Raw genomic sequence first — 115,343 nt, forward strand, 5'->3', positions numbered from 1 at the left:
AAGGGAAAATATACTTTATATATACTGTTGATGATTTTAGACAAATTTTAAATTAATGAATAATAATTTACTGACTTAAAGTTAAAAATTGAATTTTCTAAAGGTAGTAAGGTATATCTAATGTTCTTCTTAGCAGTACATTTTCTATACGTTTATTTGCTGTAAACAGCTAAATAAAGTTACTCTTACGTTCTTTTGATCACGTATCGTAACATCTTTTAATTAAAAAGATAAACTTGAGTGATTTGGTACGAAAAGAATGAGTCATTATGATAGCGAAAAATCATTTTTATTCATTTAACTTTTGTACAAATCATTTATTTTTTATGCTGAAAGCAGAATAAAAAATAAGAGCATAAGGAAATACAATGCCACTGACGTGTCAATAAGCATAGCTGATGTATTTTCTTACCATTTCTTCGTCACTTTATATCTTTATAAACATTGTTATAACAGCACTTATAGAACATTTACATTAGACAAAAATGCATTAGTATTTTTTATTCTATAAATTACGACTGGCATTGTTAATGTGACCCCCAATCCTATAAATAAAGCCTATTTAAAGGGCTTCAGATACCCTTTTATTCTAATAGAATAAAGAATTTTAAAGTTTTATTCTATTAGAATAAGCCATTTTTAAAAAAATGAAATATCAAAAACGAAATTTAAGTAGTGATAGAAAACGAATTTGTGTTATTCATTGATACTTAAAATTTCAAAAGTAATAAAGGAAACCGCAAATTTTTTATGTTGAATTTTACGTTTTTTAAATTTATAAGGAGCTGTTTTGGTATAAAAAATTAGAAGTTTATTCATTTTTAATTTTTTAATCTCTTCTTTTTTAAAATCATTCTTGATATTTGATGATAAGAAAATGTGTTATAATTTACATAGATTGAAGAAAGAGCAAAGACTCCTCCTTCAACAATCATTAATTTATGATTTCTTTTTCAGACAGGCAATCATTGTTTTCATTTAAAGAGATTGATACCAAACCAAATTGAATTTTGTATCTTTTTAAAAATTTGATTGCTTGCATTTAGATAATTTTTAAAATATTAAGAAAAGGTGATGTTTATGGGAAAACATACTGGAAAACAAAGATTTTCAATTAGAAAATATACATTTGGTGCAGGTTCAGTTTTAATTGGATTGAGCTTATCTTTTACCATTCATTCTACTAAAGTAGAGGCAGCTGAAACGGTATCTGATGTTCAATCAAATATTGGACATGTGACAGATAGCGGAAAAAATGATGATAAACAAGGGATAGATGAAACAAAAGAAAATAGTCAATTAAATACGCAAGAAACTGCCAATGAACATTCTCAACATGTAGATGGACTTATAGATGAAAAGCAAGAAGGATTACATGAAACGACAAATGAAAAAGCAACATTTAAAGAACAAGAAAATTCTCCAGAAAAAACAAATTCAGAGCAAGATGTTGAAAGCACAGGAAATGGAAGAGATGAAAAACAGAATATTAACACAAACGAGAATTATCAAGAAGTTTCAGCGAAACAAGAAGAAACTAATTCTTCAGATAGGAAAATAAATAAAAATAATAATGAAGAGATAGAAGAAAACGCGAAATCTGAAGTCCAGAATGAAGATGATGTAAACGAAAACACGAAGTCTGAGGAACAGGACGAAGATGATGTAAACGAAAACACAAAGTCTGAGGAACAGGACAAAGATGAAGTAAACGAAAACACGAAGTCTGAGGAACAGGACAAAGATGATGTAAACGAAAACACGAAGTCTGAGGAACAGAATGAAGATGAAGTAAACGAAAACACGAAGTCTGAGGAACAGGACAAAGATGATGTAAACGAAAACACGAAGTCTGAGAAACAGGACAAAGATGAAGTAAAAGAAAACGCGAAGTCTGAGAAACAGAATGAAGACGAAGTGCAAAAAATTGCGAAGTTTGACGAACAAGATGAACTAAAAGAAAAAACTGGAACAAATTCAGAAAAAAATACTGCTGAAAATAATGAACAATCTGAAGAATCTAATGTAATAAATAATAAAATTACTGCTGATAGAACAACTGAAAAAGTAACTACTGCAAATAATTCGGCACCTGAAAATAATACTCAAATAACTACTAAGGAAATAGCAGACAGTGGTTTATTAATTAAATCTGACAATACAAATGATGAAGTCATTTCTTTAGAAGATTTAAAAAATAAATCAGATGAAAAAAATGTAGTAGAAAATAAGTTGAAAGCCACGAATTTAAAAACTAGAAGTTTAGCAGCGAGAGATGCACAAGTAACTGCTGTGAAGAATGCAGTTGGAGATACAACTGTTATTGGAGGTAAAGATGTAAATGATTTAATAAAGGTATCTAATGTTAAATACGCAGATGGTACTTGGACAAAAGGTAAGGCATATCCAATCAGTTTTGATTTAGATATTCCAAATGAAGTGAAACGAAATGATTACTTCGAAGTAAAAATGCCTAAAGAATTAAAGCCGACGTCAACTGATAGAGATAATGGTATTCTTTTAGGTGAAAATGAAAGTAATATTTATGCAAAAGGTACATATAGTCCAGATAATAATTCATTTATATTTAAATTTACAGATAATGCAGAAAAGTATAAAGATAGAAAAGTAAATGTCTCTCTTATGCAAATTGTTAATTTTAAAACTACGCTTAAGTCTGGAAATTATAATCTCGAACTTAAAGTTGGGAATCAAATATTTGAAAATACTAAAACTATTGCTTTTAGTAGTGATGCTTCAACGTCAAATGTATTTCAAGAAACTGAAGTAAAAGAAAAAAAAGAAGGTTATCATCCATATAATACAACATATACGATAAACGCTAAAAACTACTCTATAAATAATGCTAATATTAAATTGACGCCGTATGTAGATAATAGTAAATCTCCAAACACTATAAGTCAGTTTAATAAGAACGATACTAATATTACTATTTATAAAGTAAATGATGCTACAACTTTAAATGAGAGTGGTAGTGCTGAATACGTTGATAAAACAGATGTAACTTCACAATATAAACCAGTGTTTAATACTGATGGAACAATATCGATTGGGCTTAAGAATATAAGTTCGCCATACATTATTGTTGTTGATAGCAAAACTTCTAAACCATTTGTTGCAGGAACATTTATAGAAAGTAAAGTTAATTTGTCTGGATCTAATATTAGTAGTATGTCTAATACTAATAAAGTAGGTAAAGCTGCACCTTCTACGAGTAACTCTTCAGGTGTTATTGTATCTGATACGACACCACCGACAGTTGATAAGATCACAAATCAAACGAAAGAAGTGAACACAGCTATTGACTCAGTAACAATTAATGCAAAAGATGACAGTGGTAAACCGGTGAGAAATGATGTATATGGATTACCAGATGGCGTAACATATGATCCTTCGACGAATACCATTAGTGGTAGTCCAAAAGAAGTTGGAGACTATAAAGTCACGATTATTACTTCAGACAGCACTTATAATGAAACAATTACGGAGTTTACGATTACGGTGACAGATACAACAGCACCAACGGTGGAAGCAATTCCAGACCAAGAAAAAGAAGTAAATACACCAATTGATACAATAACAATCAAAGGTGAAGATAATAGTGGAAAACCAGTTACAAACGAAGTAAGTGGCTTACCAGAAGGTGTAACGTATGATCCAGAAACAAGCACAATTAGTGGAAGTCCAACAGAAGTAGGAGAATATCCAGTAACAGTTGTGACAACAGATGCGAATGGTAATAAGACAGAAACAACATTCACGATTACAGTAACGGATAAAACAGCACCAACGGTGGAAGCAATTCCAGACCAAGAAAAAGAAGTAAATACACCAATTGATACAATAACAATCAAAGGTGAAGATAATAGTGGAAAACCAGTTACAAACGAAGTAAGTGGCTTACCAGAAGGTGTAACGTATGATCCAGAAACAAGCACAATTAGTGGAAGTCCAACAGAAGTAGGAGAATATCCAGTAACAGTTGTGACAAAAGATGCGAATGGTAATAAGACAGAAACAACATTCACGATTACAGTAACGGATAAAACAGCACCAACGGTGGAAGCAATTCCAGACCAAGAAAAAGAAGTAAATACACCAATTGATACAATAACAATCAAAGGTGAAGATAATAGTGGAAAACCAGTTACAAACGAAGTAAGTGGCTTACCAGAAGGTGTAACGTATGATCCAGAAACAAGCACAATTAGTGGAAGTCCAACAGAAGTAGGAGAATATCCAGTAACAGTTGTGACAACAGATGCGAATGGTAATAAGACAGAAACAACATTCACGATTACAGTAACGGATAAAACAGCACCAACGGTGGAAGCAATTCCAGACCAAGAAAAAGAAGTAAATACACCAATTGATACAATAACAATCAAAGGTGAAGATAATAGTGGAAAACCAGTTACAAACGAAGTAAGTGGCTTACCAGAAGGTGTAACGTATGATCCAGAAACAAGCACAATTAGTGGAAGTCCAACAGAAGTAGGAGAATATCCAGTAACAGTTGTGACAACAGATGCGAATGGTAATAAGACAGAAACAACATTCACGATTACAGTAACGGATAAAACAGCACCAACGGTGGAAGCAATTCCAGACCAAGAAAAAGAAGTAAATACACCAATTGATACAATAACAATCAAAGGTGAAGATAATAGTGGAAAACCAGTTACAAACGAAGTAAGTGGCTTACCAGAAGGTGTAACGTATGATCCAGAAACAAGCACAATTAGTGGAAGTCCAACAGAAGTAGGAGAATATCCAGTAACAGTTGTGACAACAGATGCGAATGGTAATAAGACAGAAACAACATTCACGATTACAGTAACGGATAAAACAGCACCAACGGTGGAAGCAATTCCAGACCAAGAAAAAGAAGTAAATACACCAATTGATACAATAACAATCAAAGGTGAAGATAATAGTGGAAAACCAGTTGCAAACGAAGTAAGTGGCTTACCAGAAGGTGTAACGTATGATCCAGAAACAAGCACAATTAGTGGAAGTCCAACAGAAGTAGGAGAATATCCAGTAACAGTTGTGACAACAGATACGAATGGTAATAAGACAGAAACAACATTCACGATTACAGTAACGGATAAAACAGCACCAACGGTGGAAGCAATTCCAGACCAAGAAAAAGAAGTAAATACACCAATTGATACAATAACAATCAAAGGTGAAGATAATAGTGGAAAACCAGTTACAAACGAAGTAAGTGGCTTACCAGAAGGTGTAACGTATGATCCAGAAACAAGCACAATTAGTGGAAGTCCAACAGAAGTAGGAGAATATCCAGTAACAGTTGTGACAACAGATGCGAATGGTAATAAGACAGAAACAACATTCACGATTACAGTAACGGATAAAACAGCACCAACGGTGGAAGCAATTCCAGACCAAGAAAAAGAAGTAAATACACCAATTGATACAATAACAATCAAAGGTGAAGATAATAGTGGAAAACCAGTTACAAACGAAGTAAGTGGCTTACCAGAAGGTGTAACGTATGATCCAGAAACAAGCACAATTAGTGGAAGTCCAACAGAAGTAGGAGAATATCCAGTAACAGTTGTGACAACAGATGCGAATGGTAATAAGACAGAAACAACATTCACGATTACAGTAACGGATAAAACAGCACCAACGGTGGAAGCAATTCCAGACCAAGAAAAAGAAGTAAATACACCAATTGATACAATAACAATCAAAGGTGAAGATAATAGTGGAAAACCAGTTACAAACGAAGTAAGTGGCTTACCAGAAGGTGTAACGTATGATCCAGAAACAAGCACAATTAGTGGAAGTCCAACAGAAGTAGGAGAATATCCAGTAACAGTTGTGACAACAGATGCGAATGGTAATAAGACAGAAACAACATTCACGATTACAGTAACGGATAAAACAGCACCAACGGTGGAAGCAATTCCAGACCAAGAAAAAGAAGTAAATACACCAATTGATACAATAACAATCAAAGGTGAAGATAATAGTGGAAAACCAGTTACAAACGAAGTAAGTGGCTTACCAGAAGGTGTAACGTATGATCCAGAAACAAGCACAATTAGTGGAAGTCCAACAGAAGTAGGAGAATATCCAGTAACAGTTGTGACAACAGATGCGAATGGTAATAAGACAGAAACAACATTCACGATTACAGTAACGGATAAAACAGCACCAACGGTGGAAGCAATTCCAGACCAAGAAAAAGAAGTAAATACACCAATTGATACAATAACAATCAAAGGTGAAGATAATAGTGGAAAACCAGTTACAAACGAAGTAAGTGGCTTACCAGAAGGTGTAACGTATGATCCAGAAACAAGCACAATTAGTGGAAGTCCAACAGAAGTAGGAGAATATCCAGTAACAGTTGTGACAACAGATACGAATGGTAATAAGACAGAAACAACATTCACGATTACAGTAACGGATAAAACAGCACCAACGGTGGAAGCAATTCCAGACCAAGAAAAAGAAGTAAATACACCAATTGATACAATAACAATCAAAGGTGAAGATAATAGTGGAAAACCAGTTACAAACGAAGTAAGTGGCTTACCAGAAGGTGTAACGTATGATCCAGAAACAAGCACAATTAGTGGAAGTCCAACAGAAGTAGGAGAATATCCAGTAACAGTTGTGACAACAGATGCGAATGGTAATAAGACAGAAACAACATTCACGATTACAGTAACGGATAAAACAGCACCAACGGTGGAAGCAATTCCAGACCAAGAAAAAGAAGTAAATACACCAATTGATACAATAACAATCAAAGGTGAAGATAATAGTGGAAAACCAGTTACAAACGAAGTAAGTGGCTTACCAGAAGGTGTAACGTATGATCCAGAAACAAGCACAATTAGTGGAAGTCCAACAGAAGTAGGAGAATATCCAGTAACAGTTGTGACAAAAGATGCGAATGGTAATAAGACAGAAACAACATTCACGATTACAGTAACGGATAAAACAGCACCAACGGTGGAAGCAATTCCAGACCAAGAAAAAGAAGTAAATACACCAATTGATACAATAACAATCAAAGGTGAAGATAATAGTGGAAAACCAGTTGCAAACGAAGTAAGTGGCTTACCAGAAGGTGTAACGTATGATCCAGAAACAAGCACAATTAGTGGAAGTCCAACAGAAGTAGGAGAATATCCAGTAACAGTTGTGACAACAGATGCGAATGGTAATAAGACAGAAACAACATTCACGATTACAGTAACGGATAAAACAGCACCAACGGTGGAAGCAATTCCAGACCAAGAAAAAGAAGTAAATACACCAATTGATACAATAACAATCAAAGGTGAAGATAATAGTGGAAAACCAGTTACAAACGAAGTAAGTGGCTTACCAGAAGGTGTAACGTATGATCCAGAAACAAGCACAATTAGTGGAAGTCCAACAGAAGTAGGAGAATATCCAGTAACAGTTGTGACAACAGATGCGAATGGTAATAAGACAGAAACAACATTCACGATTACAGTAACGGATAAAACAGCACCAACGGTGGAAGCAATTCCAGACCAAGAAAAAGAAGTAAATACACCAATTGATACAATAACAATCAAAGGTGAAGATAATAGTGGAAAACCAGTTACAAACGAAGTAAGTGGCTTACCAGAAGGTGTAACGTATGATCCAGAAACAAGCACAATTAGTGGAAGTCCAACAGAAGTAGGAGAATATCCAGTAACAGTTGTGACAAAAGATGCGAATGGTAATAAGACAGAAACAACATTCACGATTACAGTAACGGATAAAACAGCACCAACGGTGGAAGCAATTCCAGACCAAGAAAAAGAAGTAAATACACCAATTGATACAATAACAATCAAAGGTGAAGATAATAGTGGAAAACCAGTTACAAACGAAGTAAGTGGCTTACCAGAAGGTGTAACGTATGATCCAGAAACAAGCACAATTAGTGGAAGTCCAACAGAAGTAGGAGAATATCCAGTAACAGTTGTGACAACAGATGCGAATGGTAATAAGACAGAAACAACATTCACGATTACAGTAACGGATAAAACAGCACCAACGGTGGAAGCAATTCCAGACCAAGAAAAAGAAGTAAATACACCAATTGATACAATAACAATCAAAGGTGAAGATAATAGTGGAAAACCAGTTACAAACGAAGTAAGTGGCTTACCAGAAGGTGTAACGTATGATCCAGAAACAAGCACAATTAGTGGAAGTCCAACAGAAGTAGGAGAATATCCAGTAACAGTTGTGACAACAGATGCGAATGGTAATAAGACAGAAACAACATTCACGATTACAGTAACGGATAAAACAGCACCAACGGTGGAAGCAATTCCAGACCAAGAAAAAGAAGTAAATACACCAATTGATACAATAACAATCAAAGGTGAAGATAATAGTGGAAAACCAGTTACAAACGAAGTAAGTGGCTTACCAGAAGGTGTAACGTATGATCCAGAAACAAGCACAATTAGTGGAAGTCCAACAGAAGTAGGAGAATATCCAGTAACAGTTGTGACAACAGATGCGAATGGTAATAAGACAGAAACAACATTCACGATTACAGTAACGGATAAAACAGCACCAACGGTGGAAGCAATTCCAGACCAAGAAAAAGAAGTAAATACACCAATTGATACAATAACAATCAAAGGTGAAGATAATAGTGGAAAACCAGTTACAAACGAAGTAAGTGGCTTACCAGAAGGTGTAACGTATGATCCAGAAACAAGCACAATTAGTGGAAGTCCAACAGAAGTAGGAGAATATCCAGTAACAGTTGTGACAACAGATGCGAATGGTAATAAGACAGAAACAACATTCACGATTACAGTAACGGATAAAACAGCACCAACGGTGGAAGCAATTCCAGACCAAGAAAAAGAAGTAAATACACCAATTGATACAATAACAATCAAAGGTGAAGATAATAGTGGAAAACCAGTTACAAACGAAGTAAGTGGCTTACCAGAAGGTGTAACGTATGATCCAGAAACAAGCACAATTAGTGGAAGTCCAACAGAAGTAGGAGAATATCCAGTAACAGTTGTGACAACAGATGCGAATGGTAATAAGACAGAAACAACATTCACGATTACAGTAACGGATAAAACAGCACCAACGGTGGAAGCAATTCCAGATCAAGAAAAAGAAGTAAACACACCGATTGATTCAATCACAATTCAAAGTGAAGATAACAGTGGCAAACCTGTTACTAATGAGGTAAGTGGTTTACCAGAAGGTGTAACTTTCGATCCAGAAACAAACACAATCAATGGTAGTCCAACAGAAGTAGGAGAATATCCAGTAACAGTTGTGACAACGGATGTGAATGGTAATAAGACAGAAACAACATTTACGATTACAGTGACACCGAAAGGTTCAGGCAAACTAGGCATGCCGAGTGAGTCAGGTGCGTCAAACGAATCACATAATCTTAATACACAGGAAGAAAATAGTAATCATAATGTTCAGGATAATGCATCTAACCAAGATAAGAAAACATCAAATAATAAAAAACAAGCCTTGCCAAAAACTGGTAAAAATGAAAATAATAATGCTACATTATTAGGTAGTATTTTAGCAGCTATTGCAGGGATATTATTATTAGGAAGAAGAAAGAAAAAACAATAACATGCATTCTATCTTTTTATTAGAGCAAAGATTTGAGCATTAAAAAGCTAGATCATATCAATATTGATATGATCTAGCTTCAAAACGTAAACAAACCTTAGATATAAGTTCGTCTAAGGTTTGTTTATTTATTATATGTTGGTTAATTTTATTAAATAATTGTTGTCTTTTATCAATTACATGGGTATTTTTTAAGATTCATGTTAGTATAAATTAGTGTGGTATCTACAAAAACTTTAAATTAACAATAAAACTGTATTTTAAAAAGTTACTTATAAGGGAAAACAATATAATGGATGTGTTACAAAAAGTTCTAACCTTATTATTATTTCTTAGTGGTTACATCGTTGTTCTATTTATGAACTGGCTACGCAAATGCAATGATAAATAGGCGACTAGCCATACTAAAAAATCCTCTCACTACTGAAATAGTGAGAGGATTTTTTGATGCATACGTGCACAATATCTTTGTTAATTGCGTTATAATATTATATTGGATAGGAACGCAAAAATTGCTAAAGGGTATTTGAAAAAATATGAATAAATATATACTTTGTATATAGTTGTTTTGGTTCTGTTGCAAAGTTGAATTTATAGTATAATTTTAACAAAAAGGAGTCTTCTGTATGAACTATTTCAGATATAAACAATTTAACAAAGATGTTATCACTGTAGCCGTTGGCTACTATCTAAGATATGCATTGAGTTATCGTGATATATCTGAAATATTAAGGGAACGTGGTGTAAACGTTCATCATTCAACGGTCTACCGTTGGGTTCAAGAATATGCCCCAATTTTATATCAAATTTGGAAGAAAAAGCATAAAAAAGCTTATTACAAATGGCGTATTGATGAGACGTACATCAAAATAAAAGGAAAATGGAGTTATTTATATCGTGCCATTGATGCAGAGGGACATACATTAGATATTTGGTTGCGTAAGCAACGAGATAATCATTCAGCATATGCGTTTATCAAACGTCTCATTAAACAATTTGGTAAACCTCAAAAGGTAATTACAGATCAGGCACCTTCAACGAAGGTAGCAATGGCTAAAGTAATTAAAGCTTTTAAACTTAAACCTGACTGTCATTGTACATCGAAATATCTGAATAACCTCATTGAGCAAGATCACCGTCATATTAAAGTAAGAAAGACAAGGTATCAAAGTATCAATACAGCAAAGAATACTTTAAAAGGTATTGAATGTATTTACGCTCTATATAAAAAGAACCGCAGGTCTCTTCAGATCTACGGATTTTCGCCATGCCACGAAATTAGCATCATGCTAGCAAATTAAGCGAACACTGACATGATAAATTAGTGGTTAGCTATATTTTTTTACTTTGCAACAGAACCTAAAAACTAATGAAAGGAGAATCTTCAAATTAGAGATTCTCCTTTCATTAGTTTTCTTCCTGTGATTATTTGTTTTTACTACTTCATTTTTATTATTCTATATACAGTAGAACGACTCACTCCTGTTTGTTTAGCAATTTCTTCTCCAGTAAGTTTTTGTTCATCGTATAAGAATTTAATCTCTCTCTTCTTATGGTCGGGCAATGAAGGGCGTCCACCTTTTCGTCCTCTTGCTCTCGCAGCTTCTAGTCCTTTTTTCGTACGTTCACTTAGTAGGTTAGCTTCAAGTTCCGCAAAAGCACTCATCATGGTAAAGAACATCTTGCCCATCGCATCTTTCGTTGATACGTTCATATCTATAATATGTAAGTCAATGCTGTTTTCATCTAACCATTGTGATAACTCAATTAATTGTTTCGTTGTACGTCCAAGACGATCTAGTTTATAAATCACTAGAATATCTCCCTCACGTAAATAATCTAAGCATTTATCAAGTTCTGTTCTATTCGTTTTACGGCCACTCGCTTTCTCGCTAAAGATACGTTCACAACCATATTCCTCAAGTGTATCAATCTGTCCATCAAGACTTTGATCTTGTGTTGATACACGTGCATAACCAATTTTAGCCATTTGAATACCACCTCTTTTAATCGTTTTATGGGTACTTATTAACGAAATCTAATTCTCGATGCAAATAAACGCGTCTCTCATCGTCTAAAAACTCATGATTTTTGATATTTATGATACATTGATTATAGCACAAGTTTATAGACTTAAATATCCAAGAAAAACCTCCTATGTCAATTTACTTGCTATATGAGAATTTTTTAACTTTATAAATAAGAAAGAGAAGTACAAATATTAGTTGTACTTCTCTTTCTTATTTATAAAACAATTTGAATAATCGCAATAATAATTAAAATACTGATGATCCACTTTTGTACAAAACTAGGGACTTTTTTACCTAATTTTAAACCTAACGGAGCGAAAATAATACTCCCTATTATTAAAAATAACGCATCTTCTAAAGGAATGTAACCTTGTATAAGTTTAATGATAAAGGCGCCAATTGAAGATATAAAAGCAATTACTATACTATTAGCAACCACCGTATTCATTGGTAATTTGAATAAAACTAATAATATAGGAATGATAATAAAGGCACCACCTGCGCCTACTATACCCGAAATAATACCAACGAAAAGACCTATAATAACTAGTAAAGGTTTATTAAAAGCAGATTCGCCTGAACGAGATTCGACTTTAATGAACATTAATATTAATGCGAATAAAGCAATGATAATATATATCGTATTTACAAATGCAGCATTAAATAAATTTGCTAGGAATGCGCCTAACATGCTCCCTGTAATCATACCTCCACTCATATAAATAACTAATGGCGGGGAGAATTCTGTTTTTTTTCGCGCTTTTAATGACCCACTTAAAGTACTGAAAAAGACTTGACTGGAAGTAAGTCCTGAAGCGATGTATGCACTGTATGCAGGAACACCAAATAGTGGCGGTAATAATAAAATAGCTGGATAAATAATAATAGCACCACCGATACCTACTAGACCCGAAATAAAGCCTCCGAACACTCCAATAAGTAACATCATAATAACAGTTGAAATATCCATTATTTACTTTTTACCAATAAGTTAACGGCTTCATTAATCAATTCTTCTGAATTTTCACCATTATCCTCTGCTGCCTTTACACATTCTATTAAATTTTCACTAATGATAATCCCCATCAAACGTTGGATTGAACTTTTTGATGCACTGATTTGAGTAATGACATCTTTACAATCTTTTTCTTCTTCCATCATTTTAATAACGCCATTGAGTTGACCTTGTATTCTATTAATACGATTAATCATTTTTTTATCATAATGCATAGTTATTCCCTCCACTTTTAATTGAATAAAGTCATAATAATAGATAGAACCAAAAATGTCAAATACCCCACTAGGTATTTGACATGCTGTAAACAATCAGTTAATATACCCCTATAGGTATTTATTAGGAGGATATTATGAAACAATATAACGAAAAGCATATCAACAATTTCAGTAAACAAGAATTAGAAAAATTAGGTGCACAAGGTCAACTGATTGACGTAAGAACAGAAGAAGAATATGAGCTAGCACACATAAATGGTGCGACATTACATCCTGTAGATAAGATTGAATCGTTCAATAAAGATAAAAACAAAACCTATTATATTCACTGTAAAAGTGGTATCAGAAGTACTAAAGCGAGCGATTATTTAGCTGAACGAGGCTACGATATTGTTAATTTAGACGGTGGCTATAAAGCATATGAAGCAAAAAACGAAGATAATAATACATTAGAAGAAAATATAAATGTAGAAATTAAAGCAGAGCGTAAACAACTTAACTATAGTGGTCTTCAATGTCCAGGGCCAATTGTAAATATCAGTAAAGAAATGAAAAATATTGAAGTAGGCGAGCAAATTGAAGTTACAGTGACTGACCCTGGTTTCCTTAGCGACATTAAAAGCTGGGTGAAACAAACAGGACATACGTTAGTTGAATTGGATGAAAGTAATAATGGAATTAATGCTATCATTCAAAAAGAAAAACCAAAAGACTTGGAAGTGAACCATACTGCCAAAGGTACTACAATTGTGCTATTTAGTGGTGAGTTAGATAAAGCAGTGGCAGCAATGATTATTGCGAATGGTGCTAAAGCTGCAGGAAGAGATGTAACCATCTTCTTTACTTTCTGGGGACTTAACGCGTTGAAAAAAGCGCAAACAGTTAACGTTAAAAAGAAAAGTATCGCAAAAATGTTTGATTTTATGTTGCCAAAAACACCTTTGAAAATGCCACTCTCTAAAATGAATATGTTTGGTTTAGGTAATATCATGATGCGCTACGTAATGAAAAAGAAAAATGTTGATTCATTACCATCGCTTATCAATCAAGCTATTGATCAAGATATTAAATTAATCGCTTGCACGATGAGTATGGATGTTATGGGAATTCAGAAAGAAGAGCTCAGAGACGAAGTTGAGTACGGGGGCGTAGGTACTTATATTGGTGATACAGAAAATGCGAATCATAATTTATTCATCTAATTAAATCTATTAAAAAAGGAGTTTTATCATGTTTTTCAAACAATTTTACGATAATCATTTATCTCAAGCATCTTATTTAGTTGGCTGTCAACGTACAGGAAAAGCAATGATAATTGACCCTGTACGTGACTTAACAAAATATATGGAAGTTGCAGATAGCGAAGGTTTTACAATTACACAAGCTGCAGAAACCCATATCCACGCTGATTTTGCTTCTGGAATTCGGGACGTGGCAGAACGTTTAAACGCCAATATATATGTATCTGGCGAAGGTGATGATCAATTAAGTTATCAAAATATGCCGGAACATACAAATTTTGTTAAAAATCAAGATATTATTCAAGTAGGTAACATTAAATTAGAAGTATTGCATACACCTGGTCATACCCCAGAGAGTATTAGTTTCTTACTCACGGATGAAGGTGGCGGCTCAAGTGTTCCAATGGGTTTATTTAGTGGTGACTTTATTTTTGTTGGTGATATCGGTAGACCCGATTTACTAGAAAAATCAGTTCAAGTCGAAGGTTCTACAGAAGTTAGTGCGAAACAAATGTATCAATCTATAGAAAGTGTTAAAGATTTACCAGATTATATTCAAATTTGGCCAGGCCACGGTGCTGGAAGTCCTTGTGGTAAAGCATTAGGCGCCGTACCAATGTCTACGCTAGGTTATGAAAAAATAAATAACTGGGCATTTAGTGAAACTGATGAAATTAAATTCATTGAAACATTAACATCAAATCAACCAGCGCCACCACATCATTTTACACAAATGAAAAAAATTAACCAATTTGGTATGGAATTATATCAACCATACAATGTTTATCCTAGTTTAAGCAATGAAAGAATAGCATTTGATCTTCGTAGCAAAGAAGCCTTTCACGGTGGTCATACACAAGGAACGATCAATATTCCTTACAACAAAAACTTTATTAACCAAATCGGTTGGTATTTAGACTATGAAAATAGTATAGATTTAATTGGTGATAAATCTACCGTTGAACAAGCAGCGCATACTTTACAATTAATTGGATTTGATAATGTAGCAGGTTATCGTTTACCAAAATCAGAAATTTTAACCCAATCCATCCATAGCGTTGATATGACTGGTAAAGAAGAATATATACTTGACGTACGTAATGAAGAAGAGTGGAATAATGGGCACTTAGATCAAGCAGTCAATATTCCGCATGGTAAATTATTAAATGAAAATATTCCATTTAATAAAGAGGATAAAATATACGTACATTGTCAGTCAGGTGTTAGAAGTTCAATCGCCGTGGGTATCTTAGAAAACAAAGGATTTGAAAATGTCGTAAATATTAGAGAAGGCTATCAAGATTTTCCAGAATCATTAAAATAATTTAAGAGTGTACAGAAAATAACCATTTTCTGTACACTCTTCTTTTATGTCTAAATAAGTAAGAATTACATAGGATTATGTGTTCAAAAACCCAACAAAAAATCTATGTTCATAAAAGACCTTGTAATTAAGTTATGGTACACTAAAGGTGTATATAGGAGGTTTGTATTTTGAAAATAGGTTATGCAAGAGTTTCAACTGGATTACAAAATTTAAATTTACAGGAGGATCGATTAAATACATATGGTTGTGAAAAGATATTTAATGACCATATGAGTGGTTCAAAAAGTAAAAGACCTGGATTAGATAAAGCAATTGAATTTGCGAGGTCAGGAGATACGATTGTTGTTTGGAGATTAGATAGATTGGGACGTAATATGGAGGATTTAATCACATTAGTTAATGAGCTTAACGAACGAGGTGTAAGTTTCCATAGTTTAGAAGAAAATATAACAATGGATAAATCAAGTTCAACTGGACAATTATTATTTCATTTATTCGCAGCATTTGCAGAATTTGAACGTAATTTAATTTTAGAGCGTTCTTCAGCTGGCCGAATTGCAGCACGTGCTAGAGGCCGATATGGAGGCAGACCAGAAAAATTAAATCAAAAAGATTTAAACTTACTTAAGACACTTTATGATAATGGCACGCCAATTAAGACAATTGCAGAACAGTGGCATGTTTCACGTACAACAATTTATCGTTACCTCAATAAATTGGAGGACAAGGAAGATGAAAAACAAGGATAAGTATCTAACTAATTTTTCTGAAGCCAAACGTAAAAAAGCTACTCAAAAGTACAATATTATAAAACCTTTTATCCTAGGCGAACAATCTTTATCAAGTATTTCTAAAAGTAAAGGGATTGCGTTAAGCACCCTTTATAGGTGGAATAAGTCATATAAAGAACAAGGACTTAAAGGACTAATCTATGCGACAAGAGCTGATAAAGGAACACGTAAGATAGAACCAAAGATAATTGATGAAATTGAACGCCTTGCGCTTATGAATAAAAGAAATAGTATTGCTACAATTCATAGGAAAATCGCTAATTATTGTAAAGAGCATAATTTTGATACACCAAGCTATAAACAAGTTTATAGTGTTATTAAAGCAATGCCTAAATCTGTGATTGATTTTTCTCATCAGGGTGAAAAATACTATCACAATAAGTACGATTTAATACAAATAAGAGAATCATCAAGACCAAATGAAATATGGCAAGCCGACCATACTTTGCTAGATATTTATATATTAGATCAAAAAGGTAATATCAATAGACCATGGCTAACCATTATTATGGATGACTATAGTCGTGCAATTGCAGGCTACTTTATAAGTTTTGATGCTCCCAATGCTCAAAATACAGCATTGACACTACATCAAGCAATATGGAATAAAAATGATACCAATTGGCCAGTGTGTGGTATACCCGAAAAATTCTACACAGATCATGGAAGTGACTTTACTTCGCATCACATGGAACAAGTCGCTATTGATTTGAAAATTAACTTGATGTTTTCGAAAGTTGGTGTTCCTCGTGGTCGTGGAAAAATAGAACGATTCTTTCAGACAGTTAATCAAACTTTCTTAGAACAACTTCCTGGATATATAAATAATAACGATACACTTAGTGATTTAATTGATTTTCAAAATTTCGAAGAAAAATTACGATACTTTTTAATTGAAAATTATAATCAAAAAGAACACAGTGCTATCCAGAGTACTCCTATCAATCGTTGGAACAGTAATCATTTTTTCCCTAATATGCCAAGCAGTTTAGAACAACTTGATTTATTATTATTAGAAATACCTAAATCCAGGAAAATTCATTCAGATGGCATTCATTTTCAAGGCTTTAGATACAGTAATACGAATCTAGCTGCTTATGTAGGTGAGTATGTACTGATTCGTTACAATCCTAATGATATGGCTGAAATACGCGTTTTTTATAGAGATGAGTTTCTTTGTACAGCTATATCTCCTGATTTAGCTGATTATTCAATTGATATAAAAGATATACAACACGCACGTAGTCAGAGAAGAAAACACTTAAAACAAAACATTGTTAGCCCAAGTACCACTGATTTAATAAAGGAAGAAAAGAATTATGGTTATTCACCTCAAGAAACGACTAAAAACGTCAAAAAATTAAAGAGGTATCGTAATGACTAAAAATCAAAATTTCATTGAAACGAAAGAGTATAAACGCTTTGCTGAATTTTGTGATGCTTGTATTAAATATCAGTATATTGGTATATGTTATGGTCAACCTGGTGTCGGAAAAACTTTATCGTCTAGATATTACACAAATTGGGATACTATTGAAAAACAAGTTAACCATAGAGGTTGGGAAGATTTAGCTAGTAAGACGACCGATGATATACTATCGGTGGATAAAATATTTTATACTGCACCAGCAGAAAAACAAACTAAATTAAGAAATGATTTATATAGTATTACTGCAAGCATTGATTTGGGGCAAAAATTACATGCTGTAAATAAGTATGGACATGAACATAGTAAACATTATAGTGATATGTTTAAATATATTGATTTAATTATAGTAGATGAGATTGATCGTCTTAAAGTGCAACATTTAGAGCAATTAAGAGCTATTTATGATGAACATAATTTAGCAATGATATTTATTGGTATGCCAGGTATTGAGAAGAAATTATCTCGTTATCCTCAATTATATTCGCGCATAGGTTTTGCGCATGAATTTGATAATCTAAGCAAAGATGAAACGCATCATATATTAGAATATAAGTGGCAAGATTTAGGATTTGATTTAAAACTCGAAGATTTTACTGATTATGAGGCAATAACAACGATTATTAAAATTACAAAAGGGAATTTTAGGCTGATTCATCGTTTATTTGCGCAGATAGATAGAATTATGGATATAAATGGTTTAGATAAAATAAGTACAGAAGTCGTAGAAACAGCTAGAGACAGTTTAGTTATAGGTATTCGATAATAGAAAAAGCAACGCATTTTAATATAGTGCGTTGCTTTTCTCATTTATTAGGTGAAGTCATTCTCATATATCAAGTAAAGTGACAGAAATACTGTTTTGCTAGCATCGATAATGGTTCGATTAGGGTAGACCCTAAATAGACATTATATATGTATTGATATGCTTAGCTTGTCACTTTAGGAGTTATTTTGCACCTATTTTAATCGTTATTTTGCATTACAAGTTAATAAGGTTAGAGTCAGGAGGTATATAGAAGTCCAATTTCTCAGTTCTAAAATTAAGAAATTGGACTTCTATCGTGACTCCCAAAAGGCGGTCTTATATGTCAAACGAGCGCTGATTCTTATTAGAGAAAGCGTTCCGATTGTTAAAGAAATGAGAATAAAGCGTTAAATGTACCATTTTCAAACAATATATAAATCCCTAACCCAATGAATACAATAGGTACAATCCAACGTTCATATTTCTCAATTTTTTCTGATACAAAATCTAAGGAAGCTAAGCGATAGCTGACATAACATAAAACAGCAACCGTAATCATAAAGACAATAACAGCAATAAAGATTTCAGACATATTTAAGGTCGTGAAGTACGGTATATAAATCGAAAAGTCATCCGCACTGGAAGCTAATACGATGAAAGTCATCGTCAAAAATAACTGATTAAATTTTCCAGAGGAGAATAAAGATAAAATACTACTTTCATCTTCATCCTCTTCTCCTTTAATCCACATTTTCACACCTAAGTAAAGTGGTAAAAGCCCAAGTAGTCCGATAACCCATTGCTGAGGAATTAAATTTACAACCCCCTGTGCAACTAAAAGACTTGCTCCTATAACAATTGCAGTCCCTATATATTGTCCTATCCAAATATGTTTCACCTGACCTTTTTTTACTTGCGAAAACAAAAGAATTAATATAACGAGATAATCAATTCCTGTTGCTACATATACCGCAGCTGCTGTAAGTATCGTTGCGATCATTTTTCCATCTCCAATATTTTATATTTTAGGGGTAGGACTTTTCTTCAAATTGAAAAGCCCCCCTTGAATTGCGCACAGCGTGACCTTACTATTCTGTTTTCTACCTATTTATCCTTCACTCTCATCAGTCGTAAACTATTTAATGCTACCAAAATAGTAGCTCCCATATCGGAAAGAATCGCTATCCAAAGGGTTAACCATCCCGGGATAACTAATAGTAAGGCAATTATTTTAATTCCGATAGCAAAAGTGATGTTAGCTTTAATGATATTTAAAGTTTTTCGACTGAGTCTTACTGCAAATGGAAGCTTACTTAAATCATCTCCCATTAATGCAATATCAGCTGTTTCAATTGCAGTATCCGTTCCAGCACCGCCCATTGCAATTCCAACAGTAGATGCAGCAAGTGCTGGAGCATCATTAACGCCATCGCCAATCATAGCTACATTATCATACTCCGATTGCATTTTTTTAATATAATCTAATTTATCCTGTGGCATCAATTCAGACTGAATATCAGAAACGCCTACATGTGTACCGATTGCATTTGCAGTACCTTGATTATCACCTGTCAGCATAATTGTTTGCTTGATACCTAACTGATGAAGTTTTTGAATCACATTTTTACTTGTTTCACGAACCTCATCTGCAACGGCAATTACGCCGAGAATTGTTTTTTCCGTTCCAATAATCATGGCTGTTTTTCCTTGGTTTTGTAGGATTTTCACATTGTTTTCAAACCCAAGGCTAAAATCGGAAACATTTAATTCCTTGAAAAGTTTTGGGCTTCCAATATAGTAAGTAGTTCCGTTTACAATCCCTTTTATACCTCGCCCAGTAATCGAAGTGAATTCTTCCACTTGTACATTAGAATAAGGGATATTATCTTGCTCTGCCTTTTTCATTATTGCTGAAGCAAGTGGATGTTGTGAACGATATTCTAAAGCTGTAATGGTAGAGAATAGCTCTTTTTCTTCCACTTGGTCATTTAATACTTCAAAATCTGTTACCACTGGTACACCTTTTGTCAGTGTTCCTGTTTTATCAAATGCGACTGTCTTAATGGCTCCTAATTTCTCGAGATAGACACCACCTTTAACCAACACACCTTTTTTCGCTGCATTTCCAATTGCCGAGACAATCGAGATTGGAGTAGAAATAACTAATGCACAAGGACATCCAACTACAAGAACTGCTAATCCTTGATAAACCCATGTATCCCAACTGCCACCAAAGAATAGGGGTGGAACGACTGCAACCAAGGCTGCAATAACCATAATGATCGGAGTGTAGTATTTCGCAAATTTATCAACGAATGCTTGGGCTGGAGCACGCTCCCCTTGTGCTTCTTCAACAAGATGAATAATCTTGGCAATGGTTGTATCTTCTACGTATTTGGTGATTTTTACTTCAATTAGTCCCTCTTCGTTAAGCGTACCTGCAAATACTTCGTCATCTACCGCTTTGGAGACGGGAACAGATTCTCCTGTTATAGCTGCCTGATTGACAGCCGACAAGCCATTCACAATGATTCCATCCATGGCAATTTTCTCCCCTGGTTTGACAATCATGATATCACCCACAGCGATATCGTCCACATGGATTATTATTTCCTGACCATTTCGTCTAACTAGTGCTTCTTTTGGGGCGATATCCATCAATGAACGTATGGATTGTCTTGCTCTGTCCATAGAGAAGCGTTCAAGTGCTTCACTGATTGCAAAGAGAATAACAACAATAGATGCCTCTGCCCATTCACCAATAATGGTAGCTCCAATAACGGCAACGGTCATCAGGGTTTTCATGTCGAAATCAAAGCGTATCAAATTTTGAAAACCGACTTTAAATAATGAATATCCGCCAATTACAATAGAACCTACAAATAACATGGAAGTTACGAGGTTATCTTCTCCATTTACAAAGTGAGAAAGGTAACCAAAAGCAATTAGTAGTGTGGCAAACAGCAATGTACTATGTTTTTTATAAAATGGTGTTTTCTCTTCTTTATGAGCCTTAGTGTCATCTTTAACCCTTTGTATCGTTTGATTCGCTAGTTTTTCAGGAGATACTTTTAGATTCTCAAAAGCACCTGCTTTTTCAAGTTCTTCAACCGATGCATTTCCATATACATCAATTTTAGAAGCGCCAAAGTTTACTTTTGCATCCTCAACTCCAGCTATTTGTTTTACATTTTTTTCAAACTTCCCCGCACAATTTGCGCAGGAAAATCCTTCCACACGGTAAACGTTTTTATCTTTAATTACCACAGGTTCTACCCGTCTTTTAGGTTTCTCTGGTGCCACTTTAAGATTTTCAAAAGCACCAGCCTTTTCTAGTTCTTCAACAGTTGCACTGCCGAAGACATCAATTTTTGAAGCTCCAAAATTTACTTTTGCGTCCTGAACGCCTGGAATCTTTTTAACATTTTTCTCAAACTTTCCTGCACAATTTGCACATGAAAATCCTTGGACCCGATAGACGTTCATTTCTTCTTCCATTAGTTTAACCTTTTGTTCAGACATTGACCTTCACTTCTTTCTTATGTGCTAGGGCGATCATCATTATCTGCCTGATATGTTCATCATCTAAAGAATAGAAAGCTAGTTTTCCTTCTTTTCTAAAGTTGACCACCCCTTGCTTATAAAGCGTACGTAAATGATGAGATGCATTTGCTATCGTAACACCTAAGATATTTGCTATATCACAAACACACAACTCTTCATCCTGACACAGAGCGTAAGTAATTTTTGCTCTATTTTCATCGGCAATAGCCTTTAACATTTGGCTAACACCAGAAATATCAACTGTTTGTAAATCCCCTTGTATTCGATTAACCTTTTCTTCGTCATAACAAAAAATTTCACAAGTATCTTTCTTTTTCATATTATCATCCCATCTTCATTAAAATATTTATTTGAATATATTATGACCATTTTCGACTCATCATGCAAGCAAATATTTGAATGAAAATAAAAGAAGTAAGTAGGGCATAAAATTCTAGTCTCAAAAACGAACCTTTCCAAGACAAAGATGTTATTGTGGATGCTGGTAAAATTTCAAGTAAAAGCTATACAGCAAAATAAAAATAAAGCAAAACTGCTAAGATAATATCTATTGAACCCTTAAAGTTGAACTTCAAACTTCAATTTCAAGGGTTTTTTAAATGGTATGAATAAAGTTGTAGAGTTTAAGCGTGTTAGAAAAGTTAATTTATATAACTTAGACAGTAAAATTACTTATCAAATAATAATATAACGTAGATTTAAAATATATTTATTTCAAAAAATTTTAAGAGAAATTAATTTAATATTTGAAACGCTTACATAATAGGGATATACTGTAATTAATCTTAAAGGGGATGTTAAATTTGAATGTAAATAAGAGTTTGATTTTCATATTAGGGGCACTTGGTGGTTTGTTATATGGTTATGACAATGGGGTTATTTCAGGGGCATTGCTTTTTATCAATGATGATATTCCATTGAATAGTTTTACAGAAGGCTTGGTTGTAGCATCCATGCTTGTTGGTGCTATTATTGGTTCAGGTGGGAGTGGACCGCTGTCTGATAGGATTGGTAGAAGACGTTTAGTATTAATTATAGCCATTGTTTATATTGTCGGTTCATTAATATTGGCCGTTGCACAAAATATGCCGATGCTTGTAGTCGGTAGATTGATTATAGGTTTAGCAGTCGGTGGCTCCATGGCAACTGTTCCGGTTTACTTATCCGAAATGGCACCTACGGCTTATCGTGGCTCGCTAGGGTCATTGAACCAATTAATGATTACAATAGGTATTTTAGCAGCATATTTAGTGAATTATGCTTTTGCAGATATGGAAGGATGGCGTTGGATGCTCGGATTAGCTGTCGTACCATCCGTTATTCTATTAATTGGTATTGCATTTATGCCTGAGAGTCCTAGATGGTTGCTAGAGCATAAAAGTGAAAAAGCTGCGCGAGACGTTATGAAAATTACGTTTAATGACGACAAAGAAATAAATACAGAAATTAAAGAAATGAAAGAAATTGCAGCCATTTCAGAATCAACGTGGTCTATCTTAAAATCACCTTGGTTAAGACCTACGTTAGTGATTGGTTGTGTATTTGCACTGTTCCAACAAATCATCGGCATTAATGCGATTATATTTTATGCGCCAACTATTTTTAGTAAAGCGGGTCTAGGTGAAGCGACATCTATTCTAGGTACTGTGGGTATAGGTACGATTAATGTACTTGTGACGATTGTCGCAGTATTTATTGCAGATAAAATTGATCGTAAAAAGCTACTTATCACAGGGAACATCGGTATGGTCGTGTCACTCCTTGTAATGGCTATCCTGATTTGGACGATAGGTATTGAATCTTCGGCCGTTATTATTATCGTATGTTTATCACTATTTATTGTGTTCTTTGGCTTAACATGGGGACCTATTCTTTGGGTTATGTTACCAGAAATGTTCCCAATGCGTGCACGTGGTGCTGCTACTGGTTTAGCAACACTCGTATTGAATTTTGGAACGCTGATTGTGGCGCAATTATTCCCAGTATTGAATAGTGCCCTAAGTACAGAATGGGTATTCTTAATATTTGCATTTATCGGCATCTTGGCAATGTATTTTGTAATTAAATACTTACCAGAAACACGAGGTCGTAGTTTAGAAGAGATTGAATATGACTTAAGAGAAAGAACCACGGGTGTGGATCTAGCAAAAATTAAATAAGTATCATGAAACAAGCCCAACAACACGCAATCGTTGCTGGGCTTATTTGTTGGAACATTATTTGTCTATAGATTAGATATGGCTCAAGACAACTAGCTAATAGCTACGGTATAAGAAATAAATTTAAAAAATAAACGAGATAAGTGCTAGTATAGGGAGACCGCCTTGCTTAAGCAGGATGGTTTTTTGACTTGTGATTGCACCATATAATGCTACAAGGATCATATAAATCAATATGCTAATAATAAGCTCTCTAGGGTGGTCAGAAAAAAACAAACCATATAACAATAATATTCCTAAAAGACCATTATAAACACCTTGGTTTTTCATAAGCGTTTTTAATTTGTCTTGTTGAAGCACTTGCTGTTCGATTTTGAAAAGTTGACTCGTTTTTTTCGAAGTTGTTAAAAAGGTTTGCAAAACGAGAATGTATAAAAATTCTATAGCAACGAATAAAGTTAATATGAAAGACAAGGTACTCATATGGATAACTCCTTTGTGTATTAAATTGAAAATGCACTGTCTTCATGATTATATAGAAAGCGTTAAATAAAAGAAACACAGAAAAGAATAAAGTTATACTAAATAAAAGCAATGCTCCCGTTTAAAGTAAACATTTAAAAATGACAACTTGAACGGGAGTATTTTTATAGCTTTTAATAACTAAAAATTAGACGGATAATAATGTAATTTAAATAATTAATAAAAGTTTTCGATTTTTACCATAGCTTAATAAATCATTAGCTAGGACGAGGAATATCTACAAAGTCTTGTTGATTTAAAGTAACGGATTCGCCTTGCTTATACATTTTTTCTACATGAAATTCTCCCCAATAGCAAAGTGATGAAAGAATTTTACCCAGTGTTTGACCGTATTCTGAAAGTTCGTATTCAACTTTTGGAGGCACTTGATCGTAAACGATGCGATTAATAATGCCATCTTTTTCTAGTTCTCGTAATTGTTGTGTGAGCATCTTTTGAGTGATTGTTGGTATGGCACGTTTTAATGCAGACGTACGCATGCGGCCATTATTTTGTAAATGGCAGAGCATGACCGGTTTCCATTTGCCTCCAATAACATCTATGGTCGCTTCGACACCAATATTATATGTTTTACTCATTTCATTAGCTCCTTTTTAGTGCGTACTTCCTATTTTTATATGTGTGAATTATAGTAACACAATCAACAAAAAATAAGGAGCGAAAAAATTATGAGAAAAAATAAATTTGCCATCTTGGCATTAGCCATGTCTGCATTTGCTATAGGCATGACTGAATTTATAAGTGTAGGTTTATTACCATTAATCAAAGATTCATTTAATACGACGATTTCACTAGCAGGATTAACGGTTTCACTTTATGCCGTTGGTGTAACGATTGGTGCGCCATTGTTAACGCCACTGACAAATAAAATAAAACGTAAGCATTTGCTGATAGGGATTATGCTGATTTTTATTATCGCTAATACATTAGCAGCATTTTCAACGACATTCAGTATGTTACTTGCTATGCGCGTCCTTTCGGCATTAATGCATGGTGTCTTTATGTCTATCGCTACAGCCATTGCTAGTGATCTAGTGTCACCTGATAAACGTTCAAGTGCCATTGCCATGATGTTTACAGGTTTAACGGTTGCGACAATCACAGGTGTGCCACTTGGAACTTGGATAGGTCAACAATTTGGTTGGGAAGCTTCATTTATAACAATTGCGATTATTGGCTTTTTAAGTTTAGTAATTAATATCATATCTGTACCGAACGATTTAAATGAATACGAACAAGCATCTATGTTAGAACAGTTAACCGTTTTTAAAAATAAATCATTGATGATGGTATATTTAATCACTGCACTTGGTTATGGTGGCACTTTTGTTGTGTACACTTACTTAACAACACTACTGACTGATACTTTACATTATAGTGATGATGCAGTTGTTATATTGTTAGTGATTTATGGTGTGATGGTAGCCATTGGTAATACGCTTGGTGGTAAATTAACGAATAACCGTCCAATGCAAGTGTTAATCGGTATATTTTTAATTCAAGCCATTGTATTGTTAATTGTTGGTGTGACGGTATCACATCAAATTTTAGGTACAATCGCTATTTTAATTATGGGACTGTTTGCTTTTATGAATGTACCAGGTCTGCAGTTAATCGTTGTACTTTTTGCAGAACGTAAAAATAAAGCGACTACGAATTTTGCGTCTAGTTTAAATATTGCATCATTTAATATAGGTATTACTTTGGGTTCTGTCATTGGTGGTTACGTACTTAATCATTTTTCAATTACTATGACGCCTTATTTTGGTTTCGCGATGGTATTGATTGCGAGTGCAATGATGTATATGGTTTATAAAAATGAAAAATCAACAGAATTGAATATAGCGTAATGCTAAGATGCATTGATAATTCATTTTGAAAAATATTCATAAAAAATGTAAAGTTTTTAAAATTTCAATTTATATTTGAATTAATTTACTATTAAATTTAAAATTGTTGTAGAGTGATATGTTTTAAATTTAATTGAGAGAAGTGAATGTTTATGAATGTAAAAGAAAGTTTATTTGAAAAATTAGAAGCAAAAAAAGAGGAAATGGTGCAGCATCGTCGTTATTTACATCAACATCCAGAATTATCTTTTCAAGAAACGGAAACCGCTGCTTATATTCAAGATTTTTACAAAAATAAAGATGTCACAATAACACAACCCGTTGAGGGTAGTAATGCAATTATTGTTGAGATAACAGGCCAATATCTGGGTAAGACAATTGGGTTGCGTGCTGATTTTGATGCGTTACCAATTGAAGAAGAAGCGGACGTCCCATTCAAATCGTTAAACCAAGGCGTGATGCACGCATGTGGACATGACGCACATACTGCCTATTTATTAGGATTAGCGGATGCGCTGATTGACATCAAAGACCAACTTTCAGGCACAATCAAAATCATTCACCAACATGCAGAGGAAATGCCTCCAGGAGGGGCGCAACAAATCATGGCATCTGGTGCACTCAATGATGTGGATGAAATTTATGGTATTCATGTTGTGCCCGTGGCAGGACCAGAAGTGATTGGTTTCAATAAAGGCAATGCATTTGCGGGTAGTTCCACTTTCACACTAACAATCAAAGGATTGGGTGGTCATGCTGCTAGCCCTCACAAGACACATGATGCATTAGTTGCGGGGACAAACTTTGTAAATACGCTACAAACAATCGTATCAAGACGTATAGATCCATCAGAAATGGGAGTCATAACGGTAGGAGCTTTTGAAGCGCCAGGTGGTGCGAACGTCATTCAAGATAAAGTTACAATTAAAGGGACTGCACGTTATCTAAATGATGATTTAGAACAATTTATGTATGAAGAAATTGAGAAAGTTGCTCAAAGTGTCGCTATCGGATTTGATATCACATATGATTTGGATTACCAATTTGGATATCCTGTACTTTATAATCATCCAACACAAACCAATCATGTTGTTGATATATTATCTGCAAGTAAAGGTGATTATTTTGAACAGCTTGTAGAAATTCCTGCTGTATCGGGATCAGAGGACTTTGCATATTATTTAAAAGAGATTCCGGGTACCTTCTATATAGTTGGTTGTAAACCAGAACAGGTGACGTCACCATATATGAATCATCATCCGAAATTTAAAGTGAATGAGGATGCATTAATTGTAGCAGCCAAATCGCTTGGGGAAATAGCAATTAATAGACTGACAGCTACTGATTGATTTTAATAAATAAGCAGTGATTAAGAATTGTGATAAATAAAAAAGCACTTACGAAATGCATGAATGAATGCATCGTAAGTGCTTTTTTTAATTTTTTATTAACCTTTAATTGAACACATAGACTACATTGTTCTGCGTGAAGGTTTGCTATCATCGGATAATTTGGCTGATAATATCAATGCTACAAATGAAATTGCTGCTGCAACCATAAATGTAACGTTAACACCATGGATGATACCTTCAATACCATCACTAGGGTTTGATGAAACAGACATTAATGTAATAAATAATGCTGTACCAATTGCCCCAGCCATTTGTCTAAATGTATTGTTCATTGCAGTACCATGTGCGATAAGGTGATTTGGCAATTGATTGATTGCTAAAGTTGTCATCGGCATCATTACCATAGCGAGCGACACCATACGAACGGCATTCGATGTAGCAAGATAAGTAAACGACGTGTGCGCCGTTAATACTGTAAATGGTAATGTGGATAGAACTAAAATGAGTAGTCCAATACGTGCAAGCCATTTACCTCCGAACTTATCGAATAAATAACCTGTAATTGGGTTCATGATACCCATAATAATAGCGCCAGGCAATAATACGAGACCAGACTCTAAAGCAGAGAACTGTAACATATTCTGCATATATAACGGCAAGATAATGTTAGATGCGATTAATACACCAAAGACAAACATACTTAATGCTGTACCTAAAGTGTAAATATTATAACTAAAGACTCTAAACTCAAGCATAGGTTCTTTTAGTTTCAATTGACGACGAATGAAAACAACTAATGAAACAATGCCAATGATGAGTGGTGCAATGAATTGAACACTGCCCCATCCAGCTTCGCCGACTGAACTAAAGCTGTAAAGGAGTCCACCGAAACCTAATGTAGATAGAATTACAGATGTGATATCCAGTTTTGGATGTGATGTTTCGGTAACGTTCTTCAATAGGAATAATGAAGCAATAATTATAATTATTGCGATAGGGAACACAACGTAGAAGACACTTCTCCAAGTAAGGTGTTCAACTAAAACACCTGATAATGTTGGTCCAATTGCTGGCGCAAATGCGATGACGAGTCCGAAGAGACCCATAGCAGTCCCACGTTTTTCTTTAGGGAAAGTTAGGAATAAGATTGTTTGCATAAGTGGCATCATAATACCAGCACCTGCTGCTTGTAGGACACGACCAATCAGAAGCATTGAAAAATCTACGCCCACTGCACAAAGCAATGTACCTAAAGCAAAAATACTCATTGCAGTTAAGAATAACTGCCTCGATGTATAACGTTCAATTAAAAATGCTGTAATAGGAATCATTATTCCGTTTACTAACATAAATATGGATTGTAACCATTGTACGGTACTTTCAGATACTTGAAGATCTTTCATAATTGGCGGTAAAGCCGTACCAAGTAACGTTTGGTTTAAAATAGTAATAAAGGCCCCTGATAGTAGTACGATAAATAAGGGTATTCTTTTTTCGACATGGAAGGTATCGTTTGCACTCAATTAACTCACTTCTTTCATAAAAATTACACAGTTTTATATTATAGCACTATACATAATTTAAATCTAAAAGTTAAACTGGAAAAATTAAATTTGTAGTCAAACAGAACGAGACAGCAATGAAATAGTTTTTAAAAAGGCGGTTTAAAAGATAGTTCTTTAGGTAAGTAATGATTAATATTTGTGTGAATAATGATTAGAAAATGCACAATAACATTTTACAACTGTATGTTAAAAATACTACATGAGATGTGAGGCAAATGTCAAAGTTATCATTCAGAGATTTTAGTTGGCACATCAGGCATGACATTACTTTTAAAATTCAGAATATTTTCAAAATGCGTTGTAGTTGTATTATAATAGGAAAGTATTCATTACTGAGTAGCCGTAATCATATTTTTTTACATGCAAAGATAATAAAATTATGATGACAATGGACTAGAATATTTAAATGAAATATTAGGAGTTTTTAATCAATATAGATATAGAACTGAGGGAGAGTTAATAGACAATGGATAAAAAAGATTTAATCGCCCCTGAGCAATATAATATTGTCAGCGAAATTGAAAAATTTGCGACTGATGGAATGAAGAAAGCAGTGATTTTTGAAGACGCGAGTGGCGAAACAAAAGAAATCACATATAAACAATTAATTAAGCACGCTAATAAAGTCGGAAATATGTTTTTAAAACATGGACTACAAAAAGGTGACAAAGTCTTAGTGATGATGCCGCGTTGCATTGAAACATATGAAATTTATCTCGCAGCATTGAAATTAGGCCTCGTTATTATTCCAAGTTCAGAAATGTTACGTACTAAAGACTTACAATATAGAATTACGCATGGCGAAGTGAAGGCCATCGTCGTAACTTCAGATAGTATAGATGAATTTAAAGCGGTAAAAGAATACGCATCGCTTACGAAATTTATTGTCGGTGGTCAAGAAGCGGATTGGTATGCTGTTGAAGATGAAAAGACAGCAGTTTCAGATCAATTAAACACTGTTGAGACGTCTAGAGATGATATCGCGTTACTGTCATATACTTCTGGAACTACAGGTAATCCTAAAGCGGTTGTTCATTCACACGGTTGGGGCTATGCACATATGCAAATGGCGCCGAAACATTGGTTAAGTATTAAAGAAGATGATGTGGTTTGGGCAACTGCAGCCCCAGGCTGGCAAAAATGGGTATGGAGTCCTTTCTTATCTATTATGGGTTCAGGTGCAACGGCTTTTGTTTATAACGGCAAGTTTAATGCAGAAAAATATTTAGAATTACTGCAAAATTATCAAATCAATGTCCTCTGCTGTACACCAACTGAATATCGTTTGATGGCGAAGTTACCTAATCTGACTGATTATAATTTAGAACGTTTGCATAGCGCAGTGTCAGCTGGAGAGCCACTTAATAGAGAAGTTGTTGAAAAATTCCAAGATCATTTCAACCTTACAGTAAGAGATGGTTATGGACAAACAGAAAGTACATTATTAATTGGGTTCTTAAAAGATACAGAAAGTCGTCCTGGTTCTATGGGTAAAGCAATTCCTGGTAGCCACGTTACAGTAATCAATGATGACGGAGAACTTGCCGAAGTGGGTGAAGTAGGTAACATTGCAGTGCCGCTAGACTTACCTGCGCTGTTCAAAGGTTACTATAAAGATCCGGAACGTACTGCGGAACCTAGAAAAGGTGAATATTATTTTACAGGTGACCTAGCTAAATTAGATGCAGATGGTTACTTCTGGTTCGAGGGACGTAAAGATGATATTATCATCAGTTCTGGTTATACGATTGGGCCATTCGAAGTTGAAGATTCTCTGACAAAACACGAATATGTGAAAGAATGCGCAGTTGTTGGGAGTCCACATGAAATCAGAGGTAATATCGTCAAAGCGTTCGTGATTTTACAAGATGGAGTGCCAGCAACAGATGAAACGGTTAAGACATTACAAAATTATGTGAAACAAGACGTAGCACCTTATAAATATCCACGTGCTATCGAATTCGTTGAAGACTTACCTAAGACAAACTCAGGTAAAATTAGACGTATTGAATTAAGAGAAGCAGAGCAAAATAAATAGTTTATGATACTAAAAAATCCCTTCACTACAATGGTAGTGAGGGGATTATTGTTTTTCTGATTAAAAATTATTGAAAGGCAGCACCTATTAATCCGAAACCAACAACTACGACAAGGTAAGCAATAGACCAAATGATGGCTGACTTCTTAGAGAAGCGACTTGTCGCAAATAACAAGATACCAAATACATAAGCACTAATAAGCGTTTGTAAGTCAAACACACGAAGTATAGGATTCCCCTTATCAAAGATATTAAGACTTGTAATCGAATAATCTGTGACTGATAGTCCTGCAATCCATTGGATAAGGACAACAATGAGTGCGATGGTACTGGTAATAATCGTATAACTTAAAGTTGCAGAAAAAATAGATTTAGCACTAGCATCTGATTTCATGATTTTAGAGATAATTAAAATGATTACAAAAGTAACACCAATCGTAAGGATAGAGCCAATCACACCACTAACAACACCGATAATTTTTGCGAATTCAAGTGATTGGTCAAGCTGTTGTCCACTTAATCCAGCATCTTCAAAATTTTGTTTGAAGTCCGTAGTTAATGCAACAATCGTAGCTGATAACGCGATGATAACGATTGCAATAATAAGTTTTAAACCCCATGTTGGTTTTTCACGTAAACTAGAAAAATGTTGCGCTAAAGGTAAATTAGATGATTCCATATGTATAGTGCCTCCTATTTATAGCGTTTTCAAAAGCATAACATGTGTCACAATATTTTAAAATACTAGAATAAGTATTTTTGAATAATTAATATATAATAATAAAGATGAAAAAGAAAATATAGTACTATAGTAAAAGTGGCTTGTCATATGTAATTATAATAAATTAATTAATAAAAACATGAGATTAATTATGTTTTTTATTGTGTTATCATGTTATGGTTTAAGTGAAGCAAGTAGTCAGTTTATTTATTCAAATCATAATTAAGGGAGCAATGGGATGATACATTATTACAAATTATTTTGGATCAATGCACTTAATATCAAAGGTAGAGCGAGGCGTAAGGAATTTTGGTATCCTTTTTTAATGAATATCCTAATTAATATAATGCTTGAAATCATTTTTTTCTTATTACCAATTCCAGCAATAATAGAAGATACTGTTGGTTGGATTGTGTATATATTAATCCTAGTCGCTATGTTCACTGTTACAGTTAGAAGGTTTCACGATGTTGGTATGACGATGCTAATACCCATTATCATTTTCTAATTGCGGTTATTAATGATTTTAGTGAATTTATAAATTCAGATATTCCAACACTCGATAATTCTGCATTAACAGTTATTGCTGTTATTTTTGGAGTCGTGTACATTGTGATTTTAATTATTTCATTAGCAGTTTGTTGTACAAGCGGTCAAAAAGAAACAAATAAATATGGTGTAAACCCTAAAGCAGTTGAATAGCATTTTATGATGTCGTTTGTTTCACGTAAGCATTGAAAGTGATACGAAGCATGAAACGTTAGTATCACAAAATTCAATTACTGAAAGAGGTTTTTATGATGTTCAACAACAAGAAAAAGCGTAAATGCGATAAAGAAAGTAAAGAGAGCATATTTTCTATTATAATGGATATATTTTTAAATATTGTAGTCGGGCTCATTAAACTCTTTAAAAACATCATGTCGTAATATAAAAGATACTTGGAAGTCTTCTAGATCAAAATAATTTTACGTATTAGGTAAGCAAATCCTAATGCGTAATTTTTATATTGTTTGTAATTAAATGGAATAAAATATCTTTTTGTTTATACGCCGTATTGTTGGCTCGCAAATCACATGCTGTACATACGAAGCAAGTTATTAAAGGCGCACCATGGAATATCGTGTTATTTTCTATTGGTATGTATTTAGTAGTATTTGGATTGAAGAATGTGGGTATTACAACCATTTTAGCTGATACTTTATCTAATATTTCAAACTATGGCCTGTTTAGTAGCGTTCTAGGCATGGGCTTTATAGCCGCAGTTCTATCATCAGTCATGAATAATTTACCGACCGTACTTATTGATGCTATTGCGATTGGCCAGTCCAATGTAACAGGGATAATTAAAGAAGGTATGATCTACGCCAATGTGATTGGGTCAGATTTAGGTCCTAAAATCACACCAATCGGTTCGTTGGCAACATTGCTTTGGTTGCATGTATTGACTCAAAAAGGGGTCAAAATTTCATGGGGAACGTATTTTAAAACAGGTATTATAATTACGATTCCAGTATTATTTGTAACACTTGTCGGTTTATACCTTACGCTCATATTATTTTAAACTTTATTGCGATCTGCATCGATAGCCAGGTTTAGAATAATCAGGATTTAAAAGGACATATGATAGTCAGAACGAATAGTATAACTTGAATTTTTAACTAAATATAGAAAAATTACAATGCAACATTATCAATTATACTGTCATACGTTTTGCCCCTTGCTATTTCAAATAGCAAGGGGATTTTTCACGTATTATAAACGATTACGTTTTACTTTCCAGTATTTTTTAATATTCAATGTTTTTGATAATTGATCAGACAGCAGTAAGCCTAAGGCGATGGACCCTGCGATAAGGATAGTTCTAATAAACGTATTGTTAGCTTCAGTAAAGTTTAATGTTACCAATTGTTGCATCGCTTTATAGGCTAAACTACCAGGAACTAAAGGGATGATACCGGGAATCATAAAAATGACCACAGGAGATTTAAGGATTCGACTCATGATATGACTCATCACACCTAAAGTTAAACTGCCAAGCAAACTAGAATAGATACTATCAATTTGTAATAGGTCATTTAATATAAAACTAATAAGATATCCTGATGCACCTGCTAATCCAGCAGCAAAGAATAATTTTTTAGGTGCATCGTATATTACTGCAAAAAAGTAAGAGGCAGTAAAGCTAAATAAGAATGCATAGATTAAGGTCATGATATACGCCTCCTAAAATAGTAAATAAGCAATAGAAATGCCAGATCCTATAGCGAATGCGATAACGAGCGCTTCTAAAAAGTTGGCTGTAAATATTAACATGTGTCTGCTAAATAAGTCTTGAATGGCTGTGGTAATTAAGACACCTGGCACAATCGGCATAATAGAAGCAATCAAGGATGGTCCTATCGTTTGATGAATGTTGAATATTTGACTACCTAGCAGGACAATGACGCCAATAACGAAAGATGCAACGAATTCTGGTATGAACATGGTCGTAGATTTACTTTGCGTACATTCAACGATTAGAAAACCAAGTAACCCAGCAATAAATGTAATCACAATATTTTGAAAATTCCCGCCCTGTAAATATAAAAAACTGAGTGATATCACACCTGCAGCTAAACACTTCTTCCACAATTTAATACTAAGTGTCGCTTGTTCAATATGATTTAGGCGATCGAAGGCCTGGGTAATTGAAATTTGATTACTGGCTAACTGACGTGAAATAGAATTGACTTGAAATATTTTTAACAAGTTTGTGGTATTTTTGTTGATCCTGATAATGCGTGTATCATGATTTTCACTTAGGGAAAAATTGATGAAAATATTAATCACATAACCCTGACTATTATGGTAGCCCATACATTGTGCGATTCGTTTCATTGTATCTTCTATACGAGAAATCTCCGCGCCTGAAGATAATAATATTTTCCCTGCAAGTAAAATCACACGCATAGTGATTTTATCTTGAGCATGCTCCATGTTTACACCTCCAAATGCGTCATAGGTAAAGTTATCATTCGTAATACAAGAATAGTCGATAATAATAATCGGATAAATATATATTGATTATATTAAAAAAATTATTTGTTTCTATTATTTTATGTATTTTCCACTTATTATCAGTATGAATGAATATAGCTATTCTTGACAATGACGAATAATGATTATATATTAGTAATATTAAATAAAAATAAATATAGTCGTTGAAGGACGCGCTTTAATTGATATTACGGCTTTAGCAAGATGTTAATAGAAATATTGGCAAATTGAAAAGGTGGACGAATAAGAGTTAAAAGTTCAAATCATACGACATATTGCGTGAAGTAAAACTTTTATAGTTAAAATTAAAAAATGGAATTATATATTAGGTAGCAAAACAAATCACTTTAGATTTAAAAGAAGTGCGTTGTTATGAAGCCGACAATGGTAATGAATCGTTCAGGGTTTATTATATATTGTCGGCTTTTTTGTGGTGTACTACGCAACCTATCATGTAATTAAGTAGTCTGCACTATATTATATCTTACAAAGGAGAATCTGAAATGCTTACATCGTTTAATGCATCTGTACTGTTAACTATCTTTTTCATCACTATTATTATTGCTGCACTGAGCGGAATTATATTTTTAAATAAACGTATTCCAGTTGCTTATGTGCGCATACATATTTGTATCGTTGCTTTACCACCGTTGCTAGCATTTATCGGACTCCTATTTGCTTCAAATCAGGTTGTAGCTGGTTTATGGTATTTAGATATTTTAGCGTGGTTAATGGCGTTTTTTGTTTTATTTATCGGATTAATTATTCAACGCTATTGTATACGATATTTAGCTGGAGATAGAAGCTATCGAAAATATTTCATGTTATTTACATTGACGACAAGTTTTGCGGCAATGGCATGGTTAACTGGTGACATCCGCATAATGGTTATAAGCTGGGGTTGTACTTTAATAGGGCTAACACTTTTAATTAGTTTGACGAGTGCTTGGAGAGTTACAAGAGCCGCAGCAATTGTGACAGGTAAGTTGTTCTTCTTAGGTTGGATAGCTTTAGCAATCGCTGTTGTTTGGATCGGCTTAGTAACAGGAGAATGGCATTACACTGCTATATTTAGAGAGAGTAATTTAGCGCAGATCAATGCTTGGTCAAAATTTGGAATCAATATATTAATTATATTAGCGGTTATGGTACCAGCTGCACAGTGGCCATTCCAAAGATGGTTGATTGAATCTGTAGCAGCACCTACACCAGTATCAGCAATCATGCATGCGGGGATTGTTAATGCGGGTGGAATTATGCTGACACGTTTTTCACCATTATTTAATGGTGACATCGCAACGATGGTCTTACTTGTGTTTGCAAGTGTATCTGTTTTAATTGGTGCGGGTATCAGTTTAGTGCATGTTGATTATAAACGATTACTTGTTGGATCAACGATTGGTCAAATGGGCTTTATGTTAATTCAGTGTGCATTAGGTGCCTACATTCCTGCAATCATTCACTTAATATTGCACGGTTTGTTTAAAGCGACGTTATTCTTACGTTCTGGTTCAGCCGTGCATCATTTTAACGTTCCAAGCCGAGTTAATGAACGCATGTCTTATCTATGGATTCTAATTGGTCGAGGTCTTGCAATCGCAATCGGGTTAGGCTTTTGGTTATCAGCGCCAGAACAGGGTTATCGACTAGTAAGTGGTTTGATTTTAGCATGGTCGTTATCAGTATCATGGACACAACTTGTTGCGTTTGGAGAAGGTCGATTTGGTCGTATGATGGGCTTGTTTGTACTCATTGTGGTTGGTGCAGTCTATTATATTGTACATCACTTTTTCAGTGGCGCTTTACATACAATCACATTCCATAGCGCACAACCACCAATGTTTGCAGTAGTGATAGTTGCAGTATTATTGCTATTTGGTAGTTTGATGAGTACTTGGGTAGCACGTAATCGTTCGTCTAAAGCATTCTCGATATTATACATGTGGATTGTACGATTAGGTGATGCGAAACTTGAATCGGTAGAACGACACCCTAACTATTTGAAATCATATTTATCTAAAGGAGGGCATTAAAATGGGCGTATCAAAGATAGAATCAACGCAAGCGTCGACATATATTGATGATATACATGATAAAGTTACACGTGCGAGTAACGTAATCGTACCATTGTCACCTATTTCAGTGTTCGCTGCTAGAAGTCCGTGGGCAAGGCTAGAACATAAATCATTTGATGAAATTGCCCATTGGCTAAAAGAAACGCGCAAAGTAGATATGTATCCTGCACGAATGACCATTTTGGAAGCCAATCAAAAAGGCGAAATTGATGATGCGTATGTAGAACAATTTTTTCAACAATGGTTAAATGATACCGCATTAAAGATTCCAAGAGAAAATGCAGCACAATATGGCCGTAACGCATTGAAATTGGAGACGTTGGAAACACCTACGGATATTAAATCGCAGTTAGAAGCGTTAGCTAGTGATTTAAATGAACAGGTAAAATTTGAATCTGAAAATACTGTACCGTTAAAGAGTACATACATTTTAGATGAAAAAAATGAACGACTGATTGATACGGTGGATTACCATACGATTAAGTGGTGTAAATTATATATTGATGATGCACAATCTGGATGGACAATGCCAAATCGTGACAAGGGATTATTCTATGCTTGGCGTAGATTAGTAGCGTATGATCCTGCGTTAACCAAAGATCAACGCGCACGTTTAAAATCATTACCTAATGAGGCAGAGGATTTAATGCAACAAGCATTAAGCTATTTAAATATCTCAGAGGCAGACGCGCAAACATATTTAGAAAATCACTTACTATCTTTACCTGGTTGGGCTGGCATGATGCTATGGCAAGATGAACATAATCACAAAGTGCATGACTTACTTTTTTCTTATCTTGCTATCCGTATTGCTATGGAATGGGCAATTGTTGAGCCATATTTGCCTGTATCACAGCCTGAAGATTTAAATGATATGAATAAAGAAGAGCTGATTGCATCATGGATCCAGTGGGGCAATTTTTCAATGCAATCTTGGAAAGCTCTATCTATCGAAGCACAACAAGCACATATTCAATTTGCGTATCGATTCAATGAACAATTTTGTAGAAAATTATGGTTAGACGCTTGGGAAGCGACTTATAATCAACAATTGAAAGCAATGATCGGACCGAAATCAAGCGTTGAGGCTGAACAACAATCACAAACATTAGTACAAATGGCATTTTGTATTGATGTGCGTTCTGAACCGTTTAGGAAGCACATTGAAGCTAATGGTCCATTTGAAACTATTGGTATAGCTGGATTTTTCGGTTTACCAATCGAAAAAGCGGAACTGGGTAAAAAGTATAGTCATCCATCATTACCTGTAATGAACCAGCCACAGCATAAAATTAAAGAATATACTCATGAGCACGAGCCTAATGCATTCCAACAACGTAAACATGCATTAGAATCAGTGACGTATACATTTAAAAAAATGAAACAAAATGTCTTGCCTAGCTTACTATTACCAGAATTAAGTGGTCCGTGGTTATCGCTACAAATGTTTACACGTAGTTTTATACCGAAAAGTGTTGGCAGTGTTATTCGAAAATTTTATACAAGTTGGTTAAAGAAACCCAATGATACTGCATTGACTTTAAATTATGAACCACAACATCAGCACAATCATCGCCACATACATTTGGAAGATGATTTGCCGGTTGGTTTTACAGATGAAGAAAAAGTGAATTACGCTCTACAAGCGCTCAAGTTGATGGACTTAACAGACGATTTCGCACCGTTAGTTGTCATGTGTGGACATGGAAGTCAGAGTGCCAATAATCCCTATGCAGCGTCATTAGATTGTGGTGCATGTGGTGGTGCGGCGAGTGGTTTTAATGCAAAAGTATTGGCGCAGTTATGTAATTTGCCAGAAGTGAGACAAGGTTTGTTGCAAGAAGGTGTAGCTATTCCTGAGACGACAATCTTCGCTGCTGCAGAACATCAAACTTCTATTGATACATTGACATGGATTTACGTACCTGAACTTACAGAAGCGGCACGTAATGCATATGAAAATATTGAAGCGGCAATGCCTAAAATTAGTTATCAAGCAAATAAAAAACGCCTCTCTCAATTGCCGAATAATAATTTAACTGATCGCAATCCGAATCATGAAGTGTATCGATTAACGAATGATTGGAGTGAAATTAGACCTGAATGGGGTCTAGCTAAAAATGCAGCGTTTATCATTGGTCAGCGTGAATTAACTAAACAGAGTGATTTAGCAGGAAGAGCATTTTTGCATAATTATAATTGGAAAAACGATGAAAATGGCACTATTTTAGAAAATATTATTGCGGGTCCAGCACTTGTAGCGCAATGGATTAACTTACAATATTACGCATCTACGGTTGCGCCGCACTATTACGGAAGTGGTAGTAAAACAACGCAATCAGTGACTGCAGGTATCGGCGTGATGCAAGGTAATGCAAGTGATTTATTGACCGGTTTACCATGGCAATCCGTGATGTCAGCAGATAATAAGATGTATCATTCACCGATTAGATTAGTTGTTGTAATCCAAGCACCACAAGCCTTTATTAGTCGATTATTAGAAAATGATGAAACATTTAAGCAGAAAGTCATGCATGGTTGGGTTCGTTTAGCAAGTGTTGACGAAGACAATCACTGGCATGAATGGTCAAACGCGGTTAAAAAAGCTTAGTTAAAGCAAATTGAACATGATGGATCATAGCATTTGTTAACGTATGACAACCAATGTTATTTCCTAGGGAATATGACAGAACTATGGAGAAAGTGATTAAAAAATGGTACTGTTATCTTTGTTAAAATGAATTTCTAATTTTAGTTCTACAGGAGATGCATATTTTATGAAAATGACCAAAGGTCGCTATGAGTCTGAAATCAGCAAAGCAATTACCCAATGGGAAAAAGACTTCCTTGGCCGGGGCTCTCTGTCAGTTAAAACGGATATATTACGTGACATGATTATTGTGAGTTTACATGGTGTATTGACTCAAGCAGAGTACAAAGTGTGTGAAACGAATGAAGGTTTGTTAACTATAAAAAAAACACGTTCTAAACTGGTTGAATCTGGTATTGAAGCGCTTGATGAAATCGTGCTGTCTATAACAGGCGAAAAAGTGAAAAGTTTTCATACAGATTTAAGTTCTAGAACAGGTGAAAGAATTATCATTTTTAAATTGCATAACGATTTAGAAAAACAAATTATTGAATAATGGAAACAAACATGAAACCGAAAATACACATGTCATTTATTGAAATATGAGGATAAATGATGTGTGTTTTTTACATGGAATGCGCATGGCGTCGGGTAATCAGCAAAGGCATTTGTATTATCAGTAGTTTTAATTTTAAAGGGCTGCAGAGACAGTATAAGTAATATAAGATACAAAACACGCACATACCGTTGTAAGGGACAGTATGTGCGCTTGGTTCATTACTCATAAATGTTAGAAAGTGCAATACATTAAAGTAATAACTTATCATATAAATTTGGGTGTTAAAGCATCATAATCTTTAATTAAGATTCTTTTATTAAGATATAACAATCGTGCTCAAATCGTGCTCAAAATCAATTATTAGATTGTAAACTAAATACAGTTTGAGTTTGTGTTCTTAACATGCGTAAAGGACGCTCATCATGTATGTAGTTTGGGTTTGGTGCACAACAACGACAACGAAAGGATTCATGTAAAGCAGTGCTCAAATTATTTTAAAAACGACTTGAAAATGAGTTCAATAATGTTTTCAGTCATTCAAACCCCTCCTTCATAAATTGTACGTAACAACTTGTGCGTTATTCAATTTGGTCTAGGATTAAAGAAAGAATTTGTTCTACTAAGTTAGCTAGCATACGACACACCTCCTTTATTTGAATATTATAACAATTTAATATTTTTTTGTGGCAAAATACCTAGATGTATAAAAATAATGTTAGAATGTTAATATTATATATTTATTAAAATCCAATTATATTTAATTTGATTATTTCAGTTCATGAGTGTGGGTCATTAAATATAATAAAATTAATATAGTCCTCAGGATATTTGAATGAATGCGTTTAAATCTTATAGGAGTTATAAATTAATTAAAAAGACTTGAATTATATAGGTTTAATATAGTAATATCACTAATTAGGTGTTAAAGAATCATAATTTTTAATTATGGTTCTTTTTCTTTTGTCTTTTTTTAAGTATAAATATTAAAAAATGTATCTAGCATTGCTAAAATACTTTGCTAAAGCCTATATTTTTAATAAACTAGAAAAGGTTAAACTTTATATAAGCATAAGCAATGCGTCCACTTGTTCATTTTTGTAAACTAAAGCGCAAGTTGGATTTGTTTCATTGCTAAAATGAGTATAATACAGTGATAAAGAGACTTATATTAGGAGGGAATATGGTTGGGTCAAATTAAAAGTATCCTATATTCAATTATAGAACCTTTAACAAAGCCGGAAACGTATCAAGCTTTATTATCTAATCTGATTATGATTATTATATACGTTGTCGCGGCATGGATTATTTTGCGCTTTGTGAATAAAGCGATTGCGCAGTTCTTTAAAATTCAAAATAAAGGCAAAAGTGGGAATAAAAAGCGTTCGAAAACTTTGATATCATTAGTTCAAAATGTAGTATCTTATGTGGTATGGTTTATAGTACTGACGACCATTTTAAGTAAATTCGGTATAAGCGTAGGTGGCATTATTGCCAGCGCGGGTGTCGTTGGTCTTGCAGTAGGTTTTGGTGCTCAAACTGTTGTTAAAGATATTATTACAGGTTTCTTCATTATTTTCGAAAATCAGTTTGATGTTGGGGATTATGTTAAAATTAGTAATAGTGGTTCTCCCGTGGCAGAAGGTACAGTGAAATCGATTGGATTAAGATCAATGCGCATTAATACCATTACAGGTGAATTAACAACGCTACCGAATGGGAGTGTTGGGGAAATTACCAATTACTCGGTTATAAATGGTGAGGCAATTGTTGAAATTCCAGTATCTATTTCAGAAGACATTGATTATGTGGAAGAAGTACTGACGACATATTTTGAATCTATTAGATCTAAATATTACTTATTTATCTCGACACCAGAAGTAGTAGGTGTTAATTCGATTACAAATAACGAAATCGTATTGAGTGTGTCTGCAGAGACAATTCCAGGCGAAGGTGCGTCAGGTGCGCGTATTTTAAGAAAAGAAATCTTGAAATTATTTAAACTTAAAGAAATTAAAACACCACAGCCAACGATGGTACAGTACGATGCGAACCAGCAAAAATAATGATTAAGACGGTCGGAGGTGTTACAGAATGACATCCAATTACGGTTTAAATGATATTGTAGAAATGAAAAAACAACACGCATGTGGCACGAATCGTTTTAAAATCATTCGTGTAGGTGCTGACATCCGAATAAAATGTGAAAATTGTCAAAGAAGTATCATGATTCCAAGACAAACTTTTAATAAAAAAATAAAAAAAATACTAGTATCCCAACAAGATACTGATAATAAGGAGAATGAATAATGGCTTTAACAGCAGGTATTGTTGGATTGCCCAACGTAGGTAAATCGACACTTTTCAATGCAATTACAAAAGCAGGTGCTTTAGCAGCAAACTATCCGTTCGCTACCATAGATCCGAACGTAGGGATTGTCGAAGTACCAGATAGCAGATTAGATGTTTTAACGAAGATGGTACAACCTAAAAAGACAATTCCAACAACATTTGAATTCACTGATATTGCAGGTATTGTTAAAGGCGCTTCAAAAGGTGAAGGACTAGGTAACAAATTCTTATCTCACATTCGTGAAGTAGATGCGATTTGCCAAGTCGTTCGTGCATTTGACGATGATAATGTAACGCATGTTTCAGGTCGTGTAGATCCAATTGATGACATTGAAGTCATTAACATGGAATTAGTGTTAGCTGATTTAGAATCTGTTGACAAACGTTTACCAAAAGTAGAAAAAATGGCTCGCCAAAAAGATAAAGATGCAGTTAATGAAACACGTATTTTATCAAGAATTAAAGAAGCTTTAGAAGAAGGCAATCCAGTAAGAAGTCTGGAATTCACAGAAGAAGATCAAAAATTCATCGACCAAGCGCAGTTGTTAACATCTAAAAAAATGCTTTATATTGCTAACGTAGGTGAAGATGAAATCGGCGATGACGATAATGAAAAAGTAAAACTTATTCGTGAATATGCAGCAAAAGAAGATTCAGAAGTGATTGTCATTAGCGCAAAAATTGAAGAAGAGATTGCTGTCTTAGAAGATGAAGATCGCGAAATGTTCTTAGAAGACTTAGGCATTGAAGAGCCAGGTTTAGATCGTTTAATTCGTACAACTTATGACTTGCTAGGTTTGGCAACATACTTTACAGCCGGTGTACAAGAAGTGCGCGCTTGGACGTTTATTAAAGGAATGACAGCACCACAATGTGCGGGTATTATTCATACAGACTTTGAGCGAGGTTTTATTCGTGCCGAAGTAACGAGCTATGACGATTACGTGGCATTCGATGGTGAAAATGGCGCTAAAGAAGCAGGAAAACAACGTCTAGAAGGTAAAGAATATATTATGAAAGACGGAGACATTGTACACTTTAGATTTAATGTATAAGATACAAAGCAACCCCTCATTACAACGAGTAATGAGGGGTTTTGCTAATCTGTATATTTATGTGAGTGACATGCGGTGTGCTTCAATTTGAGGTGTTAAAATTAGAAGTACAGCGTTGATAAAGAAAACGCACTTTTAAAATAACATCAAGGTTAAAATTTTTACGAAGTGAACCAAGATGTTTCGACACCAGGTCCTACATAATTTGCATCAACATCTTGATTTAATTCAGGAGATGCATAGCTATCTGTATATTGCCAGAGGACGTGTTCACGTGTAGGTTGACCTGGATTATAATTTGCCAACCAGTAACCATCATATTGACCTACAGAATTAGAAGCATTTTCTACCATGAAATTTTCATAAGAATAAAATAATACTTTTTTATCGCCAGCTAATCCTTTCATTTCATCATACCAAGCGTCTGTGCTTTCTTCAGGCGTACCAGAAGTTACAGTATTTTCTTCAAAATCGTTGATATAGAAACTCGCTTTTGGAGCGCGATTGTAAAGTGTCTGCGCTTCGTATCTTGCGTCCTCAGGATTTTCATACATACTATAGGAATATACACCAAAGTCTAAACCGTTTTTATCTAATAAAGCAGAATTGTGCTCTAATGCAGCATCCACTTTTTCTGAACCATATTGTGCTCTTATAATAATGAAATCGTAATTTTCTTTTAAGTCTTTGACTTCTTGTGTCGTTAACTCACCTTGCCATTCAGATATATCCAACACACGTTCACCAGATTGCGTTGTTCCAGATTCGGCTTGCATGGATTTAGAGCCACTTTCTTGTTTTTGTTGAGACGCTTTATCTGGATGCTTTTCTAAATATTGTTGATAGCCATAACCCATTGTACCTTTTTGGTTAGAAGGGTTATCGGAGGCGTAAGTTGTATTGATAATGACCGTTGATGCAAAAAATACACTTCCTGCAAGTAAGCCTTTTTTGAATTTTGAAAACATAAGCATCCCCTTTATCTATGTAGATTATTGAAATTTATTTTGAAAAATAGTAAATATGACATCAAAAAATAATATAGTTGATATGCTATTAGAATTAAATATACTTTTCAACCTTACCTTAAAAGATATTTAAATTTTATTGATATTAATTAGTATTTGAATAATGATTTAATTTGAAAATATAATCGTAAAAGATGTCATGTTTATTTAACTTGAATGCTTTGATAGATATCGTGAATGATTAAATTTCATAATGTTTCATATGAAACAACTATGAAATTTAACGTGCTATAACGTGGTAAACCCATTGTAAAATGTAAAGGCATGTGCTATAATTCTTGATTGTGAGTAATGAAAATTATTCCTTGCTTATCACATTTGATGATGAGCCGCATAGACCACAAGGAGGTGCAATTATACAATGAGAACATATGAAGTTATGTACATCGTTCGTCCGAATATCGAAGAAGATGCTAAAAAAGCAGTCGTTGAACGTTTCAACGGAATTTTAGCTTCTCACGGTTCAGAAGTTTTAGAAGCTAAAGACTGGGGCAAACGCCGTTTAGCTTATGAAATTAACGATTTCAGTGAAGGTTACTACAATATCGTACGTATCCAAACAGCTGATAATGAAGCTACTGACGAATTCCAACGTTTAGCTAAAATTTCTGACGATGTAATCCGTTATATCGTAATTCGTGAAGACGAAGATAAAACTAGAAAATAATAGATGGGGGTCGCTTAAATGATAAATAGAGTTGTTTTAGTCGGTCGTTTAACTAAAGATCCAGAATATAGAACAACACCCTCAGGCGTGAGTGTTGCGACTTTTACTCTAGCAGTAAATCGTACGTTTACAAATGCGCAAGGGGAACGCGAAGCGGATTTCATTAACTGTGTCGTTTTTAGAAAACAAGCAGAGAATGTTAACAACTACTTATTTAAAGGTAGTTTAGCTGGCGTTGACGGTCGCATTCAATCACGTAGCTATGAAAACCAAGAAGGTCGTCGTATATTTGTGACTGAAGTGGTTTGTGATAGTGTTCAATTCCTTGAACCTAAAAATCAAAACCAACGTCATGGTCAAGAAGGAAATAACAATAATTTCCAAAACTTTGGCGGACAACAATCAGGACAAAATACATCATCTTATCAAAGTAATAACAACAATAATTCATCAAACAATAATCAATCTGATAACCCATTTGCAAATGCAAACGGACCAATTGATATTAGTGATGATGACTTACCATTCTAATTATATAGAACATATAAAAATGAAAATTTCTTAAAAGGAGGCAGTTACCATGGCAGGTGGACCAAGAAGAGGCGGACGTCGTCGTAAAAAAGTTTGTTATTTCACAGCAAACGGAATTACACACATCGACTATAAAGATACAGAATTATTAAAACGTTTTATCTCAGAACGTGGTAAAATTTTACCACGTCGTGTAACAGGTACTTCAGCTAAATATCAACGTATGTTGACATTAGCTATTAAACGTTCTCGTCATATGGCATTATTACCATATGTTAAAGAAGAACAATAATAGATATTGTATCTGAAAACCCCGTAGGCATATACCTACGGGGTTATTTTTGTGGTTTGAGAATTGGGAAAGGTATGAAAAATATGATGGCAAGAATTTAAATGAAAACAATTTTTAACTATTAATCTTCTTCTTTCTCTAACCCAATAATAACCATTATGACTACTGAAATTAGCATGAATGGTACAAAAATAGGAGTTACTAAAAATCCACCAATCATGATTAGATACAACTCATCAATTTTGTAACTACCAACCTTCAAGTGATTTCTCCAATCTAATTATTTTGTCTTTTGTAGTTTATATATGCATTAATTGTAAGTGTTAACATAGAAGTGAAAATGATTAAACTAAATATAGAGAGCGATATAGCGATTGTACTATCTTTAATGAATATATTATAAATCGATAGAACAATGAAGAATAAATGTAATAAAACGGTAATTGGGAATGTAGTTGTCATCAATTTAGAATTCGGCATAGTACTTTTATGTTTCATGATATCTCTCCAATCTAAGTTATATTATTTTTTCTTATAGTCATCTATAGTAACGCCATCATTTTCAATTTTCTTTCTGTTTGCTCTGATTAATAAAGCGGCATTAATTGTAATTGAAATGGCTAGTATAATTGAAACTGGTAAGCTTAAAACATTAAAATGATTTACTATTATTAGAATGATCATTAATAAAATATTAAGCGTGTGATGGGCAATCATTGCTTTATTCATTTTAAACCCTTCTTAAATTTTACCCCTTTGTCTTATCTTTACTTTTAGACAATTTACTCAATAGCTTTGCTGTTTTTCGTTCGAAAATGCTAACTATGCTCACAATGATATCTATTATTTTAATAAGTAATCCGATGAGTATATCCACATTAAAACTCCTTTTTATGTATGTCATTTTAATTTAACTAAAATAACTTATATAAATTGCAGAAATCACCATAAGAATAGCGGATACTGCATGAACTAACAAAAGAACATAGAATGATTTCTTAGTCATTGGTTCGAAATTGTTACGTTTAACTCTTCTGTTATTTTCCCATCGGAATATAAACGCCCAAAAACAAGCGTAGATAGGTACAAACATGATACCTAGGACAATAGCGACTGGTAAACTCATAGCAAAGCTCCTTTTTTGTAAGCGTAGCATAAAAACTATTTATTGTGAACGAGATGAAAAGTAATACTTTTTATCTATATAGCAATATCTCAAAGAATATAATTATGTTTTTAAAATCTATTATGTAAATATGATTATATTGTGGATAATATGGTATTTATATAGTAAGGGAGCGTGCTATATGGATATCATTGGAAAAATAATAACCTTTATTATGAGCGTCATATCTAATTTAATCGGTAGCAGATCATTGATTGAGGATATTAAAAAAGCTTTTGTAGAAAATTTCAAAAAAGACAAATAGTATAAATATGACCCATTAACTCTAAGTGTTGATGGGTGTTTTTATACACAATACATGTTCAATAGAATTTATGTTAACATATAATTAAGTTGTTAACTATGTTTTTAAGGGGAGATAGTATGACTAAAGATAATGAACAGGAACGATATAAAACATTAGCATCTATTGCCAATACAGCAGGGATAGTAGCTTTAGTCTTAACATTAGGTTCATTAGTACTAGCTATCATATTTGATTGGCAGTTCTTAGATTATATCGTTAAATTTTCTGGCGTACTCATTGTACTGAGTTTGATAATAGATTCGGTACTATATATCTTAGAAAAAAATATTAAGAAAATCATATATAACATTCTTTTTATCATAGTACTGGTATACATCTTTTTTGGATAATTTTTTAATTCAATAATAGATGGGTTAATTTGAATAATAAATTCAAGCAAAGGAGATTTCATATGAGAATTATTAGGAAAATATTTGCGACGATTACATCATTTATTGTAGATGTCATTGGTGGTAGTTTTTTAAGTTATCTAGCAGACATTACATTTTTAAATAAAATTTTTTATAAAAAAGATGAAGATAAAGATGTGAAAAAAGGCAATTGATTTTATGATTATAATTTGGCTTTCGATAATAGACATGTAGTTTTGTATAGAAATTGCTTTTTCAACTTTGTATTTAAACAATAAAAATGTAAACAAGTAAACGTGAATAACTAAAATTTGCTATATGAGGTGGTACTATGCCTAAGAGCCAACAAATATTATTAGGCATATTATTAATATTTATTGTGTTCGATTTTTTCATACCTATTATCGGCGAAGGATTTAATATTGAAATATTAAAGTTTAGTTCGATATATGTGAAAATATTCGATATGATCACTTTGATTTTAAGCACTATATTTGTCTATAGACAGGTTAAGCGTAAGGGTTTTTAGATATAATTCTGCTGACATTTTCTTAAAATATGTATCTTCAAATAAATATTTAGGCAGTTGATAAAATCTTTCAGTTTTTACTTGTGATAAATTGTATTTCTCAAAATTGGGCATAATAAAAACCTCATTTCCACTTTTTTGGATTGAGGTAATAAAACAATTTTTACGTAAGTTATATGTTTTGTGCTTGCACTTAGATGATTAGATATATATAATACAAGTATCAAAAAAATATATAAACAAACGAATGCGAATCGTTTTATTACCGAGAGCCGATGCTACGCCAATAGCATCGGCTCTGTTAATATTCATAAAGTAATATTAACACTTTTAGGATCGTATATAAAGCGTTTTTAGTGTAGTTAAAATCACATTACAACTTCAAAATAGTAAAATTTACTAATTTAGTGCCTAATTAGGTACTAAAAACCTTAGGTAGGTAGATAATTAGGTATTTAGGTAGTAAAATAGGTGGTAAATTTAGAGGTTAAAAGGTGAAAAAAATTTGTTAGGTGGTAAAATTTAGGTGCTAAATTAGGTACCTAAGGGTGGATGCTATAAAAACTATTAAAATGGTTGCAGATGAATTGAATGTAACTAAACAAACTATTGTTAATAATGCTAAAAGCTTAAATATATCTTTTGAAAAAGAAAATGGAATTAATTATATTAATGATAATGATTGTTTGAAAATTATAGAAAAAATCACTAAGAAAGAAAGTACAACGCCAAATAAAGAATCAATAAAAAAAGAAAGATTTGATGAAAATACTGCAGAGGTTGAAAAGCATATATATAATAATTCAAATAGTTTTGAGACATTAAAAACAAAAGCGAATGAATTAGAAAAGCAAATAGAAATCTTTGAAATTAGAGCTAAAAATGATGAAAAATATATTGAGAATTTAACTAAACAACTAGATCAACAAAATAGCAATGTTAATACATTAAATAAACTGTTGGAAAATCAACAAATATTAGCTTTAGAAAGTAATAAAAAGATTCAAAAACTAGAAAACCAATTAGAAGAAGAAAGACATCTTAATTATTCTTTTGATACAGCGACTAATGATAGACAAAGCGTTAATCCGCAAGAAGCAACTTTTACTGAAGAATCTCAAAATATCAACCAACAATAAAAGAAAACCCAACCAATAGAAGCAGAAGTAAATCATGAGGATATAACTGAAGAGAAAAAGGATGACAGTCCAAACGAAGACTTATTAGCGAAAGATGATAAACCATCTGAAGAAATAGGGAATGGGCCTGAGGATAGGGAAGTAGAACCACCTAAAAAGGGGTTTTGGAGTCGTTTGTTTGGTAGCTAATATAATTAATTAGGCACTAAAAGTTATAAACTTTTAGTGCCTTTTATATAGTGAGAACTTCTGAGAATCATCGGTTATGTTAATTTAAATAATAAATCATATATTATGATTTATTATTTATTACAATTTTCCCTCTAGAATGACCATTTTCACTTAATTTATGAGCCTCTCGAACAAAAGATAGTGGGAAAATAGCTTCAAAGTAAGCTTTGACAACACCATATCCATATAAATTAACAACTTCTATTAAATCTTGACGATTTAATTCTGTCCATGTGAAATATGCTGTAATTCCTTTACTTTCTGCTTTCTTTTTATTAACTTGCCCGCGTATAGATATTAGTCGGCCTCCAGGTTTCAATACATCATAACTACGTTCAAGTGTGTCTCCTGCTTGTGTATCAAGGACGATGTCATAATCATGTACATAATCTTCAAAACGTTCTGTATTGTAGTCAATGGCAACATCTGCCCCAATTGATTTTAAAAATTCATGGTTGTGTGTACTTGCAGTAGTTGCTACATAGGCACCTTTAGCTTTAGCTAATTGAATGCCAAATATACCTACTGCACCTGCGCCACCATGTATTAATACTTTATCGCCGTGTTGCATTTCACCGTATTTTATTAACGCTTGATAGACAGTCAAACCATTAATTGGAATTGTCGCACCTTCTTCAAAAGATAATGATTCAGGTTTTTTAACAACTGTGTTTTGATTAATGGCCACAAATTCTGCATAACCACCGTTTTTATCAAGTTGTTGTGTTGCAATAACTGGTGTACCTACTGTTAAATCTGTTACTTTTGAGCCGACTTTACGTATAACGCCTGATATATCCCATCCTAAAATGAGCGGTATAGGGTAATCAATTTTCCCTTCTTGTTCACCTCGTCTAACATGCCAATCGTATGGGCTAACACCTGTATTTTCAACTTCAATTAATACTTCTTCATCTGTTATCTCAGGTAGTGGTAAATTAAATTCTTGTAATACATTAGCTTCTCCATATGATTCTATTGCAAATGCTCTCATCAATATAACCTCCTAATTAGTTCACTTTGTGTGTTGGAAAATATGGAACAATGTCTTCGACAGGTATTCTAGCAAAATAAGCAACAAAAGCTAAATGATTTACTTCAATTTCTTTATACTGATACAACAATTCTCTTAAACGATTTTTCCCTAATCTAAATTCAAGTGGTATGGGTTCAGGTAATTGATTAGGGTCTTCGTTTAAATCAACGTAAAGCATTTGGGTAAAGGGTTTAAATTGTTCATTATTATTTTTTGTAATTAAATTTCTATAATCATTAATTAGCTGTGCTTGGTCTTGAGGCGGTTTTGGATATTGAACCCAACCATCACCATGTTGGGCTATCCAAGAAATTGAACTTTGCGCAAAACCCGTAGGAAATACGGGAATTCTTTTATCTGTTTGTGGCATCATTTGTACTTTATTACCGTCAACAAACGAAATTTCATTATTTATTGACGGTGTATCTTGTGCTAATAGTTGTTCTAAAATTTCATAAGACTGTTCAAAACCAGGACTCTTTAGAGTCTTTATAGACTCCCTAAAGGAGTCTGTTATGTATTTTATTTAAATTCACACCTGTTTATAAAATGCTTAACATGTAATATTTATATAATTTATTCGTCTTAAATTAACCTTTGAAATCATTTTTATGTAGTAACTTATGTTTATACATTAACGGTACTAGAATAAAAAAGTGTTTATCTAATGTTGATAAAGTCCGTATAATTGTGTAAAAGTAAAAAGGCCATATAACAGTCCTTTTACGGTACAATGTTTTTAACGACAAAAACATACCCAGGAGGACTTTTACATGACCCAAGTACATTTTACACTGAAAAGCGAAGAGATTCAAAGCATTATTGAATATTCTGTAAAGGATGACGTTTCTAAAAATATTTTAACAACGGTATTTAATCAACTAATGGAAAATCAACGAACAGAATATATTCAAGCAAAAGAATATGAACGAACAGAAAACCGACAAAGTCAACGAAATGGCTATTATGAGCGCAGCTTTACGACACGTGTAGGCACGCTAGAATTAAAAGTACCCAGAACACGTGATGGCCATTTTTCACCCACAGTGTTTGAACGTTATCAACGAAACGAAAAAGCCCTCATGGCTTCAATGTTGGAAATGTATGTATCAGGCGTTTCAACTCGTAAAGTATCAAAAATTGTGGAAGAACTTTGTGGTAAATCCGTCTCTAAGTCCTTCGTTTCTAGCTTAACAGAACAGCTAGAACCTATGGTTAACGAGTGGCAGAATCGTTTATTATCAGAAAAAAATTATCCTTACTTAATGACCGATGTACTCTATATAAAAGTACGAGAAGAAAATCGAGTACTCTCAAAAAGCTGTCATATAGCGATTGGAATAACCAAAGATGGCGACCGTGAAATTATCGGCTTCATGATTCAAAGTGGCGAAAGCGAAGAGACCTGGACAACATTTTTTGAATACCTAAAAGAACGCGGTTTACAAGGTACGGAACTCGTTATTTCTGATGCGCACAAAGGATTAGTCTCTGCCATTAGAAAATCCTTCACCAACGTAAGTTGGCAAAGATGCCAAGTTCACTTCCTAAGAAATATCTTTACCACCATTCCTAAAAAAAATTCAAAATCTTTCAGAGAAGCTGTTAAAGGAATTTTTAAGTTCACAGATATTAACTTAGCGCGTGAGGCTAAAAATCGATTGATTCATGATTATATCGATCAACCAAAATATTCAAAAGCTTGCGCATCATTGGATGATGGATTCGAAGACGCCTTTCAATATACCGTACAAGGAAATTCCCACAATCGACTAAAGAGTACCAATCTAATTGAACGACTGAATCAAGAAGTACGCAGAAGAGAAAAGATTATTCGCATCTTCCCCAATCAAACATCAGCCAATCGCTTAATTGGAGCCGTTCTTATGGACCTACATGATGAATGGATTTATTCTTCAAGAAAATACATCAATTTTGATAAGTAGAAATGGTAAAAACATTGTATAGCATTTTACACAGGAGTCTGGACTTGACTCTAATGTTTAAATAAATGTATTTACTTCTTTATTTATTTGTTTTCTTTATCTAATATAAAGAAAGTTTTACTTATTTTTTAAAGGGAATATTAACACTAATTCTATATTTAACAAAGGGGAGTTTTTTTATGATTAATAGCATAGATGAAATAAAAGTTCCAGATAGTAAAATTGTTCAAGATGCCCAAAAAATCGTACAAGAATACGGAAATGAATTAATATGGAATCACTCAAACAGAGTTTATTTATTTGGCGAAGTCAAAGGCATGCAAGATAAATTACAATACGATAAAGAATTACTTTATATCACTTCTTTATTCCATGATTTAGGTTTAACCCAAACATACAGTAGCGATGATTTAAGGTTCGAAGTAGATGGCGCTAATGCAGTTAGACAATTTTTAAAAAATTATAATTATAACGAACGCGATTTACAACTTGCCTGGGATTCTATTGCGTTACATACAACACTAGGTGTAGCTGAACACAAAGAAAATAATGTAGCCTTATTATTTCATGGTGTAGGAACAGACGTAATGGGCGATAATTGGGATCAATATTCTGATGAAATCAGAAAAGCAATCGTTACTAAATTCCCAAGAGGCAATTTTAAACATGATGTAATTAAATCTTTTTATGACGGTTTTAAGCATAAACCCGAAACGACTTTTGGAAATATAAAATCAGATGTAATTAAATATTTCGAACCAGAATACCCACAAAATAACTTTTGCTCATGTATTTTACGTTCCAAATGGGATAGTTAAAAATAACTAATTGCTTTATTGACGTTGAGCCTTGGAACACTTAACTAAAATTGTAAATCCGGTAGACCCAATTATTATTGCATTATAGGTCTAAAATTCATCGTTATAATTTAGTTAAATCCCGCAAGGGGGCGTTTACACGTTTGTTCCAAACGGTGCAAAAACCATAATCGACCTTCGTCGATTTTTTTATTTTAAAGCTAAAGAAATTGCTCGTGATATTCCGAGCAGTTATAAAAATTAATTTGCCTTGAATATTGCTATTACATTTTTAAAAAGTGTTGTAGATTTACAACCATAATTTTTGGATTTACATTGACGATACTGCATCGAAATAAAAATCCAATCTACTTTTTCTAGGTTGATTTTTATTTTTATACCTAAAGGCATACTTACACACCTAAAAAACGTCGTGCTAAAAACAAATTTACATGTGGTAATCCAATATCCTTATTATACATTTTAACAGTTGGTTTAAAGCAAACTTTAAAAATATATAATTTCCAACCTATTTAATTACATTTATTTCTTAAAACGCATATATGAGCCAGAATAGAAAATAGTTCCAGGAAAGATAAAAATTGCTTGAAAATGCTAAGTTTTGACATTATACTTTTTAATCACTTAATAAAACTATTATTTAAAAATACTATTTTAATAACAGGTGCTACAGGTGGTATGGGGAATTATGCTCTTGAATTTTTGAAAAAATTAGTTCCCCAAGATGAAGTTTTCGCTTTAGTAAGAAATAAAGAAAAAGCAAGCCAATTGGAAGAAAAAGGATTTAATATAAGGTTTGGAAATTATGATGATTTTGAAGCGTTATCAAAAGCTTTTAAAGATATAGATCGTCTTTTATTTATCTCAGGGAATAAAGTTGGGCAACGTCAAAAGCAACATAAAAATGTTGTAGAAGCAGCTAAAGCAAATAGTGTTTCTTATATTGCTTATACAAGCTTTGGAAATGCTAATATTTCTAGTAGTCCGTTAGCAGAGGATCATAAATATACCGAAAAATTAATTTTAGATTCTGGTATAAATTATACATTTTTGCGTAATAACTGGTATTTAGAAAATGAATACGGGTTAATTACAGCTGCTTTAAAAAGCGGAAAATTTGTTCATTCAGGTGGAGACGGCAAAGTCGGTTGGGCATTGAAAGAAGAATATGCTCAAATAGCTGCTTATGCAGTATCAGGGGAATATGAATTTCCTAATATTATTGAAATTGGTGGAAATTTGATCACATATCGTCAATAGCAGAAGAGTTAGAAAAAATTTCAGGTAAAAGTCTTGAGATTATTGATACAGATGTTAACACGGCTTCAAAATTCTTACAGGAAAGCGCAGAATATCCTAAAGATTTAGCTGATTTTCTTGCTTCAGCACAAGAAATTATAAAAAGTGGAAGTTTAGATATTGAATCTGATGATTTAAAAAAATATATAGGAAACTCGTTACTACCGATTCAACAATCACTAAATAGATTATTAAAATAGTATAATCGCTTTAGGCTTCGATTTTGAACTGTTCTTATTAGAGTGCTAGCGATAAAGATGAAACTGTTAGTCTCTTAGATAATAAATACTGATTGATATTACAAATTATGCTTTTAATTTTTTAATAATTTCTCTATTGAAATCATCTAAATCATCTGGGACACGACTCGTTACAATATTGTTATCTATTACAACTGATTCATCAACAACGTGTGCACCAGCATTAGATAAATCTTTACGTACATTGATAACTCCAGTTATTGTGCGGCCATTTAAATCATCAGTATCAACTAGTAAAAGTGGACCATGACAAATCGCAAATGTAGGCACATCATTTTGAGTAAAATACTTAGTAAATGTACCATAGCGACCTTCTTCATCACCACGTAAATGATCGGGTGAGAATCCGCCAGGAATTAATAATGCATCATAATTTTCTGGTTTCGCATCTGCAATGCTAACATCTACAGTTACTTTCTCCCCATGTTTGCCAACAAGTTCATGTTTTGCTGTATCTCCAATAACTTCAGTCTCAAATCCAGCATTTTCTAATGCTTCCTTTGGACTAGTCAATTCTATATCTTCAAATTCATCTGCTAAAATGATTGCTACTTTTTTAGTCATAATACAACATACCTTTCAATTATATTTTAAAACCTAAGTATTATATATAATCAACAGTAAGTAATTTTGTGACTTTATACTATGATAAATGAACGTTATGCTCATAATCTCTTTACTTAAGTACCCCTTTCTTAATTAGTAATTTACTATGAAATAGTCTTTAAAACTTATTCCAGGTTATCAAATACTATTAAATGTATTAACGAATATAGATTGTATTGTTGAGATAGAGTAGAATTAAATTATTACTTATTTCAAAACGAGAATTGGTTGAGAAATATTTACAAGCAATTGGTTGAATTGGAATATTTATTATGACAATTTTATATATCATTTCAGTAATTATACAAATCAGACAAATTAAAATTTCTTTTATTCCATTCTTAGCCTTCGATTAAGTTATTATCGAACAAGGAAGAAAAGGTTTAAAATTAAAAAATCTAACTGAAACTTATTCTGACTATGTAACTACTGCTTTTTAACTACAAAATTTAGGCGGTGGAACTGTTAAAAATATAGATATAAAAGCTTATTTAAATGGAAACGAAGTTATATAAGAAAAACACACTAATGTTTTACCTAATGAGAATTATTATTTAATGCCAATTAATAAAAAACGTTTGAAGAATTTAAAGACACAATCAAAGTAATAGTTATACAACCAATATACATATTAATATAAACTATTATAATCAAATCTCTAAGAAACAAAATAAATAACCGGTATCGAGTGAATATTGGGGAAGTTCATTAATTTAGATGATAAAGATTTATATGAACTGACGTTTGAAACTATTAATAATTAAATATGGAGAATTTTTAATAACTTGGTTTTTAGGACGCTAAGAGACGTTTTTATTTGCATCGAGAATTAGATTTCATTAATAGTTTTACCCGAAAAAGTTTAAAAGAGGCGGTATTCAAATGGCAAAAATTGGTTATTCACGTGTGTCAATAAAAAATCAAAGTCTTGATGCATAAATTGATACACTTGAGAAATATGGTTGTGAATGTATTTTTAGCAAGAAAGCAAGTAATCGTAAAATGAAAAGATTGGAACTTGATAAGTTTTTTTATTTACGAGGAGACAATATTATAGTTCTCTATAAATTAGATTGTTTTGGACGTACAACGGAAGAATTAATTGAGTTATCTTAATGATTCGCTAAAAACAGCATTTATTTACATATTATATATATGAATGTATTAACGAAAGATGCGATGGGCAAGATATTATTTACTACGATGAGCGCATTTGTTGAATTCGAAGCTAATTTACTAAGTGAAAGTATTAAAAAAGGATTAGAAGCTTCATTACCTGAGCACAAGAAAAGAGAAATCAAAATTCTATATGATTAACAAAGATTACAGGCGAAGAGATTTGCCGAACAGACAGGTGTTAGTCGTTCATCGTTATATAGAATAATAAAAAGGAGGAAATTTATTGGAACTTAAACATATGCAGTATTTTGTAGAAGTTGTAAAACAAAAAAGTATGACCAAAGCAGCAGCTAGTCTTTTTATTACACAACCTACAATTAGTAATACAATTAAATTATTAGAAGAAGAATTAGAAGTAATCTTATTTAATAGATATAAAAATCAAATATACTTAACTGACGCAGGAGAAGCTTTCTTTTCTCAATGTAAAGAAATGCTTAAAATGTATGATAATATCCCTAATGAATTAAGTAATTTATTAGAATTAAAAACTGGACGTTTAAAAATTGGAATACCTACTATTATTAATATAAGAATATTAATTAAATTAATTTCGCAATTTCATGAAATGTATCCTAATATAACTTTTCAACTTTTTGAAAATGGTAGTAAAAAAATTGAAAACGATATATATTATGGTGATTTAGACATGGGAATTACCGTGCTGCCTACAAATAATAAAAACTTTAATACATTCTCTTTTTTAGAAGAAAAATTAAAATTGGTTGTTCATAAAAATCATAAATTATCTAAGAGAAAAACGATTAATATTGACGATTTAAAAGAACAAGAATTTATTTTATTTAATTCTGACTTCTATTTAAACGATAAAATCAAAAATACGTGTAGAAATTATGGCTTTAATCCTAATATGATTTTTGAAACCACCCAATGGAGTTTCATAGAAGAAATGTTATTAAATAATCTGGGAGTATGTATATTACCCGAAGGAATACTAGAATTATTAGATAATAATTTAAAAGCCATCGATATTAATGAACCTTCTATGAAATGGGAACTTGCCATTGTTTGGAGAAAAGATATTATAGTTGATTCTTTAACAAAAAATTGGATTAAATTTCTTCAAGAAAACTTCTTAATTAACTATTAAATATAAAGGCATTTGAGAAATTTATGGCTGTATAAAAAAAAGATATTTTATACTTATATACTCTCGCTCTATAATTAGAAGGTAAAAAATTATAGAAACGGGAGTTTTTTATGGAAAATTATAAATTTCCTAGTGATAGTAAAATTGTCAGTACGGATCAAGTATTAATTAATGATTTAAACAATTATAATACCCTATTTGGAGGGGTGTTGATGAAAAAAATTGATAATAACGCAACGCTATCAGCTAGAAGACATGCAAGAGTTAAAGAATGTGTTACAGCTTCTACCGATTCAGTAGAATTTTTATATCCAATCACGCAATCTGATTCAGTTTGTATAGAATCTTATGTAGTTTATACAGGAGAAAAATCTATGGAAGTATTTTGTAAAGTCATTTCAGAAGATATGATTACTGCAGAAAGAAAAATTGCTGCTTTAGCTTTTCTTACTTTTGTAGCTTTAGATGAAAAGAAAAAACCAATTAAAATACCCAAAATCTCTCCTCAGTCCAAAGAAGAAAAATTATTATTTATGGACGGCGAAGAAAGAGCTAAAATGAGAAAAATTAAAAGATCGCGAAGTAAAAATATAATTGAGTCTCTTGATATCAATAAGCCATGGGAATTGGAGTAGTGATAAAATGTTTACTGAAATGGAAGAATTAAACCAAGCTAAGTTAGATTTGAAAAAACTAAGAAACGAGTTTCCTAGTATGTATGAAAAGTTAGAATATATAGCTAGTTTGACACGACAATTAAGTATCCACTATAAATATTTAGGATTACTCATGTTTTCAGATAACCCTAAAACTATTCAAAATGAGAGACCAACTTTAATAAGAGAATCTGTTTTAAAATTATATGAACAAGAAGTTGAAAAAGTTAAAAATGATAGAGATTTTATATTTTTTAAAGATATGATGTTAAAATTCCAAAATGTGAAGTATTCACAAATATTTCTTATTATTTTAGGTGCCGAACCTAGTTTTGTATTTAACAATACAATCATTAAATAATTGTATTGTTAAATATCCTTAGATTAACGAATTGTAAAAACTCACAAATACTTGACTAAATGAAACTATGTTTTAGTTAATAAAAGAGCCCCCTATATTAGGGAGGCTCTTTTATAACTTAACGAGAATTTTTGCTTGTGATTTATCATTTAGGAGTTGTTCAAATCCTGACTCCACAATATCATCTAGCTCTATCTCATCAGTGATAACATCTTTAACTTTTAAATTACCTTCATTAATTAAATCTATTGTTTGTTGAAATGTAGTAGGTGTATCAAAGGAATAATTAAGCAGCCTCTTTTCCTCTAATTGATTTTTGAATATTTTTTATTACTCTCTAACGTCAAAACTTGCTGATTCTTAAGCAATCTTTGATCTTTAATGCAACTATTTTCTATTCTGGCTCATATATGCGTTTTAAGAAACAAATGTAATTTAATAGGTTGGAAATTATATATTTTTAAAGTTTGCTTTAAACCAACTGTTAAAATGTATAATAAGGATGTTGGATTACCACATGTAAATTTGTTTTTAGCACGACGTTTTTTAGGTGTGTAAGTGTGCCTTTCGATGCAGTATCGTCAATGTAAATCTAAAAATTATGGCTATAAATCTGCATCACTTTTTAAAAATGTAGTAGTGATATTCAATACTAATTAATTTTTATAACTACTATGAAATATCTCAGGGCGTTTCTTTAAATTAAAAATACCCCACAAATAAATGTGGGGTATTAAAGTGAATTATCTTTTGTAGGTTTTATTCCAGATTAGCATGATTTTGCTGCATTGTTTCTTCATCAACGTTTATCTCAGTCATTAAATCTAAAACAATACTATCTAAAAACACCTGTGATGCTTGTTCAAATAAGCTACCTAGAGGTTGTGCTGAACCTTCAACATCATATTTCGTTCCTGCCGGTAATTCAATCACTGCATTTGCAAGTTCACCAATCTTTGACGTTGGATTTGTTGACAATAATACAACTTCTGAACCTACAGCTTTAGCTTTATCTGCTAATAATCTTAAATGCTCTGTCGAACCTGAGCCAGAAAGGATAACAAACAAATCTTTTTCGGTAATGGAAGGTGTAGTTGACTCACCAACTACATGTGCACCTTTCCCAAGCTGATTCAATCTCATCGCAAAACTATTTGCTACAAAACCCGAACGTCCTTTTCCAGATACAAAAACGTGCTCTGCTTTAATAATTTGCTTTAAAAACGTTTCGGCTTCACTGTCTTTCACATGTGATAATGTGTTGTCTATTTCATCTAGTATTAAACGATAATTTGTGATTTCTGTCATCATTATTTTCCTTCAATCGCAGCTCTACATTGTTTAGCAGCTTCTACAGGGTCATCAGCATTTGCAATGCCGCCACCAACAATAATTAAATCAGGATTTTCTACAACAATATCTTTAATTGTATCTGGTTTAATACCACCTGCAACTGCTACTTTAGAATTACTAATTACAGATTTAACTTTACGTAAACTTTCTAAAGGAGATTGACCTTCAGCTTGTAAGTCATAACCAGTATGAACAGCGATATAATCTGCGCCTAAATCATCTAAATCTTTCGCACGTTTTTCTAAATCTTGTACTGCAATCATATCTACTAATAACTGTTTGCCATGTTTATGTGCTTCATCAACTGCTGCTTTAATTGATGCATCTTCTGCAACGCCTAAAATTGTTACTATGTCTGCACCAAATTTAACTGCTTGGCTTACTTCGTAATCGGCAGCATCCATAATTTTTAAATCTGCTAATACTTTTACACCATCAACATTATCATTTAAATGTTGTACAGCTGGTAATCCTTCATTTATAACAATTGGTGTTCCAATTTCTACGATATCTACATGATCTTTAACTTTATTTGCTAATTCTGCAGCATCCTCTTTATTTAATAAATCAATTGCTAATTGTAATTCCATATGTTATTACCTCCTATATATTATATATTCATTATGCTATAATAACTTCGTAAATACAATACTGACAAATACGTCACTGAGGAGAAGAAATTGTTAATAGAATATAATAATAAATTATTTTACACTTCTAAAGATTTAGCTTTATCAGTAATTGGTGGTAGGTGGAAAATCCCTATTATTTATCATTTATTACAATCAGAAGTACTTAGGTTGAGTGAATTAGAAAAAAAATTACCAGATATTAATCAAAGAATGTTAATTAGACAATTGAGGGAGCTTGAAAAGGATATGATAATAAAAAGAACTATATATCCAGTAGTCCCTCCAAAAGTTGAATATCGATTAACTAGTGTTGGTTTGTCTCTCGACAATGTGGTCTATGGTATTTGTGAATGGGGAGATGAATATTTGAAATTAATTAATAATGAAAATTAGTTAATTTTTTTAAAGAAGAAAAATTGAACCGAACTTTATATAATCTCTTTCAGGAATATTGAAATGTTTTTATATTGACCAGTAGATTTATATTAAATAGAGAACGACTCAGAGACATATAAGTACGCTCTAAACATACAAAATATTTTTTCTGATATTAATAGTGTATATAGGGTCATTAGATTATATATTTAAAAAGGCGAAGTATAATTATACTTCGCTTTAAGTTAATCTTTATAATAAAATTAATATTAAAAATAATGGAATATTAGTATAAATACTAACCTTACTATCGAAACTATTATTGATATCACAGTATGAGTAACAAAAGTCTCTTTTAGCATCATTCTTATATACAATACTTTGTATAATAGTTACCTTTAGAGTCATTATTGAAAAAGAAAATCTTAATAATGATTACTTGCATTTTTTTCGAACCATGCTTTTTCAAGCAGTTTAACTGCTGCTTTTATTTGTTCTATGGATAGTACTGCAAAGCCAAGGAGGACGGTTTGGCCATCATTTTCCCCGTATTCAGAAACAGAATTTACTTTTACACCAAATTTTGCTGCTTGATCAATAGCCTCTTGTTCTGTCATACCATTATTTAAACGTAGGGTTAAATGCAAACCAGAGTCTTCGCCTATAACTTCAACACTTTCTGGGAAATGTTTTGAAATAGCTGTAATTAAAACATCTCTTTTTTTTCGATAAACCACTTTCATTTTTTGAATATGTTTTTCCCAATGTCCTCTATTTAAAAATTCTTTTAAGATATTTTGGTCTATGCGAGAGACTGTTTGAGCATAAAAGAAAAAGTCTTCTTGGTAGATATTGATTAGAGAAATTGGTAAAACCATATAACTAATACGCAGAGAAGGTAATAGTAATTTGGAGAAAGTACCCATATAAATTACATTTTCTCCGGTATCTAACCCTTGAAGCGCAGGTACTGGTTTACCACTATATCGAAATTCACTATCATAATCATCTTCAATAATATAACGGTCTTTTTGTTCTTTTGCCCATTTCAATATTTGTAAACGTTTTGAAACCGGCATAATCATACCACTAGGAAACTGATGGGACGGCGTCACAATCGCTACATTTGCATCAGATTTAATTAAATGAGAAACAAGCATACCTTCTGAATCGATTGGAATGAATTCTACTTGATTTGTTTCTTTTTCAAATAACATCATTTTCCTATGATATCCAGGGTCTTCAACAGCAAATTTGCTCTTTGGTAATAATAGAAAAAGTATCTTCATTAAAGTTTGTGTGCCAGATCCGATAACAATTTGACTTGGATAACATTTTACTCCTCTTGCTTCGTAAATATAATCCGCAATCGCTCTTCGTAAATATAGCTCTCCTTGAGGATGGCCTAACTGTAATATTTGTTTGTTATCACTTTGAAATATTTCATTTACCAACTTTCTATAAAGGTTAAAAGGAAAAGATTCCGGATCAACACCAGTGTATGCAAAATCATAGGTATAACCATCGTTGTTATTTAATTTTTCCTCCACATACTGGGGAGTTTGATAATTTATATTAAAATCCTCTTCTTCAATATCGCAAACATAATATCCTTTTCTAGGAAGTGCTTTTAAGTAGCCTTCAGCAACTAATTGCCCATAGGCAGATTCAACAGTATTTTGACTAACGCAAAGATGCTGAGAAAGTTTTCGTTTTGAAGGCAACTTCATTTCAGGTAATAATCTTTTTTTCTTTATCTCTTGTTTAATATACGAATATAACTGGATATAAATCGGATCTTTACCGTGAATATCAAAATTCGGTGTTAACTGTAACATTAAATCTGGTCCCCTCTACTAATAAAATACTGGCACTTATAAAAGAGTCAGATATTCACTATAATACCTTAAGAGTACAATTTTTACATCATAGCAATAAAAATACTAACAATGGAGGGTTAAAATGAATCAGCAAAATCAACATATAGGATATATTATGATTATTAGTGGAGCAACTCTTTGGGGCCTATCGGGTCCGATGATACAGTGGCTTTTCCAACATTCCAGCATTTCATCCATAGATTTTCTTGTTTTTCGCTTACTATTAGCTGGAATTTTTCTTCTCTTGTATCTTTCTTTTTCAAAAAAACAAATCTTTGAAATTTGGAAGTACCCAGATCACAAATTTCAACTCATATTATTTGGAGCTATTGGTATGCTCGGTGCTCAATACTTTTTTATCGAGACAATCAATGTAAGCAATGCTGTCACGGCTATGTTGTTTCAGTTTTTTGCTCCAATCCTTATTACAATTTATGTATCCATACAAATCAAGCAGCTACCAACTGTCAGACAATTTATCTCTATAGTTATAGCTTTAATTGGTCTCTATTTTTTAATCACAAATGGTTCGTATCAAAACATTCTTCTAACCAAACAGGGTATTATTTTTGGAATTCTTACAATGCTAGGTTTTACATTTTACACTATACAACCGGTTTCTTTAATCAAAAAATGGGGCGTCATTCTTGTAGTTGGGTGGGGGATGTTAATCGCAGGTGTATTTTCCTTTTTATTAAATTTAAATTTAAGTATTCAAAGTTTTATTGAAGACTTAACAATCACAACAACTGTTATGTTATTAGGTGTGATTATAAGTGGAACTCTTTCATTTCTTCTTTATATCGGAAGTTTAAAGTATTTATCCCCATCTGAAACAAGCATTTTATCCAGTATAGAACCTCTTGTTGCCATCATCATTTCAATTACTTGGTTAAATGAATCCTTTGGATACTATCAACTAGTAGGCGGAATATTTATTATTATAGCTGTCGTAGCTTTAACTACACCGAAAAAAAGTAAGTATGAAAATTAAAAAATTTTTTCAAAATTTTTAAGCTATAAAGTAGTATAAAAAAGATACTTCTTTATAAAGAGTGTCTTAATCATTTCAAAACATGCTCGTTAACCAATATATCTTGATCTATACATTTTTTATCTCTCTTTTCTTATGAGGTACTTTATATTTTCGAGAATCTTGCCATAGTTTGTAAGTAACTTAATTTCCCAAAAAGTAGCAATAACATAATGTACATTTAAATATCAGCTTTTAAAAGCAATAAACATTAAAATCCTTCGCTTTTCAGATTTTTATTTCGGTTTAAGAAAACACACAAATTCTTCTTTAAAATCAGCAATTACTTATAAATGGGTCAAAACTGTATAGTTACTTTTAGGTAAATCTTTAATTCTATTCTAGTATAGTATATTGCTTACGTGTATTAAACTTATCTATAATTACTTTTTAATTAATTTTGGCTAAATAAATACGATGTTTGGCATTTTGCTACATATGAACTAACAATTTTCTAAAAAGAGTAATAAATCAATTTATTCCTCTGAGTTTACATTATAATATCAAGGGTAAAATCTTTAGAGGAGGGTGGTACAAATGAAAGCAGTTACTTATCAAGGTCATAAAAATATGGAAGTGCGTGAAGTACATGATCCAATAATAGAAGAATCAACGGATGCAATTATAAAAATAACAGCTTCAGGTATATGTGGTTCTGATTTACATCTTTACCATCAAGGTGATTTATTTATGGATCCTGATTTTGTTATTGGACATGAGCCAATGGGAATTGTAGAAGAAGTAGGAAAAGAGGTTAAAACCTTAAAAAAGGGAGATAGAGTAGTTATACCTTTTAACATAGGTTGTGGCGATTGTTTCTATTGTAATAATGAAATGGAGTCTCAGTGTGATAATTCTAATCCATCACCGGCAAGTTGGAAAATGAATAATGGTGGACTCTTCGGTTTTGGTGGCATGCACGGAAACCACTGGGGAGGTCAAGCAGAGTATTTAAGAGTCCCATTTGCCGATTTCTCCTCTTTCAAAGTTCCAGATAGTGATTTGAAAGACGAACAAGTATTATTTTTATCTGATGTGGTCCCAACAGCTTATTGGAGTGTTGAACATGCAGGCGTAAAAGCTGGAGATACCGTTATTGTTCTCGGTTGTGGCCCAATTGGTTTAATGGCACAAAAATTTGCTAAATTAAAAGGCGCTGAACGTGTTATTGCCATTGACAATGTAGAACATAGATTAAACCATGCCAAAAAATCCAATGGCGCTGAAGTATATAATTTTTCTAAAGAAGATAATATAGGAAAATTACTTCATGAAAGTACACGCGGTGGTGCAGATGTCGTTATAGATTGTGTTGGAATGGATGGCCAAGTTGTTCAAGATGATTTAGAGATAAGTTCAAATTCAGCGCAACGAGGTAATATTAGTCCCATTATTACAGCAGCTGAATCAGTAAGAAAATTTGGAACGATTCAATTAACTGGTATTTACGGTACACCTGCAGACAATTTTCCAATAGATTTAATTTTCAATAGAGATGTCCAAGTAAAAAGTGGACAAGCACCAGTTATTCATCAAATGCCAAAATTGTATGAAATGATTAAAAATGAGGTTTTTGATCCAACAGAAATTATAACTCATACAATGCCTTTAGAAGATGCAAAACAAGCGTATGATATTTTCGATCAGAAAAAAGATAATAATATTAAAGTAGTTCTAAAACCATAATAATAAATATATAAAGAAGTCTATATACAGATTATAACCAGTATATAGACTTCTTTATTAATTTCATGTGATAATTTTCAGAATCGCTAAGTTACAAAATTTCTAAATCTAACCAATGCTATATGAAAATATGAAACAATTTTAATCATTTGCTATATAAAGTTTCAAATGCTTAGATGTTAATGTTTTATTCTCTTTAACAAAGTTTATAGGATAGCCACTAAATTGTACTTCACCCCCATCTAGACCAGGACCTGGTCCTACATCTATAATCCAATCAGCATCACACATAATTGATAAATTGTGTTCAATTAAAATAACAGTGTTATTTTGTTCAATAAGATCATTAAAACAGTTTATCAATATAGGAATATCAGCTTCATGTAAACCTGTCGTAGGTTCATCAAATATAAAAATACTATCTGTAACATCATCATTTAAATATTGGCCTAATTTAACGCGTTGAATTTCACCACCTGATAATGTAGATAGAGGTTGGCCAAGGGTTACGTAATTTAATCCAGTTTTACTTATAGCTTGTAACTTAGACTGAATTTCATTTTCTTTATCAAAAAATCTTATACCTTCGTCAACAGTCAATTCAAGGAAATCAGCAATGGAATAGCCATCTATAGTTGCATTCAACACTTCTGGCTTATAACGTTTACCGTGACACACTTCACATGTTTGTGAAAATTCACCCATAAATGCAAGTTCTGTTTCAATATAACCTTTACCACCACAATTGAGACAAGCTCCTTTCGAATTATAACTAAACATAGATTTATTTAATCCAGTTTCTTTGCTGAAAAAATTTCTGACTCTATCAAAAACACCTAAATAAGTTAGTAAATTAGACCGATCGGAGCCTTGTATCGCTTTTTGATCCATAAATACTGCATTATCATTTTTTGCAAAACCTGCCTTAACAAGTGAACTTTTCCCAGAACCTGCTACTCCAGTTAATACTGTCAAAACATGCTTGGGTATATCAACTGTCACATTATTCAAATTGTTTTGGGTCACTGGTCCAAGATGATAAAAACTCTTTGCTTCACGTATCTCATTTTTTAAGTGATGTTTGATACGTAGTGCTTCCCCAGTAGATGTATCTGAAGACAATAATTCTTTGTATGTTCCCTTAAACGTTATCTCTCCACCTTGCGCCCCTGAACTTGGCCCCATATCAATAATATAATCTGCTTCTTTAATTACATCAGGATCATGTTCTACAATTAATACTGTATTACCTTTATGTTTTAAAGATTTCAAAATTTCATTTATTTTTGCAATATCCTCTGGATGTAAACCAACACTTGGTTCATCAATGATATAAACCAAATCAGATAGCGAACTATTTAAATGTCGTATTAATTTAAGCCGTTGTGCTTCTCCACCTGATAAAGAAGTGGTTACACGGTTAAGAGTTAAATAACTTAATCCTATATAATCAAGTGCTTCTAATTGTTTTCGGAGTGGTTCAATAATAAACTGGGCTGTTGAATTATTTAATTTATTAAGAAATGCTAAATTTTCTTTTACAGTCATTTGTGTGAAATCTGAAATATTTTTTCCCATAATTTTACAACTCAAAATTTTCGAATTTAAACGTTGACCGTTACAAGTTGGACAAATTTTATTTTCCACAACATTTTTAAGATGTTTAGCATAACGTTTTTTATTAAATTCTTTATCTCCCAAGAATATTCTTCTAAACCTAGGTATAAGTCCCACATATTTTGCTGATTTCCGCCATTCTTCAGGTGGTTTTTTTAATTTTATTGGCTCCTGATACAAAAACAAATCTAATTCTTCTTTTGTATATGCTTTTAATTTTTTATCATTATCAAACAGACCACTATCACGATAAGCTTTCCCTCTTTCTTTATCAGGTCCAAAAGATGGAAAATTAATAGCACCTTCATTTAAAGATTTATTCCAATCTAAGAGCGCATTTAAATTAATGTCTTCAATGTAACCTAATCCTTCACATGTTTCACACATACCATTGGGACTGTTAAATGAAAAGGCATCTGAATAACCGACAAAAGGTTCACCTATCCTTGACCATAACAATCTAACAGAGGCGTATATATCAGATACTGTACCTACAGTAGAGCGAGAATTACCATTAAATCTTTTTTGACTAATCGTCATTGCTACAGGAAGATTTTTAATTGCTTTTACTTTTGGTTTAGGCTGCTTATTTAAATGAAATTGAATGTAGCTAGAATAACTTTCATTTAAAAGTTGTTCAGATTCAGCAGCTATTGTTCTGAAAACCAGTGATGACTTACCTGAACCAGAACGACCTGTAAATACTGTAACTAAATGTTTAGGTATAGTTATATTTATATTTTTCAAATTATTTTGTGAAGCTCCTATAATGGTAATATCATTCATAAATTAAATTGCCCTCCATTGTACTTTTTAACAATTAATAATATAGATGAAGTTAAAAGATTAGTAGAATTTCGAAATAGGTTACATTACAAAACAGTATGTAGAATATCTAATATTTTATCGTAGATTATAAGTTATCTTAATGAAGTTAAGTTCATTTTATTTTTATAAAAACCTAACAATAAGAGACTAACAACAAAGTTATAAACTTTGTTGTTAGTCTCTTAGATAATAAATACTGATTGATATTACAAATTATGCTTTTAATTTTTTAATAATTTCTCTATTGAAATCATCTAAATCATCTGGGACACGACTCGTTACAATATTGTTATCTATTACAACTGATTCATCAACAACGTGTGCACCAGCATTAGATAAATCTTTACGTACATTGATAACTCCAGTTATTGTGCGGCCATTTAAATCATCAGTATCAACTAGTAAAAGTGGACCATGACAAATCGCAAATGTAGGCACATCATTTTGAGTAAAATACTTAGTAAATGTACCATAGCGACCTTCTTCATCACCACGTAAATGATCGGGTGAGAATCCGCCAGGAATTAATAATGCATCATAATTTTCTGGTTTCGCATCTGCAATGCTAACATCTACAGTTACTTTCTCCCCATGTTTGCCAACAAGTTCATGTTTTGCTGTATCTCCAATAACTTCAGTCTCAAATCCAGCATTTTCTAATGCTTCTTTTGGACTAGTCAATTCTATATCTTCAAATTCATCTGCTAAAATGATTGCTACTTTTTTAGTCATAATACAACATACCTTTCAATTATATTTTAAAACCTAAGTACTATATACACTAGAAAAAGGAAATTTAAACATAAAATGTTTTCTAATTTTTTCACCAACTACATGTGCATTTTTATCTGTTTAGTTTAATCTTATTTAATATTAATTGTAACTGATTATGCATTTGTATGGGCATCTACAATATCACGACATTGTTTAGCAGCTTCTACAGGGTCATCAGCATTTGCAATGCCGCCACCAACAATAATTAAATCAGGATTTTCTACAACAATATCTTTAATTGTATCTGGTTTAATACCACCTGCAACTGCTACTTTAGAATTACTAATTACAGATTTAACTTTACGTAAACTTTCTAAAGGAGATTGACCTTCAGCTTGTAAGTCATAACCAGTATGAACAGCGATATAATCTGCGCCTAAATCATCTAAATCTTTCGCACGTTTTTCTAAATCTTGTACTGCAATCATATCTACTAATAACTGTTTGCCATGTTTATGTGCTTCATCAACTGCTGCTTTAATTGATGCATCTTCTGCAACGCCTAAAATTGTTACTATGTCTGCACCAAATTTAACTGCTTGGCTTACTTCGTAATCGGCAGCATCCATAATTTTTAAATCTGCTAATACTTTTACACCATCAACATTATCATTTAAATGTTGTACAGCTGGTAATCCTTCATTTATAACAATTGGTGTTCCAATTTCTACGATATCTACATGATCTTTAACTTTATTTGCTAATTCTGCAGCATCCTCTTTATTTAATAAATCAATTGCTAATTGTAATTCCATATGTTACTACCTCCTATATATTATATTATTCATTATGGTATTATTTGCGACAAATAACAATACTGACATTTTTGTCACTATATAAATTAAAGACGTTGTGTTGTTAATTAAATATAATAATAAAGAATTTTATATACCCCAATATTTAGCTTTTCTATAATTGGTAGAAGATGAAAATCACTTTTATCTTCTATCTTTTGCAAATTAATCGTTTAAGATTAAGTGAATTATAAAATAAACTACTCAGCGTATTTTATTAAAAAACTTCAAAAATTAGAGCAAAACAAAATCATTGAAAGAATTGTCTCCCCAGTAGTCCCCTAAAGTAAAATGTAAATTTAGTGAATTAGGATTACACCTTGATAAAGTAGTTTCTTCAATTTTTAGTTGGGGAGATGATTTTCTAGATACAATTAAAAAGGTTCTGTTGCAAAGTAAAAAATATAGCTAACCACTAATTTATCATGTCAGTGTTCGCTTAACTTGCTAGCATGATGCTAATTTCGTGGCATGGCGAAAATCCGTAGATCTGAAGAGACCTGCGGTTCTTTTTATATAGAGCGTAAATACATTCAATACCTTTTAAAGTATTCTTTGCTGTATTGATACTTTGATACCTTGTCTTTCTTACTTTAATATGACGGTGATCTTGCTCAATGAGGTTATTCAGATATTTCGATGTACAATGACAGTCAGGTTTAAGTTTAAAAGCTTTAATTACTTTAGCCATTGCTACCTTCGTTGAAGGTGCCTGATCTGTAATTACCTTTTGAGGTTTACCAAATTGTTTAATGAGACGTTTGATAAACGCATATGCTGAATGATTATCTCGTTGCTTACGCAACCAAATATCTAATGTATGTCCCTCTGCATCAATGGCACGATATAAATAGCTCCATTTTCCTTTTATTTTGATGTACGTCTCATCAATACGCCATTTGTAATAAGCTTTTTTATGCTTTTTCTTCCAAATTCGATATAAAATTGGGGCATATTCTTGAACCCAACGGTAGACCGTTGAATGATGAACGTTTACACCACGTTCCCTTAATATTTCAGATATATCACGATAACTCAATGCATATCTTAGATAGTAGCCAACGGCTACAGTGATAACATCCTTGTTAAATTGTTTATATCTGAAATAGTTCATACAGAAGACTCCTTTTTGTTAAAATTATACTATAAATTCAACTTTGCAACAGAACCTTTAATAGTATATCAATTTAATGATTTTGCATTCCTAACCACTATGATGTTATAATGCAATTAACAAAGATGTCGTGCATGTATGCACCAAATCCCCTAACTATGCCAGTAGTTAGGGGATTTTTTGGTGTGACTAGTCGCCTATTTATCATTGCGTTTGCGTAGCCAGTTCGCAAATAAAGCAACGATGCAACCACTTGCTGCTGTGGTCATGATGTTTACAAAGATGTCGGTCATTGCGTATGCACCTCCTCTCTACGTCAAATTGACGCCAGAGATAGGCGACTCTATTATTATATCATTTGTAAATACATAAGCATATTCACTTCCGATAAGTTATACTATGTAAAAATTCAATCTTACATTCTAGGATGGTCCTCACTTTATGCCTAATTTTAAGTACGTTTAGTATATTCTATATTTTATTTCTATTAATAAATTTTAATATTTTCATTCTGGCATTTTGCTTATTATATTTCTTCTCATTATCTTCTAATATTGATTCTATTAGTTGAATATATATTTTTCTAACGTTGCTTTTATTTTCTTGAGATACTTTTATACGTTGTGATTCGATAAAATCCCCTTTATATATTCCAAGTTTTTTAGCTTTTTCTGAAATATCACCAAACACATTTTTACTACGCATTGTATATTGTAATTGTTCTTTTCGACTTTCAATCAAACTTAGTTTATTCAGTCTTTCCTGAGTATCACCAGGGCGTTTAGGGACTAAATCAAAAACATTATTCAATTCTTTTATTTTCTTTTGTTCTGCATCATTTAAATCAATCATTTCGACAATATGGTACAAATCAGTCAATACCTTTTCATACATAGTAAGCTGTTTCTTACTAGATTCCTTTAAAAGCGTAAATAAATCAACAATTGCCAATGCCTTCATAAGATTTTCTCATAAGTCACTCTCATTAAGATTCAACAAATCGATATCTTTTAGATTATCCATAGATAAGTCATCCAAGTTAATTTTACTACTATAATTTTCATTTAAATTTTTAAGCATATCCGAAAATCTTTCATTAACCTCCAAGATATATCACTCCCACAACTAAATAAATTCCTTTAAATATTATTAAAGTTATTACTTCTCAAATAGATCAATAGATTAGTCTTTAATTTCCGGTCGTAAATCTAATTTTTCAGTTGTCTTCATTATTTTGTCTATATCTATATTATGAATTCGATTAATAATATGTGTTCGATCTTTATATCCATAATGCTCTACTCTATCAAGAACTAATTGTATTAAAAGTTTCACAGGTTCTTCAGGATAATAACTATTCCCCAAATATCGTTTAATTTCTTTTTCTGAATAATGGATAAAATTTTTCTTAGCAGTCAATCCTTCTAAGGAATAAAATAATAATTGTCTAGCTTTATTAAATTCATACCACTTGATAAAGAACTCTTTTGTAAATTGGAATGCTTTTTTTATACCAATTTCCTTTTGTGTCTTATTATCTAAATAGTAAAACATATAAGAATAACAATACTTAGGTATTAGTAGCATACTTTCTCTATCTGAGAAAAAATATAATTCAGATAACTCATTCAAATCATGAACTTCAGTATTATAAAGTATAAATTCCGCAACAGTTTGTGAATTCATATTATTCATTATTCTTAATGATCTATAAGATATTAAATCAATATTAATACTCAAACAGTCACATATTTTGGCAACACTTTCAATTTTAGGATTCTTGTTATTCATTTCCCATTGTAAATATTTATTACCTGGAACTGTTGTATACTTTTCAATATCTTGAATCTCTATGTTTTGTTGATTTCTATATTTACTTAGCAGCTGTAAACCTATTCTATTTTCATCATAATAGTCGTAATAATCATCTTCAAAAAGCTGCCTAATTTCACCTAACGACCCTTCAATGTTATGAATTAAATCCATCATATTAATAGGTTCTCTTTTATCATTAAAGTATGTGTGACCTGCTTGATCTTCCTCTAAAGTTATTGGTATTTCCCATTTACTTTTATGCTCAAATGAACTAAATAACTTTAACTTTTCTAAAAATTTTTCAGCTCTATAAATAATTGTATCGATACTTTCTTTACTTATATCTCTATATAAATAATCATAATACTCACGCATTATAAAATCATATTTCGGTAAAGAAACCCACTCATTACTTCGTACCAAATCAAAATATGGAATTATATCAGATAAATTTTGAAACGTCTTGGATATTCCCTTACTATGACCATGAAAATATTCCTCAATATTGAAATTAATGTTCTCAATCTCTTCTTTATTATAAGATTCCCATCCTTTGGATAGAAACTCTGAAATCGTAATATTAAAAAATGCGGCAAGATCATCAATGATATAAAAAGTAAATTCTTCCTGACCAGTTTCTAAACGCTCTATTTTCTTTTTTGAGTAATTAGTGAAAACGCTTTTTCTATTCAATGTCTTAGATAACTCTTTTTCGTTAGATTTCTATATTTTCTTTCTAAGTAAAGTTTCTTTCCTAAATCCATTTGAATACCTCCTATTATAGAAGAGTATAACTTAAATTTTTATAAAAATAAAATATTATATAAAAATCATGTTTTGACAACACGGTTTTACTAGATGACCTCTCATTCTCAAAAAATTTGATTACATTCTTTATATTTGAAAGGATCTTAAATCAGACTTTGTAAAACTCTTAATCAAAGCTTTTTATGATCTTAAAATATTCCTAAATTTAAGGAGTATTGGGAGTATTTTCTGTAAATCAGAGCAAAATTAAATACTCTATTATTTTATGAAAGGCTCTATAGAAGGATTTTAAATACTCTCTACTTAAGAAATGGTGGTACTAAATGAAAATATGGGAGTATCATTTTTGGATAAAGTATTTGCCCTTTTATAAAAACTTCTAAATCGTTTAAACATTGGCACATCAATGTTTAAAGTACTCCATTAATACACTTAAATAAAGTGAGTCATAAGTTCGAAACTCCAGCTATGCTGGATAACACCCTAGGTGGTACCGTTTCTCCTTATGCTCATTTCTCATAAAATTTTTAGAGAGTATAAAATAGAGGATATGTCTCAATAAAGAGTGTTTTTGAATTTGAATAACAACAATCTAAACATGTAACTTATTAAATAACAGGTGTGGTAACTCTTAAATCTTAGCGTAAAAATAACGTTTTCAATCTGATTTTAGCTACACCTAATCAAAAGATTTTTATAAGACTTCTAATCCTTTATGCTTTCCAAAATCGATTTCTTTTTCTTCGTAACGCCCTCCCTTTTTTTATAAAAATCATGAATTTTTTTCTTTAATTGATTTTTCTTTTTCCACTACTACCATCTCCAAATCTTCAATAATTTAATATCCTAAACGAATATAAACTATTATTTATTCTAGTTTAACTTTGTAGCTTTACATTCTTTTATATTATTTGATTATACAAATGAAATACGCAACTCTTTTCGTGTTACATCAGCAAGTAACCTCAGAAAAGACATTGTTGGAAGTACGTCTCCATTTTCAATAATTTCAATAATTGTTCGAGGTATGCTTAGTTTTTGAGCAAGTTGTATTTGTGACCATCCAATATTTTTCCTTAAATTAACAATAGCTATTGCTCAGTCTAATTTTTCTCCTTGCTCGTTGTATAACTTTTTTAATGTTGAATCGTTATTTATATCTGCTTGAATTAATTTAGAAATTAATTCCAATTAAGATCACTCCTTTTATCAATTATAATTAGACAAGAACGTTATTTCTATATAGTATCAAGACAAGAAGAAACTCGTTTTTAACTCGTTTCTAAAACCACAAAAAAACAGTAATAACAGAAAATATATATAATCAAAATACAATCAAAAAGGGGGATGTATATGAAATTTAGAAATATTCAAAATGAAGACTATACTGTTTGTGCTAAAAATTTAGTTTCAGCTTATGAGGGAGCTCCATGGTATAACAAATGGACTGAAAAAGAAGCATTACTTAGAATTGAAGCCACAATGAGCGGATTTAATTCTAAAGGATATGTAATCGAAGAAAATAATAAAGTAATCGCAATGTGTATCGGCAGAATAGATTATTATTTCAGTGGCATGAACCAATTTTGTATAGATGAATTTCATGTTATACCTGAATTTCAAAAAAATGGCGTAGGTAAAAAATTAATGAATTCTGTCTCTAATTCACTCAAACTTGATGAAATATATAAAATTTTTCTAATTACAGGTGGAGAACTAGCAGAAAATTTTTATAAAAAAAACGGCTTCATGAAATCAGAAGAAGGAAGCATGTTGGAACTCCAACTGTAGAATTATGACTAAAAATTAAAAAGTTGCTTTATTCCAATTGCTTTATTGACGTTGAGCCTCGGAACCCTTAACAATCCCAAAACTTGTCGAATGGTCGGCTTAATAGCTCACGCTATGCCGACATTCGTCTGCAAGTTTAGTTAAGGGTTCTTCTCAACATCAATAAATTTTCTCGGCATAAATGCGTGTTCTTTCTTTGTCTACTCGGTAGACCTAGTAGACCCGATTATTATTGCTAGTAGCTTTTTATTTTATATATCCAAGGGCGCACTTACATACCAAAATGGTATCGTGCTTAATTCAAAAATACGTGTGATATTCCAATACACTTTTAAATAAGTATATTTATAAACTTATTTAAAAGTGTACTTACAAATAGATTTTCTCGGCATAAATGCATGTTTACTGTAAAATTGATACTGATACAAATAAAAAATAAAAGGATAGTTGCAAATGGAAAATACATATATTAAAACACTAGAAACTTTAAAAGGTAAATGTAATTTAATAACAAATTCTGAATCTCTTTCAGACTTAAAAGACAGTGATATATTTTGGACTGACGCAATGTTATCTATGTTAGAAAATATGAAAAAAGAACAAGTAACAGTTGAAGAAGGAATTGCCTATTTAGAGAATATTATTCAAAAAAGTGGAAGTAATTATAAAAATTAAAAGTACAAAAATAAAATACCTTTATTTTGGATTTTAAGGGGGTATTTTGAAGATTAAAGGGTTATTTATATAGATTTATACCTAAAAGCTTATATACCTTCTTAAAACACAAATATGAGCTAAATAAATATATACTATTTTTAAAAACAAAAATTTGAGCAAAACCAGTGACTGATTTTTTTAGACACTGCCCAGTTACATGCAAATTTAAAAATTAACATGAAAATTGGGCAACCATGCCGGTTGAACGCTATAGTTCCCGCAGGGGCAAAAAGACATATAAAAACGCTAGCTTTTAAGCTAACGTTTCAAATCTTTTAAGTAATAATTTTGTTTTTCAAAATTCCAAATTGCCGTAATTGAATGTGCTTTTTCTTCTTCATCTGTTGTTTTATCTTCGTCACTTGTATTAATCAAATTTCCATCTTCGGCATCGTCTAAATTTAAAATTTTATGTTTTTGTTTAAGCAATCCACCATAACTCAACATACGTTTTCGGTATAAACCTTTTTCCAAGTCATTCACGATTTCTTGATTTCTTTCATCATCATCAGTTAAAAAATCAGATGACTTAACCGAATATTTAGAGGTTTCTTTGATTGCTATAAGATTATCTGAATTATTGGTTAAAGATATTATGTTGTTTCATGTTTTGACGACGCATATTAAGTGCGTGTATTTCTTCAAGTTCAGCTTTAATCGATTGCATCAAATAACCCTGCATAGCTTCAATCGTTTCATTTTTCTGTAGCAGCATCGCTTTAAAACGTTTCAACACACTTACAATTTCAAATTCAACATCTTCTAAACGATAATAGGTATCATGTGCATTATTAAATGATTTTTTTCCTTTGAGTAATACACTTTTAATAATTCGGATTTCTCTAATTTCAAATTTATTTAAATAATCTTGAAGTTGTTGTGGCAATTCTTCGAGAACTTGGAATTTAAGTGCATCATTATTAAATTCAGTTTGTTGATGATTTGTATGATTCGAATGATTGTGGTTTGTTGAATTGTTATATGTATCATTCATATCATGCGTATCATTATTCTCAGTCTCTATATAATCAGTGTTATTTAAATCAGTATCATTAGACTGTGAATTTGGAAGTTCTTGATCACTTAAATTCATAGTTCTAGAACTTCCAAATTCATTGTTCTGGAACTGTGAATTTGGAAGTTCCTTGGTACGACTGGCTTCAATATCATAATTTGGTTTTAATAAATATAATCTATTGGGTTTATTAAGGCCTACACGTTCTTGAGTTAGTAAATTAAAATTTACTAATTCTTTTTTCAATTTTATGATTTTTTGTTCTGCATAACCTAAGTACTCGCACAAATGTTTATTACTGAAAATAAAGTAAATGTTATTATTTTTATCTACCCATTCATTTTGGATGGATAATTCAAAACGATCTTTTAATAATGCATACATAATTTTGGCTTCTGCTGACATTTTAAAAAATTAATAGATGATGAATGGAGTTCGAGTATGTTTTATCCTGATACAATCATGCTAATCCTAACAATAATGGCATTATTATTTATATTGTATTGGTTTTCGGTTTAATACTTGATAAATCAGTTATTTATCTGTTTATTGCACTTTTCATTCATTCAATCCTTTTATTTAATATACGTTATTTTTGGAAAGGTCAATCTTTTGGAGATGCTTTTACATATTCTTTTGATTTTCTTACCATAATTGTAGTAATCATATTTGTTATCTATAAAATCAATAAAGGAAAAACTAATGAATAATTGGAAGAATATTAGTTGATTTTAAATATAGAAAATAATCAAAGGGGGCGTTTTGCAGTGAAATATAGAGTAATGAGTGGACTTAAAGATGGACTTTTTGTATTTATTGGTGTTGTACTCATTGCACTTTTCTTTAATTATACAGGGATACAATTTGGTCATAATAGGCTTTGAGGTAGTTTGGGCAATTTAAATGTGATTAATATATTTGAAGATAAAGCATTAAATGGATTACTTATTTTAGGCGTAATATTAGGAATGATTGCCTTTATATTAGGGTTTGCTTCTCCAAAAATAATAAGTCTAAAGAATTTAAAGAGGAATAACAATTTCAAATAATGTTTATTTAACGAGCGTTGTAATTGATATTATAATTTACACGTAAAAATCGTGACTGATAAAAAGGTGAGGTGCTTTTTATGCCAAAATCACAACAATATTTATTGGGATTAACGTTGATCCTCTTTGTATTTAATATCATCATTCCTGTTGTGGGCGCAATGTTTAATGTAGATGCATTAGATTTTAGATCAATGTTAATCAAATGCACACAAGGGTTGTTTATCTTAGTTTTTGTAATTTTTACTTATAGACAAATTAAGCGTAAAGGCTTTAAATAATATTAAATTAGCCTGCTATCTTGCTATTAGATAGTGGGTTTTTTCTATAGATGACAACTTTGTCATATGATTTAGGATATATGTCATGTATATCAAACGAAACAGTATGCAATGAAGTGTTATGATTTCATTACATACAAAAGGAGGGTAAGTCATGAAAATCATATATACGATATTGTCGATCATTATAGTAATCTTTTTGGCGTTATTGGGGTGGAAATTTTACGCCGAATCACATACGGACAGTCAAAATGTCAGAGATTTAGCTGATTTTAATCCTTTAATTAAATCTGAAAAGTATTATGTTGAAACAAGTGCACCTAAAAGTGCTAAAGATTTAGGAGAAGGTACGCTTTATAAATATCAAGCAAAAGCATATGACGAAGATGGAAAAGAGAAAAATCTGGAATATACGGCTACTAAAAAATTAAAACAAGAGCGCTATTTAGAAATAAAATATAAAGTAGGAGAAGTGAAGAGTTTCGAGGAAGTCAGCTTCTCTGATATACCGAAAAAAGCGAGAGCACAACTGAAATAATTATATTGAATTAGAAACATAGGCTTCTATCAATTGAGTATAATAACCCTGTAGCTATTTAGCTATAGGGTTATTATTTACTTGTATATAGACATAAACTACTGTCTTTTCGTTTCGCTATATAAAATACCTACACCACAGCCGCTACTACCCAATTGATAATCAAATTGAACGATTTCAATATATGGATTTTCTTGTAAAAAATCATTCACCTTTTTGTTTAATCCCTTTTCAGTCATTGTATTAAAACAAATAAATTTCATAGTAAATCAGTCCTTTTCTAATTACTTTTGAATCTTTTCGTACAATGTCACTTTTAATCAATTGAAAGTATATGGCATTTTTTACTTATATTATAGTATACCCAGTAGAAAACAAAATTTAGCAACTTTATCTATTAATAAAATGAGGCTATCAATCATATCAAACCCAAGTAAGATTGATAACCTCATTCTATTATTACTGTTGCATTTCTAATTTTTTTAATGGCTTATGAGGGACTTTATCTTTAGATACTTCATTGTATGATTTCGCTTCTCCTAAGAATAAAGAAACTTTTAAATAAGCTCCTTTTTTTAGTTTCTTCATTCCATTAAAAGTAACTGTATGAGCTACTCCATCTTTATCGAAACCATCAGTCATATAAGTATATGCTCCGATTTGATTTTTACCATTTTTCTTAAGTGGATCACTTACTTGTACATAATAGTCCGTTTCTCTAATCAAAGGATTGAATTGAGCAGCCTCTCGTATATTAGTATTATGATAATTGCGTTCTGCATAAATTTTCCAAGCAAATAAAGCAAGGAAGATGAATGCAATGATAACAATGACTGTAGTGATCATAATGATGAATTTTTTAGAACGGGTCATAATAGAAACTCCTCTGAAATTCATTTTTGATATGTTTATTTGGATGCTTTGTAATTATTTTGATAAAAGCTTGATACCTCGAATTAAATTAAAGATAAATAGCATAACGACGATAATTGCAAAATGTAAACCTAGAGTGATAGAGGTATAGGAAATCGTCATAGGGTTATCAAAGGGTTTCTCATAGACTTCTTTAGAAAATATAAAAACGATACTACTTAAAAAATAAAAAATTGCCACACCTATATGGTTTAATAGTGCCTTTTTGGCATGTGTGGTTACTGGTTTTTGAGTGAATATCCAAACAATTATAGGAAATAAGATTGGCGCAAAAAATACACTAAAATAATTTAATGATGAAAGTACGTTTTGATTGTTATCATGATCCAAGATATTTCACCTCCGATAAAACAAGTAAAACACAAAAAAATAATGTAATAAACAATACATTGCTCAAGTGACAACATTGTAAGTCATATATAAATTTTATGTAAATTTATTAAAGATTATACATAGTTGTATATCTTTAGTTGTTGCCATAAACTATAATTATAAATTGATACGTATCAGTTTTTATGATTAGGAGATGTTACATGCGCAATTTAATAAAAGTGGAAAATGTCTTTGTTTTAATTCTAGTCATTAGTTTATATTTTATGTTTGATTTTTCTTTTTGGCTCTTTTTAATATTTTTATTAGCGCCAGATTTAACTGCCATTGGCTATGTATTTAATAAACGGATAGGTAGCACGGTCTATAATGTTGGACTTACGTATGTGTTGCCAAGTTTAGTAACGATATTATATTTATTGTTAAAATAACCCATATTACTCCAAATTGCGCTTATTTGGTTCGCGCATATAAGTATGGATCGGACGCTTGGTTATGGATTAAAGTACGCTTCAGATTTTAAAATAGCGACTATACAACAGCTTTGAAAATTCGTTTTCAATAATAAAAGATGGAGGCATAAGACATATGTTAGATAATCAATTATTAAAAACACAAATTGAAAATTTCTACCAAGATATCCTGATTAATTTGGATACTGAAAAAATAGAACATTATTTTGCAGCTGAGTATATCCAAGAAACAGAGCATGATACGTTAAATTTAACGGAATTTAAGTTGCATCTTCAAAAATTAAAAGAAGTGGTAAAGACTTTAACAATAGAGCAATTTAAAGATATGTTGATAGACGAACAACAACAAACTATATTTTTAAGATATGATGTTAGGGTAGAGAAAAAAGATAGTTCGAAAGGCAATATTGAAGTCTATGCGATATTTAAATTTAATGAGTCTGGTAAAGTCACTTCATGTCGTGAGTTGACTAAAGCATATCACCATGATGTACAAGGCTTAGCCAGTATATAAATTTTGCATTATTGTATTTACTGATTAAAGGGGTGGGAATGATGTATATTCCTAAATATTATGAAATGAAAGATTATGAGGAAATTAAACGTTTTATCAATGCGTATAATTTTGCGACAGTCGTTTCGATTGATGGGGAGCAACCTGTTGCCACGCATGTGCCAGTGAATATTTATGAGGATGATAAGCAGCTGTATGTTTCTGGACATCTGGCAAAAGGTAATCAGCAATGGCGAACATTGAATAACAATAAGTCAATCTTAGTCATTTTCCAAGGACCACATGGCTATGTCTCATCTACATGGTATGAAAATGAAGATGTCCCAACTTGGGATTATCAAAGTGTTCATATTTATGGAGAAGGACAGTTATTAACGCATGAAGCGCTTGAGGCAGATTTAGCAAAACTATTAGATCAATACGAGGGACATCGAGAAGATGGTGCAACTTGGAATAATTTGTTGGATAATACCAAACAGCAAATCAAGGGTATTGTTGGTTTCAAAATTAAAGTGAATGACATACAAGCTGCATATAAATTAAGTCAGAATAAATCTGAAAAAGATTACACAACGATTGTGGAACATTTAGCTGAAAGTGATGACGAATCTGAGCAACAACTGGCAGATGTTATAAAAGACCATAGACAATCTTAAGAGAAAGATGATCTAATGCTAAGTGAATTCTAGAATTTCGTTTCTGATTGTTATGAAAGGGGTATTTTAATACAAAGACTACGCGCAGACTAACCTTTATACGATGAAATTCATTATGCTTTTAAGTTAATAAGTTCATGAATGCTTAATTATAAACACTTGCGTTTGAATTTATATTGATCATATTAGGGGTGATGAACATGGCTACGTTTGTATTAATCTTCCACTTGATTTGTTTAGTGCTTGTAATAGTAGCAGGTATTGTGGCATTAAAAGAATTTAGGAAACCGCCTAAAAGTCGTAATCAAAAAAGAATTGATGCATTGCTCGTATTTGTATTAGTCATTGCATTAATCGCAATATTATCTAGTGTGTTCACTGATATATAATGAAGCCACCATCTTTGAAGATGGTGGTTTTTAATTTTCAAAATAAATTTATAGTGAAATCACCAAAAATAATAAGTAGTATAAAATAATAAAAATTTTTGTGAATGTTTGAATAATATTATAAACTAAAAATATAGGTGTTTGAATATACAGTGGCACTTCTAATATAGCTATGGTTAAAACAAAGGAGATATTTTATGAAATATAGGTTGAGTTTGTCAGTAGTATTGGCAACGAGTTTAATTTTAAGTACAACAGTCGCACAAGCGCAAGAAGGCAATCATAAGCAAACAACAGAAAAAAATGAAAAAGAGAATACAAGTAAACCGATTAATTTTGAAAAAGCTCAAAAGATGAGCCCACAAGCGCTGAAGGACCAATTAACACCAGAAGATTTAAAATTACATAATAAAGTAGCAGAACATAATACTGTTGAAGCACGTACGTTTGCGAATAGAGCATACCAAGACGTCAATACATATATTGCAAATAATAATATAAAGCCAGCCCAAATCGTCCAAGATGCTAGAATGAATAATTTACCTAAATATAATTATAAGTCTGGAAAATTTATAGGCGTAGTTATTCATGAAACGGCCAATCCAAGCAGTACGATTGATGGTGAAGTGAACTACATGTACAACAATTACAATAGTGCGTTCGTGCATGCCTATGCAAGCAGTGATAAAATTATTCAAACTGCGCCGAGTAACTATTTAGCATGGGGTGCTGGTGCAAATGCCAATCCGTATTTTTATCAAATTGAATTAACACGATCTAATACGTTTGATGGTTTTGCTAAATCTGTTAATAATCAGGCATACTTAGCTGCAAAAATGTTAAAAGAAAATGGTTTAACACCGTCACTTGCAGATAATAATCAGGGAACAGGCACAATTATTAGTCACAATGCCATCAGCCAATATTGGGGCGGCACAGATCACTCTGATCCAGTTGGTTATTTTAGTCAATGGGGATACAATATGAATCAGTTTTACAGTTTAGTTCAAAAACATTATAAAGTACTCTCGGGTGGGAACAATGACGCTATTACAGGTGCGACTTATAAAGTGGTTAAAGGCGATACATTGTATAGTATTTCTAAAAGAAGTGGTGTAACGATTGATAATATTAAAAAATGGAATAACTTGAAGAGTAATTCCTTATCAGTTGGTCAGACATTAAAGTTGAAAGCACCAAGTAATAATGGCGACATATCCGGCGATACTCATACAGTTGTCACTGGTGACACGTTATATAATATTTCAAAAAGAAGTGGCGTCAGTGTAGATAATATTAAAAAGTGGAATAATCTTAAATCTGATAGCATTAGTAAAGGTCAAACACTGTATTTAGTTAAAACATATACCGTAAAAAAAGGTGATACATTATACAGTATTGCTAAAAATCAAAAGACTACTGTAGATAAAATTAAAGCAGATAACAAATTGAATTCCAATAGTATTAAAGTCGGTCAAATACTGAAAATGAAATAGATTAATAAAGACACTTCATTTAATTGTTAAATTACAATAGTGAAGTGCCTCTTTTAATTTATATAAAGATCTTAAAGCGTATGTCTAAATAGCATAAATGCAACAGTATGATATTTATCATTTGAAAATAAACCGTATTTTTCATAAAAATGTCTTGTTTTATCAGTGTTATCCGTTAAAAGAACAACTTGCATCACATTTTGCTATTTATTCAAAGTAGTAGTTAAAAGTTGACTACCTAGTCCTTTATTTTGAAATGGTTTTAATATCAGTAGATCTTGAATGTAAATTATAGAAACACCATCACCCACGGTTCGAATAAGCCCGATAAGCGTTTCATTTTCCCATAGTGAAAGTACATGTAAGGAATTAATGATAGCTTCCTTTAGTTTGGTTGGATTAGTAGTATAGTTAGACCATCCAACATCATTATATAAATTAACTAATTGATTTAACGGTATGTTTGAATCTGTTGAAAAGTGCATAAGATTGTCACTCCTGTTTCGATATTAGTTCATTTCATTATTCATAATTTCTGAGACTTTGTCATTGTACTCTTCTTGAGGCAATCCCTCGAAGTCTTTTTGTTTTGTTAAATCTTGGATTTGTTGTTGTGCTTCCTCAGACATGCGATCTGTTGAAAAATCAGTCGCTGGCATACTATTTAAGTCGATTTGTTGTTTAGTTTGAGTAGGTTGTTGCACTTGATTATCTTCTGCAGTATCTGGTGTTACATTGGATGGAATTTCATTACTTGGTTCTTCTGTTGACACAGCTACTTCATTTTGTTCATTTTGTGTTGATGCAGGTTCTGAAGAAGGTTGCTCATCACTATTAGCATCTTCTGTTTTAGATTGGTTACTTGGTTGATCTTTATTTTCAATTTTTTTATTACTTTTTGTTTTTTGTGATTTATCTGAATGGCTTTCTTTTGTATTTTTCGAATGTTTTTCTTCAGAATGACTACATGCTGCTAAGACCAAAAAACAAGATAATAATAAAAATAGTAATTTTTTCATTTGAGATTCTCCTTAGTATAAGTAATTATTAATGTTGCACTATATTTATTTGTGAATAAGATGGAAAATGTGACAAAATATAAATATATTAAAAGAATTAGGTGATGCAAATGAAGTATTTTAATAATTTTTATTGCTTATTGTATATAGCATTGATAATTTGTATAACTATTATGGTATACGTATATTTTGGTTTTTCAGCATATAAGGGATATGGATTAATATTCTATATCATTTTTATATTGATAAGCATATCGGTAGGTATCATGAATCGAAAATACAATTTGAGTAAAGATTCAAAAAAGAGAAAATAGAGGAACTTGATTAGACTGAAGGTAAGATTTAGATATAAATTAAAAATGCTTGTTTTGTAAAAAATCCAAGCACAAGAACTACTAATTTTCATTAAATGAATCAGTAGTTCTAAAAATAGTAGCTGAAAGAAGGAACGTTTGATATCAAACCGTTTCTGAAAATATAAAATGTGTTTTTGTATGGCCATATTTTTGCAAAATATCTATAAACGTTTCTACATCTTGCATGGTTTTAAATCTTGCTTTAAATAAAAAGCAGCTATCTCCTGATATACGATAACAAAATGCGACGTGGCTCTGTTCTGCAATAAAGGTTTTGAAATCTTTATATAAATTGTTTTTAATAACGATTTCAATGATGATATCTATATCATAGCCTAAAGCACTGTAATCAATATCAATGGTATAGTTCTTTATAATTCCTGAATCTTTTAATTTATTAATGCGTTCACGAACAGCGGGGATGGAAAGATTTGTAATTTCACTAATATCGCTTAATGATCTGCTACTATCTTCATTTAAACTTTGTAATATTTTTCTATTTGTTAAGTCCATTTATAAAAACTCCTTAAATAATAAAGCATTTAACTATTTTTACTTAAAAAATAGCATTTCAATATAGTTAATAATGCCATAAAATAATGGATAATCAAGGAGTGATTATAATGGCATTAATTCAATTATCGGAAAATGGTACTACACCTTTTCAAATGTTGCTTGGATATAACAAAGATATCATGTTAAGTTGGAGTAATTTAAGTGAATCTCTAGAAACAGATAACCAACTGTCTAGCGATTTAAAAGAAGAAATAAGAAGCATGCTTGCTCAAAATCACGGATGAGCGTATTGTAAAGCAAAAGGGAAACCATCGGGAAAATTTACTGATGAAAAATCTATGATATGTCTTGGTTTTGTTGATGTTTATATGAAATTAGGAACGGAAATTCCTGATTATATTTTACAGACTTTAAACGACCATTTGACTGAAGCAGAAATGAGTGAACTTATTGCTTTTATAACGTTTACAACATGTCAGCAATATTTCGGCGCAATAATGAAGCTAGAGGTATAAATTAAAAACAAGCACATGTCCAATTGAATTGGATATGTGCTTGTTTATAACTGTACATTGTCTTTTGCATAATGGAATAATTGTTTCTTTTCACTAATAAATAATTGTACAAAAGTGAGGATACCAATTTTACCAATAAGCATCATTGCAATAATAATGATTTTAGTTACAGTACTATAGTCAGTTGTGAAATTCATGCTTAACCCCACAGTGCCGAACGCTGAAATCACTTCAAATAATACGGTCGTATAGGATGTATGTGGATTTAGCACACTCACAATAAACGATATACTCAATACAAAGATAGTTGCTAAAAGCGTGATGGTAACAGCAATTTTAAGTGTACGTTCAGGTATAGATTTTTTAAATATAGCTGGATGGTTCTCGTTTCTTAATGTACTTTTTATAAATAATAGCGTCAGAACTAAGCTGGTTATTTTGATACCACCAGCAGAACTGATGGGTGCACCACCGATAAACATAAATAACATCATCATCATTGATGTAGGTGTGGAAATTTGTCCGATATCAACGGTATTAAATCCAGCAGTACGTGTTGTGACGGATTGAAAAAATGAAGCTCCAATTTTTTCAATCAAAGATAAATGATTTAATGTGGATGGATATTCTAAAATGAAAAACGAAATGCTACCGACGATGATTAATATGAAAGTTGTACTCAAAACGATTTTGGAATGTAATTTAAGTTTAGTTAATTTTTGTGTTGTTACTAAATCAAGAAATACAAGTGGACCTATGCCACCCATAATAATTAATAAGGGCACGGTTATAGTGATAATAGGGTCGTTAACCGTACTGATTAGGTTATCTTTGAAAAGTGCAAAACCAGCATTATTAAAAGCAGACACAGAAGTGAATATACTTAAAAACACCCCTTGTCCTAAGCCATACTTTGGAATAAAGGATAACGCAATACATAACGCACCTACAAGTTCAGTTACCAAACTATACAAAACAAATTGTAAGATTAAGCGGATTATGCCCCCAGGCGTAGCAATGTTCCACATTGCCATGACGAGGTAGCGACTTTTATTACTAATTCGCTTATTGATTAATATAAAGGTTAAAAGTGTCACAGTGACGATCCCTAATCCACCGATTTGTATGAGTGACATGATAATCGTATCGCCCAACCAATTGAATTGGGTAGAGACATCTATAGTAGCTAACCCAGTTACCGTAAATGCACTAACAGCTATAAAAAAGGCGTCCACAAAATCAATAGGATGTTTACCAGTGATTGGCAAATATAATAGTAACGCGCCAATCAGTGTTGTTGTAATAAAAAGTAATAGGTAAAAGTATAAAGGCTTAGTTAATTGTTTCATGATTCATTTCCTTTACTATTTTAATCAATTGTATTTTATACCTATACTTTAAAAAAGCAAGTAAATTTTTTAGAAAACTTTTTGAATTTAAAAAACCAGAATCGTCATATAGTTTTAACGATTCTGGTTAAGTTGCCTATTAATTTTTATTTGTTTGTTCCTTAATACCTTTTGTTACAGCTTCAGCAAAATCGTATATTGATTGTTTATAATCATTGGGATTTTCACGTGTTTTTCTATCGAGACGCCCATGATCAAAAAAGATTTACGATACTGAGTTGAGATTTCTAATTGAACGCCCGAGCCCGTATCATTTTTATTGATGATATTTTTACTGGAATCTCCATTAACATAGTTGGGGCTCTTTTCAACATTAAATCCTTCTTTTTCGAGTTCTTTAGTAATTGATTTGGCCATAGCTTTATCTTTACCACCGATATAGACAACTTTCTTCTGTTCTTGTATACCGTGTATCGAAATCGATTCATTTGATTGATTCGTTAATTTAATTAGTTTGGGGTCATCAAAACGGGTTGAGGTAATATGTAATTTTTGATTATTTGATTTCATTAAACCTTCAAAACTATATAAATTATAATCACCTTTTTTAGAAATAAGTTTAGCTAATTCTGAAGTGCCAGGCTCAATGCCTCCTCCATGAATCGCTGTAACGAGTATATCTTTGTTATTTGTTGTTTTGGCATTTGTTTGCCAATCACGATGTTCTTTAGTATCTGATTTAAGTTCAGTGAAATTTTTATAATGATCTTGATTTTGTGGTTGGTCATTTTTCCAAACATATAAGAAATAAAGTGTCGCCAGAATAATTCCCACAATAATCAACATGATTAAATAATATAAATAAGAATGGAATGCGTTTTTCATAATACTCCCTTGTTAAGTATGAGCCTGAGACAGAAATAGATGTCACAGGCTCTTTTTCATTTAGGCAGTAGATGACTGAATTGAAAATGTAAAGTCTCACTGATTAATTCATTAAGTTAGTGAGACTTATGCATGAGCTTTAGCTCAGGTAAACATTTCAATCCTAGTCATCCTTGCCGGGGTGGGACTACGAAATCTCTATTAGAAAATTTGATTTCTGTCCCACTCCCAGAAATCAAACATTAATCGTGTCATATATTTATTACAATCTTGTTACTTTGGTAATAAAGTGATGAATGATAGACAGTTAGCCCATTATCAATATCAATGACAAATAAAATAGAACGGCTCAAACTATGTTGGAATCTAAACTTCTTTTACTGCAAAATAGTTGTTTTCTTCATCAGCAAAATTAAAAACGCGTCCCATAGGTAATGTCATAATGTCGCCAACAGTTACTTGGCTATCTTTTAGACGATTAAATAGTTCATCGAATTGTGTAGTAGCAAAAATCAAAGAGGGTGTATCAGTGCTAACGCCCATATCCATTTCATCTACTTTAGCTTTGTCTTGTAGAACAATAGCAGTTTGCGCATCGTCATTGGGTGCTAATTTAACCACACGCATTTGCATTTCTTCAGTATCTTCTACTACTTTGAAATCTAAATTTTTAGTCCAAAAAGTAATTGCTTTATCATGATCATAAACATAAATCATTACTTCATCTAATCTTTGAATCATTATATCGCCCCCATAATTTTTGTATTACTTAAATTTAAGTATATAAAATAAAACAGGTAATACAAAATATTTAACTGTTCAAACTAAGTGAAGTTAAATCGTCATAAAATATCATGCTAAGTGCAAATTATGTCAAACATATGTAAAATTCATATTATACAAATAGGAAGGACGTGGTTGGGATAGATATCATAACAAAAATGCAAGTTGATGTACCAAGAGAAACTGTTTTTGAAGCATTTGTAGATCCAGAGAAAATTGGAGGATTCTGGTTCTCTTCTAGTTCTGAAAGATGGGAACAAGGTAAAGCCATTACACTCCGTTATGAAGAATATGATGCTGAGTTAAATATCAACATTGAGCGGGTGGAGGACAACCAGTTAATAGCATTTACTTGGGGTGCACATCCTGTAACCATTCAATTTGAAGAGGGTGAAGCGGGCACTGTTGTAACAACAACTGAAAAAGACTTCGACATGCAAGATGTGAAGCAATTATTAGGTCAAAAAGAAGGCTGGGTTTATATGCTCAGTTGTTTTGAAAGCCTACTTAGAGCATGGCGTTACCATTAGAGCAGCCATTTTATAGTGAAAGTGATTGAGCGAGAAACAGAGATCTAAATTAATTAGATGACAATCTCGCTCTTTTTTTATAAATGTTAAAAAAGAGGGAGTACAAAAATATAAGCAAAATACTTTTCAAAATAAACGGCATATGTCTTAATGTAATTATAAAAGTTACAATTAAAAAGGTGATGTTCATGAATTTAGAGTTTAATATTGCTGTGCATCTTCTGACGTTTTTAGTGAAACATCCGGATGAACGGTATAGTAGTAGTGAATTAGCAGAACGCATTTGTGTTAATCCTGTACAGTTAAGAAGAGTCACGAGAAAATTGAATAATCAACAGTACTTGGACGCAAGCCGTGGTAAATACGGGGGGTATCAAGCGAATGATCAAACAAAGAAAGTGAATCTCGCTGAATTATTTGTTGCATTTAGTGAAGAAAGATCGGATGGACGATTGTTTACAGGTGATGAAGGTAGTGACTGTGAAATTTCCAGGGAAATAGGTCATACAATGTCTAAGTTTCATAAAAGAGAGCAAGCCTTACTAATTGATTATTATAAAAGTGTAACTATCCAAGACGTATTAAACGAAGTATTAAAGGAGGATTCTCATGAAACAGTATGATTTAGTGATTATAGGATTTGGTAAAGGTGGTAAAACACTAGCGAAATTTGCTTCAGCACAAGGTAAAAAAGTAGCTGTCGTTGAAAAATCTCAAGAGATGTATGGTGGTACTTGTATTAATATCGGTTGTATTCCTTCTAAAACACTTGTACATGAAGGCTTAGACCATGGTTCGTTTGACCGAGCATTTTCAAGAAAAACAGATGTTGTTAATGCATTAAATAGCAAGAACTATCATAATTTAGCAGATGAAGACAATATTGATGTATTAGATTACACAGCTAAATTTAAATCGAATCGCGAAGTCAATTTATTAAATGATCAAGGTGATGTGGTAGAAACATTATCTGCAGAGCATGTAGTCATTAATACAGGTGCAAAATCAGTTATTCCACCGATTAATAGTGTAGAAAGTTCAAAACATTTATATGATTCTACAGGTATTATGAATCTAGATTTCCAACCTAAAAAATTAGTTATTGTTGGTGGTGGCTATATTGCATTAGAATTTGCATCTATGTTTGCCAATTTTGGTACACAAGTCACTGTCCTAGAACGTGGCGATGATATCATGCCGAGAGAAGACGAAGATATCGTTAAAGAAGTTAAAAAAGACTTAGCAGATAAACAAGTCGATATCGTATTAAACGCGAATACAGAAAGATTTGAAGATGTTGAAGCAGGTACACTTGTTCATACGACAGATGGCACATACGAAGCGGATGCTGTACTATTAGCTACTGGTCGCAAACCCAATACAGATTTAAATCTTGAAAATACAGATATTGAATTGGGTGAACATGGTGAAATTAAAGTAAATGAACACCTCCAAACAACTGCAGCAAACGTTTATGCATTAGGCGACGTTAAAGGTGGTATGCAGTTCACATATATTTCATTAGATGACTTTAGAATCGTGAAAGATCAATTGTTTGGTAATGGTGAACGTTCTACTGAAAATCGTGGCGCTGTGCCATATACGGTATTTATTGATCCGCCATTAGCACGTGTTGGTTTAACTGGTAAAGAAGCCAAAGCACAAGGTTATCATATTATGGAAAATACGGTTCCAGTTAATACAATCCCTAGACACAAAGTAAACAATGATCCAAGAGGTTTATTTAAAGCAGTGGTTGATAAAGATAGCGAAACCATCTTAGGCGTGACGCTATATGGTAAAGAATCTGAAGAAATTATTAATTTAATAAAATTAGCCATTGATCAAAAATTATCATATAAAGTATTGAACACAAACATTTATACACACCCAACGATGGTAGAGTCATTTAACGATTTATTTAATATGTAAATAAATTTACACTCAACGTTCAATATAGGAAGTTAAAAAGCTCGGGTCTCATCATAGCCCCGAGCTTTTTTATATGACTTTAACTAACCAAGGCTTTAATAATCTGTCCGATAAGGTAAAAAGCACCAATAATGATACAAACAATGCCGATACTAATATAACTTTGTTTTTTGCTTACGCCTTCCTTTTTAGAAGTCTGCTGATTTATGATGAGTAACACAATACCGACAATGATGAGTATGATTGAACCAATCCACATGATAAGTCGCCTCCTAATAAATATTCAGTATTGATTGCGTTGCGTGACTATGTTATCGCCCCGTTTAATATATATTTACCCGTCAGTAGCTAATAATTAACGTGTACAATGTATATTTCTATTTAGACATCATGATCAGCGTTATACGTAATAATGAAATTAGTTATTATGTATTAAAATCAATAGATTGCTATGACATCCATTAATTTTTAAAGATTCATGTTAAAATATATATTATTTAATAATTCATATATAAAGAACGATGTGGTTTATAAATATTGAAAATTATTTTGGAAGGTGTGCTAAATGGATATAAAATATGAGTATCAATTTGATATGAATGATATAGATGAAATAGTGCGCATTTATCATGGGAACCATTGGAATGGCCATAATCAAGAAGAAGTGATTACACTATTTAATACTGCGACACATGTCGTGATTGCAAAAAGAGAGGGCCAAGTGATTGGTTTCGCTAGAGCGATGTCAGATGGTGTGTTTAATGCCGCGATTTATGATGTTGTAGTAGATACCACTTATCAATCTAAAGGCGTTGGCAATAAAATTGTTCAAGAAATGGTGAATTATTTGGGGGAACTTTCTTGTATTCATCTTATCGCAACTACTGGGAATGAATCATTTTACGAAGCGCTTGGATTTCGAAAATTAAAAACTGGAATGGCTATTTATAATAATGAAAAATTAAAAGATGAGTATACTGTTTAATTCATAACAGATATACTCATCTTTTTGTTGTGTAAAGAAGATTATAAAAGATTGTGACTCACGTCCTCGTAGGCATAATTTTTAAGTAAAGAACAACCAAGTGGGTGTTGTCCATTGTCTACATAGTGATTTATTTCTTCAAGGACATCTAATATTTCATATTCTGGCGTCGTAATATCAAACGTATATTTAAATAATTGCTTTTTGTCGGAAAGTACAGTAGCGATTAGTTCATCATTGTGCATTTTATAATTTAGTAACTGCATCGTTATCCCTCGCTTATATTATATTTCAATACATATGAAGTATTGATTGATGTAAATGAGAATAAATTTCAACTCATCTTTATCTAGATTATAATAATTACAATCTATAACTGATTATACATTAAAATTTATAAAATGTAGAGGGTTTTGACTTAAAAAATCTTGGAAATTTGTAAAATTTCACATGTAAACGCATGCTTAAGCCTTTTCTTAATAATAAATAATTTAAACTGGATGAAATGAATGAGCATGCTTGTAATCGTTAGTGTAATTTGCTACGATATAATTAATCGAATAAAGCTTTCTAGGGTTCCGCAAGGTGATTACTTTGGTCTGGTCCGAGAGAAAGCCACATATTTTTATGTGACACGGAAGGATAAAAGCCTGGGAGATAGTAATTAACACTATCTCCCGGGCTTTTTTTATTTTAAAGGAGGACATAGGAATGAATTGGATCAAAATTATTATCGCAACATTTTTTGAAGTAGGATGGGTGATTGGTTTAACCCATGCGTCATCTTGGTGGGAATGGCTGTTTACGATGATTGCTATATTTGTAAGCTTTTATTTATTAGTAGATGCTTCAAAGGTTCTGCCTGTAGGCACAGCGTATGCCGTGTTTGTAGGTCTCGGAACAACATGGGTTACGTTGTTTGATTTCTTGTTTTTTGGCGAACCGTTTAATGTTATGAAAATAATGTTAATTGTCATTTTACTTGCAAGTGTCATTAGCCTGAAATTAGTAACTACAAATAAAGGAGGAGAAGCATAATGGCATGGATCTTATTAGTTTTTGCAGGTGTCTTTGAAATGTTAGGTATAAATTTTTTAAATGCATATGTGCATCATCGTCAAAAACGAGATGCAATGGGACTCATTTTCTTTTTTGCTGTGAGTTTCATGGCATTATCTACCGCAATGATGTACCTTCCGATGAGCACAGCGTACGCAATATGGACAGGTATTGGTGCAGTAGGTGGCGCAATTCTTGGGATGATCTTTTATAATGAATCTAAGGATATTAAAAGAGTAGTATGTATTTTAGTGATATTGGGAAGTACGATTGGTTTAAAATTAGTGAGTTAAAGTGAAGGACAATTTGGTAAATATTATACGGTCAAAAATGTGATGAGGGATTATTCAATTTTCAAGTTTATATAGGACGTGATGAATATCGAAACACAGTATTGCAGTGTAGACAATGTACGTTTATATAAAAAAAGACGACACATCCGTGTCGCCTTAAGAGTAATATGTTCATGAATATAAAAGACTAGTAGTCGGTTTCCAACTACACCTTTAATATATCATATCTAGTAATCAGGCTTCAATAAAAATGTAATATTGTCACATAAGCATTCATTTTTCCTCAAATCATATGAGTTAAAATAAAAAACTGTTAATTACGATATTGCGGGGATATTTGGTAACTGATACCATGAAGTACAAAGGTGGGATGTAGTCTATGGAAGGTTTGGCAGCATTTATTATCATAACATTAATGATTATTATTGTTCCGGGGCCGGATTTCTTTGTCGTAATGAAAAATTCGATTACCTCAGGAAAAGGTAATGGCGCTATGGCAGCCTTAGGTATTACGTCAGCTCATGTAGTTTATTCATTGTTAGCTGTGTTCGGTATTATTTTTATACTGGCTAATATGTATTATGTCTTTGTGACAATTAAGATTTTAGGTGCTATATATCTTATATATCTAGGAATTAGAAGTATCATCAGTGCAAGACAAAGTATGAACTTTTCAACATCTCAGATGAAAGCACAGCGTATTACTTATTTAAGTTCATATAGACAAGGTTTTTTTAGTACGATTTTAAATCCCAAAGCATTACTTTATTATATCAGTATATTGCCGCAATTTTTAAGTACTGGTGAAGCTGTTACATCTCAAATTGCTATATTAACTGCAATTGTGACCACAGTTATTTTGCTCTGGTTTATTTTCTGTGTTTATATTTTTCAATATATTAAGCTATTGTTTACGAATAGAAAAATAAAAGCAATTTTTGATTATAGGGTTGGCGCAATATTGATTGGCTTATCACTTAATCTGCTATTGAGTAAAAGTAGTTAAATAGCATGTATTAACGGCTGAGACATTACTTGATGTGTTGGACGTTTTATTTTATCCCATTTTAAATTACAAGTTACCATAGTCATAAATAAACAAAATAATTTAAATTGTAGATAATTGTTTGTAAAACTCTTTTGAAATATTCACAATTTATCTCCATAATAATCTTGTTAGTTATTTATAATATTAAAAGAGAGGGGGAATAAACTTTTGAAAAATATATTTAATCCATTACAGAGGCTTCATTTCTATGCAGCGTTATTTATTACGCCGCTACTGATTACGTTAACAATTTCGGGCATTGGGTTTCTGTTTTTCCAAGAAGTAGAAAATAATATTTATAAGACAGAATTTTTCGGTGATAGTCCTGTAAAAGAACATCAATCACTTAATCAGGCAGTTGATCAAGTAGAAGATAAATTTGATGGTTTTTACATAAGTAAAGTTAGTATTTTAGAAGAGCCTTATAATAGTAGAATTACATTAGATGATATGGCAGGGAACCAACGTTATGTTTTTCTAGATCAAAATAATCAAATTGTTGCTGATCAAAATGCAAAACATACGTATGCGAACGTTGTACGAAATATACATAGCTCATTATTTACTGAAAATACTTTTATTAATTACTTGGTAGAACTGACAGCGTGTTGGACTATTTTCATGATATTGTCTGGAACGTATATGTTAATTAAGAAAAAATTAATTACAAATAAAAGTAAGCGATTAAGATTCCAAAAATGGCATGCTACACTTGGGATTATCATTGCCATACCGGTGTTTGTGCTTGTATTGACTGGCTTGCCATGGTCTGGATTTATGGGGGCTAAAATTGCGAGTGTTATGGATAATTCTGGAGAGTTGGGACAGTCAGAATTGGCAGTTAATCCACCTAAATCAGATGTGAATGAAATACCTTGGGCAACACGTAAAAATAAGCAACCAGAGTCTGAGAGCGGATCTGCGCATCATGGTAGTGGTGAAATGCCTAAAACAGACATTGAAAAACAAATTTCGATTGATAAAGTTGTTGCAGAAGCACAAAAAGATGGCATTACGAAGCCATTTTCAATTGTTTATCCAACGAGTGAAGAAGCGGCATTTACAGTTTCGAAAGGTAGTAATACAGGTGTGACAGGCTTAGACGTGTCGCCTTACGATGAACAGACGTTATATATAGATCAATATAATGGTAAAGATTTAGGTAAGGTGAAATATCAAGAGTACGGCATAATTGGTAAATGGTTTACATGGGGTATTCCTCTGCATGAAGGTCATTTGTTCGGTATTGCCAATAAAGTGATTAACTTGCTTGTATGTATCGCATTACTTGCTGCGGTAGGACTGGGTCTAACATCTTGGATTAAGAAAATGAAAGCAACGCAAATTAAAATACCAAAAAGAGTTAAAAAGCCAATGTCTATTCCATTGGTTATCATACTGGTTATATTAGGGATATTGATGCCATTATTTGGTTTTTCTCTTATTATCGTTTTCTTAATAGAGCTATTGCTTTATTTTAAGGATAAAAAGAATCAATAGTGTACGAACGGAATTTTACTGCTTTCAGACTGTCGACAAAGTCTCCGACTTTGTTGGCAGTTTTTTTATGCACACTTTCCGCGGCACTGCCTTAGCCTGTAGTCTTTGGCTAGTGCTATTCCCACAGGAGTCGACATAAATCACTGTCAATAAAATATTGACTTGATTGCATAGGTGAGCCTACGAGAACTCTATTAGAAAATTTGATTTCTGCCCCACTCTCATTCTGTATTAAAAATAAGACTAATAATTAAAATAGATAAACTCCGCGCATATACTTGCGCAGAATTTGTCTACATTCAAAAAGCAGGAAGGTCTCAATGAGCCTCCCTGCTTTTTGTGTAGTAATCACATTAAATGTATAGATTACATTTCCATTTCATGTATTTTCATCATTAAACCATGTGGAATATCGTCGTGTTTTACAACTTCTTGTTTATAGAATGTTTTGCCGTCATCTTTAGAAACTAATTTAACAAAGTCACCTTTTTTAGGTTTGAAATCGTCATTTTTATTGTCTATTTTAACGTTTTTAGTCACGAGACCATCTTTTTCACTGACTACTTTTTCAGCAGTTGTACTATCTGACATATAGCCATAATATGTGCTCTTTTGACTCGATGTAATCATAAAGATGGTGAAGACGACACCAATAATGACTAAAATACTAATGATAGAAATTGTTAATTTTTTATTCATATACTCTGTCTCCTTTTATGTTAAGCATAAAGGATTAAAGTAAATTCGTATATAACCTTTTAAAATGTTGCTAATTTTGTCAAAAAATAAATTGCTATTCAGTTTAGGGATGGAAATAAGCGTGTTCAGAGATCAATACTCTGACACCACGATAAATATTTTTGATCGTATACCAAACGGTTATGACGAATAAAATAATTGCCACTGTAATCATTATCACACTGGTAATGGTAGAACTATTATTGATTAAGACGCCACCAAATCCAATGCTGAGAATTAAAAGTATCGGTCCAATATACGTTATAATATGATAAGCTAACGATTTAGCTGCGTGGCTAGAAGTAGGTCTATCAGCAAAAATCCATATAAAAATAGGTAATATGATTGGTGCAAAAAAGATACTAAAATAACTCAGTGCTGCGAGAACGCGTTCTCCTTGTGTACTGTTTTGTATAACTCTGTCATTCATTTGTATCACCTCATTTAGTATACTAACAAGGTAGTTTCAAAAAATATAGAGTAAAAGCTTAACATGACAGTATTGTTAGTTAATTCAATTGATTATGGTAATCATGCGCATATGCATACAAAAAGAGAGGATGGTTAATATGAAAATATATTTGGTAAGACATGGTGAGTCACAATCAAATTATGATAAGAAACAAGGGAAAAATTATTTCTGTGGACAATTAGATGTACCACTTACTGAGAGAGGCACATGGTCAGCTCAATTATTACAGAGCTATTTTGACAAAAAAGCAATAGATCATATTTATATTTCTGATTTATTACGGACACGTCAAACTTATAATGCGATATTTGATAAATCGATTCCGGCAAGCGTGACCCCTTTGTTAAGAGAGCGTTCGCTTGGTATTTTCGAAGGTAAAATGGTTGAAGCGGTGGAACAAAATCCATCTTATACGCGCTATTTTGAAGATCAAAATTATCTTGAATTTCGTCACAGTTTTACGCAAAAGGCGCCAGAGGGAGAAAGTTATGCAGATGTTATGGAACGTGTTAAACAATTTTTTGAAAATGAAATTGATGATTCACTCGATTCCATTGCTATCGTAGCACATCAAGTTGTTATACGTTGTTGCTTCGTATATTTAGGATATGATTCGGAAGCTACAGTGATTGATAGAAAAATTGAAAACTGTGTACCTTATGAACTAGAAAAATAGCCATTAACATAAAAAACCTGAACTACGACATCGTCGGTTCAGGTTAATATCTTTTAGCCGCTGTTAAGCTATCATGAAATCCTTGGAATAGCGTGTTGAAATTGTCTAAAAAACTTCCGACAATTACGGCAAGTATGACGTAAGTTACACTAAGTGCGATTGTTTTATAAGAAACAACGCCATATTTTTCTTTCTTCTCAAAGAGATTAAAAGCTATGAAGATAGCAGCCATGGCACCTATTAAAATTGTTAATATCATAAAGGTGTTCCTCCTTAAAATTATTACTTGAGTGGCTGAGCTTCGATTCATTTGTTCTTTAACTTATAAATAAGCATAACAAATGTTACTTTGTGAAAAAAAGGGATATCATATTAAAAAACCTTACAATTAAGTAAGGTTTTTTACAGAAATAAGTCATAGACCATGGTTAATATGGATATAAATAGGCTTGAGCCCTTTATAAATATGAAAAGGTGACATGTAATCTCTTTGTAACTTAACCGAATATTTTGTAAATACATAAGTAGCGACAGAGTTGGAAAACATATCTAAACTATAAGTTTGTCACTTATTTGTCGACGGCGTCAGATTTAATACCTTTATCTTTTAAGAATTTTTTGATTTTATCTTGTTGTTTCCCGTTAACATCTCCAGCATATTTTGTTGGTACATCTGCAACATTAAGTTTGTTTTGTGGCTGGTAATCTAATTGCTCAATGTCTTCGTCAGCATTTTTGATTGTGCTATTTAAGGCTGTAAAGTAATTAACGATTCGATCGAGGTTTTCTTCATACCCATCTGGGAATTTGTTGTTTTTTACGAACTTTTTGAAACGCACATCATTTTTAACTGAGTTATGTGATAGTTCGGATAAACGTTTTGCTTGTTTATCGGTAATCTTTGTATCTGTACCTGTTTGCTTATCTAATTGGTATTGGATTAGATACTTATTGTCTATAATATCTGAGTTCACATCTAGATATTTTTTAATTGCTTTATTAGCTTCTGCTTCGCTTAGTGTTTCGCCACTTTTGTCTGAATTAAAGATGTCTTGTTCAGTAATTGTTTTAACATTTTTAGGTGCGTTTTTTCCACTATAACCTTTGTCATCATCGGATTCATCATTTGAACATGCTGCGAGTATCACAGTTAGCACTAAGACCAATGAGAGTAATATACTTTTTTTCATAAATAAAAACTGCTCCTTTAAAAATAATCATACGTATATAACAAACTAATGAATGTATAAACACGTTCTTAAAAATTATAACTTAAGCGTATCATGTAGTGCTATTTATTTGAATGATGTATTAAATAATAAAACGCACAATCTTTTGAACAAAATATAAAAGAAAAGAGATGAACTTAGTAATTTTAAAAATATTCATTAGATTTTCATAATAAAATGTTACTTAGATATGTGCTGTATTTCAATTAATAATCAAATAAGCTATATGATGTGAAAAAGCATATGGGAGATGAATACCTCTAGTTGACACGGTGATTCGTTTTACAATGAGATGACAGTTATTTCCTTATGTGAAAGAGTGTTAATTTTTGGGTATTCATATATTGTAGTGACTTTGTAATTTGCTGATGCCGTGGGGAAATAGTATGAGTGAGAGACTATAGATTTGAACCAGATTTTAGGCAAATATGGACGGTCTAAATAGTGAGATTTTAAATATAAAGAGGAGCCTGAAACATCTATTTATGTCTCAGACTCCTCTTATTTTGAGAATGGGGGGATTTATATCTCAAATTTTTAATTTTCAGTGACGATAATGGGTATTACTAATGTCTGATAATATAATCAAAAGCATTTAATGCTGCATTAGCACCTGCGCCCATTGAAATAATAATTTGTTTATTGCGATCATCAGTGACATCGCCTGCCGCAAATATACCTGGGATACTTGTCGCATTCGTGCGGTCTACTTTAATTTCTTTGGCATCATTTAGTTCTACATAATTGTTTAACCACTCTGTATTAGGTAGTAATCCAATTTGTACAAAGAATACCTTCTAATTCTAGCGTATGTTCCTCGCCTTGTGCCTTATCCTGATATTTAATACCAGTCACTGCATCGTCTCCAAGTACTTCGGTTGTTTGAGCATTTTTAATAACTGTTACATTAGGTAGACTGTTTAAACGTTCCTGTAAAATATTGTCTGCTTTAAGGTTTGCGTTACGTTCAAGTAATGTAACATGTTCAACGATGCCAGCTAAGTCGATTGCAGCTTCGACGCCTGAATTTCCGCCACCTATAACAGCGACATTTTTATTTTCAAATAACGGGCCGTCACAGTGTGGACAGAATGCAACACCTTTATTGATTAATGCTTCTTCACCTGGGACTTCTAGTTTACGCCAACGCGCACCTGTTGAAATAATAACCGTCTTACTCGTCAATTGAGCACCATTATCTAATGTTACGACAATACCGTCATCCGTTTTTTCAATATCACTGGCACGAATACCTGTCATGACATCGACATCATATTGTTTAATATGATCTTCTAATGCAGATGAGAATTTAGGCCCATCTGTTTCTTTAACAGTGACAAAGTTCTCAATGGTAGCTGTATCGTTAACTTGACCACCGATACGGTCTGCGACGATACCAGTACGTAAACCTTTACGTGCAGTGTAGACTGCAGCGCTACCACTTGCAGGACCACCACCGACAATTAATACGTCGTATGGTGCTTTATCGTTAAATTCAGCTGGGTCTGCTTGACTACCAAGATTTGCTAAAATATCTTGGATCGTCATGCGTCCATTACCAAATTCTTCGCCATCTAAGAAAATAGCGGGTACTGCCATAATATTTTCAGATTCTTCTCTGAAAATAGAGCCATCTATCATTGTATGAGAAATATTTGGATTTAATAAACTCATCAAGTTTAATGCTTGAACTACGTCGGGACATTTTTGACACGTTAAGCTAATATACGTTTCAAAATGTAGTGGACGATCGATTGCTTTAATTTGATCTATAATGGCTTGTTCTTCTTTTGGTGGACGACCACTTACTTGTAACAAAGCAAGAACTAGAGAATTAAATTCATGACCCATTGGTAAACCAGCAAAAGTAATGCCTGATGTTTCATTAGGTTTATCTACTGAAAAGCTTGGTGTACGTTTCAAGTCAGATGCTTCTATAGTAATGTGATCGGACGCGGCAGATACTTCATCTAAAAGTTCTTTCAGTTCTTTAGATTTATCATCTGAACCAAGGCTCGCTTTTAGAACTACGTCGCCTTCCATCAATTGAAGTAATTGTTGTAATTGTGATTTAAGCTGATCATTTAGCATTTAAATCAATGCCTCCTTAGATTTTACCTACTAAGTCAAGACCAGGTTGTAATGTTTCTGAACCTTCTTCCCATTTTGCTGGGCAAACTTCGCCTGGGTGTTGACGTACATATTGTGCTGCTTTGATTTTGTGTACTAATGTGCTAGCATCACGGCCGATACCGTCAGCGTTAACTTCTGCTGCTTGTACAACGCCATCTGGATCTACGATAAACGTACCACGTTGTGCAAGTCCTAGTTCTTCATCTAATACATCAAAATTGCGTGTGATTGTTTGAGAAGGGTCACCAATCATAGTGTATTGAATTTTACTAATTGCATCTGAATGATCATGCCAAGCTTTGTGTACGAAGTGTGTATCTGTTGATACAGAATATACGTTGACACCTAATTCTTGTAATTTATCATATTGACCTTGTAAGTCTTCTAATTCAGTAGGGCATACGAATGAAAAGTCTGCTGGGTAGAAGCAAACAACACTCCATGAACCTTTTAAGTTTTCATCTGAAACTTCGAAGAATTCATCCTTTTGTGGATCGTATGCGTTAGCTGTAAATGGTAAAATTTCTTTATTTATTAATGACATAAAAATATCCTCCTATTTAATAATGTATTTTCAATTAGAATTAAGTAAGGGTAGATTTTTCTGTTTCTTAATTATAATAATTCTAATCTTCGTATTCTATTATTGCATTTCCCTCATTATTCGTCAACACAGAAGAATTTTGAGAAAACGCTTAAAAAAACCACTTTGACTCTGTGTTTCAGTATACAATCAAAATGTATTTTTACATTAAAATCAAGCGTTATACTTTATAAAATAACGCTGTATAAATAATAAATAGCCTTTAAATTCTCAACTAAAACATGAAAATGAGAAGAAAGGCTATTTAAAAAAAGTATATTATTATTGGGTGCTGATTAAATTCATATAGATGAATATTTACGTGCTTATGGTCTGTTCATATTTTATAAGCTATATAACAATCAATGATTTCATTGTTTAGACGGATAGCAGACTGTCCTGAGCGGTGTTATTCAATTTGTTAAATAAAAGAACGCAACATCCACCAAATCATGCCTGCGATCGGGAAGAATAGCCACCAGTGTCCAGCTAAAAATTCCCAACCATTCATGCCTCTTTTTTGATGATGATACGATACAGGATCTTGATATGTTTCAATGATTGTTTTTTTAAACTGTTTGTCGCCTTTGATTAGTTCGTCTAAAGAGATATCAAACAAATCACTCATTTTAATGAGCATATCAATACTTGGATAAACTTTGTTTAATTCCCATTTTGAAATACTTTGCCTTGAAATATTCAATATCTCTGCAAGTTCGTCTTGAGACCAGTGTTTTTGTTCGCGTTTTTCTTTTATTTTTGATCCGATTTCCATAATAATCACTCCCTTTACGAATAATTTAATATAGAGCCTTTAATGCGTCACGCACTAAATCATATATTTTAAAGCAACCTAAAGGTGCATCTGTGATTTGAAAGTATTTTATAAAAAAATATAGAAAAATTATGTATAACATATCGCAATTATTGATTGAATGATTTTAATTATATTATACCCATTAATTGGATTTGTACCGTGATATAAAATAATTTAACTATTAATAAACCATGCATGGTGCGATTTTTTTATAATGATACGATTAATCTGTATTGCAATAAGTAAGTTATTTACCTCTAAGTCTTTTAATAGTAATGAAAATGGGTAAACATAATGTAAACAAAGCAGTCGCTGTTTTGTTATGCTATGAGTAACTTTATGTAAAGAGGAGCGGTTAACATTGTCTGAGCATGTATACAACTTATTGAAGAATCATCATTCAGTTAGAAAATTTAAAAAGGAACCAATATCAGAAGCCCATATAAAACAACTGGTAGAAGCTGGTCAAAGTGCATCAACTTCAAGTTATTTACAAGCCTATTCAATTATTGGTATCAATGATCCAGAAATTAAGCAAGAGTTGAAAGAAGTATCTGGGCAACCTTATGTTGTTGAAAATGGCTATTTATTTGTTTTTGTAATGGATTATTATAGACATTCCATTATCAATGAGGAATCTAAACATGATATGCAAACATCATTTGAATCTGCTGAAGGATTACTTGTAGGCACTATTGATGCGACATTAGTAGCTCAAAATATTGCAGCGACAGCTGAAGATATGGGCTATGGCATGGTGTATTTAGGATCATTAAGAAACGATGTGGAAAGAGTAAGAGAAATTTTAGAATTACCTAAACATACTTTCCCACTTTTTGGTATGGCATTAGGTATTCCAGAAGATGATGAAAATGGTAGCCCTAAACCAAGATTGCCATTTGAACATGTATTTCATGCTAATAAATATGATAGTGATAAAGATAGCCAACGTGAAGCATTAAAAGCATATGATCAAACAGTGAGTGACTATTATAGTTCACGTACAAATGGCGAACGTACTGAATCATGGTCTAATCAAGTTGCTAACTTTATGAGCGCGAAGCAACGACTAGATATGTTAGAACAACTGAATAAATCAGGATTTATTAAAAAATAATTCATTGAAAAACTAAGATTTACTTATAATAATTTCAATATTTTTAATATCCTGAGATAACTCGAAAGGGGGGGATCAAGTTGAATATGTTTGATAAGATTTTTAGAAAAAAACCAGATGCTTCGGAGTCTCAGAATAAAAATGAAAACTATATTTATTCATCAAATAGTAAACTCACGCCCGATGAAGCCCAACACTATTGGGAAAAGATGGCTCAAAAATTAATTGTCGGTGTTATTAATTCAGTAGATTATACGGCAGAACGCATCTTCATCTTGATCTCCTTTGATGAAAAAGACCCTACGATTGATATATTCTTCCAAATGAATGGACAGTTAAGAATGTGGAATGATTTAGATAATGAAGCGCACAAAAAGGTCATTTCAAATAGTATCGTTACTCAGGCGCCTAATATGGTTAAACAAATAAACTGTATATATAATAGTGTGGATATGACGAGACTCGCGTATTCTCAAGTTCAATATGAATTTGAAAGTAAAGCGTGGTATCTTCACGACATTACCGAAGACAGTATAGAAGCACAATTAGAGAAAGCACCTGCATTTCTAAAGTGGTTTGATGATGTGTCAAAATCAATCGATACACTGTCGCTCGATGGAAAACATAAAATCACGTGGGGACCTTTTAAACCAGAGTATTAGATGTAATTAGTGATATTAAATAAGCGGTTGATAAAAATATAAAAAAGGTTGGAACACAACGTTCAACTCTCTCTTGTGAGACAGTGAAACGAGCAGTATGTGTTCCAACCTTTTTCCATTTACTTGAATTATGACTAAACTTGCTACTCGGATTTAGTGATTAATTCAAATATATTAGTTTGTAATCTCGGCATATTCATTGTCGTTATAAGTGTCTTTGTCTAGGTTGTTTGTTAATTTTGCTGTACCTGTACCTGCAAGCATAGAGTCATTAACATTCAATGCTGTACGACCCATATCAATTAATGGTTCAACAGAGATTAAGACACCTGCAAGTGCGACTGGTAAGTTTAATGTAGATAATACAATAATGGATGCAAATGTTGCACCGCCACCTACACCAGCGACACCAAATGAACTGATAATAACGACACCGATGACAGATAATATAAATTGTAAGTTAACTTCTACACCAGCTGCTGGCGCTACCATAACAGCAAGCATTGCTGGGTAAATACCCGCACAACCATTTTGACCGATTGATAAACCGAATGAAGCAGAGAAGTTAGCGATACCATCAGGGACACCTAAACGGTTCTTCTGAGTTTGCACATTCAGTGGTAATGATCCTGCACTTGAACGAGAAGTGAAGGCGAACATAAGCACTTCGCCAGTTTTCTTAACAAATGTGACAGGGTTGAGACCTAAACCTGAAACAATGATTAGGTGAATGATATACATAACAATGAGTGCTGCGTAAGATGCAATCACGAACTTACCTAATGTCCAAATAGCACCAAAATCACTTGTCGCAATGGTAGATGTCATAATTGCTAAAATACCATAAGGTGTTAAACGTAAAACAAATGTCACGATTGCCATTACTAAATTATATAATGCATCGATACCACGTTTAAGTAAGTGTCCACTTTCAGGTTGTTTACGCATAACACGTAAAAATGCAAAACCGATAAACGCTGCGAAAATAACGACCGCAATTGTTGACGTTGTACGTTGACCAGTGAAATCTAAGAATGGATTACTTGGTAATAATTCTAAGATTTGTTGTGGTAACGTATTAGCAGCCATATCTTTAGCTTGGCTTGCGATTTCGCTACCTCTTGAACTTTCGGCACTGCCTAAGTCAATAGATGAAGCATCTAGTCCGAATACGAGTGCTGAAATAATACCAATGATTGCTGCAATAGCAACGGTACCAATTAAGAAAATAAAAATATAAATTCCGATCTTAGCGAATTTGTCCCCAATTTTAATTTTAGTAAATGCTGAAACGATTGAAATGAAAATAAGTGGCATTACAATCATTTGTAATAATGCAATGTAGCCATCACCAACGATGCTAAACCAATCCATGGACTGTTTAGTTACTTGTGAATCCACGCCGTAAATTAAATGAATAACGACACCAAAAACAATCCCTAACCCTAAGGCAGAGAATACACGTTTAGGAAATGAAACATGTCTTTTAGCCATTACATATAATCCAACGAGGAAGGCCACAAAAATAATAATGTTAAGAATAGTTAATAACATAAAAAAAGACCTACACTTTCTTAATAATAATTTTTTGAAATCCGATACGTATACTAAGGATATTAGCAATTTCAATAATATTCAAGTCTATGACTCAAGAAATTCATGAATTTTAAATGACTTTATTTTCTGATAATTTAAAGGTAGCAAAACGATGATTTCACCGTTTAGAAAATGAAATAAAAAAACGAATCCTAAATCACATTTCTGTGATCTAGAATTCGTTTAGTTTGATAGTTAATTAGCACCATTTATTAAAATAGTTTATAGATTGAATAGGCGTGCGAAGAAACCTTTACGTTCTTCTTTTGGTGTGTCATTTGCAACTGATGAAGACTGCGCATGTGTATCTTCAGTTGGCTGCGTTTGTGTGTTCGGTTTCGTTATTTCTTCATTAATAGATGAATTATCAGTAGATGATGTAGAAGTTTCATCTGTTTTGTCATCTGCTTTGACTTGTTCAGCAGAAGCCATTTCTTTTTCAGTAGCTGATGTTGAAGCATCTGTATCAGCTGTTGTCGTTTCAGTTGGTTGTTCGCTGATTTGAGTGATTTCAGATTCTTCAGTCGCAACTTGCGCAGATGATTTATCAGTTGGGTTAGAAACAGTTGCATCAGTTGTATCAGCTACAGTTTCAGAAGTTGTAGAAGTAACTTTATCATCAGATTTTTCGTCATTGCTCGCACTCTCAGTTGAATGTTCTGTTAGCGCGTCGCTGTTATTCGTTGTTGTATTAGCAGTGCTAACATGTTCAGTTTCAACATTTGATTTAGCTAACTCAGATTGTTCTTTTTGAGAATCTTGGATAACGCTCTGTGTCGTTTTGATTTCATCTGTTGACGTTTGAATCGCTTTTAGAGATTCTGTATTTGCGTCTAATTTTGTAGTGATTTGGTTCTGCATTTCGTGTAATTCCTGTTGTTGTTGATGTACTTGGTTAATCATTTGACCAAGCATATGACGTTCATCACGCATTTTTTGAATTTCCGAACGTAAATCTTCAACAAGTTTAGAAACATTTTGATCTGTAGGTAAATGATTACCGTCATCTTTGACTAATACTTGTAAGAAGTCTTTTTCTTTTTCTAATTCTTCAAAAGCTAAATCATAACTATTTGTTTGTTTAACTTTATCGGCGATATCTTGGAATAGTTCGATATCCTCTTCTTGGAAATCTGTAGCTTCACGGCCACGGTATTCTGTTTTACTAAGTTGGTAACCGCGTTCTTCTAAATGCTGAACGATTTTACGGACTTGTTTTTCACTTAGCTCCACGCGTTGTGCAAATTCTTTGGTTAACATAGAAATAAGTCCTTTCATTAATTAATTTATGTATACCGACGTTTGTCTTCGGTCAGTGAAACGTCAGTCTTACCTCTATGCTAGTTTAAACTGTTTTAATAGTGATTTCAAGTGGTGATAACTATCGTTTGCGTAATTCCATTTGTTCAAGTAGCGGATAAATAACACTTCGAGAAATTCTGTTTGCAAAAACATACTTGAGAATATAATTTGATTTCACGCTTGGTCCATAGATATCTTTTGTTAATTCAATATTTGACTTTATAAATAAATCCATAGCTTCGCCGCTCGCATAATCTTGGATATTAGGGGCTAAATAATCAATTTCATATTGTTTTTCAAAACCATGTTCATATAAAAATTGGCGTCTGTTATCCATGATTTGAACTACATCTTCAGAAATGTCTTCGGGTTCTTTAGGCACTTCCAACATAATGAAATTGACATCATGTGCATGCAGTTGATTCGACAGAGTGTTTATTTCTTTTTGAATACGTTCAAGCGTTTTTGTTATAATTTCATCATGCTCGGGTTTATCTTTAGCAATTAAATAAATTAAAAAAGATGAATTTGTCGTAGCTTCATAATGCGCTGTGGCTAAACTCACTACTTCATCTGATTCAATGCCTACTAAAAAGATATAATCATCTTTTGTACGTTCGTTTCTTAAGGACTGTTTAAAAATTTGTTCGTCTTCAGATAGACCGATATCAAATTTAGCATCATATAACTTCAATGCGGATTTAAATAACGGATCATCGATTGATGTTATTGTCTTAAACTCCATAGGTACACCCCCAAATTATTGCGTTCATTATAACATAATAGAGAAAATATGAATCGAATTGCAATTTAATTTAATTTGCAGTTAAACATAAAAAGGGTCGAGACATCAATATGTGTGTCTCGACCGACTAAATTATAAGGGCGTTATTTGTTTACGTTAGTACGACTTATACAAATGTTGTAGTACTAATCAAACAGTATCTCAGTACTTAATTTAACGTCACAGATGCGTCTCAAAATGGTTTTGGTGAAATGAGAGTTTAAGCTAACGCCTCCAGTACCATCTTTGATTTACGTATAACGTTTGGATTATGATTTTGGTCCGTTTGTTTCTTCGGAGTAATGGCTATTACTTTTAGTTTGGTTCGTTTCGAAAGCAACGTTGGCTTTGTCGGCTTCTAGGTGTGAAGTCGTATCCTTTGTAGCAACAACGAGATAATTATCGTTTAATATTTCTTTCTTATAGCGTTCTAATTCTTCTTCAGGTAGCTTGTAGTGAGCCAATACGGCTTCTTCACCGTCTTCGCCAGTTAAAATTTTAGCCATTTTATCACTGAACGAACCACTTGTAGCAGTTAGATTGACTTCAGAATCATGTAACGCATCAATGTGTAATTTTGTTTTACTAATTACGGTCATTTCTGATTCTTTATAACCCTCTGATAGTTTAGATTTTATTGCATCGATAAGATCTTCTTTGTTTTGTACAATAGTGAATTCTGACATTTAGTGTTCCTCCGTTCATTATTATATGAATTATTTTGTGTTTACCCTTAAGTTATTATATAAAACGAATACAATTACATTATATAATGAACTTACACAACTGACAAACGACATTTCATGCATATGTGAACGTTCTCTGAAAAAATATAAAAAAGAAGTAAAAGCTTTTGTGAAGCGTTTACAATCAATAAGTGTATTGAAAATATTGCCAAAATTTGCTATCATCAGTTAATAATTTATCTAACTCATATAATCTGAAGGATACGGCTTTAGAAGTTTCTACCATGTTGCCATTAACAACATGACTATGGGTAAACAATACAATACACTAGCGATTCAAATTGAGAAGTTATGAAAAGTTGTGAAAGAAACTAGACTTTTTAAAGCGCTCATACATACAAGCTTTGTTCATTAAGAATACTTTTTTTACATAGTTAAAGGGAAATGAATGTAAAAAAAATTAATTTTAAGGACATATATTGTAATTGAAACGATGCTGCTTTGGTATTGCACGTTCACTCATAGATCCTGAAACTAAGTTAGTTTAGGATTTTTTTTGTACACAAAATGAGGAGGTTTTTTCGAGTGGATTTGTTGAAGCAGAAAGTTGAAGCAGATGGTGTTGTGATTGATGAAAAGATATTGAAAGTTGATGGTTTTTTAAATCATCAAATAGACGCAAGGTTAATGCACGACGTGGGACAAACATTTTATGAGCAATTTAAAGATGAAGGTATTACGAAGATATTAACGATAGAAGCTTCAGGTATTGCACCAGCAATTATGGCCGCGATGCACTTCGACGTACCTTGTCTTTTTGCTAAAAAAGCGAAGCCGAGTACATTGAAAAAAGGTGTTTATCAAGCAGAGATTCATTCTTTCACAAAAAATACGACAAGTACCGTTGTCGTGTCTGATGAGTTTTTAGGTGAAAATGATCGCGTACTAATCATCGATGATTTCTTAGCCAATGGTGATGCTTCACTTGGGCTAAATGAAATTGTGAAACAAGCTAAGGCTACAACGGTAGGTATAGGTATTGTCGTAGAGAAAAGCTTTCAACCAGGCAGAGAACGTTTAGAAGAAGCTGGTTTAACCGTTTCATCTTTATGTAAAGTCGCATCATTAAGTGGTAATAAAGTGACGTTTGTAGGAGACGAAGCATGAAAACGTTCATCTTAAGCTTACAACATTTATTAGCGATGTATGCAGGTGCGATACTGGTTCCTATTATTGTAGGTACTAGCTTAGATTTCACGCCAGAACAAATCGCTTTTTTAGTAACAGTTGATATTTTCATGTGTGGTGTAGCAACCTTCTTACAAGTATGGAAAGGCACAGGAACAGGACTACCAATCGTATTAGGCTGTACATTTACAGCTGTGGCACCGATGATTTTAATTGGACAAACAAAAGGTATTGGTGACTTATATGGTTCATTATTCTTATCGGGTATACTAGTAGTTCTTATCGCACCATTCTTTTCTTATTTAGTTAGGTTCTTTCCACCCGTAGTTACAGGAAGTGTCGTTACGATTATTGGTATCAATTTGATGCCAGTTGCGATGAACTACTTAGCAGGCGGTGAAGGTGATAAACATTACGGTGATCCTAAAAATATCATCTTAGGTGTCGTTACGCTGATCATCATTTTAATTGTACAGCGTTTTACTGCTGGATTTCTAAAATCTATTGCCATACTTATTGGACTGATTGTTGGCACAGTATTAGCCGCACTCTTTGGTATCGTGGATGTTAATCAAGTTGGCACAGCACATTGGTTCTCTTTACCACAACCATTTAGGTTCTCAACGTTTAGCTTTGACTTAGGTGCAACGCTCGTATTCTTTATTGTCGCATTAGTCAGCTTAATAGAATCAACTGGTGTATATCACGCATTGAGTGAAATTACAGGTAAAAAATTGGAACGTAAAGATTTCCGAAAAGGTTATACAGCAGAAGGTATTGCTATCATTTTAGGGTCAATCTTTAATGCGTTTCCGTATACCGCTTATTCACAGAATGTTGGGTTAGTGTCATTATCTGGTGCGAAAAAGAATAAAGTTATCTATGGCATGGTCATCTTGTTAATCATTTGTGGTTGTATTCCTAAATTGGGTGCACTTGCTAATATGATTCCTCTACCAGTATTAGGTGGAGCGATGATAGCAATGTTTGGCATGGTCATGGCATATGGTGTTAGTATATTAGGTAATATTAATTTTAAGAATCAAAATAATTTATTGATTATTGCTGTATCAGTTGGACTAGGAACGGGTATAAGTGCAGTACCGCAAGCGTTCAAAGCTTTGGGTGAGCAATTTGCATGGTTAACACAAAACGGTATTGTTCTTGGCGCAATTTCAGCAATTATTTTGAATTTCTTTTTTAATGGTATAAAACAGCAACAAGATACGGAAGTTATGAAATAATGATGTTATCAAACAAATATTAGGAGGCTGTAAGCGTATGTGGGAAAATAAATTTGAAAAAGAGTCTTTAACTTTTGACGATGTGTTACTGTTACCAGCAGAATCAGATGTGTTACCGAAAGAAGTGGATTTAAGTGTGCAATTATCAGAAGGTATTAAATTAAACATCCCTGTTATTTCAGCAGGTATGGACACAGTAACTGAATCAAAAATGGCAATCTCAATGGCACGACAAGGTGGACTTGGTGTTATTCATAAAAATATGAATATTGAAGATCAAGCTGATGAAGTACAAAAAGTAAAACGTTCAGAAAATGGCGTTATTTCAAATCCATTCTTTTTAACTCCAGAAGAAAGTGTTTTTGAAGCAGAAGCATTAATGGGTAAATATCGTATTTCAGGTGTGCCAATTGTGAATAATAAAGAAGACAGACAATTTGTCGGTATTATTACTAACCGTGATTTACGCTTTATTGAAGACTTCTCAATTAAAATTTCTGATGTGATGACAAAAGAGCAACTCGTTACAGCTCCAGTTGGTACGACATTAGATGAAGCAGAAAAGTTATTACAACAACATAAAATAGAAAAACTTCCATTAGTTAAAGAAGGCCGTTTAGAAGGTCTGATTACAATTAAAGATATTGAAAAAGTACTAGAATTCCCTAATTCTGCAAAAGATGAACACGGCCGCTTATTAGTTGGTGCTGCTATCGGTATTGCTAAAGATACAGACATCCGTGCTCAAAAATTAGTAGAAGCTGGTGTAGATGCATTAGTTATTGATACAGCTCATGGTCACTCTAAAGGTGTATTAGAGCAAGTTAAACATATTAAAGAAACATTCCCACAAGTTACATTAATCGCAGGTAACGTAGCTACAGCCGAAGGTACAAAAGCGTTATATGAAGCGGGTGCTGATGTAGTGAAAGTTGGTATTGGTCCTGGTTCTATTTGTACAACACGTGTCGTTGCTGGTGTTGGTGTACCGCAAATTACAGCAGTTTATGACTGTGCAACAGAAGCGCGCAAACATGGTAAAGCAATTATTGCTGATGGCGGGATTAAATTCTCTGGAGACATCATCAAAGCATTAGCGGCTGGTGGCCATGCAGTTATGTTAGGTAGTCTACTTGCTGGTACTGAAGAAAGCCCAGGGGCTACAGAAGTATTCCAAGGCAGACAGTACAAAGTATATAGAGGTATGGGCTCATTAGGCGCAATGGAAAGCGGCTCAAACGACCGTTATTTCCAAGAAGATAAAGCACCTAAAAAATTCGTGCCAGAAGGTATCGAAGGTCGTATTGCATATAAAGGTTCATTACAAGATACAATTTATCAACTTATGGGCGGCGTAAGATCTGGTATGGGTTATACAGGTTCTAGAAACTTAGAAGCATTAAGAGAAGAAGCACAATTTACGCGCATGGGACCTGCTGGACTAGCAGAAAGTCATCCACATGACGTTCAAATTACAAAAGAATCACCAAATTATTCATTCTAAGTTAAAAGGAGATAAAAAAGATATGGAAATGGCGAAAGAGCAAGAGCTCATACTTGTTTTAGACTTTGGTAGCCAATACAACCAATTAATTACACGACGCATTCGTGAAATGGGTGTATATAGTGAATTACATGACCACGAGATTAGCATGGAAGAAATTAAACGTTTAAATCCTAAAGGGATTATCCTTTCTGGTGGTCCTAACTCAGTTTATGAAGAAGATTCATTCACAATTGACCCAGAAATTTATAACTTGGGAGTACCTATTTTAGGTATTTGTTATGGTATGCAACTAACTACAAAACTTTTAGGTGGAAAAGTAGAGCGTGCCAATGAACGTGAATATGGTAAAGCCATTATTAATGCGAAGACTGATGAGTTATTCTTTGGTTTACCAGAAGAACAAAATGTTTGGATGAGCCACTCAGATAAAGTGATCGAAATTCCAGAAGGTTTCGAAGTGATTGCTGATAGCCCAAGTACCAACTATGCAGCAATTGAAGATAAATCTCGTCGCATCTATGGTGTGCAATTCCACCCAGAAGTACGTCACACAGAATACGGAAACGATTTACTTCGTAACTTTGTACGTCGTGTATGTGACTGTACAGGTGAATGGTCAATGGAAAACTTCATTGAGATTGAAATTGAAAAAATTCGTAATCAAGTTGGTGACCGTAAAGTCCTATGTGCGATGAGTGGTGGCGTTGACTCATCTGTAGTAGCTGTATTGTTACACAAAGCGATTGGCGACCAACTGACGTGTATCTTTGTAGACCATGGTTTATTACGTAAAGGCGAAGGCGACATGGTTATGGAACAATTTGGTGAAGGTTTCAACATGAATATTATTCGTGTCGATGCACAAGAAAGATTCATGAGCAAATTACAAGGTGTTTCTGATCCAGAACAAAAACGTAAAATCATCGGTAATGAATTCATCTATGTATTTGATGATGAAGCATCTAAATTAAAAGGTGTGGATTTCTTAGCACAAGGTACATTATATACAGACGTTATCGAATCTGGTACGAAGACAGCACAAACAATCAAATCACACCACAATGTGGGTGGTTTACCAGAAGACATGGAGTTCCAATTAATCGAACCCATCAATACACTGTTTAAAGATGAAGTGCGTGAATTAGGTATCGAGTTAGGTATTCCTGAACATTTAGTATGGAGACAGCCGTTCCCAGGTCCTGGATTAGGTATCCGTGTACTTGGTGAAATCACAGAAGACAAACTTGAAATTGTACGTGAATCAGACGCCATTTTAAGACAGGTCATCCGTGAGGAAGGTCTTGAACGTGAGATTTGGCAGTATTTCACAGTGTTACCTGGCATCCAATCTGTAGGTGTTATGGGAGACTACCGTACATACGATCACACGGTAGGCATCCGTGCTGTTACATCCATTGATGGTATGACAAGTGACTTTGCACGTATCGACTGGGAAGTCTTACAGAAGATTTCTAGTCGTATTGTAAATGAAGTGGACCACGTTAACCGCGTTGTCTATGACATTACATCTAAGCCAC

The 115,343-nt window shown here is 32.6% G+C and carries 107 protein-coding genes, 12 pseudogenes and 2 riboswitches (1 of these 121 running past the window's edge); of the genes and pseudogenes, 61 read left to right on the forward strand and 58 right to left on the reverse strand.

Going from position 1 to position 115,343, the window contains the following annotated elements; all coding sequences use genetic code 11:
• Positions 1-1,080 precede the first annotated feature (1,080 nt).
• Together ACM595_RS09955 and ACM595_RS09960 are read left to right on the forward strand one after the other, a co-directional pair.
• Positions 1,081-9,663: a putative Ig domain-containing protein gene (locus ACM595_RS09955; protein ID WP_419744284.1), complete on the forward strand. Its 8,583-nt coding sequence runs from the start codon at positions 1,081-1,083 to the stop codon at positions 9,661-9,663.
• Positions 9,664-10,289: 626 nt separating this feature from the next.
• Positions 10,290-10,964: an IS6-like element IS257 family transposase gene (locus tag ACM595_RS09960; RefSeq protein ID WP_115340380.1), complete on the forward strand. Its 675-nt coding sequence runs from the start codon at positions 10,290-10,292 to the stop codon at positions 10,962-10,964.
• Between the two features lie 137 nt (positions 10,965-11,101).
• Here the strand turns inward: ACM595_RS09960 and ACM595_RS09965 are convergent, their stop codons facing one another.
• From ACM595_RS09965 to cstR, 3 genes are all read right to left on the reverse strand, one after another.
• Positions 11,102-11,653, reverse strand: a complete 552-nt coding sequence (locus ACM595_RS09965) for a recombinase family protein (protein ID WP_002508689.1) — start codon at positions 11,651-11,653, stop codon at positions 11,102-11,104.
• A gap of 254 nt (positions 11,654-11,907) precedes the next feature.
• On the reverse strand, positions 11,908-12,663 hold the full coding sequence (locus ACM595_RS09970; protein WP_419744285.1) for a sulfite exporter TauE/SafE family protein: 756 nt from the start codon (positions 12,661-12,663) through the stop codon (positions 11,908-11,910).
• Entirely contained in the window at positions 12,663-12,923 is a 261-nt protein-coding gene (gene cstR, locus ACM595_RS09975) for a persulfide-sensing transcriptional repressor CstR (protein WP_019468539.1), read from the reverse strand. Before cstR ends, ACM595_RS09970 begins: the two co-directional genes overlap by 1 nt.
• Positions 12,924-13,060: 137 nt before the next feature.
• Here cstR and cstA point away from each other — a divergent pair, with 137 nt between their 5' ends.
• From cstA to ACM595_RS10000, 5 genes are all read left to right on the forward strand, one after another.
• Positions 13,061-14,128, forward strand: coding sequence for a persulfide response sulfurtransferase CstA (gene cstA, locus ACM595_RS09980; protein ID WP_419744286.1), 1,068 nt, complete (start codon positions 13,061-13,063; stop codon positions 14,126-14,128).
• A 28-nt stretch (positions 14,129-14,156) separates the two neighbouring features.
• Positions 14,157-15,491: a persulfide dioxygenase-sulfurtransferase CstB gene (gene cstB / locus ACM595_RS09985; protein ID WP_419744287.1), complete on the forward strand. Its 1,335-nt coding sequence runs from the start codon at positions 14,157-14,159 to the stop codon at positions 15,489-15,491.
• Between the two features lie 170 nt (positions 15,492-15,661).
• Positions 15,662-16,243: a recombinase family protein gene (locus ACM595_RS09990; RefSeq protein WP_002510815.1), complete on the forward strand. Its 582-nt coding sequence runs from the start codon at positions 15,662-15,664 to the stop codon at positions 16,241-16,243.
• Entirely contained in the window at positions 16,227-17,669 is a 1,443-nt protein-coding gene (locus ACM595_RS09995; RefSeq protein WP_115340369.1) for a Mu transposase C-terminal domain-containing protein, read from the forward strand. The genes ACM595_RS09990 and ACM595_RS09995 overlap by 17 nt, the downstream gene beginning before the upstream one ends.
• On the forward strand, positions 17,662-18,477 hold the full coding sequence (locus ACM595_RS10000; protein WP_002510813.1) for an AAA family ATPase: 816 nt from the start codon (positions 17,662-17,664) through the stop codon (positions 18,475-18,477). Before ACM595_RS09995 ends, ACM595_RS10000 begins: the two co-directional genes overlap by 8 nt.
• A gap of 367 nt (positions 18,478-18,844) precedes the next feature.
• Here ACM595_RS10000 and ACM595_RS10005 read toward each other — a convergent pair whose 3' ends face one another.
• From ACM595_RS10005 to cadC, 3 genes are all read right to left on the reverse strand, one after another.
• Entirely contained in the window at positions 18,845-19,459 is a 615-nt protein-coding gene (locus ACM595_RS10005; protein ID WP_002510812.1) for a CadD family cadmium resistance transporter, read from the reverse strand.
• A 104-nt stretch (positions 19,460-19,563) separates the two neighbouring features.
• Positions 19,564-21,981, reverse strand: coding sequence for a cadmium-translocating P-type ATPase CadA (locus ACM595_RS10010; RefSeq protein WP_021459094.1), 2,418 nt, complete (start codon positions 21,979-21,981; stop codon positions 19,564-19,566).
• Positions 21,974-22,342, reverse strand: coding sequence for a Cd(II)/Pb(II)/Zn(II)-sensing metalloregulatory transcriptional repressor CadC (gene cadC / locus ACM595_RS10015; protein WP_011304078.1), 369 nt, complete (start codon positions 22,340-22,342; stop codon positions 21,974-21,976). Before cadC ends, ACM595_RS10010 begins: the two co-directional genes overlap by 8 nt.
• Positions 22,343-22,826: 484 nt before the next feature.
• Between cadC and ACM595_RS10020 the strand changes: the two genes are divergently transcribed.
• Positions 22,827-24,182, forward strand: a complete 1,356-nt coding sequence (locus tag ACM595_RS10020; RefSeq protein WP_419744288.1) for a sugar porter family MFS transporter — start codon at positions 22,827-22,829, stop codon at positions 24,180-24,182.
• A 123-nt stretch (positions 24,183-24,305) separates the two neighbouring features.
• Here ACM595_RS10020 and ACM595_RS10025 read toward each other — a convergent pair whose 3' ends face one another.
• Both ACM595_RS10025 and ACM595_RS10030 read right to left on the reverse strand, forming a co-directional pair.
• On the reverse strand, positions 24,306-24,665 hold the full coding sequence (locus tag ACM595_RS10025; protein ID WP_037539160.1) for a DUF1304 domain-containing protein: 360 nt from the start codon (positions 24,663-24,665) through the stop codon (positions 24,306-24,308).
• A gap of 257 nt (positions 24,666-24,922) precedes the next feature.
• On the reverse strand, positions 24,923-25,303 hold the full coding sequence (locus tag ACM595_RS10030) for a winged helix-turn-helix transcriptional regulator (RefSeq protein WP_002484325.1): 381 nt from the start codon (positions 25,301-25,303) through the stop codon (positions 24,923-24,925).
• A gap of 90 nt (positions 25,304-25,393) precedes the next feature.
• Here ACM595_RS10030 and ACM595_RS10035 point away from each other — a divergent pair, with 90 nt between their 5' ends.
• Both ACM595_RS10035 and ACM595_RS10040 read left to right on the forward strand, forming a co-directional pair.
• Complete coding sequence (locus tag ACM595_RS10035) at positions 25,394-26,575, forward strand: MFS transporter (RefSeq protein ID WP_002484324.1); 1,182 nt, start codon at positions 25,394-25,396, stop codon at positions 26,573-26,575.
• 152 nt (positions 26,576-26,727) lie between these two features.
• Positions 26,728-27,924: an amidohydrolase gene (locus ACM595_RS10040; RefSeq protein WP_041080739.1), complete on the forward strand. Its 1,197-nt coding sequence runs from the start codon at positions 26,728-26,730 to the stop codon at positions 27,922-27,924.
• Between the two features lie 122 nt (positions 27,925-28,046).
• Here ACM595_RS10040 and ACM595_RS10045 read toward each other — a convergent pair whose 3' ends face one another.
• Positions 28,047-29,450 (reverse strand): MDR family MFS transporter, encoded by a 1,404-nt coding sequence (locus tag ACM595_RS10045; protein WP_037539159.1) that lies wholly within the window; start codon positions 29,448-29,450, stop codon positions 28,047-28,049.
• Positions 29,451-29,958: 508 nt separating this feature from the next.
• Here ACM595_RS10045 and mbcS point away from each other — a divergent pair.
• Positions 29,959-31,530 carry an acyl-CoA synthetase MbcS gene (gene mbcS / locus ACM595_RS10050; protein ID WP_419744289.1) on the forward strand — a complete coding sequence of 524 codons (1,572 nt, stop codon included), beginning with the start codon at positions 29,959-29,961 and terminating at the stop codon, positions 31,528-31,530.
• Positions 31,531-31,597: 67 nt separating this feature from the next.
• On the opposite strand, the gene ACM595_RS10055 is transcribed toward mbcS, so the two are convergent.
• On the reverse strand, positions 31,598-32,209 hold the full coding sequence (locus tag ACM595_RS10055; protein ID WP_115338730.1) for a YIP1 family protein: 612 nt from the start codon (positions 32,207-32,209) through the stop codon (positions 31,598-31,600).
• A gap of 280 nt (positions 32,210-32,489) precedes the next feature.
• Between ACM595_RS10055 and ACM595_RS10060 the strand changes: the two genes are divergently transcribed.
• From ACM595_RS10060 to ACM595_RS10070, 3 genes and pseudogenes are all read left to right on the forward strand, one after another.
• Positions 32,490-32,759, forward strand: coding sequence for a DUF805 domain-containing protein (locus tag ACM595_RS10060; protein ID WP_129531143.1), 270 nt, complete (start codon positions 32,490-32,492; stop codon positions 32,757-32,759).
• A gap of 104 nt (positions 32,760-32,863) precedes the next feature.
• Positions 32,864-32,953 carry a DUF805 domain-containing protein gene (locus tag ACM595_RS10065; protein WP_164972280.1) on the forward strand — a complete coding sequence of 30 codons (90 nt, stop codon included), beginning with the start codon at positions 32,864-32,866 and terminating at the stop codon, positions 32,951-32,953.
• 355 nt (positions 32,954-33,308) lie between these two features.
• Positions 33,309-33,815 (forward strand): annotated as a pseudogene (locus ACM595_RS10070) (ArsB/NhaD family transporter); the annotation flags it as partial.
• Between the two features lie 191 nt (positions 33,816-34,006).
• Here the strand turns inward: ACM595_RS10070 and ACM595_RS10075 are convergent.
• Entirely contained in the window at positions 34,007-34,465 is a 459-nt protein-coding gene (locus ACM595_RS10075) for a threonine/serine exporter family protein (protein ID WP_002484317.1), read from the reverse strand.
• A gap of 12 nt (positions 34,466-34,477) precedes the next feature.
• Positions 34,478-35,230, reverse strand: a complete 753-nt coding sequence (locus tag ACM595_RS10080) for a threonine/serine exporter family protein (RefSeq protein WP_129531141.1) — start codon at positions 35,228-35,230, stop codon at positions 34,478-34,480.
• 563 nt (positions 35,231-35,793) lie between these two features.
• Here ACM595_RS10080 and ACM595_RS10085 point away from each other — a divergent pair.
• The 6 genes from ACM595_RS10085 (at position 35,794) to ychF (ending at position 43,918) form a co-directional block, all read left to right on the forward strand.
• Positions 35,794-37,323 (forward strand): NADH dehydrogenase subunit 5, encoded by a 1,530-nt coding sequence (locus ACM595_RS10085; protein WP_129531140.1) that lies wholly within the window; start codon positions 35,794-35,796, stop codon positions 37,321-37,323.
• 1 nt (position 37,324) lies between these two features.
• Positions 37,325-39,976: a DUF2309 domain-containing protein gene (locus ACM595_RS10090; RefSeq protein ID WP_002484314.1), complete on the forward strand. Its 2,652-nt coding sequence runs from the start codon at positions 37,325-37,327 to the stop codon at positions 39,974-39,976.
• A 166-nt stretch (positions 39,977-40,142) separates the two neighbouring features.
• Positions 40,143-40,511 carry a DUF2294 domain-containing protein gene (locus ACM595_RS10095; protein ID WP_002484313.1) on the forward strand — a complete coding sequence of 123 codons (369 nt, stop codon included), beginning with the start codon at positions 40,143-40,145 and terminating at the stop codon, positions 40,509-40,511.
• A gap of 1,187 nt (positions 40,512-41,698) precedes the next feature.
• Positions 41,699-42,577: a mechanosensitive ion channel family protein gene (locus tag ACM595_RS10100; RefSeq protein ID WP_419744290.1), complete on the forward strand. Its 879-nt coding sequence runs from the start codon at positions 41,699-41,701 to the stop codon at positions 42,575-42,577.
• A gap of 28 nt (positions 42,578-42,605) precedes the next feature.
• Positions 42,606-42,821 (forward strand): DUF951 domain-containing protein, encoded by a 216-nt coding sequence (locus tag ACM595_RS10105; RefSeq protein ID WP_002484311.1) that lies wholly within the window; start codon positions 42,606-42,608, stop codon positions 42,819-42,821.
• Positions 42,821-43,918 (forward strand): redox-regulated ATPase YchF, encoded by a 1,098-nt coding sequence (gene ychF / locus ACM595_RS10110; RefSeq protein WP_002484310.1) that lies wholly within the window; start codon positions 42,821-42,823, stop codon positions 43,916-43,918. The genes ACM595_RS10105 and ychF overlap by 1 nt, the downstream gene beginning before the upstream one ends.
• A gap of 161 nt (positions 43,919-44,079) precedes the next feature.
• Here the strand turns inward: ychF and ACM595_RS10115 are convergent, their stop codons facing one another.
• Positions 44,080-44,886 carry a GH25 family lysozyme gene (locus tag ACM595_RS10115; RefSeq protein ID WP_075340102.1) on the reverse strand — a complete coding sequence of 269 codons (807 nt, stop codon included), beginning with the start codon at positions 44,884-44,886 and terminating at the stop codon, positions 44,080-44,082.
• A 421-nt stretch (positions 44,887-45,307) separates the two neighbouring features.
• On the opposite strand from ACM595_RS10115, the gene rpsF reads away from it, so the two are divergent.
• Genes rpsF through rpsR form a run of 3 tightly spaced genes read left to right on the forward strand, consistent with a single transcriptional unit; the run spans position 45,308 to position 46,436 of the window.
• Positions 45,308-45,613, forward strand: a complete 306-nt coding sequence (gene rpsF, locus ACM595_RS10120) for a 30S ribosomal protein S6 (protein WP_002484308.1) — start codon at positions 45,308-45,310, stop codon at positions 45,611-45,613.
• A gap of 18 nt (positions 45,614-45,631) precedes the next feature.
• On the forward strand, positions 45,632-46,144 hold the full coding sequence (ssb, locus tag ACM595_RS10125; RefSeq protein ID WP_002484307.1) for a single-stranded DNA-binding protein: 513 nt from the start codon (positions 45,632-45,634) through the stop codon (positions 46,142-46,144).
• A 49-nt stretch (positions 46,145-46,193) separates the two neighbouring features.
• A complete protein-coding gene (rpsR, locus tag ACM595_RS10130) occupies positions 46,194-46,436 on the forward strand; it encodes a 30S ribosomal protein S18 (RefSeq protein ID WP_002484306.1) in 243 nt (80 codons plus the stop codon).
• A gap of 121 nt (positions 46,437-46,557) precedes the next feature.
• Here rpsR and ACM595_RS10135 read toward each other — a convergent pair whose 3' ends face one another.
• The 4 genes from ACM595_RS10135 to ACM595_RS10150 form a co-directional block, all read right to left on the reverse strand.
• The gene (locus tag ACM595_RS10135; protein WP_164971920.1) at positions 46,558-46,698 is read right to left on the reverse strand and encodes a hypothetical protein; all 141 of its coding nucleotides are present in this window, start codon (positions 46,696-46,698) and stop codon (positions 46,558-46,560) included.
• A gap of 14 nt (positions 46,699-46,712) precedes the next feature.
• Positions 46,713-46,934: a hypothetical protein gene (locus ACM595_RS10140; protein ID WP_011303964.1), complete on the reverse strand. Its 222-nt coding sequence runs from the start codon at positions 46,932-46,934 to the stop codon at positions 46,713-46,715.
• A gap of 24 nt (positions 46,935-46,958) precedes the next feature.
• Entirely contained in the window at positions 46,959-47,165 is a 207-nt protein-coding gene (locus tag ACM595_RS10145) for a hypothetical protein (protein ID WP_037539156.1), read from the reverse strand.
• A gap of 181 nt (positions 47,166-47,346) precedes the next feature.
• Positions 47,347-47,562 carry a hypothetical protein gene (locus ACM595_RS10150; protein ID WP_037539155.1) on the reverse strand — a complete coding sequence of 72 codons (216 nt, stop codon included), beginning with the start codon at positions 47,560-47,562 and terminating at the stop codon, positions 47,347-47,349.
• Positions 47,563-47,985: 423 nt separating this feature from the next.
• Here ACM595_RS10150 and ACM595_RS10155 point away from each other — a divergent pair, with 423 nt between their 5' ends.
• Entirely contained in the window at positions 47,986-48,258 is a 273-nt protein-coding gene (locus ACM595_RS10155; RefSeq protein WP_037539154.1) for a hypothetical protein, read from the forward strand.
• 62 nt (positions 48,259-48,320) lie between these two features.
• Positions 48,321-48,473 (forward strand): hypothetical protein, encoded by a 153-nt coding sequence (locus tag ACM595_RS10160; protein WP_002484305.1) that lies wholly within the window; start codon positions 48,321-48,323, stop codon positions 48,471-48,473.
• Positions 48,474-48,814: 341 nt separating this feature from the next.
• Here the strand turns inward: ACM595_RS10160 and ACM595_RS10165 are convergent.
• Positions 48,815-48,922 (reverse strand): annotated as a pseudogene (locus ACM595_RS10165) (replication protein); the annotation flags it as partial.
• A 458-nt stretch (positions 48,923-49,380) separates the two neighbouring features.
• Between ACM595_RS10165 and ACM595_RS10170 the strand changes: the two are divergent.
• Positions 49,381-50,136: pseudogene (locus tag ACM595_RS10170) on the forward strand (DUF536 domain-containing protein).
• 103 nt (positions 50,137-50,239) lie between these two features.
• Here the strand turns inward: ACM595_RS10170 and ACM595_RS10175 are convergent.
• Positions 50,240-51,172 carry an NADP-dependent oxidoreductase gene (locus tag ACM595_RS10175; protein ID WP_041080751.1) on the reverse strand — a complete coding sequence of 311 codons (933 nt, stop codon included), beginning with the start codon at positions 51,170-51,172 and terminating at the stop codon, positions 50,240-50,242.
• 16 nt (positions 51,173-51,188) lie between these two features.
• Positions 51,189-51,584, reverse strand: a complete 396-nt coding sequence (locus ACM595_RS10180; protein ID WP_069822175.1) for a hypothetical protein — start codon at positions 51,582-51,584, stop codon at positions 51,189-51,191.
• 403 nt (positions 51,585-51,987) lie between these two features.
• On the opposite strand from ACM595_RS10180, the gene ACM595_RS10185 reads away from it, so the two are divergent.
• The 3 genes and pseudogenes from ACM595_RS10185 to ACM595_RS10195 all read left to right on the forward strand — a co-directional run bounded on the left by ACM595_RS10185 (position 51,988) and on the right by ACM595_RS10195 (position 55,477).
• On the forward strand, positions 51,988-53,160 hold the full coding sequence (locus ACM595_RS10185) for an IS256-like element IS256 family transposase (RefSeq protein ID WP_000195429.1): 1,173 nt from the start codon (positions 51,988-51,990) through the stop codon (positions 53,158-53,160).
• Between the two features lie 179 nt (positions 53,161-53,339).
• Entirely contained in the window at positions 53,340-53,978 is a 639-nt protein-coding gene (locus tag ACM595_RS10190) for an HD domain-containing protein (protein ID WP_041080753.1), read from the forward strand.
• Positions 53,979-54,569: 591 nt separating this feature from the next.
• Positions 54,570-55,477 (forward strand): annotated as a pseudogene (locus ACM595_RS10195) (SDR family oxidoreductase).
• Between the two features lie 105 nt (positions 55,478-55,582).
• On the opposite strand, the gene ACM595_RS10200 reads toward ACM595_RS10195, so the two are convergent.
• Positions 55,583-56,101: a type 1 glutamine amidotransferase domain-containing protein gene (locus ACM595_RS10200; RefSeq protein ID WP_002483572.1), complete on the reverse strand. Its 519-nt coding sequence runs from the start codon at positions 56,099-56,101 to the stop codon at positions 55,583-55,585.
• A 981-nt stretch (positions 56,102-57,082) separates the two neighbouring features.
• Here ACM595_RS10200 and ACM595_RS10205 point away from each other — a divergent pair.
• The 4 genes and pseudogenes from ACM595_RS10205 to ACM595_RS10220 all read left to right on the forward strand — a co-directional run bounded on the left by ACM595_RS10205 (position 57,083) and on the right by ACM595_RS10220 (position 59,450).
• Positions 57,083-57,556: pseudogene (locus ACM595_RS10205) on the forward strand (recombinase family protein).
• On the forward strand, positions 57,546-58,433 hold the full coding sequence (gene cidR / locus ACM595_RS10210; RefSeq protein WP_041080908.1) for a cidABC operon transcriptional activator CidR: 888 nt from the start codon (positions 57,546-57,548) through the stop codon (positions 58,431-58,433). Before ACM595_RS10205 ends, cidR begins: the two are co-directional and overlap by 11 nt.
• A gap of 110 nt (positions 58,434-58,543) precedes the next feature.
• Positions 58,544-59,068, forward strand: coding sequence for an acyl-CoA thioesterase (locus ACM595_RS10215; protein ID WP_002483565.1), 525 nt, complete (start codon positions 58,544-58,546; stop codon positions 59,066-59,068).
• Between the two features lie 7 nt (positions 59,069-59,075).
• A complete protein-coding gene (locus ACM595_RS10220) occupies positions 59,076-59,450 on the forward strand; it encodes a hypothetical protein (protein WP_002483566.1) in 375 nt (124 codons plus the stop codon).
• A gap of 111 nt (positions 59,451-59,561) precedes the next feature.
• On the opposite strand, the pseudogene ACM595_RS10225 reads toward ACM595_RS10220, so the two are convergent.
• The 4 genes and pseudogenes from ACM595_RS10225 to hxlA (ACM595_RS10240) all read right to left on the reverse strand — a co-directional run.
• Positions 59,562-59,723 (reverse strand): annotated as a pseudogene (locus tag ACM595_RS10225) (butanediol dehydrogenase); the annotation flags it as partial.
• A 32-nt stretch (positions 59,724-59,755) separates the two neighbouring features.
• Positions 59,756-59,818 (reverse strand): DUF536 domain-containing protein, encoded by a 63-nt coding sequence (locus ACM595_RS10230; protein ID WP_373995842.1) that lies wholly within the window; start codon positions 59,816-59,818, stop codon positions 59,756-59,758.
• Positions 59,819-60,209: 391 nt separating this feature from the next.
• Complete coding sequence (hxlB, locus tag ACM595_RS10235; protein WP_041080925.1) at positions 60,210-60,758, reverse strand: 6-phospho-3-hexuloisomerase; 549 nt, start codon at positions 60,756-60,758, stop codon at positions 60,210-60,212.
• A gap of 2 nt (positions 60,759-60,760) precedes the next feature.
• Positions 60,761-61,393 carry a 3-hexulose-6-phosphate synthase gene (hxlA, locus tag ACM595_RS10240; RefSeq protein WP_069821667.1) on the reverse strand — a complete coding sequence of 211 codons (633 nt, stop codon included), beginning with the start codon at positions 61,391-61,393 and terminating at the stop codon, positions 60,761-60,763.
• Between the two features lie 90 nt (positions 61,394-61,483).
• Between hxlA (ACM595_RS10240) and ACM595_RS10245 the strand changes: the two genes are divergently transcribed.
• The gene (locus ACM595_RS10245) at positions 61,484-61,828 is read left to right on the forward strand and encodes a winged helix-turn-helix transcriptional regulator (protein ID WP_002508649.1); all 345 of its coding nucleotides are present in this window, start codon (positions 61,484-61,486) and stop codon (positions 61,826-61,828) included.
• A 407-nt stretch (positions 61,829-62,235) separates the two neighbouring features.
• Here the strand turns inward: ACM595_RS10245 and ACM595_RS10250 are convergent, their stop codons facing one another.
• A complete protein-coding gene (locus ACM595_RS10250) occupies positions 62,236-63,648 on the reverse strand; it encodes a PLP-dependent aminotransferase family protein (RefSeq protein ID WP_069838276.1) in 1,413 nt (470 codons plus the stop codon).
• A gap of 124 nt (positions 63,649-63,772) precedes the next feature.
• On the opposite strand from ACM595_RS10250, the gene ACM595_RS10255 reads away from it, so the two are divergent.
• Together ACM595_RS10255 and ACM595_RS10260 are read left to right on the forward strand one after the other, a co-directional pair.
• Positions 63,773-64,684: a DMT family transporter gene (locus ACM595_RS10255; RefSeq protein WP_210128733.1), complete on the forward strand. Its 912-nt coding sequence runs from the start codon at positions 63,773-63,775 to the stop codon at positions 64,682-64,684.
• Positions 64,685-65,260: 576 nt separating this feature from the next.
• Positions 65,261-66,409 carry an alcohol dehydrogenase catalytic domain-containing protein gene (locus tag ACM595_RS10260; RefSeq protein WP_041078981.1) on the forward strand — a complete coding sequence of 383 codons (1,149 nt, stop codon included), beginning with the start codon at positions 65,261-65,263 and terminating at the stop codon, positions 66,407-66,409.
• 141 nt (positions 66,410-66,550) lie between these two features.
• Here the strand turns inward: ACM595_RS10260 and ACM595_RS10265 are convergent, their stop codons facing one another.
• The 8 genes from ACM595_RS10265 to ACM595_RS10300 all read right to left on the reverse strand — a co-directional run bounded on the left by ACM595_RS10265 (position 66,551) and on the right by ACM595_RS10300 (position 75,214).
• A complete protein-coding gene (locus tag ACM595_RS10265) occupies positions 66,551-68,812 on the reverse strand; it encodes an ATP-binding cassette domain-containing protein (RefSeq protein ID WP_002483571.1) in 2,262 nt (753 codons plus the stop codon).
• A gap of 255 nt (positions 68,813-69,067) precedes the next feature.
• Entirely contained in the window at positions 69,068-69,586 is a 519-nt protein-coding gene (locus ACM595_RS10270) for a type 1 glutamine amidotransferase domain-containing protein (RefSeq protein WP_002483572.1), read from the reverse strand.
• Positions 69,587-69,741: 155 nt separating this feature from the next.
• A complete protein-coding gene (gene hxlA / locus ACM595_RS10275) occupies positions 69,742-70,383 on the reverse strand; it encodes a 3-hexulose-6-phosphate synthase (RefSeq protein WP_115338735.1) in 642 nt (213 codons plus the stop codon).
• Between the two features lie 478 nt (positions 70,384-70,861).
• Positions 70,862-71,536 (reverse strand): IS6-like element IS257 family transposase, encoded by a 675-nt coding sequence (locus tag ACM595_RS10280; RefSeq protein WP_001105999.1) that lies wholly within the window; start codon positions 71,534-71,536, stop codon positions 70,862-70,864.
• A gap of 197 nt (positions 71,537-71,733) precedes the next feature.
• Positions 71,734-71,829 (reverse strand): type I toxin-antitoxin system Fst family toxin, encoded by a 96-nt coding sequence (locus tag ACM595_RS10285; RefSeq protein WP_002510758.1) that lies wholly within the window; start codon positions 71,827-71,829, stop codon positions 71,734-71,736.
• 178 nt (positions 71,830-72,007) lie between these two features.
• On the reverse strand, positions 72,008-72,496 hold the full coding sequence (locus ACM595_RS10290; protein ID WP_041079819.1) for a hypothetical protein: 489 nt from the start codon (positions 72,494-72,496) through the stop codon (positions 72,008-72,010).
• 222 nt (positions 72,497-72,718) lie between these two features.
• Positions 72,719-74,044, reverse strand: coding sequence for a hypothetical protein (locus tag ACM595_RS10295; protein ID WP_115343942.1), 1,326 nt, complete (start codon positions 74,042-74,044; stop codon positions 72,719-72,721).
• Positions 74,045-75,034: 990 nt separating this feature from the next.
• On the reverse strand, positions 75,035-75,214 hold the full coding sequence (locus ACM595_RS10300; RefSeq protein ID WP_307877664.1) for a helix-turn-helix transcriptional regulator: 180 nt from the start codon (positions 75,212-75,214) through the stop codon (positions 75,035-75,037).
• Positions 75,215-75,472: 258 nt separating this feature from the next.
• Here ACM595_RS10300 and ACM595_RS10305 point away from each other — a divergent pair, with 258 nt between their 5' ends.
• Positions 75,473-75,910, forward strand: coding sequence for a GNAT family N-acetyltransferase (locus tag ACM595_RS10305; protein WP_115338718.1), 438 nt, complete (start codon positions 75,473-75,475; stop codon positions 75,908-75,910).
• 453 nt (positions 75,911-76,363) lie between these two features.
• Entirely contained in the window at positions 76,364-76,585 is a 222-nt protein-coding gene (locus ACM595_RS10310) for a hypothetical protein (RefSeq protein WP_041079822.1), read from the forward strand.
• A 300-nt stretch (positions 76,586-76,885) separates the two neighbouring features.
• Here the strand turns inward: ACM595_RS10310 and ACM595_RS10315 are convergent.
• Both ACM595_RS10315 and ACM595_RS10320 read right to left on the reverse strand, forming a co-directional pair.
• Positions 76,886-77,194 (reverse strand): annotated as a pseudogene (locus tag ACM595_RS10315) (protein rep); the annotation flags it as partial.
• Between the two features lie 10 nt (positions 77,195-77,204).
• A pseudogene (locus ACM595_RS10320) lies at positions 77,205-78,056 on the reverse strand (replication initiator protein A); the annotation flags it as partial.
• A 715-nt stretch (positions 78,057-78,771) separates the two neighbouring features.
• On the opposite strand from ACM595_RS10320, the gene ACM595_RS10325 reads away from it, so the two are divergent.
• Together ACM595_RS10325 and ACM595_RS10330 are read left to right on the forward strand one after the other, a co-directional pair.
• Positions 78,772-78,972 (forward strand): hypothetical protein, encoded by a 201-nt coding sequence (locus ACM595_RS10325; RefSeq protein ID WP_041079823.1) that lies wholly within the window; start codon positions 78,772-78,774, stop codon positions 78,970-78,972.
• 154 nt (positions 78,973-79,126) lie between these two features.
• Positions 79,127-79,510, forward strand: a complete 384-nt coding sequence (locus ACM595_RS10330) for a YxeA family protein (protein ID WP_041079824.1) — start codon at positions 79,127-79,129, stop codon at positions 79,508-79,510.
• Between the two features lie 98 nt (positions 79,511-79,608).
• Here ACM595_RS10330 and ACM595_RS10335 read toward each other — a convergent pair whose 3' ends face one another.
• From ACM595_RS10335 to ACM595_RS10345, 3 genes are all read right to left on the reverse strand, one after another.
• Positions 79,609-79,749 carry a hypothetical protein gene (locus ACM595_RS10335; protein ID WP_002484302.1) on the reverse strand — a complete coding sequence of 47 codons (141 nt, stop codon included), beginning with the start codon at positions 79,747-79,749 and terminating at the stop codon, positions 79,609-79,611.
• Between the two features lie 220 nt (positions 79,750-79,969).
• Positions 79,970-80,383, reverse strand: coding sequence for a YxeA family protein (locus tag ACM595_RS10340; protein WP_069821902.1), 414 nt, complete (start codon positions 80,381-80,383; stop codon positions 79,970-79,972).
• 54 nt (positions 80,384-80,437) lie between these two features.
• Positions 80,438-80,773 carry a DUF4870 domain-containing protein gene (locus ACM595_RS10345; protein WP_052463671.1) on the reverse strand — a complete coding sequence of 112 codons (336 nt, stop codon included), beginning with the start codon at positions 80,771-80,773 and terminating at the stop codon, positions 80,438-80,440.
• Positions 80,774-80,976: 203 nt separating this feature from the next.
• On the opposite strand from ACM595_RS10345, the pseudogene ACM595_RS10350 reads away from it, so the two are divergent.
• The 5 genes and pseudogenes from ACM595_RS10350 (at position 80,977) to ACM595_RS10370 (ending at position 84,301) form a co-directional block, all read left to right on the forward strand.
• Positions 80,977-81,321 (forward strand): annotated as a pseudogene (locus ACM595_RS10350) (DUF4260 domain-containing protein).
• Positions 81,322-81,361: 40 nt separating this feature from the next.
• Complete coding sequence (locus tag ACM595_RS10355; RefSeq protein WP_041079828.1) at positions 81,362-81,760, forward strand: hypothetical protein; 399 nt, start codon at positions 81,362-81,364, stop codon at positions 81,758-81,760.
• 41 nt (positions 81,761-81,801) lie between these two features.
• Positions 81,802-82,416, forward strand: a complete 615-nt coding sequence (locus ACM595_RS10360; protein ID WP_069826210.1) for an FMN-binding negative transcriptional regulator — start codon at positions 81,802-81,804, stop codon at positions 82,414-82,416.
• A gap of 200 nt (positions 82,417-82,616) precedes the next feature.
• The gene (locus ACM595_RS10365; RefSeq protein WP_037539147.1) at positions 82,617-82,805 is read left to right on the forward strand and encodes a hypothetical protein; all 189 of its coding nucleotides are present in this window, start codon (positions 82,617-82,619) and stop codon (positions 82,803-82,805) included.
• A gap of 197 nt (positions 82,806-83,002) precedes the next feature.
• Positions 83,003-84,301: an N-acetylmuramoyl-L-alanine amidase gene (locus ACM595_RS10370; RefSeq protein ID WP_041079831.1), complete on the forward strand. Its 1,299-nt coding sequence runs from the start codon at positions 83,003-83,005 to the stop codon at positions 84,299-84,301.
• Between the two features lie 203 nt (positions 84,302-84,504).
• Here ACM595_RS10370 and ACM595_RS10375 read toward each other — a convergent pair whose 3' ends face one another.
• From ACM595_RS10375 to ACM595_RS10385, 3 genes are all read right to left on the reverse strand, one after another.
• Positions 84,505-84,786, reverse strand: coding sequence for a GNAT family N-acetyltransferase (locus ACM595_RS10375; RefSeq protein WP_258862989.1), 282 nt, complete (start codon positions 84,784-84,786; stop codon positions 84,505-84,507).
• Positions 84,787-84,810: 24 nt separating this feature from the next.
• Entirely contained in the window at positions 84,811-85,320 is a 510-nt protein-coding gene (locus ACM595_RS10380; protein ID WP_037539146.1) for a hypothetical protein, read from the reverse strand.
• 458 nt (positions 85,321-85,778) lie between these two features.
• Positions 85,779-86,189: an Lrp/AsnC family transcriptional regulator gene (locus ACM595_RS10385; RefSeq protein ID WP_041079834.1), complete on the reverse strand. Its 411-nt coding sequence runs from the start codon at positions 86,187-86,189 to the stop codon at positions 85,779-85,781.
• A 110-nt stretch (positions 86,190-86,299) separates the two neighbouring features.
• Between ACM595_RS10385 and ACM595_RS10390 the strand changes: the two are divergent.
• Positions 86,300-86,707 (forward strand): annotated as a pseudogene (locus ACM595_RS10390) (carboxymuconolactone decarboxylase family protein).
• A gap of 44 nt (positions 86,708-86,751) precedes the next feature.
• Here the strand turns inward: ACM595_RS10390 and ACM595_RS10395 are convergent.
• The 3 genes and pseudogenes from ACM595_RS10395 to ACM595_RS10405 form a co-directional block, all read right to left on the reverse strand.
• Positions 86,752-88,056 carry a TrkH family potassium uptake protein gene (locus ACM595_RS10395; RefSeq protein ID WP_115340756.1) on the reverse strand — a complete coding sequence of 435 codons (1,305 nt, stop codon included), beginning with the start codon at positions 88,054-88,056 and terminating at the stop codon, positions 86,752-86,754.
• Positions 88,057-88,195: 139 nt separating this feature from the next.
• Positions 88,196-88,941: pseudogene (locus tag ACM595_RS10400) on the reverse strand (poly-gamma-glutamate hydrolase family protein).
• A gap of 366 nt (positions 88,942-89,307) precedes the next feature.
• Positions 89,308-89,682, reverse strand: a complete 375-nt coding sequence (locus tag ACM595_RS10405; RefSeq protein WP_069821897.1) for a VOC family protein — start codon at positions 89,680-89,682, stop codon at positions 89,308-89,310.
• Between the two features lie 173 nt (positions 89,683-89,855).
• On the opposite strand from ACM595_RS10405, the gene ACM595_RS10410 reads away from it, so the two are divergent.
• The 3 genes from ACM595_RS10410 to merA all read left to right on the forward strand — a co-directional run bounded on the left by ACM595_RS10410 (position 89,856) and on the right by merA (position 92,186).
• Positions 89,856-90,254, forward strand: a complete 399-nt coding sequence (locus ACM595_RS10410; RefSeq protein ID WP_309543877.1) for an SRPBCC domain-containing protein — start codon at positions 89,856-89,858, stop codon at positions 90,252-90,254.
• A gap of 188 nt (positions 90,255-90,442) precedes the next feature.
• The gene (gene hypR / locus ACM595_RS10415; protein ID WP_037539144.1) at positions 90,443-90,877 is read left to right on the forward strand and encodes a redox-sensitive transcriptional regulator HypR; all 435 of its coding nucleotides are present in this window, start codon (positions 90,443-90,445) and stop codon (positions 90,875-90,877) included.
• Positions 90,864-92,186, forward strand: a complete 1,323-nt coding sequence (gene merA, locus ACM595_RS10420; protein WP_419744291.1) for a hypothiocyanous acid reductase MerA — start codon at positions 90,864-90,866, stop codon at positions 92,184-92,186. The genes hypR and merA overlap by 14 nt, the downstream gene beginning before the upstream one ends.
• 79 nt (positions 92,187-92,265) lie before the next feature.
• Here the strand turns inward: merA and ACM595_RS10425 are convergent, their stop codons facing one another.
• On the reverse strand, positions 92,266-92,445 hold the full coding sequence (locus tag ACM595_RS10425) for a hypothetical protein (protein WP_002484285.1): 180 nt from the start codon (positions 92,443-92,445) through the stop codon (positions 92,266-92,268).
• Positions 92,446-92,751: 306 nt separating this feature from the next.
• On the opposite strand from ACM595_RS10425, the gene ACM595_RS10430 reads away from it, so the two are divergent.
• Complete coding sequence (locus ACM595_RS10430) at positions 92,752-93,171, forward strand: GNAT family N-acetyltransferase (RefSeq protein WP_041079838.1); 420 nt, start codon at positions 92,752-92,754, stop codon at positions 93,169-93,171.
• A gap of 41 nt (positions 93,172-93,212) precedes the next feature.
• Here ACM595_RS10430 and ACM595_RS10435 read toward each other — a convergent pair whose 3' ends face one another.
• Positions 93,213-93,437: a hypothetical protein gene (locus tag ACM595_RS10435; protein WP_037539142.1), complete on the reverse strand. Its 225-nt coding sequence runs from the start codon at positions 93,435-93,437 to the stop codon at positions 93,213-93,215.
• A 293-nt stretch (positions 93,438-93,730) separates the two neighbouring features.
• A riboswitch (guanidine-I (ykkC/yxkD leader) is annotated at positions 93,731-93,830 on the forward strand.
• 52 nt (positions 93,831-93,882) lie between these two features.
• Here ACM595_RS10435 and ACM595_RS10440 point away from each other — a divergent pair.
• The 4 genes from ACM595_RS10440 (at position 93,883) to ACM595_RS10455 (ending at position 97,071) form a co-directional block, all read left to right on the forward strand.
• Positions 93,883-94,209, forward strand: a complete 327-nt coding sequence (locus ACM595_RS10440) for a DMT family transporter (RefSeq protein WP_041079839.1) — start codon at positions 93,883-93,885, stop codon at positions 94,207-94,209.
• Complete coding sequence (locus ACM595_RS10445; RefSeq protein WP_047505262.1) at positions 94,209-94,523, forward strand: DMT family transporter; 315 nt, start codon at positions 94,209-94,211, stop codon at positions 94,521-94,523. The genes ACM595_RS10440 and ACM595_RS10445 overlap by 1 nt, the downstream gene beginning before the upstream one ends.
• 379 nt (positions 94,524-94,902) lie before the next feature.
• Positions 94,903-95,529 carry a LysE family translocator gene (locus ACM595_RS10450; RefSeq protein WP_115347576.1) on the forward strand — a complete coding sequence of 209 codons (627 nt, stop codon included), beginning with the start codon at positions 94,903-94,905 and terminating at the stop codon, positions 95,527-95,529.
• 210 nt (positions 95,530-95,739) lie between these two features.
• Positions 95,740-97,071, forward strand: a complete 1,332-nt coding sequence (locus tag ACM595_RS10455; RefSeq protein ID WP_326006005.1) for a PepSY domain-containing protein — start codon at positions 95,740-95,742, stop codon at positions 97,069-97,071.
• A gap of 366 nt (positions 97,072-97,437) precedes the next feature.
• Here ACM595_RS10455 and ACM595_RS10460 read toward each other — a convergent pair whose 3' ends face one another.
• On the reverse strand, positions 97,438-97,770 hold the full coding sequence (locus ACM595_RS10460; protein WP_041079841.1) for a DUF4889 domain-containing protein: 333 nt from the start codon (positions 97,768-97,770) through the stop codon (positions 97,438-97,440).
• 103 nt (positions 97,771-97,873) lie between these two features.
• A complete protein-coding gene (locus tag ACM595_RS10465; protein ID WP_041079842.1) occupies positions 97,874-98,239 on the reverse strand; it encodes a DUF4870 domain-containing protein in 366 nt (121 codons plus the stop codon).
• A 139-nt stretch (positions 98,240-98,378) separates the two neighbouring features.
• Between ACM595_RS10465 and ACM595_RS10470 the strand changes: the two genes are divergently transcribed.
• Positions 98,379-98,957, forward strand: a complete 579-nt coding sequence (locus ACM595_RS10470; protein WP_069838260.1) for a histidine phosphatase family protein — start codon at positions 98,379-98,381, stop codon at positions 98,955-98,957.
• Between the two features lie 43 nt (positions 98,958-99,000).
• On the opposite strand, the gene ACM595_RS10475 is transcribed toward ACM595_RS10470, so the two are convergent.
• The 5 genes and pseudogenes from ACM595_RS10475 to ACM595_RS10495 form a co-directional block, all read right to left on the reverse strand.
• A complete protein-coding gene (locus tag ACM595_RS10475; protein WP_011303933.1) occupies positions 99,001-99,216 on the reverse strand; it encodes a hypothetical protein in 216 nt (71 codons plus the stop codon).
• Positions 99,217-99,526: 310 nt separating this feature from the next.
• Positions 99,527-100,147: an NDxxF motif lipoprotein gene (locus tag ACM595_RS10480; protein ID WP_041079844.1), complete on the reverse strand. Its 621-nt coding sequence runs from the start codon at positions 100,145-100,147 to the stop codon at positions 99,527-99,529.
• Between the two features lie 605 nt (positions 100,148-100,752).
• A pseudogene (ahpF, locus tag ACM595_RS10485) lies at positions 100,753-102,277 on the reverse strand (alkyl hydroperoxide reductase subunit F).
• Between the two features lie 16 nt (positions 102,278-102,293).
• Positions 102,294-102,863 (reverse strand): alkyl hydroperoxide reductase subunit C, encoded by a 570-nt coding sequence (gene ahpC / locus ACM595_RS10490; protein WP_002484274.1) that lies wholly within the window; start codon positions 102,861-102,863, stop codon positions 102,294-102,296.
• A 460-nt stretch (positions 102,864-103,323) separates the two neighbouring features.
• Positions 103,324-103,677: a helix-turn-helix domain-containing protein gene (locus ACM595_RS10495; protein ID WP_047505283.1), complete on the reverse strand. Its 354-nt coding sequence runs from the start codon at positions 103,675-103,677 to the stop codon at positions 103,324-103,326.
• Between the two features lie 403 nt (positions 103,678-104,080).
• Between ACM595_RS10495 and nfsA the strand changes: the two genes are divergently transcribed.
• Both nfsA and ACM595_RS10505 read left to right on the forward strand, forming a co-directional pair.
• Positions 104,081-104,836, forward strand: a complete 756-nt coding sequence (nfsA, locus tag ACM595_RS10500; RefSeq protein ID WP_145437621.1) for an oxygen-insensitive NADPH nitroreductase — start codon at positions 104,081-104,083, stop codon at positions 104,834-104,836.
• Positions 104,837-104,922: 86 nt separating this feature from the next.
• Positions 104,923-105,498, forward strand: a complete 576-nt coding sequence (locus ACM595_RS10505; protein ID WP_002484271.1) for a hypothetical protein — start codon at positions 104,923-104,925, stop codon at positions 105,496-105,498.
• A gap of 174 nt (positions 105,499-105,672) precedes the next feature.
• On the opposite strand, the gene ACM595_RS10510 is transcribed toward ACM595_RS10505, so the two are convergent.
• The 4 genes from ACM595_RS10510 to ACM595_RS10525 form a co-directional block, all read right to left on the reverse strand.
• On the reverse strand, positions 105,673-107,052 hold the full coding sequence (locus ACM595_RS10510) for an L-cystine transporter (protein ID WP_037539132.1): 1,380 nt from the start codon (positions 107,050-107,052) through the stop codon (positions 105,673-105,675).
• Between the two features lie 264 nt (positions 107,053-107,316).
• Complete coding sequence (locus ACM595_RS10515; protein WP_194379077.1) at positions 107,317-108,354, reverse strand: hypothetical protein; 1,038 nt, start codon at positions 108,352-108,354, stop codon at positions 107,317-107,319.
• Between the two features lie 121 nt (positions 108,355-108,475).
• Positions 108,476-109,141, reverse strand: a complete 666-nt coding sequence (locus ACM595_RS10520) for a hypothetical protein (protein ID WP_002484268.1) — start codon at positions 109,139-109,141, stop codon at positions 108,476-108,478.
• Between the two features lie 308 nt (positions 109,142-109,449).
• Positions 109,450-109,866: a general stress protein gene (locus tag ACM595_RS10525; RefSeq protein ID WP_002484267.1), complete on the reverse strand. Its 417-nt coding sequence runs from the start codon at positions 109,864-109,866 to the stop codon at positions 109,450-109,452.
• 225 nt (positions 109,867-110,091) lie between these two features.
• A riboswitch (purine riboswitch) is annotated at positions 110,092-110,194 on the forward strand.
• Between the two features lie 257 nt (positions 110,195-110,451).
• Between ACM595_RS10525 and xpt the strand changes: the two genes are divergently transcribed.
• The 4 genes in view from xpt to guaA are tightly spaced (at most 37 nt apart) and all read left to right on the forward strand, a layout consistent with a single transcriptional unit that may run on beyond the window.
• Positions 110,452-111,033, forward strand: coding sequence for a xanthine phosphoribosyltransferase (xpt, locus tag ACM595_RS10530; protein ID WP_002484266.1), 582 nt, complete (start codon positions 110,452-110,454; stop codon positions 111,031-111,033).
• Positions 111,030-112,298 carry a xanthine permease PbuX gene (gene pbuX, locus ACM595_RS10535; RefSeq protein ID WP_002484265.1) on the forward strand — a complete coding sequence of 423 codons (1,269 nt, stop codon included), beginning with the start codon at positions 111,030-111,032 and terminating at the stop codon, positions 112,296-112,298. The genes xpt and pbuX overlap by 4 nt, the downstream gene beginning before the upstream one ends.
• Positions 112,299-112,335: 37 nt before the next feature.
• Positions 112,336-113,802, forward strand: a complete 1,467-nt coding sequence (gene guaB / locus ACM595_RS10540) for an IMP dehydrogenase (protein WP_002484264.1) — start codon at positions 112,336-112,338, stop codon at positions 113,800-113,802.
• Between the two features lie 22 nt (positions 113,803-113,824).
• Positions 113,825-115,343, forward strand: the 5' portion of a protein-coding gene (gene guaA / locus ACM595_RS10545; protein WP_002484263.1) for a glutamine-hydrolyzing GMP synthase. It continues 23 nt past the right edge of the window; only the first 1,519 of its 1,542 coding nucleotides appear in the window; it begins with the start codon at positions 113,825-113,827; the stop codon falls past the right edge of the window.

Source organism: Staphylococcus sp. LKG3-1 (genome assembly GCF_048568385.1).
GTDB classification, from domain to species: domain Bacteria; phylum Bacillota; class Bacilli; order Staphylococcales; family Staphylococcaceae; genus Staphylococcus; species Staphylococcus saprophyticus.

Bases quoted from the DNA above. Each gene is read 5' to 3' on its own strand.
- ACM595_RS10005 (WP_002510812.1), bottom strand. From the start codon at position 19,459: ATGATCGCAACGATACTTACAGCAGCTGCGGTATATGTAGCAACAGGA.
- ACM595_RS10405 (WP_069821897.1), bottom strand. From the start codon at position 89,682: ATGATTCAAAGATTAGATGAAGTAATGATTTATGTTTATGATCATGAT.
- cadC (WP_011304078.1), bottom strand. From the start codon at position 22,342: ATGAAAAAGAAAGATACTTGTGAAATTTTTTGTTATGACGAAGAAAAG.
- ACM595_RS10395 (WP_115340756.1), bottom strand. From the start codon at position 88,056: ATGAAACAATTAACTAAGCCTTTATACTTTTACCTATTACTTTTTATT.
- ACM595_RS10525 (WP_002484267.1), bottom strand. From the start codon at position 109,866: ATGTCAGAATTCACTATTGTACAAAACAAAGAAGATCTTATCGATGCA.
- ACM595_RS10030 (WP_002484325.1), bottom strand. From the start codon at position 25,303: ATGAGTAAAACATATAATATTGGTGTCGAAGCGACCATAGATGTTATT.
- ACM595_RS10010 (WP_021459094.1), bottom strand. From the start codon at position 21,981: ATGTCTGAACAAAAGGTTAAACTAATGGAAGAAGAAATGAACGTCTAT.
- rpsF (WP_002484308.1), top strand. From the start codon at position 45,308: ATGAGAACATATGAAGTTATGTACATCGTTCGTCCGAATATCGAAGAA.
- ACM595_RS10440 (WP_041079839.1), top strand. From the start codon at position 93,883: ATGAATTGGATCAAAATTATTATCGCAACATTTTTTGAAGTAGGATGG.
- ACM595_RS10255 (WP_210128733.1), top strand. From the start codon at position 63,773: ATGAATCAGCAAAATCAACATATAGGATATATTATGATTATTAGTGGA.
- ACM595_RS10385 (WP_041079834.1), bottom strand. From the start codon at position 86,189: ATGGACTTAACAAATAGAAAAATATTACAAAGTTTAAATGAAGATAGT.
- cstA (WP_419744286.1), top strand. From the start codon at position 13,061: ATGAAACAATATAACGAAAAGCATATCAACAATTTCAGTAAACAAGAA.
- merA (WP_419744291.1), top strand. From the start codon at position 90,864: ATGAAACAGTATGATTTAGTGATTATAGGATTTGGTAAAGGTGGTAAA.
- ACM595_RS10025 (WP_037539160.1), bottom strand. From the start codon at position 24,665: ATGAGTACCTTGTCTTTCATATTAACTTTATTCGTTGCTATAGAATTT.
- ACM595_RS09970 (WP_419744285.1), bottom strand. From the start codon at position 12,663: ATGGATATTTCAACTGTTATTATGATGTTACTTATTGGAGTGTTCGGA.
- cstR (WP_019468539.1), bottom strand. From the start codon at position 12,923: ATGCATTATGATAAAAAAATGATTAATCGTATTAATAGAATACAAGGT.
- ACM595_RS10035 (WP_002484324.1), top strand. From the start codon at position 25,394: ATGAGAAAAAATAAATTTGCCATCTTGGCATTAGCCATGTCTGCATTT.
- ACM595_RS10465 (WP_041079842.1), bottom strand. From the start codon at position 98,239: ATGAATGACAGAGTTATACAAAACAGTACACAAGGAGAACGCGTTCTC.
- ACM595_RS10425 (WP_002484285.1), bottom strand. From the start codon at position 92,445: ATGTGGATTGGTTCAATCATACTCATCATTGTCGGTATTGTGTTACTC.
- ACM595_RS10150 (WP_037539155.1), bottom strand. From the start codon at position 47,562: ATGAGTTTACCAGTCGCTATTGTCCTAGGTATCATGTTTGTACCTATC.
- ACM595_RS10190 (WP_041080753.1), top strand. From the start codon at position 53,340: ATGATTAATAGCATAGATGAAATAAAAGTTCCAGATAGTAAAATTGTT.
- ACM595_RS10365 (WP_037539147.1), top strand. From the start codon at position 82,617: ATGGCTACGTTTGTATTAATCTTCCACTTGATTTGTTTAGTGCTTGTA.
- ACM595_RS10145 (WP_037539156.1), bottom strand. From the start codon at position 47,165: ATGAATAAAGCAATGATTGCCCATCACACGCTTAATATTTTATTAATG.
- ssb (WP_002484307.1), top strand. From the start codon at position 45,632: ATGATAAATAGAGTTGTTTTAGTCGGTCGTTTAACTAAAGATCCAGAA.
- ACM595_RS10520 (WP_002484268.1), bottom strand. From the start codon at position 109,141: ATGGAGTTTAAGACAATAACATCAATCGATGATCCGTTATTTAAATCC.
- hypR (WP_037539144.1), top strand. From the start codon at position 90,443: ATGAATTTAGAGTTTAATATTGCTGTGCATCTTCTGACGTTTTTAGTG.
- ACM595_RS10220 (WP_002483566.1), top strand. From the start codon at position 59,076: ATGTTTACTGAAATGGAAGAATTAAACCAAGCTAAGTTAGATTTGAAA.
- ACM595_RS10380 (WP_037539146.1), bottom strand. From the start codon at position 85,320: ATGAAAAAATTACTATTTTTATTATTATCTTGTTTTTTGGTCTTAGCA.
- ACM595_RS10355 (WP_041079828.1), top strand. From the start codon at position 81,362: ATGTTAGATAATCAATTATTAAAAACACAAATTGAAAATTTCTACCAA.
- ACM595_RS09995 (WP_115340369.1), top strand. From the start codon at position 16,227: ATGAAAAACAAGGATAAGTATCTAACTAATTTTTCTGAAGCCAAACGT.
- hxlB (WP_041080925.1), bottom strand. From the start codon at position 60,758: ATGACAGAAATCACAAATTATCGTTTAATACTAGATGAAATAGACAAC.
- ACM595_RS10450 (WP_115347576.1), top strand. From the start codon at position 94,903: ATGGAAGGTTTGGCAGCATTTATTATCATAACATTAATGATTATTATT.
- ACM595_RS10280 (WP_001105999.1), bottom strand. From the start codon at position 71,536: ATGAACTATTTCAGATATAAACAATTTAACAAGGATGTTATCACTGTA.
- ACM595_RS10105 (WP_002484311.1), top strand. From the start codon at position 42,606: ATGACATCCAATTACGGTTTAAATGATATTGTAGAAATGAAAAAACAA.
- ACM595_RS10445 (WP_047505262.1), top strand. From the start codon at position 94,209: ATGGCATGGATCTTATTAGTTTTTGCAGGTGTCTTTGAAATGTTAGGT.
- ACM595_RS10370 (WP_041079831.1), top strand. From the start codon at position 83,003: ATGAAATATAGGTTGAGTTTGTCAGTAGTATTGGCAACGAGTTTAATT.
- ACM595_RS10160 (WP_002484305.1), top strand. From the start codon at position 48,321: ATGAGAATTATTAGGAAAATATTTGCGACGATTACATCATTTATTGTA.
- ACM595_RS10310 (WP_041079822.1), top strand. From the start codon at position 76,364: ATGGAAAATACATATATTAAAACACTAGAAACTTTAAAAGGTAAATGT.
- ACM595_RS10335 (WP_002484302.1), bottom strand. From the start codon at position 79,749: ATGACTGAAAAGGGATTAAACAAAAAGGTGAATGATTTTTTACAAGAA.
- ACM595_RS10175 (WP_041080751.1), bottom strand. From the start codon at position 51,172: ATGAGAGCATTTGCAATAGAATCATATGGAGAAGCTAATGTATTACAA.
- ACM595_RS10470 (WP_069838260.1), top strand. From the start codon at position 98,379: ATGAAAATATATTTGGTAAGACATGGTGAGTCACAATCAAATTATGAT.
- ACM595_RS10040 (WP_041080739.1), top strand. From the start codon at position 26,728: ATGAATGTAAAAGAAAGTTTATTTGAAAAATTAGAAGCAAAAAAAGAG.
- ACM595_RS10435 (WP_037539142.1), bottom strand. From the start codon at position 93,437: ATGCAGTTACTAAATTATAAAATGCACAATGATGAACTAATCGCTACT.
- ACM595_RS10085 (WP_129531140.1), top strand. From the start codon at position 35,794: ATGCTTACATCGTTTAATGCATCTGTACTGTTAACTATCTTTTTCATC.
- ACM595_RS10215 (WP_002483565.1), top strand. From the start codon at position 58,544: ATGGAAAATTATAAATTTCCTAGTGATAGTAAAATTGTCAGTACGGAT.
- ACM595_RS09955 (WP_419744284.1), top strand. From the start codon at position 1,081: ATGGGAAAACATACTGGAAAACAAAGATTTTCAATTAGAAAATATACA.
- ACM595_RS10475 (WP_011303933.1), bottom strand. From the start codon at position 99,216: ATGATATTAACAATTTTAATAGGTGCCATGGCTGCTATCTTCATAGCT.
- ychF (WP_002484310.1), top strand. From the start codon at position 42,821: ATGGCTTTAACAGCAGGTATTGTTGGATTGCCCAACGTAGGTAAATCG.
- mbcS (WP_419744289.1), top strand. From the start codon at position 29,959: ATGGATAAAAAAGATTTAATCGCCCCTGAGCAATATAATATTGTCAGC.
- ACM595_RS10250 (WP_069838276.1), bottom strand. From the start codon at position 63,648: ATGTTACAGTTAACACCGAATTTTGATATTCACGGTAAAGATCCGATT.
- ACM595_RS10055 (WP_115338730.1), bottom strand. From the start codon at position 32,209: ATGGAATCATCTAATTTACCTTTAGCGCAACATTTTTCTAGTTTACGT.
- ACM595_RS09965 (WP_002508689.1), bottom strand. From the start codon at position 11,653: ATGGCTAAAATTGGTTATGCACGTGTATCAACACAAGATCAAAGTCTT.
- ACM595_RS10340 (WP_069821902.1), bottom strand. From the start codon at position 80,383: ATGACCCGTTCTAAAAAATTCATCATTATGATCACTACAGTCATTGTT.
- hxlA (WP_069821667.1), bottom strand. From the start codon at position 61,393: ATGGAATTACAATTAGCAATTGATTTATTAAATAAAGAGGATGCTGCA.
- rpsR (WP_002484306.1), top strand. From the start codon at position 46,194: ATGGCAGGTGGACCAAGAAGAGGCGGACGTCGTCGTAAAAAAGTTTGT.
- ACM595_RS10155 (WP_037539154.1), top strand. From the start codon at position 47,986: ATGACTAAAGATAATGAACAGGAACGATATAAAACATTAGCATCTATT.
- ACM595_RS10515 (WP_194379077.1), bottom strand. From the start codon at position 108,354: ATGTTAACCAAAGAATTTGCACAACGCGTGGAGCTAAGTGAAAAACAA.
- ACM595_RS10265 (WP_002483571.1), bottom strand. From the start codon at position 68,812: ATGAATGATATTACCATTATAGGAGCTTCACAAAATAATTTGAAAAAT.
- ACM595_RS10480 (WP_041079844.1), bottom strand. From the start codon at position 100,147: ATGAAAAAAAGTATATTACTCTCATTGGTCTTAGTGCTAACTGTGATA.
- ACM595_RS10180 (WP_069822175.1), bottom strand. From the start codon at position 51,584: ATGCCACAAACAGATAAAAGAATTCCCGTATTTCCTACGGGTTTTGCG.
- ACM595_RS10075 (WP_002484317.1), bottom strand. From the start codon at position 34,465: ATGACCTTAATCTATGCATTCTTATTTAGCTTTACTGCCTCTTACTTT.
- ACM595_RS10375 (WP_258862989.1), bottom strand. From the start codon at position 84,786: ATGCACTTTTCAACAGATTCAAACATACCGTTAAATCAATTAGTTAAT.
- ACM595_RS10090 (WP_002484314.1), top strand. From the start codon at position 37,325: ATGGGCGTATCAAAGATAGAATCAACGCAAGCGTCGACATATATTGAT.
- ACM595_RS10140 (WP_011303964.1), bottom strand. From the start codon at position 46,934: ATGAAACATAAAAGTACTATGCCGAATTCTAAATTGATGACAACTACA.
- ACM595_RS10000 (WP_002510813.1), top strand. From the start codon at position 17,662: ATGACTAAAAATCAAAATTTCATTGAAACGAAAGAGTATAAACGCTTT.
- ACM595_RS10495 (WP_047505283.1), bottom strand. From the start codon at position 103,677: ATGGAAATCGGATCAAAAATAAAAGAAAAACGCGAACAAAAACACTGG.
- ahpC (WP_002484274.1), bottom strand. From the start codon at position 102,863: ATGTCATTAATAAATAAAGAAATTTTACCATTTACAGCTAACGCATAC.
- ACM595_RS10115 (WP_075340102.1), bottom strand. From the start codon at position 44,886: ATGTTTTCAAAATTCAAAAAAGGCTTACTTGCAGGAAGTGTATTTTTT.
- ACM595_RS10080 (WP_129531141.1), bottom strand. From the start codon at position 35,230: ATGGAGCATGCTCAAGATAAAATCACTATGCGTGTGATTTTACTTGCA.
- ACM595_RS10510 (WP_037539132.1), bottom strand. From the start codon at position 107,052: ATGTTATTAACTATTCTTAACATTATTATTTTTGTGGCCTTCCTCGTT.
- ACM595_RS10095 (WP_002484313.1), top strand. From the start codon at position 40,143: ATGAAAATGACCAAAGGTCGCTATGAGTCTGAAATCAGCAAAGCAATT.
- ACM595_RS10505 (WP_002484271.1), top strand. From the start codon at position 104,923: ATGTTTGATAAGATTTTTAGAAAAAAACCAGATGCTTCGGAGTCTCAG.
- ACM595_RS10200 (WP_002483572.1), bottom strand. From the start codon at position 56,101: ATGACTAAAAAAGTAGCAATCATTTTAGCAGATGAATTTGAAGATATA.
- pbuX (WP_002484265.1), top strand. From the start codon at position 111,030: ATGAAAACGTTCATCTTAAGCTTACAACATTTATTAGCGATGTATGCA.
- ACM595_RS10360 (WP_069826210.1), top strand. From the start codon at position 81,802: ATGTATATTCCTAAATATTATGAAATGAAAGATTATGAGGAAATTAAA.
- cstB (WP_419744287.1), top strand. From the start codon at position 14,157: ATGTTTTTCAAACAATTTTACGATAATCATTTATCTCAAGCATCTTAT.
- hxlA (WP_115338735.1), bottom strand. From the start codon at position 70,383: ATGGAATTACAATTAGCAATTGATTTATTAAATAAAGAGGATGCTGCA.
- ACM595_RS10260 (WP_041078981.1), top strand. From the start codon at position 65,261: ATGAAAGCAGTTACTTATCAAGGTCATAAAAATATGGAAGTGCGTGAA.
- ACM595_RS10185 (WP_000195429.1), top strand. From the start codon at position 51,988: ATGACCCAAGTACATTTTACACTGAAAAGCGAAGAGATTCAAAGCATT.
- ACM595_RS10285 (WP_002510758.1), bottom strand. From the start codon at position 71,829: ATGACCGACATCTTTGTAAACATCATGACCACAGCAGCAAGTGGTTGC.
- ACM595_RS10305 (WP_115338718.1), top strand. From the start codon at position 75,473: ATGAAATTTAGAAATATTCAAAATGAAGACTATACTGTTTGTGCTAAA.
- ACM595_RS09960 (WP_115340380.1), top strand. From the start codon at position 10,290: ATGAACTATTTCAGATATAAACAATTTAACAAAGATGTTATCACTGTA.
- guaB (WP_002484264.1), top strand. From the start codon at position 112,336: ATGTGGGAAAATAAATTTGAAAAAGAGTCTTTAACTTTTGACGATGTG.
- ACM595_RS10330 (WP_041079824.1), top strand. From the start codon at position 79,127: ATGAAAATCATATATACGATATTGTCGATCATTATAGTAATCTTTTTG.
- ACM595_RS10325 (WP_041079823.1), top strand. From the start codon at position 78,772: ATGCCAAAATCACAACAATATTTATTGGGATTAACGTTGATCCTCTTT.
- ACM595_RS10460 (WP_041079841.1), bottom strand. From the start codon at position 97,770: ATGAATAAAAAATTAACAATTTCTATCATTAGTATTTTAGTCATTATT.
- ACM595_RS10290 (WP_041079819.1), bottom strand. From the start codon at position 72,496: ATGAAGGCATTGGCAATTGTTGATTTATTTACGCTTTTAAAGGAATCT.
- ACM595_RS10270 (WP_002483572.1), bottom strand. From the start codon at position 69,586: ATGACTAAAAAAGTAGCAATCATTTTAGCAGATGAATTTGAAGATATA.
- ACM595_RS10060 (WP_129531143.1), top strand. From the start codon at position 32,490: ATGATACATTATTACAAATTATTTTGGATCAATGCACTTAATATCAAA.
- ACM595_RS10430 (WP_041079838.1), top strand. From the start codon at position 92,752: ATGGATATAAAATATGAGTATCAATTTGATATGAATGATATAGATGAA.